This is a genomic window from Synergistota bacterium (assembly GCA_025060595.1).
Classification (GTDB): domain Bacteria; phylum Synergistota; class GBS-1; order GBS-1; family GBS-1; genus 42-11.
This window is the reverse complement of sequence record JANXBX010000004.1, coordinates 57,672-173,014: the sequence shown is the minus strand read 5'-3', so window position 1 is coordinate 173,014 and position 115,343 is coordinate 57,672. Positions and strand designations below refer to the sequence as shown.

The following is a 115,343-nucleotide window of genomic DNA, read 5'->3' as shown; positions in this document are numbered from 1 at the left end:
TCAGTGGCAACGACCTTTGATGGCTTTCCCCTGGCTAGACAAGGTAAGGCTAAAACTGCTCTTTATGCTGCTGCGATTCACTCTTTTATTGGAAGCATAATAGGTTTAATTATTCTTCTTACAGTGGCTAAACCTGTAACGAAGATCGCTTTAGCCTTTACCCCTTTTGATTACTTTCTTTTTGCTCTGTTTGGACTTACTATGGTTGGTTCCCTCACTTCGAGGAGCTTTTTAAAAGGTTTAATAAGTGCAACTATAGGGGTGATCTTGAGTTTAGTAGGTATGGATCCTGTTTTTGGTGTTGGTCGATTTACATTTGGTTCTACAAGCCTCCTTAGTGGTATCAATATAGTTCCAGCGCTTATAGGGTTATTTGGTTTTTCTGAAGTTTTGATCCAGATATCTCAGAAAGGTCTTGGAACTATAGCTGAGAAGATAGTTAAGGAAAGGGTTGATCTTTGGGAGATAATAAAGCATTGGCGTTTGTCTATACAGTCTTCATTGATTGGAACCTTCATTGGGGCCTTGCCTGGTGTGGGCGGACCTATCGCTGCTTTGATGGCCTATGATGCTGCTAAAAGAACCGTTAAGAGGCCATCTAAGCCCTTTGGAGAAGGAGCTATAGAAGGGGTAATTGCAAGCGAGGCAGCAAATAATGCATGTATAGGAGGAGCTTTAATACCTATGTTAACTATGGCTGTTCCTGGAGATGCTGTAACTGCTGTTATGCTAGCTGCCTTTTATGTTCATGGATTGCGTCCTGGCCCAACGCTTTTTATTCAGACGCCAGAATTATTTTATGCCGTAGTTATAGGTGGTTTTGTGGGTGCTTTCGCTGTTTTGATTCTAGCAGTTTCTTTAGCTCCTCTTTTGGCTCGTGTCGTTACCGTACCTAAGTGTTTCCTTTTGCCAAGCGTTTCCGTTCTCTGCGTTATTGGAGCATATGCAGTTAATAATAGCCTTTTTGAAACTTCGTTAATGCTTTTGTTTGGTGTACTTGGTTTTATTATGAGAATGAAGGATTACGCTGTTGCCCCTCTTGTATTAGGATTAGTTCTTGGAAACATGATGGATTTTAACTTAAGGAAAGCTGTTGCCCTTGCTCAAACCAGTGATAATTTTTGGTTAGCGCTGGTTTATAGGCCTATTACTTTAGTTCTAATACTTATGCTGCTCTTTTGGCTGGCTTTTAATTTGCGTGGTATTAAAGTTTTTAGGGGAGAGGGGAGATGAAAGCTGTTGTAAGGGTAAGTAGCTTAAGGGGAATAGCTTCCGTTCCTGGTTCTAAAAGTCATACCATAAGGGGAGTAGTGATAGGAACTTTGACGGAGGGAGAAACAATAATAAGAAAGCCCCTGTACAGTGAGGATACTTTATCTGCAGTTAGGGCTTGTAAGCTTTACGGAGCTGAAATTGAGCTTAAGCAAGATCATTGGGTTATTCGTGGTGTTGGAAGGAACTTAAAGGTACCTGATGATGTCGTTAATGTAGGTAACTCTGGTACCACTATATATTTTATGACAGGGGTGGCGGGACTTCTTGAGGGTTGGAGCGTTCTAACTGGGGACTATCAGATTCGGAGAAGACCGATAGAGGAGCTTTTAACTGCCTTAAGATCGTTAGGCGCGACGGCTTTTAGAACAAGGGAGAACGTGGATGCTCCTCCCGTGGTAGTTAGAGGTATCATGAAGGGAGGAAAAGCTCAGCTTGATGGTAAGTTTTCCCAGTTTCTTTCATCCCTTTTAATAGCTACGCCTCTTGTAAATGGTAAAACTTGTATCGAGGTAAGGGATCCTAAGGAGAAACCTTACATAAAGATGACGCTTGAATGGCTTAAAAGGACAGGTATTAGGTTAAACTATGATCCGGAGTTGAAGTTTTTCGAGGTCGAGGGTCCACAGGATTTTAAGCCTGTGGATTTTCTCATACCTAGCGATTGGAGCTCTTTATCTTTCTTTATAGTTGCTGCGGTTGTGACTAGCTCTGAAATCAGGTTTGAAAACGTTGATCTTTCCTTTACACAGGCTGACTCTGTGTTACTGGATATACTTATGGGCATGGGAGCGGATTTGAAAGTGAACTTTTCAGATAATTCAATACTGGTTGGAGGGGGAAGAGATCTGAGAGCTTTTGAGGTTGATTGTTCAAATAGTCCTGACCTCTTTCCTATATTAACCGTTTTGGGTTGTTTTGCGAAAGGCGAGTCGTCAATAAGAGGTCTTGATACTATTAGGTTTAAGGAGACGGATAGGGTTGCTGTTATGATTGAGGAGCTTTCTAAGATGGGAGCTCGTATAGGTTTAAGAGAAGGAGTTCTATTTATAAATGGAGCTGGAGGCCTCAGGGGATCTGAGGTTAATAGTCATGGAGATCATAGAATTGCAATGGCTTTAACTGTAGCTGGGTTGTTTGCTGATGGTGAGACCACGGTTAATGATGTAGATTGCGTTTCAGTATCATTTCCAAATTTCTTCACCTTAATGACTGACTTGGGAGCTAATGTAAAAGTTGAATGAGGTTAAGGTTTCTTAAGAACCTGGTATATTCCGCATTTAAGATAGAGTGTTTCCGGATGAGATAGAAGAATGGGGTGATCTTTTGACTGATATCTTAATTCAACAAGACGTAAAATTTTATTTGCATCAACTGCTGCTGATTCTATAATTTGCTGGAATAGCGTGGGAGTTATATGATGGGAACAAGAACAAGTTATTAAGAATCCCCCATCCCTTAATATTTTCATGGCTCTCAAGTTTATCTCCTTGTACCCTTTTATAGCTCCCTCTAAGTTTTTCTGTGATTTTACGAAGGAAGGAGGATCTAGGATCACAACATCGAACGTTTTCCTGCTCTTATGGAATTTCCTCAATATATCAAAAGCGTTATCTTCTATAAATTCGATTTTATTTTCGAAACCATTGAGCTTGGCGTTTTCTTTAGCGAGCTCTATAGCTTTTTTCGAGGAATCAATAGCTACCACGTTTTTAGCTCCGTATTTAAGGGCATGTAGTGAAAAGCCCCCTGTATAGCAGAAGGCGTCTAGCACTTCTGCTCCTTCCACTAATCCCTTTAAGGCTTTTCTGTTTTCATTTTGATCAAGAAAATAGCCGGTTTTCTGCCCATTTTCAACATCTACTAATATTCTGAGGCCGTTTTCTTCTATTTCCAGTTGGGTTTCAAAAGGACCCTTCAGGAAGCCCTTAACTTGCGGTAAACCTTCCAATTCCCTTGTTGATATATCATTTCTCTCATATATGCCTCTCGGGTTAAAGATTTCGTTTAGAACATCTGCTATCTGTTCCTTAAATCTTTCTACTCCTAGGGTAAGAATTTGTAAGACCAGTATGTCCTTGAACTTGTCTACTATTAGTCCCGGTAGGAGGTCTGCCTCACTGAAAACAACTCTGAAAGAGTCTGAGTTGATGATCTTTTGTCTATATTCCCATGCGTTAACAATTCTATTTTTTAAAAAATCCCTGTTTATTTCTTCATCTTTTCTTGTTAAAATTCTTATAGTTATTTTGGACCTTGGGTTTATATATCCTTTTCCAAGAAAGCTTCTGTTAGCATTGTGTATGCTAACTATATCCCCAGGCGAAGGTTCTCCTTCTATTTTTAATATTTCGTTATCGTAAATCCATAAAAAACCTTTCCTTAGTTTTTGCTCTGCTTTTTCTGTAATTATAACTCTTTTTTTCATGTAAGCTATTTTATTTATGTTTATAAGGAAAGTCAAGGTTAGAGGGGGTGATGAGCATGTCAAAAAAGAGGGTTTTATTTGTATGTACTCATAATTCTGCCAGGTCTCAAATGGCGGAAGGTTTTCTTAATGCTATTTACGGGGATATTTATGAAGCTTATAGTGCTGGAACTAAACCATCCAGGGTTAATCCTTATGCTATAAAAGTCATGGCTGAAATTGGTATAGATATTTCTCATCATCGTTCTAAAGGTTTAGAGGAGTTTTTAGGGGAGGAGTTTGATTATGTTGTAACCGTATGTGATAGTGCCCGGGATTCTTGTCCATTTTTCCCAGGGGGTAAGGAATATATTCACAAGGGATTCGAAGATCCGTCGCAGGCTGTTGGGAGCGAAGAGGAGATTATTAATAAGTTTAGAGAGGTTCGTGATGATATAAAAAGATGGATAGAAAGCTTTTTCGCTGAGAAAGATAAGGGATAATTTTTATGGAGAGTTATGGATAAATTCAAGTCATCTTGTTAAAATAAACCCAAAGTGGAAGCTTTTGAAAGGAGTGAGGATAGTGGGATAGAAAAAAGGGAGTTAGAGCTAATGGAAGGGATTGAGGCTATTGAAAACAGGGATTGGAAACGAGCCAAGGATATATTATCATCATGGTCGGCACCTGATATTGCGGAGCTTTTTAGGGAGATCGATCCTAAAGATAGACCTCTAGCTTTAAGACTTTTGCCTCCAGATCTTCAAGCAGATGTTTTCTTTGAGCTTGATGGAAGCGTGCAGGAGTATATATTAAAGGCTTTACCTGATGAACACGTTAGGTCTATAGTTAACGAGCTTGATCCTGATGAGAGGACAAGAATTTTTGAACGTTTGTCTCCAAGGCTCTTAAGAAGGCTTTTGAATCTTCTCTCTGCTGAGGAAAGAAGGGAAGCGCTCCAGCTCTTAGGTTATCCGGAGAACAGCGTTGGTAGGTTGATGACACCTGATTATGTGGCTATTAAACGGGGTTGGACGGTAAGCAAAGCTTTGGAACATATTAGAGAGTGGGGAAAGGATTCGGAAACGATAGATATAGTTTATGTGGTAGATGATGGATGGCGTTTGCTCGACGATATACCCATAAGGAAGTTGCTTTTAGCAGATCCCAATCAGGTTGTTGAGTCTATAATGGACTTTGAGGTAGTTTCTATCACTGCTGATCAAGATCAGGAGGAAGCTATAAAGTTAGCAAGGAGATATAACTTAATAGCTTTACCCGTTACTGATTCAGAGGGGCACCTTTTAGGTATAGTTACTGTAGATGACTTATTAGATGTTATTCAGGAGGAGCATACTGAAGATTTTGTTAAATATTCTGCTATAGAAGCTCCTCCTGAGAGTATAGAGCTTTTGACAAATATAAAGGAAGCTCCTATAAAAAAGATATTGAGGAGTAGACTTACTTGGCTTATCATACTTCTGGTTATGGATTTTGTTACAGGTAGTATAATAAGCTCGTTTGAAGAGACTATAGCAAAATATATAGTTTTAGTCACCTTTCTCCCAGTTTTGGTAGATACCGCAGGTAATGCTGGTTCGCAAGCGGCTACGCTTGTTATAAGGGCTCTTGCTCTCGAAACGGTGCGTTTAAAAGACTGGTTGTATCTTTTTGGAAGAGAACTTGTGATTGCAAGTATATTAGGAATATTAATGGGTTTGGGAATTTCTGTAATGGGCATAATTAGGAGTGGAAGTTTAAAGGTATGTTTGGTTGTAGTTACTTCAATGATCATAAACGTTATAGCTGGTAGTCTTGTTGGGGTTTTATTACCCTTTATATTTGTCAAGTTTAAGAAGGATCCAGCTTCTGCAAGCACGCCTCTTATAACTACTCTTGCAGATATAATTGGTACAGGGGTATATCTTGGTGTGGCTAGTATAATACTTGGAGTGTGAGGTAAATAAAAACATAAAAAAATAAATGGGGGAGAGTGGAAATTAAATGGAGAAAAGGCATGAGAGGCACAGGAAGGTATTAGGGCCTGTTGAGGATTTAGAAGAGCACGTTCATCCTGATTGGTGGCGAAGAATATTTAACTCTATGTATTTAAAAACAGATGCTGATGTGGTGGAAGACAAGGCTATCACTAAAGCTGAAGTGGACCTCTTTTTAAGCATTTTAAACCTTTCTAAGGAGGACAAGATATTAGACCTTTGCTGTGGTCAAGGAAGACATTCTATTGAGCTGGCGAGGAGAGGATTCAAAAACGTAGAGGGGCTTGATCGCTCACACTATCTTATTCAGAAGGCCAAGGCGAGGGTTAAGAAGGAGGGCTTAAATGTAAAGTTTAGGGAAGGAGATGCTCGTAAGTTACCATATCAAGCAGATTCTTTTGATGTAGTCATGCTATTAGGTAATAGCTTTGGCTATTTTGAAACGGTTCAGGATGATATAAGAGTTTTAAAAGAGGTTTTTAAGGTCCTTAAGCCTCAAGGGCGCATTCTTATAGACGTAGCTGATGGTGAGTATTTGCGAGAGAATTTCCAAGCGAGGTCTTGGGAATGGATAGATAGAAAGCACTTTGTTTGTAGGGAGAGATCATTGTCTTGGGATAAGCAACGTTTGATCACTCGAGAGGTTATAACCCATGTTGAGAAAGGTGTTATAGCGGATCAATTTTATGCAGAAAGGCTCTATACACGTGAAAGTTTAAAGGAACTTCTTACTGCTGCCGGCTTTAGCGATGTAACTATTCATGGGGAGGTTAAATCTGTCTCTCAGCGGAATCAGGACTTAGGTATGATGGAACGTAGGATTATAGTAACTGCTGTAGCCAAAAAGGATTGGACGCCAGTTAAGAAGAAAAAGAAGGAGAAGATAGCTACTGTAGCCGTTATATTAGGGGATCCTCGTAAGGCTGATCCGTTAAAGCCCTTTGGTGTTTTCGATGATGATGATATATATACTATTAACAGAATGAAAGATGCTTTGAGGGAGCTTACTGAGTATAACTTTGTGTATCTTGATAATCATGATACCTTAATTTATGATCTATTAAGGCTTAAGAATAAGATTGATTTAGTTTTTAACTTGTGTGACGAGGGTTTCAATAACGACCCAAGAAAAGAGCTTCACATTCCGGCTCTTTTAGATATGCTTGAAATACCATATACAGGTGCTGGCCCTCAGTGTCTTGCTCATTGCTATGATAAATCTCTTGTGCGTGGTGTGGCCAAGGAGATGGGTATTCCTGTGCCGGAGGCCTTCCTTGTTAAACCTGAAGATACATCTTTTGAGATTCCTTTTGGGTTTCCAGTTATAGTTAAGCCTAACTTTGGTGATTCAAGTTTTGGTATAACTCAAAAGAGTGTGGTTAATGATATTGAAGGATTGATAAACGCTATATTGGATGTAAGAGAGAAGTTTGGGTATGATAAGCCTATATTAGTAGAGGAGTTTTTGACTGGGAGCGATTTAACTGTAGGTATAATAGGAAATGTTCCAGGAAACTATATTGTTTTGCCTATCACTGAAGAGGACTATTCCGTTCTCCCCCCAGAGCTTCCTCCTATTTGTGGATACGAGGCTAAGTGGTTGCCTGACTCCCCTTATTGGAAGATAAGGTCTATTCCTGCCAATCTTCCCGAGGAAACGGAGAAGTTTATAATAGAGTGTTGTTTAAAGCTTTTTGAAAGGTTGGAAGCGAGGGATTATTGTAGGTTTGATTGGAGACTTGACTCTCGGGGTGTGCCTAAGCTTTTAGAGGTAAATCCCAATCCTGGTTGGTGTTGGGATGGACATTTGGCTAAGATGGCTAAGATAGCAGGATTTTCTTATTCGGAGATGCTTAGGGCTATATTGGAGGCAGCAGAGCGCCGCTTAGGAATTCGTGCTATTAATGGTGAGCGAAAGAATGGGCTTATTGTAGCAAGGTGAGTTCTAATAGTGGATATACGATGGAAATACAAGTTAATAAGAGAGCTATTTTATTAATTGCTGTTTTAACTTCCTTTATTATTCCCTTTATGGTTTCTTCTATTAATATTGCTCTTCCAACTATAGGAAGAGAGTTTAAAATGGATGCAATTTTACTAAACTGGGTTGCTACTGCTTACATAATATCTTGTGCAGTTTTTACCGTTCCTTTTGGTAGAATAGCGGATATATACGGTAGAAGAAAAATTTTTTTAATGGGACTTTTATTTTATGCTGTTTTCTCTTTCCTATGTGGTACGCCCAAAGATCCATATTTTCTTATAGTTTTTCGTATTTTACAAGGTATAGGAGGAGCTATGATATTTGCTACTAACATAGCGATTTTAACCTCTGTTTTCCCTTCAAGAGAAAGAGGTAAAGTTTTAGGTATAAATGTGGCTTCCACATACTCCGGTATGTCTTTAGGCCCTTTCATTGGAGGGTATTTGACCTATTGCATTGGATGGAGAAGTATATTTTTTATTGGTTTCGCTTTAACCTTACTATCTGCTTTTCTCGCTTTTAGAAAAGTTAAAGGAGAATGGGCTGAAGCTAAGAATGAGAGCTTCGATAAGATGGGGTTCCTGCTTTATGCTTTTTTAATTGTATCTTTAATGAGTGGTTTTTCGCGAGTTCCAGATATTTCTGGATTTGCTTTGCTTGCCTTGGGGTGTGGAATCTTTATATTTTTTGTTCTGTGGGAGAGTAGAGTGAAATATCCTTTACTTGATATATCCCTTTTTAAAAGTAATAGGGTTTTTGCCTTTTCAAGCCTAGCTGCTTTAATTCACTATAGTGCAACCTTTGCTGTGACCTTCTTATTAAGTTTGTATTTGCAATACATAAAGGGATTAAATCCTCGTTTTGCTGGTTCTATAATTATATTTCAGCCTCTCATGATGGCTCTTTTTTCTCCCATTGCGGGTAGGCTTTCTGACAGAATTGAGCCGAGGATAATAGCATCTTTTGGAATGGGGATTACAGCTTTGGGAGTATTTTTGCTTAGTTTTTTAAAGGAGGGCACAGCTATAAACTATATAATAGTATCTCTTATAGTCCTGGGGTTTGGCTTTGCATTTTTTTCCTCCCCCAATACTAGTGCTATAATGGGTTCTGTTGAAAGGCGCTTTTATGGAGTAGCATCAGGAATGGTAGCCACTATGCGTCTTCTTGGTCAGATGTTTAGTATGGGAATAGTTATGCTTATATTTTCCATATATATAGGTAGAGTTCAGATTACTCCTGATAAATATCTTTCGTTTATTTTAAGCTTGAAGACTTCTTTTTTAGTATTTACTGTACTTTGTTTAGCTGCAATATCGGCTTCTCTTGCAAGGGGAAACTTAAGGGTTGATCAAAGATGTGATAGATAAGTATGGAAGGGGCAATACCGCTTTAATAGATTTTTAGTTTAATCTTCTTTTTCTCCTAGAGGATCAATATGTATTATAACTTTTGCTTCTTTAATTCCATTTTGTATAATGCGTTGTATCTTTAGTGCTATATCATGGGCTTCCTTTATAGTTATATTTCTATCTACTTCTATATGAAGGGTTATAACCTTGTTACTTGAATAATCGTGGACTGAAACGTCATGGTAGTCTATTACTCCTGGAGTAGAAGAGGTTGCTATCTTCACAAGCTCTAGTAGTTTCTTATCAGGTGTTTCTCCAATAAGAAAGCTTGATGAGCTTTTAACTATGTCTATCCCAATCCAACCTATGAGTATGGAGACTATTAATCCTATTATGCCGTCTATTTTAAGGAAGCTTAGCTTTGCCATTATTAAACCTATAGCTACTAAAAGCGTAGCTATAGCGTCGCTTCTATGATGCCAAGCGTCTGCAATTAAAGCTGTGGAGTTTATCTCTTTCCCAAGGTATGTGGAAAATCTAGCCATCCACTCTTTAAAGATGGCTGCAAGGATTAATATTAAAAGCACGTATGTATTAAATTCGGTTTTTTGTGGATGTAAGATTCTGTTAAGGGAGCTCTTTCCTAAGTCGTATGCTACTATGATTAGTATAAAGGCTATAAAAATTGCAGATATTTGTTCTATTCTTCCATGACCAAAAGGATGTTTCTCATCTGCGGGTTTATCCCCTAGTTTGAAGCCTAAGATTACTATTCCGGATGTTAAAACGTCGGAAAGAGAATGAAAAGCGTCCGCTATCAAAGATATACTGTTTAGATACATACCCGCTATTAACTTAAATAAAAATAAGATTGTATTCCCTATTATGCTAATCCATCCTTCAAGGTATCCTATAGATTTTCGTTCTTGTTTTTCCTTTGATAGAAGTTTATTTAAAAGCCATTGATTTAGCCCCATAATTAAATTTTATCATATGTATTCTTCAGCTATTTTGATAGCACAAAATGGGCCGCACATAGAACATCCCTTGTCATCATAAGGACGTTTAAAGTGTTTTTCTTTTGCTACGTTTCCAGCTAATGCGAGTTTGAACATCTTTTCCCAGTCGAAGTGTTTTCTCGCTAAGGCCATTTCTCTCTCTAATTCTAATGCTTTTGGATTTCTTCTAGCGACATCTGCAATTGTTGCTGCTATCTTTGAGGCTATTACTCCCTCCTTTACGTCTTCAACAGTTGGTAAAGAGATGTGTTCAGCCGGAGTAACATAGCATAGAAAATCTGCTCCAAAATATCCAGCTAATGCTCCACCTATGGCACAGGCTATATGGTCGTAACCCATGGCTCTATCTGTTGGAAGAGGACCAAGAAGAAAGATAGGAGCTTCTTTCCCAACTTTTTTCATTAGTCTAACGTTCATTTCTACTTCATTCAGGGGTATATGACCTGGTCCTTCTATCATTACTTGGACTCCCTTTTTTCTTGCTTCGTCTACAAGCTCTCCAAGGGTGAAAAGTTCTTCAAATTGTTGAGAGTCACTTGCATCTACTATTGCTCCTGGACGCATCCCATCTCCTAAACTCAGGGTGATATCATATTCTTTAGCTATATCTAAAAGCTCATCAAAGTGTTTGTAAAAGGGGTTTTCTTTGTTGTTCTTTATCATCCAACCAGCTATTATGCTTCCCCCTCTACTTACTATTTTCAAGATCCTCTTGGACTTTTTTATATACTCCAATAATCTCTTTGTAATGCCAACATGTATAGTCATAAAGTCTATTCCATCTTCAGCGTGAGTAATTACCATGTCTAAAAAGTCTTTTTCAGAGAAGTCCACTACATTTTTATTAAGTTCATAGCTTTTAACTGCAGAGTCATAAATAGGTACTGAGCCTACTGGTACGGGAGAGATTTCAACTATAGCTTTCCTAATCTCTCTTAGATTCCCCCAAGTTGAAAGAACCATTAAGGCATCTGCTCCGTATTCAATAGCTATTTTTGCTTTTTCTTTTTCTTCCTCAAGAGATGAGAATCCCTTTGATGTTCCTATATTTGCGTTTACCTTAACGCTAAAATTTTCTCCTACTATCATAGGCTTTTCAACCTTATGTAATTTGTTTTTGGGTATAACTGCCTTTCCTTGAGCAACTTTTTGGCAGACTAATTTTACGTCCACTTCCTCGTATTCTGCTACACTTTTCATTTCTTCAGATATTATTCCTCTTTTAGCCATTTCCATTTGTGTCATTTCCTGGACACCCTTTCGCTTATTATTTCTGCTATTCTCTTTCCGGATAAAATCATACCTCCAAATATTGGTCCCATTCTAGGTCCTCCATAGACTTCACACACAGCCATTCCTGAAACTAAGAGTCCTGGAAAAACCTCACCGGTTTTTTCAACGACAAACTTTTCAGCTTCATCTGCGTTCATTGGGAATTCGGTTTTCTTTTCCATAAGCCCTCGCTTTACAAGGAGAGATACAACGTTTGCTGGGTGTCCTGTTCCATCTACAACATAGGAAGCTTTAATAGTTATAGGGTCTACATGAAGCCCTAATTTTTTAACTGGTCCCCAGTTGACTACTACTCCGCAGATTTTACCATCTTTCATAGCTACGTCCTCAACGCTTACGTTGTTAAATAGAAGAGCTCCGGCTTTAGTTGTATGGTATATTAGGGCAGATGCAAAATGACAAGAGTCTACTACTATATGATCTTCGATAATCTTATATTTTACGTCAAGCTCTTTTAGGAAACTCTCAAGTTCTCTTTCTAAAACTACTTCATTAAACATTATTCCTCCTCCCCAAATTCCTCCTCCTGGTGTATTTCTTTCCTCGAATATTGCTACTTTAAAATTTTTCTTAGCAAGTTCATAAGATGCTACTAGACCGCTTGGACCTGCTCCCACTATAGCTACATCCAGCTCTAAGGAACTTACAAGCTTCTTAAAAAAACTCTCTAAAATAGCTTTTGATATGATTATGTCTCTCATTTTTTTCCCCTCCTTAAAAAATTTATCCCTCCGCCATACAGGCGGAGGGATTTTTTCTAAGATTTAACTTCCGTTTCCCTCCGCCGGCATTACCCGGATCAGGTTCAAGGGGTCGAGGACTTTACGTCCTCCTCTCAGCCCCTTAGTAGGAGCTCCCCCACGGAGTAACCTATTATAGTTTTCGTCTTCGATTAACATTATATCACACTTTATCTTCATGTTCAATTTTAAGTTTTTCGCTTGACTAGATTTTATATAGGATATATACTATATGATAGGTGGTGAGAAGGTGTGATAGTTTATAAAACTAAGGTAGAAGCTGTTTATGAAAAGCTTAGAGAGAATATCGTAAGCGGTGTTTACAAGCCAGGAGAACGTTTAGTAATTGGGAAGATCGCTCAGGAATTAGGGGTCAGTGAAACTCCAATTAGGGAAGCCTTAAGGATTCTTGAAAGAGAAGGATTAGTTGAAATTCGTTCACATGTAGGTCCAGTAGTTAGAGGGGTCGAAGATGTTGACATCATGGAGTCCTATATCATAAGAGGAGTGCTTGAGGGATTTGCTGCGAGAGAAGGTGTTGATCGCTTTACTGAAAAGGATTTTAAGAGATTAGAGGAGCTTTTAGGGGAGATGCGTAAAGCCCTGGAGAACAAAGATTATGTAAGATACGGAAACCTTAATAAGGAATTTCATGCTTATATATGTTCGTTAAATCCTTATAAAAAGCTTTATGAATTGATTATGGAGCTTTGGAATAGGTGGGAAAGGACTCGTGCAGTATTTATGCTTTCTCCAGATAGGGGGGAGGAGTCTTTGTTGGAGCATGAAAAGATCGTCGAGTTAATAAAAAATAAGAAAAAGGAAGAATTGGAGACTTTTATAAGGGAGCATCGTAAAAGGGCTGCAGAAAGTTTTATAAAGGCCTTGAAGGAGTCTAAGTTTAAATAAAATTTTTCTGTTTTAAAGGAGGGGAAGAGCATGGGGGGCAAAAGGTTGGCAGGGATTTTAATGGTGCTAGCGTTAATTATTTCTTTTTCTTTAGGTAAAGCTGTAGCTGCAAGTGGGAGCAAAAAGTATATCAGTATCGGAACAGCAAGCGTTGGAGGAGCTTATTTTTCTTTGGGACAGAGTATTGCTAATATAGTTAATAAGTATGTTAAGGATGTAGAGATGGTTGCAGAGGTAACAGGGGGATCGGTTGAAAATCCCAGGTTGGTTTCTCAGGGAGATGTAGAATTTGGTCTTACTAATGCCAATTTAGCTTACTTTGGTGTTATGGGTATGCCTCCTTATAAGGACAAACTTAAGATAAGTGCTGTAGCTTCGCTTCATCCGAGTGTTTTTCACATTATAACGTTGGGAAATTCTCCTATAAACGCTGTTTCTGACTTTAAAGGTAAAAGGATTGCCGTTGGACCAGCTGGGGGTGGAACTATTCCTGTTTTAGAGGTTGTTCTTGAAGAGTATGGTCTTAGTATTAAAGATATATTGCCGAGTTATCTTTCGTATAGTGACGGTTTTATGAATTTAGCTGATGGAAATGTTGATATAGCATTGGCTTTGTCTGGTTATCCTGCCTCTGCTGTTTTAGAGTTAACTGCTAATAAGAGAATAAAATTTATAAACATTGAGGATGATAAAATGGCCAACATTATGAAGAAGCATCCTTACTATTCAAAGATAGTTGTTCCTAAGGATGTTTATAAGCTTGAGAAAGATGCTGTTGCTATAGGGATAAGAAACGTTCTTATAGTAAGATCTGATGTAGATGAGATCCTAGTATATCAAATAACAAAGGCTATTTTTGATAACTTGGAAGAGCTTAGAAATATGAATGCCATTGCCAAACAGATAGATTTAGAGGAGGCTTCTAAGGTGCCAATCCCTCTCCATCCTGGAGCTAAAAGGTACTTCGATGAAAGATCTAGAAAATAGGGGGGGAGACAGATGTTTGTAGATGATGGAATTTTAGAAGGGATGATCGATCTCCATATTCATGTAGGGCCTGATTATGTTCCTCGTTATGGAGATAGCCTTAGGCTTGCAAAAGAGGCGGATTCTAGGGGAATGAAAGCCATAGTTGTTAAAAAGCATTTAGCTTCTACGGTAGGAGATGCCCATGTTGCAAATCAGCTTGGATTGAAGGTTAAAGTGTTTGGAGGCATAGCGTTAAATGGCCCTACGGGAGGGTTAAATGTAAGAACTGTTATAGCTACTCTTAAGTCTGGTGGAAAGGTAATCTGGTTGCCTACCACTGATGCAGAATATGGTATCAGGAAAGCTGAGAGGGGACACTGGATAAAAGCATATGTTAACACTTCTTCTTTCGGTAAAAAGATAGAGCCGATATCCATATTAGATGATAGAGGGAAATTAAAGGAGGAGGTTCACGAGATCCTAAGAGCTTGTAAGGAATATGATGCTATCTTAGCGTCAGGACATGTATCCCCTCAAGAGTGTCTTGCTTTGGCTAAAGAGAGCAAAGCCATAGGCTATAGCAAGCTTGAGATAACACATCCTAATGCTTGGACGGAAGACTTTACCTTGGATGTTTTAAGGGAACTCGTTTCTCTCGGGGCTACCTTAACGCTCTCTTACGGTGTTTGTTCCTCTTATAATGGTAAACAGGATCCCAGTGAAATAGTAAAAATAATAAAGGAAGTTGGAGCACAGAATTGCATTTTAATCACAGACTATGGTCAAGTGTACAGCCCATCTCCTGTGGAAGGGTTGAGAGCGTATTGTTATCTTCTTCTAAGGTATGGTGTTACCCAGAAGGAGTTAGATATGATGACAAAAGATAATCCATCAAAGTTGCTTAGTCTTTAGAGGGGTTTTAAATGAAAAAGATAATTTTTGTAGCAGCTATTTTAACTTCCCTTATTCATCTAGTAAATGTGTCTGGAATTGTTTCGTTTTCTGCAATGACAATTAGGACATTTCATCTGATGATGATGTTGTTTATATGTTTTTGGAGTTTCCTTGAAAGATCTCAGCAATGGAGTAAGCTAAATCGCTTTATTAGATCCCTAGAGGCAGTCTTAGCTTTAATAAGCGGGGTTTATATCTTGGTGAGGTGGGAAAGTATAACATCAAGTGGAGGAGTTACTACTAAACTTGATATCTTGGTGGGGATTCTGGCAATTTTTTTAGTATTAGAAGCTACGCGCAGGGCAACAGGTTTTGCTTTAGCTATAATAAGTGGACTATTTTTAGTTTATCCTTTTATAGCTCCATATCTTCCGTCTATTTTAAAAGGTAAAGGTTACACTTTAAGCAGAGTTACAGCCTTTTTATTTACTTCAACCGAGGGATTGTTTGGGATACCAATAGGGGTATCTTCAACCTATATTATACTATTTTGCATATATGGAGCTTTTCTAAGCGAGTTTGGGGCAAGCGAATTTCTTTATAAGTTTGCGCTGTCCATTACTAAAAACGTTACTGCGGCTGCTGCGAAAACGTCAATTATTTTTAGCGCTTTGGTAGGTATGATTTCTGGATCTGCAGCTGGGAATGTGGCTATAACAGGAAGCTTAACTATTCCTATGATGATAAGGGAAGGCTATGAACCTGTGAAGGCTGGTGCTATATCTGCGGTAGCAGCAACAGGAGGACAAATAATGCCTCCTATAATGGGAGCTGCTGCCTTTATCATGGCTGAAATTATAGGTAAACCTTATGTTCATATCATGAGAGCTGCTGTTTTACCTGCTATTTTGTATTTTCTTTCGATATTTATCATAGTTCATTTGGAGGCCAAGAGAATAAGGTTCAAAGTACATGAGAAAGAGGAAGTTTCCTTTTATAGAGTGATGAAGGAAGGATGGTATTTTATTATACCTATAGTCGTTCTAACTTATATGCTTGTGATAGGCTTTTCTCCATTCAAAGCTGCATATTATTCTATTTTGTCTCTTCTCATTGTTCATATAGTTTCAAAACATAAGGTAGATAAAGATCTTGTTTTCAAGATTTTAAATGCTTTGGAGAAGGGAGCACGAGATACTGTACCGATAGCAATTGCATGTGCAGCTTCTGGTATTATAGTAGGGGTCTTATCTTTAACTGGTTTGGGAGTAAGAGTTTCTTCTCTGATTTTTGTTTTTTCATGGGGTAATAAGTTATTAGCTCTTATTTGGACTATGGTATTTTCCATAATCTTAGGGATGGGGCTTCCTACAACTGCTGCTTACCTTATACTTGCTTCAGTTGTAGCTCCGACCCTTGTGAAGATGGGAGTTTCATTATTGGCTGCTCATATGTTTGTGTTTTTCTTTGGATGTATATCAACCATAACTCCGCCAGTTGCCTTAGCTTCATATGTTGCTGCCAGTATTGCGAAGGCAGACTTAAATAAAGTGGGTTGGACAGCTTTTAAATATGGTTTGGTTAGCTTTGTGTTACCCTTTATGTTTGTTTATGGTTCGACTTTGCTTTTAGAAGGTACGTTGTTTAATATTTTGTTTTCTATTGTTTTTTCCATAATAGGGGTTTTAGCTATCGCTGCAAGTATAGTTGGTTATTTTAAAGGTGATCTTAAGTTATGGCAAAGATTTCTTCTTTTTGGGGCGGGAATGTTATTGATCAAGGAAGGGTTATTTACTGATTTAGTAGGTTTGCTTATAGTATCATTTATATATGTTCTAAAACCTAAAACTAAGGAGGGAATTTCATGAAAGCAGTTCATGGCTATAGGTCTGAAAATTGGTGGGTTAGTCCTTATAATTTTAAGAATGAAATTAGGAAAAGGTGGAATCTTCCTTCTACTATCCAGATTCATGATGCTACACTACGTGATGGGGAACAAACTCCAGGTGTGGTCTTGAGAAAGGATGAGAAGGTCAAAATCGCTGTAAAACTTAGTGAAGTTGGTATACACAGGATTGAAGCAGGAATGCCTGTGGTCTCGACCGAGGACAGAGAGGCAATAAAGGAGATAAGAAAGATGAGACTTCCGTCGAAAATCTTTGGCTTTGTTAGAGCTAGAGAGGAAGATATAGTAGCTGCAGCTGATTGTGAAGTGGATGGTATTATAATCGAAGTTCCTATAAGTAAGCCAAAACTTGAGTATCAGTTTAATTGGCCTGTGGAAAGAGCTATAGAGGAGAGTGTGAAATCTATAAGCAAAGCTAAAGAAATGGGACTATATACAGTTTTCTTCCCCTTTGATACTACGAGAGCAGAAGAGGAAGATCTTGTCAAATTGTTGACCGAGTTAAAAAAGGTTAATATTCTTCCGGATTCGATAGCGGTTGTTGATACTATGGGGTGTGCTCTTCCTGAATCTATGGAGTATATTGTTACTCTGATAAAATCACTCTGGGATGTACCTGTTGAAGTTCACACTCATAACGATTTTGGTTTAGCTGTAGCTAATAGCATTGCCGCTTTAAAGGCGGGAGCGGAAGTTATCCATTGTTGCGTTAATGGAATGGGGGAAAGAACTGGTAACTGTAGCACTGAAGAAGTAGTTACAGTTATAACTCTCCTTATGGGAATAGACATAGGTATAGACCTTTCAAAGCTTCAGGAGCTTTCTGATTTGGTCAGGGAGACTACAGGTTTTGCTATCCCACCTAATAAGCCTATAGTGGGAGCTGAGATATTTAGTAGGGAGTCTGGGATAGGGGCGGACGTTATATTTAAGGCTCCCCTTGCTATGTTTGCCTTAAATCCGGCCTTTTTGAAAAAGAGTCCTAAACTTCTTTTGGGTAAGAAGAGTGGAATGGCTTCTATTAACTTTAAATTAAAAGAATACGGTATAGAGCTTGATGAGGATAAGAAGAGATTACTGTTAGAGGATGTTAAAAGGGCTGGTATAGAAAAGAAAAGGAGTTTAACAGATGAGGAATTCTTAATTTTAGTTGAAAAGTATAGAGGTTAAGGAGTAAATTTAATTCAAGAAGCCGTTTGTTTTTAGAAGTTGCTTTGCTAAAATAGTATAAAAGTTGGTTTGTTTATCTTGTGTTGTAAAAGAGGTGCTCTTTTGGTTTTAAAGAGTAAGGATCTTTGGTTATTATACCTAAAGCTTTTTCTTACTGTTTTTGTTTGGGGTATGTCATTTGTAGCTACCAAATACTTAATTCCTCATATAGCTCCTATTTCGGTTGTTTTCTCTCGCGTTTTAATCGGATTAATGGTGTTAGGTATATTGCTTAGAAAAAGGAACGTGTCCTTAAGAGTCTCAAAGTCCGTTATTCCTTGGTTTTTATTTTTTGGAGTTATAGCGATATACATGCACTTATGGGTTCAAGCTTATGCTCTTTACTCTTCTAAAGCTTCAACTGCTACCTGGATAGTAGCCACAACTCCAATATTCATTGCTATATTGAGTAGGTTCTTGCTTAAGGAAAATCTTTCTTATTTAAAGATCTTAGGAATAGCTATTTCCTTTTTTGGAGTTTTAGTTGTAGTGAGCGAGGGAGATATTAGCTTAGTCTTAAAGCAGGGTATAAGCACGGTAGGAGACATTATAATTCTGGTTACATCTTTTAATTGGGCCTTTTTCTCTGTTATTTCAAGGCTTTTCCTTCATAGGCATAGGGAGATTCCTCAGCTTGTAAGTATCTTTTATACTGTGCTTTTTGGTTTTATTTTAATAGGTATTACCTTTATCCTGAAGGGATATTTTAATGATCTAATTATCGTTTTAAGAGATTTTAAGCTCTTAGTTGCAGTGCTTTTCTTGGGGCTTCTGAGTACGGGTCTTGCTTATGCTTTTTGGTATGATGCTTTAGATGCTTTAGAGGCCTCGAAAGTAGGGGTTTTTATGAACATACAGCCTGTAGTAGGCATGGTAGCAGCTTCAATTGTTTTAGGAGAGGAAATGAGTTTTTCTCTGATATTTGGTGGAATTTTAATATTAATAGGGGTTTACTTCGTTAATAAGACTAATAGAGCTTTGAAATAAAAAAAGTGGCAGCCCCTGCGGGATTTGAACCCGCGTCGTCGGACTGAGAACCCGACATCCTAGGCCGCTAGACGAAGGGGCCACCTCTACCTTTTCCGTTATGTGGCTGGGGAAGGAGGACTCGAACCTCCACAGCGGGATCCAGAGTCCCGTGTCCTGCCAATTAGACGATTCCCCAGCGTTTTAGTCTTTCAACTACTATATCTTTATTAAGAGTCTCCATTACTTCAAAGAGAGGAGGAGTAACTTTTTTCCCACTTATAGCTACCCTTATGGCTTGGGCAAGTTCCTTTAATTTTATACCCTTTTCTTCTGCAAAGCTTTTAAGACAAGTTTCTATACTTGAAGCATCGAAAGATTGAATTTTTTCTAATCTCTCGGCAACCTCTAAAAGTAACTTTTCTTTGCCTTTTATCTCCTGACTGACAAAGATTTTATCATAGGTTGGTTCTTTTTGCAAGAAGTAATCGCTAAAATTAACCACGTCTATAAGGGTTTTACAACGCTCTTTTACCAAATCTATGACTTTTATAAGATATCCCTTATCAATATTTTCCTCTTTGATCCATCCCTTGTTTTCCCAAAATGGTAAAACAAGCTCAAGTAGCTTTTCTCCAGGGGTACTTTTTATATATTGGGCATTCATCCATTCGAGCTTCTTTATATCAAACACCGCACCTCTTTTTATAACTCGCTCAAGGGAGAAAAGGTTAATTAACTCTTCACGGGAAAATATCTCTTGATCGAAACCCGGGCTCCACCCCAGTAAGGCTAAATAGTTGAAGAAGGCATCAGGAAGAAACCCTAGATTTTTATACTCAGCTACAGAGGTAGCACCATGTCTTTTACTTAGTTTGGATTTGTCTGGTCCCAATATCATTGGTAAATGAGCAAATTTTGGAATCTCCCAGCCAAAAGCTTGGTAGATTAAGATTTGTTTAGGCGTGTTAGCTATATGGTCTTCACCGCGTATCACGTGAGTTATGCCCATATCATGGTCGTCCACCACAACAGCAAAATTATAGGTTGGAGTACCATCTGACTTAATCATAACGATGTCTTTAAGGGTCTCATTTTTAATTTTTATCTCTCCCCAAACTATATCATTAAAGCTTGTTTCACCGGGAGGGACCTTAAATATAAGAGCTCCGTTTTCCTCATAACCTTTGCCATCGCTAACAAGCTTTTCAGCGTATTTTCTATATATATCTAATCTTTCGCTTTGTCTGTATGGTCCCTCATCCCATTCTAAGCCAAGCCAAAGCAATCCTTGAAGTATGGTTTCCTCTGCTTCTTTAGTTGATCTTTGAAAATCACTATCCTCTATTCTCAAAATAAAAACGCCCTTCTTATTTCTGGCAAAAAGCCAGTTAAAGAGGGCAGTTCTTGCACCTCCTACATGGAGGGCACCTGTTGGGCTTGGGGCAAATCTGACTCTTACCACTATCCTAATTTCCTCCCTACTTTATTAAGTTTTTTCTCGCACTCTATGCATCTTTCGGCAAAGGGAACGACCTCTAACCTTTCCTCGCTTATCTCCTTTCCACAATCTACGCATAATCCGTAAGTCCCTTTTTCAAATCTCTTCAAGGCCTTTTCAACCCTTTTCAAAGTTTTTTCAGCTTCTTCCTTTTCCCTGAATAAAGAATCCATTTCATTCATATAATTTGCTACATCTACCTCTTCTGAGCCTGCATATCGAGGACCTTCTCCCTCTATTACCTTTAGTCTCGTTTTAAGTGTTTCTCGTATTTCTTCAAGGTGTTTTTTAAAGCGTGACAGATCTCTCATCTTTTCACCCCTTGTTATTATAAAGTTCCTTAAAATTATAAAACTAATCCTACGATAAAATCAAGTATGAGAGTATAATTTTTAAAAAACCTTATGCTATAATTTCTTAGGGAGGGGTTGAAAAAATGAGAAAATCCAATTTTTTATTTTGTTCACTTCTTTTCTTGCTTGTGGTTTTGGAGTCTTTCGCTTTAGCTGAGGTGGGAGAAAGTGAGGATATAGAGAAGCTCGTTACCGAAAGATATTTTGAAGGTGCTTATAACTACTATCAAGAAGGGTTTTATGATATGGCCATAAGATTCTACAACATGGTTTTAGAAAGAGATCCCAAACATGCTAAAGCCCTTTACTGGTTAGCGAGGTTGTATCAAGAGCTTGGTTTGTATCATGATGCATTAAGTACTTGGAAAAAGTTAGCTGAGGTTCAACCAGATAACAAAGTAGCTCAGTACTTTGTTAAGGTATGTGAGGAAATAATAAGGCAAGGAAAAGAGCCATTTGAAATTTATGAGAAGGCTTATATTTTTTATTCTCGAGGGGAAAAGGAGAAGGCGTTAGCTCTTTATGAAAAATCCTGTGCTTTGAATCCCGATTTTCAGAAAGCTTTTCTTTGGGCTGGGAGAGTGGCTTTTGAGTTAGGAAATTATGATAAAGCTGAATGGTATCTTGAGAGGGCTTTAGCTTTAGATAGTAAAGATAAAGTAGCTAAGTATCTTTTAGACCAGTTAAGGAGGGCTAGAAATGAGAAAAGGTAGAATCTTTTGCGTGGTCTTTTTATTTTTTATGCTTTTGTTTCCTCAAGGGGCTTTTTCTCTTCCCCTTCCTCCCTCTAATTTGGAGGCCCAAATAATTTCTCCAACTCACGTGAGATTAACATGGTGGGATAACTCGGTAGATGAAGATGGTTTTATAGTTGAGAGAAAAAAAATTGGTGATAATTGGATTAGAATTGCGATACTTCCTCCAGATTTAAATGTATATAATGATGTGGGGCTAACACCAGGAGAAAGTTATTTTTATAGGGTTAAGGCTTATAAGGGAAACTACTATACGAATTATTGTGAACTTTCCTTTCCTGTGACCACTATAGGATATCCAGAGCCTCCCTCTGATTTAAAAGGTGAAGCTCTTTCCTCATCAGAAGTAGAGCTTAGGTGGAAAGATATTTCAGATAACGAGGATGGCTTCATAGTTGAGAGAAAGCATGGTAGTAACTGGGTTGAGGTTTGTATTCTTCCTCCAAACTCTGAAAGTTATGTAGATACAGGTCTTTCTGAAAATACCAAGTATACTTATAGAGTTTTAGCGTTTAATAGTGCTGGAAGAACATCTTCTCCTGAAATCGAAGTTAGAACAGAATCTGCAAAGGGGGAGTTTTATCTTAGTGCTGGTTGTTCTTTGAGAGAAGGAAGTTTTGATTTGTCTTTTATATTTTTATCTTTTGTTTCCCTTTTAGGCTTCTTTATGAGGAGGGGAGTATGATGAGGCCTGTTTTTTTATCGCTACTTTTCGTCCTAGGTTTTTCGATGGTTGCTTTTGCTTTACCTTCTTGGACAATAATGGTTTTTATGAATGCTGATAACGATCTTGAAGAAGCTGCTATAGCTGATTTTGTTGAGATGGTTCTTGCACCTTTAGATTCTCAGCTTATTAATGTTGTTGTTCAGCTTGATAGGGCTCCAGGTTATATTGGAACTATTGAGGGTATCTGCGATAATTGGGCTGGTACATTGAGATTTGCTTTGTCTCGTTTTATGGCTCCTGTTTTTGTTAATGCGGTCCAAAATCTTGGAGAGGTAAACATGGGGAAGTCAGATGCGTTAGTAGATTTTGTTTCTTGGGCAATTGATAACTATCCTGCTCAGCATTATGCTCTTATAATTTGGGATCATGGTGATGGATGGAGGAAAAGAGGAGGGGGACTCAATAGAGCTTGGAAGGTTGCTGGTTATGATCAAACAGATAATGATTATCTTTACATGGATGAGGTTCAAACTGCTTTAAGAATTTTAAGTAATGGAGGTTATAGAGTAGATCTTATAGGTTTTGATGCTTGTCTTATGGGAATGGTTGAGGTAGCTTATGAGCTTAAGGATTATGCTTCATTTATGGTTGCTTCTGAGGACGTAATTCCTGGGGAAGGATGGCGCTATGACCTAATCTTAGAAGAACTTGTGTCTCTATTAAGTAATGGAGTAGACGTATCACCAAGGGAGTTGGGTAAGATTATAGTAAAAAATTATAGGGAAACCTCTGGAAGCACTCTTTCCCTGATAGATCTTAGCAGAATAGATGATGTTGTTTCTTTATTAAAAGAGCTTTCTTCAAAGCTGCGAAACGAGATATCACTTGCAAAGCTCGCAAGGGCTAGAGCTCAAGTATTTTATGATCCTTCTATAATAGACCTCTATTCCTTTGTGTCTTACTTAGCGGGTTGGAGAAGCTCTTCAACCGAACTTGCTTCTTCGCTGTGTGAAGCTATAAGGAAAGCTGTTGTAGAGAGCTATTCCTCCTATGAAAATGCTCATGGTTTGAGTATATATTTTCCAGAGAGAGGAGAAGGAGCGTATGATAGATTCTATGATGATTCGAGGCATGACTTTTCGAGCATGACTGGGTGGGGTGAGTTTATAAAGACTTATCTTAAAGAGACAAGGGAAGTCATGAGCGTTGGGTATGGGTCTTTTAAAATAGATGGTCTAGTTGGCAATAGTGAAGTAGAAGGTGCTCTTAAATTGCCATCTTTTGATTCTTTTCCCTTTAAGGCTTATTTTAAAAATACTAAAGATGCGCTTTACGTGGCTTTTGAGGTTTATGATGATACTTCTTTAGATGTGGGGGATTCTATAGTTATTTATATAGATTCTGATGGAAATGCCTCCTTTCCTTTAGATAGGAATAGTTGTGAGGGCATGCTTAAGATATCCTATGATGGGAATCATTGGGTAGCTTACTTTTATCCGCTTTGGTATGATTACTCTCAATATAGGGTACGCTTCTTGGATCCCTCCTTTTGTCCAGAAGTTGAAGTTAAGGGAGGTATACGTGAGGATGGTTTTCTTGAAGTTGAGGTTAAGATACCGATTGGATCCGGGAGATTCCCTTTCAAAGCAGGCTCAACTGTAGGTTATTATTTCCAAGTTTATGATGGCGGTAGTTCTTCTTTCATTGGGGAATACCCACTTTTATCTTCTATGGGAAGTGAAGAACAGGTTCCAACCATTTACATTCCGGCTCGTATTGAACCTCTTATGTATTACGCCCTTAAGCTTAATCCTGCTAATGGTAACGGTGATGATGACGAGTTTGTAGTTTCTTCGGGATGTACTTTGGGTTATAAAGGAAGTTTAAGCGTTTTGATTTTACTCTCCTTTGGTTGGATTTCCCTTTTGGGGGTGAGAAAAAGGTGAGATTGTCCTTTTTTCTTTTATTAGCTTTTTTATTCGTGTTTGTTCTTTATGGATGTGGTGATAGTGGTGGGGGTTCGGAACCATTAATACCTAAATGGACGGTTATGGTTTTTATGAACGATTCTAGTTCTACTTCAAGGGAGCTCGGAGGAATAGATTTGTATGAGATGAGAAGGGTGGGTTCCTCGAATCATGTAAAGGTGTTAGTTCAAAGATGCTCTAGTAGCGGCAGAGGTATGGTTCGGTATTTCGTTGGGGAGGGGAACTTAGAGCTTCTTAATACTTTACCAGAAGCATCTCCTACTTCTCCAAGTGATTTGCTTTCTTTTGTTAACTGGTGTATTGAAAACTATTCGGCTGAAAAATACATGCTGGTTCTCTGGGAGAGGGATCATCCAGACATATGGAATGGATTAGTAGAGTGGGTAAAACTTCTCAAGGTTTTCTCATCTTTTAAGTCTAAAGTGGATTTATTAGTTCTTGACTCTTCCGCTAAAGCTGAAATTGAGCTTCTTAACGAAGTTAAAAATAGCGTTTCTTTCGTTATTGCTTTGCAAGGAATAATGCCTGATGATGGTTTTGATTATGAGCAAGTTTTGCAAAGCATAGTTAGAAATCCTGGGCAGGGGGCATCTGAAATTGGGAAAGCTTTTATTGATAATTTTAAAAGCCTTTATAGCAAGAGAAAAGAAGTTGCCATATCGATGGTCTCTCTGGCTAAGCTTTCTAACCTTTTAGAAGGACTTGATAAACTTGGGAATGAACTTATTAACTTTAGAGATGTTTTTGCTCTCTGGGGAGCAATTGCCCAAACGCAAACTTACTTTATTAAAGCAGGGGAGAGCTTTTGTTTTAGAGATCTTTATGATTTCTGTGAGAAAGTTAAAGGTTTAAGTCTTTCTGATTCGGTTAATTCTATCCTTGAAAGTCTTAAGAAGACGCTTAAAGAAGTAGTCTTATCGGAATGGCATCTTAGTGATGGTATATTTCCTCTTTCTCACGGTATATCGCTTTATGTTTTTTCTTTGGAGGGAAGGAAAGATGTTTATGAAACTTTTGCCATAGCTAATGATGCTAAAAATTGGTTTAATTTTTTAAAAACAAGGTTAACTGGTTTATAGCTAGTTGATATCTATAAAGGGGGTGATGCTCTTGGCCATTAACGTTGCTCTTATAGGTTGTGGCAATGTAGGTCAAGGCTTTTTAAGTTTGCTTCTTGAGAAAAAAAGGGAGCTAGAATCGCAGGGGCTTAGGATTAATGTAGTTGCTGTTTGTGACAAGCTTAGAGGTTCTGCTTATGATCCTGATGGTTTGAACTTATCTAAAGTGCTTGATCTCGCATCAAAGTCTGAAATATCTTCTTATCCGGGGGTAATAACTGATTTAGATCCCTTGTCTGCGATAACCAAGACGAACGCTAACGTGGTTCTTGAAGCAACATGGACTGACCTTAAGACTGGGGAACCGGCTTATACTCATATGAGAGAAGCTTTGTCTGCAAAAAGACATGTTATAACTACTAATAAAGGTCCTGTGTTGCTTTATTTAAAGGATCTACAAAGACTTGCGGAAATAAACGGTGTTGAGTTTCGCTTTGAGGGAGTGGTTCTTTCAGGAACTCCTGTGTTTAATTTAGTGAGAGAGTGTTTGCCTGGAAGTGAGATAATTTCTTTTAGGGGGATTTTGAATGGAACTACCAATTATATTCTAACAAAAATGGAGGAAGGTATGAGCTTTGAAGAAGCTTTGAAAGAAGCGCAACGCTTAGGATATGCTGAGGCTGATCCTACTATGGATGTAGAGGGATGGGACGCAGGGGCGAAAGCCCTTATATTGGCTAATGTTGTGATGGGTGCAACTTTAAAGCTTGATGATATTTGTTGTGAAGGTATAACGGATATTAAAGTTGAAGATATAAAATCTGCCCTTTCTAGAAGTAGAAGGTATAAGCTTATAGCTAAGGGCTATAAAGAAGGCAATCTTGTAAGGGTTGCTGTTGCTCCTGAAGAAGTTCCTTTAAGCGATCCTCTAGCTAACATCTTGGGAACGCTTAATGCTATAACTTTTTCAACGGATACTATAGGAGATGTTACTATAGTAGGTAGAGGAGCAGGAGGCAGAGAAGCTGGATATGCGCTTCTTTCAGATTTGATCTCTCTTTCAAGAAAGATGCTAAAGATGTGATGAAACATATTATACTGACAGGTTTGCCTGGTATTGGTAAAACTACGCTTATTAAAAAGCTTATAGAAGGAAAAGAGGGTATCAGGGGATTCTTTACGGAAGAGATTAGGGAAGGAGGGGTAAGGAAAGGGTTTAAACTTTTGACCCTTTCTGGGAAGGAGGCAATATTAGCTCATGAAAGCTTTTCTTCTTCTTATAGAGTTGGAAAATATGGAGTTGACTTGAGAGCTTTTGAAGACATTGGAGTCGGAGAGATAGAGGAGGGGATCAAAGAAGGATCCCCTCTTATAGTTATAGATGAGATAGGTAAAATGGAGCTTTATTCAGAGAAGTTTATAAAAGTATTATTTAGGGCTTTGGATAGTTCTAAGGTTTTAGCCACTATGGGCAGGATAAATCACCCTGTAATTGCGGCTATACGAAAAAGAAGCGATGTGAGAATAATAGAGGTCACCTTAACTAATAGGAATGAACTGCCTCACCAACTTAAAAGCTTCCATAGTTCGTCACCTTCGGAATAAGGTAAGTTTCCATCTTTATCTGTGAAAGTGCCGATCACATTTGCTTTTATACCATGGTTTAAAAGGGTTGCTATAGCATCTTCTATATCGCTTTCTGGTATCACAGCTAATAGAGCACCTGACCCTATAAGCTTTAAGGGATCTATTTTAAAGTAGCTACAAATTTTTTGGGTAATTTGGGGAATGGGTATATCTTCAAGGTTTATATTTATATTAAGACCGCTTCTCAGCTTTAACTCGTACAATCCTCCTAAAATACCGCCTTCTGTAGGGTCATGCATAAATACAGCCCATTTTCTTAGAATTCTTGCTTCTTCTACTACTGAAATTTTTTCTTTAAGCTCAAGAGCTTCTATTAGTTCGGTCTCTTTTAATACTTTGGAAAGCTCTTCTTTAAAAACCCTTGCTAATATGGAGGTGCCCTCTATTCCTGCTCCCTTTGTTAAGATTATTTTATCTCCGGGTCTTATGTTGTCTGCTTTCATTAATTTAGGTGCAAACCCAAACATAGTTCCTGAGAGGATCGGGTATTTAAATTTTTTAGTTACTTCAGTATGCCCTCCTATGAGGGATATCTTTATCTTTTTGCATTCTCTGTCGATTTCTCTCATCAAGTTTTCCAAGGCGTTTTCGTTCCAGCTTTCAGGGACTATAATAGTAGTAATGAAAAAAGAGGGGTCTCCTCCTTTAGATGCCACGTCATTTGCATTTATATGAACTAAGTAAAAGCCCATTTCTTCATCAGCTCCTACTATTGGGTCTGAAGAAACAACGAGATATTTCTCTCCTTCTACGTTTATAACAGCTGCATCTTCTCCTACAGCAGGGCCAAGCTCTACACGGGTATTTGGTGCTCCAAGATAGGGGAAAATTAGCTTTTCCATTAATTTTGGGGAGAGTTTACCTAGCTCCATTTTAATCTTTCCTCCTTTCTTAAACTAAAGATGCATCCGCAATAAGATTGTCTATAAAGGTTGAGATTTCTACTTAGTTCTATGCTTTTTTTAAACCCTTCATTCTTTCTGAAAACCCTTTCTAAAAAAGCTATACCTATCTCTTTGTCTATTTCTTTACCAATTTGGTTAATAAGCTTCACATCCTTGTGAGGGCTTATGGTTAAAGTTGTGGTAAAAGTTTTTACTCTTTCGCTTTTTGCTGTTTCTGCTGCTCTTTTAAGTTGGACGTAAAAACAGCGTTCACATCTTTTCCCTCCCTCTGGTTCGTTTTCAAGCCCCTTTATCTCTTCAAACCAGCTTATTGGATTATATTCATCAACTAGCACTTTGAGGTTCCATTCTTTAGAGAGCTTTTTAATGGCCTCTAGTCTTTTAATGTACTCTTCTTCTGGTTGGATATTGGAGCCATAGAAATATCCAATAACCTCGTATGCTCTTGAGAGCTCTAAGAAGGGGTATGTTGCATCAGGAGCACAGCATATATGAAGTAAAATTTTATCCCTCATTCTCTTTTACTAAGGTAGCAAAAATCAGAAAACCTGTGTGGGCTATCATGTTGTCTTCGGGTCTTATCTTTCCAGGTGACGGCCTTATTTCTCTTAGTAGCAGTTCCAAAACCCTTATCCAAATGAAATGTTCTCTTTTAAGGGTTTCAGTAAGCTTTTCTACCTGATTAAAAGTGGGGCAGATCGCTCCGAAATGTCTTCCTGGAAGGAGAGCTTTTTTAACTTGCTTTATATAATCCCATGGGTTTGGGAGATCTAAAAATACGGCATCTACCCTTTCCTCATCGAAGCCTTCTTCTATATCTTTCACTTTTATTTCTACTCTTTCTGATACTCCCCACTTTCTAAGATTTTCTTCTGCTAAGGAGGCAAATTCTTTTCTTCTTTCATAAGAGTAAACCTTTCCCTTTTCCCCGACGAAATGAGCAAAAACTGTGGTAAGGGAGCCGCTTCCTGTTCCGCACTCTATTATTCTTGCTCCTGGGAAAATGTCTAAATACATAAGTATATAGCCCGCCTCTTTTGGAAAGATAATCTGGGTTTGTCTTTTAAGCCTTCTTATAAATTCCCCTACCGGAGGCTTAACTAAGAACACCTTTTCTCCTTTATGTGTTTCTATATAATCTCCATAGCTTTTTTCAATGGCATCTTCGAGATTTAACTCCCCCAGATGTGTAGAGATCTTTTTTCTTGATACCTTTGTTAAAAACGATGTTCCTGATTCAGCAAAAAGTAGAACTGTGTCACCCTCTTTAAGCTTCACTTTTTATTACCTCCTGAGGTAAGCTTATGAATCTCCCATTTATGTAAAATGTTGTTTGGTTTCTTCCATTTTGCTTTGATATGTAAAGGGCTTCGTCTGCTAACTTAAGCATATCTTCTTCGTTTTCTATGTCTTTTTCTGGATAGGAGCATATTCCAAAACTCATGCTTATATGAATGGGAAAGTTTTTATCAAGAACCTTAAAGGGAATTTCTTTTATCTTTCGTCTCAATCTTTCAGCTACAATTACAGCACCATCAAGAGTGGTATTAGGCAATATTATCAAGAATTCTTCTCCACCGTATCTTCCTGCCACATCTATTTCTCTTGTGTTTTCTTTAATTAGTTTTGCACATATCCTTAATACTTCGTCCCCAATCAGATGTCCATAATTGTCATTTATGCTTTTAAAGTGGTCGATATCTCCTATTATTACTGAAAGTGGATTTTTATACCTTTTGCTTCTTTTAAATTCTGTTCCAAGAATGATCATGGTGTATCTTCTGTTATAGAGCTTGGTGAGTTCATCGGTCATGGCCATTTCCTTTAGTTTTTCATTTGCCTCTTTTAGCTCATCGTAAAGCCTTTTTGTCCTTAAAGCAGATTTTACTCTTGCTAGGATTTCTATCTCATCAAAAGGTTTTTTAATGTAATCTATAGCTCCTTTTTCAAGAGCTTCTTTCAGGAATTCCTTGTTTTCTGCTGAAGTTATAACTATTATAGGTATCCATTCTTTCTTTAAAGCTGCTATTTGATCTATGATTTCTATACCCAATATATCAGGAAGGAAGACATCTAAAATTATAAGGTCATAGGAATTATTATGCAGTTTAGTTATAGCTTCCTCTCCATTACTAGCCTCGTCGATATTGCCTTTTATTTCCATTTGCAAAATGTCTTTAAGAAGGATTCGTATAAGTTTGCTGTCATCTACGATTAGAATTCTCACCTATTACTATTCTACCCTCCTCTCTACTTTGTTTCTTAATTAGAATTATCGCATATTTTTGTCCTGATACAAGTCTTTCTTTAGCTATTAACTTGAAATTTTATGAAAGGGCTTTATGCCTTGACAATATCTTTATGGCTTGTTAAAATTTTTACAAGTAATGGATGGTGAGGTGGCCGAGCAGGTCGAAGGCGCTCGCCTGCTAAGCGAGTAGAGGTAATCCCTCTCGAGGGTTCGAATCCCTCCCTCACCGCCAAAGGAGCGCGCCCGTAGCTCAACTGGATAGAGCTGTGGACTACGGATCCACGGGTTGGGGGTTCAAGTCCTCTCGGGCGCGCCATTTATATTGAAAGATGAGGGTTTTGGACAAAGACGAATTTTTTATGAGAATAGCTCTTGAGGAAGCTAGGAAGGCTGCAGAGGAAGACGAAGTTCCCGTAGGGGCGGTTGGAATTATAAATGATGAAGTGGTTGCGCGTGCTCATAATAAGAGAGAGCAATTGCAGGATCCTTTGGCTCATGCAGAGCTTTTAGTTATAAAGGAAGTAGCATCAAAGTTGGGGACATGGCGTTTGACTGATTTGGTTATATATGTTACTCTTGAACCGTGTCCTATGTGCGCGGGAGCAATGGTTCAAGCAAGAATAAAAAGGTTAGTTTATGGTTTGCCGGACCCTCGTGCTGGTGCAGCAGGGAGCGTTATAAATATACTTCAACATGATAGCTTTAATCATTTTGTAGAGGTAGAAGGAGGAGTCTTGGCAGAAGAAAGTCGGGAACTTTTGCGGTCTTTCTTTGTCAAAAAGAGGAAATAGGCGGAGAGATGGCCGAGAGGTCAAAGGCGCTCGATTCGAAATCGAGTAGGCGGTGTTAGAGCCGTCTCGCGAGTTCAAATCTCGCTCTCTCCGCCATTAAAAGGATCATGCGGAGAGGTGGCTGAGTGGTCGAAGGCGCTCGCCTGGAGAGCGAGTGGGCGGTTGATCCCGCCCCGGGGGTTCAAATCCCTCCCTCTCCGCCATTATATATTGAGAGGTAGCCGTGGTCGTGCTAGATGGGGAGGTAGCGGTGCCCTAAAAACCCGCAATCCGCTATAGCGGGGTTGAATTCCTACCCAGAGGTCATCTTCTTTAGGAGCAGCCTTAAGCCGGAGGCGTTGAAAGCTGGGTCCCGTGCGGCAAAGATCCGTGAACCCCGCCAGGCCCGGAAGGGAGCAACGGTAAGCGGTAATCTTTGGGTGCCACGGGGGTGCTTGGCTGGAGCCAAAGGTTTAAGGAACGTCCTGGAGAGGTTTGATCGAAGGTAGGTGCACGACCACGGTTTTTTTATTCAGGGGGGATCTTCATGGAAGTAGAAGTTAGTTTAAGAGTTCGTTATGGAGAAACTGATAAAATGGGTGTGGTTTACTATGGAAGGTATTTAGACTGGTTTGAAGTTGGCAGAACAGAGTTTTGCAGAAGTTTGGGATTTCCATACTCTGAGCTTGAGAAAAGAGGAATATTCATGCCGGCTGTGGAATCTTGGTGTAGGTATAAAGCACCCGCTTTTTATGATGACCTTATATCCATTAAAGTTAAAATAGAGGAAATAAAAGATTACTCTGTGAGTTTCTTATATAGAGTTGAGCGGGATGGTAAACTAATAGCATTAGGAAGAACAAAGCATTGTTTTGTAGACAAAAATGGTAAAATGGTTAAGGTTCCAGAGGAGTTTCTTTTAATTATAAGAAGGGAGGGCTAGTTTTTATGGAAAAGCTTTTGCTTGGAAATGAAGCCATAGCTCGTGGAATAGTAGAATGTAGCGTAGAGGTAGTAACCTCTTATCCTGGGACTCCATCTTCTGAGATTCTTCCTGCAGTTGCTGATTTCTATAAGGAGGAGGGAATAGATGCTAATGTAGAGTGGTGTGTTAACGAAAAGGTTGCTTTTGAGATAGCTGCGACTGTTTCTTTTGCTGGTAAAAGAGCAGCAGTTGCTATGAAGCAGGTGGGTCTTAATGTTGCTTTTGATCCTTTTATGAGTGTGGCTTATAACGATATAGCTGCTGGTTTTTTAGTTATCTCGGCTGATGATCCTGGTCCTCATAGTTCTCAAACAGAGCAGGATAGTAGATTTGCTGCTATGATGGCCAAGGTGCCTGTTTATGATCCCTCTTCTCCTAGGGAAGCTAAGGAAATGGTGAAGTTTGCATATGATTTTTCAGAGAAGTATAATATTTTAGTTATGCTTAGGCCTGGTTTAAGAGTGTGTCATGCGAGGCAAAATGTGCCTGTTGAGAAAATAGATTTTAAACGTCGGCAAGGTAATTTTCTTAAAAATCCGCAGAGATGGGTTTGCCTTCCAGCTGTGAGAAGAAAGCATCATGAAAGGTTAAATGAAAAAATGAAAGAAATCAGTAAGGAGAAAGATCCTTTCTCTAGAATAGAGAACCCTAAAAGGGCCGGGCTTGGTATAATAGCAAGTGGTGTGAGTTACTCTGTGGTTAAAGATATAATTGATAGGCACCATATAGATGTTCCGCTGTTAAAGATAGGAAGAGCTTTTCCAGTGGATGAAAGGATAATAGAGGAGTTTCTCTCGTTATGCGATAAAGTATTAGTTTTTGAAGAGACTTATCCTGTAGTAGAAGTACAGCTTCCTGAAAGAGAAAGGGTCTTGGGTAAGTGGAATGGCATTGTTCCTGCAGCGGGAGAGCTTACACCTGAGGTTATAGCTTCTGTCTTATCGAAGTTTTTTAAAATTGACTTTCTTAAAGTGCCAGAAGGGTATAACGAGGTCTTATCTTCTTTAGGGATTAGTGTAAGAAGACCAATACTATGTGCAGGGTGTCCGCATCGCGCGGCTTTCTTTGCCATGAGAAAAGCTTTTCCAGACGGTGTTTACCCGAGTGATATAGGTTGCTATACTTTAGGTATTAATCAAAAGGCTGTAGATAGTGTTATGTGTATGGGTGGAGCTGTTACGATGGGATCTGGTTTTAGTATAGCTTTAGGAGATAATGTTCCGGTTGTGTCTACAATAGGAGACTCTACTTTTTACCATATGGGAGTTCCTGGGCTCATAAATGCTGTTTATAATAAACATAGGTTCATACTCTTTATACTCGATAATCATGTTACTGCTATGACAGGAGGGCAACCTACTCCTGAGTCAGGGGTAAACGTAATGAAAGATGGAGAGAGGGTGGATCTTATTAAGCTAGTTGAGGGATGTGGTGTAAAGTTTGTTAAGACAGTTGATCCTTATAATATTGTTGAGACTATAGAACTTCTTAAAGAAGCTTGGAATTATGTTAAGAAAGAAGGTAAAGTGGCAGTGGTGATATCTAAACATCCTTGTAAGCTTCTTGAGCGAAAGCGCTATGATAAAAAGATATATGTGGATGAAGGGAAATGTGTTGGTTGTAGATATTGTATAAGTGAGTTTGGTTGTCCAGGTTTAGGTTTTAATAGTGATAAAAGAAAGGCCTTTATAGATTTAAGGTTTTGTATTAACTGTGGTGTTTGTACTCAAATTTGTCCAGTTAAAGCTATAAAGGAGGAGTAGATCATGCAGATGGTCTTTTGTGGTATAGGAGGACAGGGAATACTTTTGGCTACTCGCGCTATAGGAGAATATGCTCTATCTAAAGGATTTAATGTGATAGGCTCTGAAATTCATGGAATGGCACAGAGAGGCGGAAGCGTTGTATCTCATCTTAAGATAGGACATTACAAAAGTCCTCTTGTGATGAGAGGGGAAGCTGACATACTCCTTTCTTTTGACTGGAACGAGGGTTTAATGAATTTGCCTTTCTTAAAAGAGGGAGGGCTTGCTGTTTTAAATGGTGATATTAATTTCAAAGTTAACCATCCTGTTATAGAAGAGCTAATAAAGGGAAGAAAGATAAAGCTTTATATTGTAGATGGATATAAAGTAGCTCTTTGGGAGCTTGGAAATCCTAGCGTTTTAAACGTAGTTATGTTAGGTGCTCTTTCCTCTTTGAGAGAGGACCTTTTCCCGTCAGAGGGCCTTAGGAAAGTTATAGAGAATATAATTCCATACAAGTTTAGGGATATAAACTTAAAGGCCTTTGACTTGGGTAAAAGAGCCGAGATTAAGGAGGTGATTTGAATGCTTTATTTAGGAGACTGGACTTTTATACTTCTCATGCCAGCGTTGATTCTTGCAATATATGCTCAAGCGAAGGTCCAATCGACTTATAGAAAATATTCGGCTATTCCAGCAGGGATTGGCAAACCGGCTTGGGTTGTTGCTCGTGAAATGCTTGATAGGAGTGGCTTAACACACGTTCCTGTAGATATGGTTCCAGGAGAGTTAACAGATCATTATGATCCACGTTCAAGGATTCTAAGACTCTCATCTGAAGTTTACAATAGTCGTTCAATAGCGGCTATAGGTATAGCAGCTCATGAGGTAGGGCATGCTATTCAACATGCTACAGGTTACTTACCTCTTTCTCTGAGAAATGCGATAGTTCCTGTGGCTAACATTGGTTCTCAACTCGCTATACCATTTTTCCTCCTAGGGTTTATTTTTGGCATCCCGAGCCTTATGGATGTGGGTATAATAGCCTTTTCAGGAGCAGTGCTATTTCAGCTTATAACCCTTCCTGTTGAGTTTAATGCTAGCTCAAGGGCTGTTAAGGTGCTTTATTCAAGCGGCTATGTGTCTGGAAGGGAAGTTAGGGCTATAGAAGAGGTACTGGGAGCAGCTGCTTTAACTTATATTGCTGCAACTGCGATGGCTGCCCTTCAACTTGTAAGACTTTTAATCTTGAGAGGAGAGAGGGAATAGGTTGCCACTAATATTATTCCTTTTGCTATTTCTCTTTTTTGTTCCTTGGCTCTTTCCCTTTCTCCTCCTCTTTTTTTTAGCTCTTCTTTTCTTTCTTCCATTTGGCTTTATTATGTATTCTCTTTATACTATACTTACTGTCCCTGTGGAAATATTAAAGATAGCTACAAACAAGAAGCTTAGAAAGAATCATGCCCTTGAACATGCGACTATAAATGTTATAGAAGAGAGGTTTGGTCCGACTAATTTAGCTGGTTTAGCTAGAGTGGATGGATTTTATATAAAGGGTTTCGTTGACCCTTTTTTACTTGAAGAGGCTGCTCGTGTTGCTTTATTTAGGTTGAAAAACGGGGAAAAGGAATTAGCTGTTCACAAAAGATGCGGTACTACTATGGCAATGGTTAATTTTGTTTCTGCGGTTGCCTTTTTGCTTTTACTATTTGTAACAGGATATTTAACAGTATTAAATATAGTTATAGCTCTTGCGCTATCTTATATTCTTGGTCCGTTATTCGGTCCGTGGGTTCAGCGTAAGCTTACTACTTTCGCTGATGTTACGGATATGGAAATAGTTGGAGTAGAATATGGTGGAAGGGGAATCAAAATGTGGGGGTTGCCTTTCTTTTACATTCCCACAGACTTTTTTGTGAGGACTGTTGAGAGAAAAGATTTGGGAAGAGTACGCTTTTGATATTCTTATAAAAGTAGAAAAAGGTGGTTGGTTAGAGCCACTTTTGAGGAGCTCCATAGATTCTGGGAAGATCCCGTCTGAAGCTTCTAGGTTTGTGACGGATATATGCTATGGGGTTGTACGTTATATCTATCTTCTTAAGTGGATAGCAAGGAGACTTGTTGGTGAGAAAAAATGGGCGAAGCTTCCTAATTTAGCTAAATGGATTATACTTATTGGGCTTTACCAGTTAAGATTTCACTCTTCGGAAAAAGCACCTTTTATTTGCTTTAGACTTGTTGAGCTTGCGAAGAAGTATTTCCATGGGGGGATTGGTAATTTAGTAAATGCTGTTTTAAGAGCTTACCTTAGAGAGAAAGTTGAGCCTCCTCAAGATAATCTTGCTTTGAAGTTTTCCTATCCTGAATGGTTGGTTGAGGCTCTGTTAGGCTACTTTAAGGATGAAGAGTTTGTTAAAGAGCTTTTGAAAAGAGGTAATGATAAACCAAAGTTATATGTTCATGTTAACTTGAAAAAGACTGATGAAGAGGCTTTTTCTATTTCTCTTAAAGAAAAAGGGTTAATTTTAGAAAAAATCCCTTTGCTTAAAGGGTGTTTTTTAATCAGGAGTTCTGTTTTCCCTCGAGATATACCAGGCTGGGATGAGGGGCTTTTTTGGATGGAGAGCTTATCTTCTATGCTTGCTGTTAAATCCCTTGAAATTCAGGAGGGAGATAATGTATTAGATTTGTGTGCGGGTAGAGGTGTAAAATCTGCGGATATAGCTCAGAGGTTGAATGGTAAAGGAAAATTGGTTTCTGTAGACATTTATCCATGGAAGCTTAAGGTATTAAGGAGTTTTTTGAGCAAGCTTAGTTACAAAGCAGATGCGCTGATTGCGATGGATTTGAGAATCTTAGACCCTAAGTTGAAAAGCTGGGCTTCGAAGATTTTGCTCGATGTTCCTTGCTCTAATCTTGCTGACCTTGGGGGTAAACCGGAGATAAAGCTTAGGATTACTCCCGCAGGAATAAGAGAGCTGGTTAACCTTCAAAAAAGTTTAATAGATGTTTCTTCAGCATACCTTAAGCGAGGAGGATATTTGGTTTATTCTACTTGTACTTTTTTCCCTGAGGAGAATGAAGAAATAGTGAGAGAATTCTTGAAGATACATCCGGAGTATGAGATACTTAATCCAGAATGGCTTAAACCTATGGTAATGAAAGCTACTGATTATGGTTATTACATAGAAGATGGTTTTTTTGCTCTTCTTTTAAGGAGGTGAGAAGATTTGAAAAGATGGAAACTTTTGGTGATGATCTTAATAGGTGTAGTTTTGGGTTTTCTCTATGTTTACTTAAGTATAGGAGTTACCAAGGTTCCTGTTCCTCCCTTAGTTGGTAAGGAAATTACATCAGCTACAAAGTTACTTAATAGCGTTGGTCTTAACATAAAAGTGGTCGGAGAGGAGGAAAGTTCTACGTTTCCTCCAAACTATATAGTTTCGCAAAAACCCCTTCCAGGCTTGAGCGTTAGAAAAGGAAGTACTATCGAGGTGGTCATAAGTGGTAAAGGTGATATGGTTTTGGTTCCTGAGCTTATCGGGCGCAAGCTTAGTGAAGTTAATGCTTTTATAAAGGAAGCCGGTCTCGTTATAGGAGATGTTATAAGCATTAGATCCTTTTTGGGAGCTGAAAACATAGTAATTGGTCAATCTATATCTCCTAGTAGAAGAGTTAAAAGGGGAAGTAAAATTGATCTTCTTGTTAGTCTGGGTTATGAAGTAAAAGAGGTTTCTGTTCCTGATCTTGTAGGTCTTTCCTTAAATGAAGCGAAAAAGGTTATTCAGGAAAAGGGATTTAAGTTGGGTAAAATCTCAGAGAAGGTTGAAAGTGGAGAGGAGGGTATCGTATTATCTCAGGAACCGTCTCCTTTCTCTTCTGTTTCACCTGGTGGCGAAATTAATTTAGTTGTGAGAAAGGCGCCATCGAAGGAGGTGGTTGAGAAGCCTGTGGAAACAAAACAGGAAACTGTTCTTCCAACGACCACAAGCATGGTGTCTCCTTCTACAAGTAGCTTGGAAAAGATCGAGCTTGCTGTCCCCAAGGGGGGAAGAATAATAGATTTTAGTTTTACTGTTCCTCCAGGTAAACCTGAAAGGTTAGTTGAGATTATCCAGATAGATTCGGGTGGCCAGCATGTAATTTTTAACAAAAAATGTAAGTCTGGAGAAACCATTAACTTGAGAATTCCTGCTGTTGGTGATAATGTTATAAGAGTTCAACTTGATGGTGAGTTTTATGCGGAGGATAGATATCCATGGAGAAAAGAGTAAAAGTAGCTCCTTCTATTCTTGCTGCTGATATTCTAAACTTGGGGGAAGCCTTGCGTAAGATAGAAAACGAGTTGGATCTTCTTCATGTAGATATTATGGATGGACATTTTGTACCCAATTTATCTTTTGGACCTAAGCTTGTAGAAGATATAAAGAAAAAATTTAATTCTTTTTTATTAGAGGTTCATCTTATGGTGGAAAACCCTTCCTTCTGGGTAGACCGCTTTATAGAAAGTGGTGGGGATATTTTGATATTTCATTGGGAGGCAGAAAGGCACCCCTTAAGGCTTATAAGGAGTATAAAGGAGAAAGGGAAGAAGGCAGGAATAGCTTTTAATCCTGCCACTTTATGGGAGAGCGCTAAGTTTATATTAACTGAGATAGATTACGTTTTGATGATGAGTGTCGATCCTGGTTTCAGTGGACAATCTTTCATATCGTGGGTTTTAGAAAAAATCAAATCTCTGAGAGAGTTTAGGGATAAAGAAGGATTAGGATTTGAAATAGTTGTAGATGGTGGTGTAAACTCTTCAAATGCCCTTGCTTTAAGGGAGGCTGGTGCTACAGTTTTGGTAGGAGGAGCTTCTGTTTTTTGTAGTGATGATCCGATTGCGGCAATAAAAGTTTTAAGAGGTGATTAAGGCTATGGAGGCTAGGGAAAGAAGAAGTCTGGGGGAGATAATAAGGAGAGAGCGAGAGAAAAAGGGTATAAGTATAGAATATCTTTCGGATGTTACTAAAATAAGTAAGGAATTTATAAAAGCTATAGAGGAGGAAAATTTTGACGTTCTTCCTGGGGATGTATATGTTAAGGGTTTTATAAGGAATATTTCTTTAGCATTAGGTCTTGATCCTGATGAGCTAAAGGAGATCTATAAGGCTATTAGAAAAGAGTCTTATGATAGTCAGGTCCTTAAAGAAGCTAAAGAGAAATTACCTGCTTATGATGCTAACGTTGAAAAGAGTGTTAAACCTAAAAGACCGTGGTTGCTTATAACTTTTCTTTTGGTTCTTCTTTTAGGAGGGGGCCTTTACTTTTATGCTTCTTGGACAGGGAGTATTAACATTTTAAGTCGGACCTTTTTAAAAGGGTCTCAAGTTGCTCAGGTACCTTCATCGGAGAGCTTAAAGAACGAGGCTAAAGAGGGATTGGTTGCTCACTCAACCCAATCGATCAAGCATGAAGAAGCGGTTTCCTCTGCGACTACCTCTCTTCCAACGATGATGTCAACCCAAAGTTTGCCTTTAGCTTCGTCAGCTCCAGAGAAGCCTGTTACTCATAAAGCAGAAAAGCTTAGGTTAAAGGTTATAGCTGTGGGAAGATGTTGGATTAGAGTATTAGCAGACGGAAAGAAGATTTTTGAGGGAGTTCTTGTTAAAGGGGATGAAAAGCTTTGGGAAGCTGAGGAAAATATAATGGTAAGATTTGGAAATATAGCTGGTGTTAAGGTTTATTTTAATGATAAAGAGGTTCCTTTACCTTCAAGTAAAGGTGGAGTTGTAGATATGGTGTTCCCATAGTGGAAAGAGGGAGGTTGTTTAGAGGACTTGAGATTTGGAATTATTAGTTTAGGTTGTCCTAAAAACGAAGTCGATAGTGAGCTTATAGCTGGTAAGCTTGTTGAAGCAGGATTAGATTATTCATCAAGTTTGGAGGATGTTGACCTTGTTGTGTTGAATACATGTGCTTTTATAGATTCAGCAGTGAGCGAATCTTACTCTTGGCTTAAAAAGCTTGTTCAACTTAAGAGGGAAGGTGTAATTAAAAGAATAGCTCTTGTTGGATGTCTAGTTCAAAGACTTGGAGAGAGGAGCTTAAAAGAACTTGAAGAGGTGGACTATTTTGCAGGTACCAGCTATCCTCAGGAAGTTGGGGAGTTTTTATTTAAAGCTTTGAAGAATAAGGCTGAAGGGGAATTTTTCCTTAAGCCCTTTCCAGATAGATGGGTTGAGAGTGGATTACGCTTCCCTTTAAAGAAAACCTTTTATGCTTATGTTAAAATAGCCGAGGGGTGTAATAATAGATGTAGTTATTGTGTTATTCCTAATATAAGAGGGCCCTATAGAGCTAGACCTTTAGATGAGATTTTGAAAGAGGTTGAGGATTTTATAAGAAGTGGAAAAAAAGAGGTTGTTCTGGTGTCTCAGGATAGTACTTTGTATCCTTTGTCTCTTTCCCTGCTCTTAAGAAAACTTTCTGAGTTAGGAGGGGATTTTTGGGTAAGGGTTCTTTATCTTCATCCAGCTAAAATAGATGGGGAATTAGTAGAGACTATCTTATCTTTAGAGAAGGTATGTTCTTATTTTGATATACCTATACAACATGTAGATGATAATGTTTTGTTTCTGATGAATAGGCCCTATGGGGAAGGAGATCTAAGGAAGCTCTTTGACAAGATAAGATCTTTGGATATGTTAGCTTGTTTAAGAACAACGATAATGGTTGGTTTTCCAGGGGAAAGAAAATCCTCTTTTCAAAGGTTGATTGACTTCGTATCTGATATTAAGTTTGATAGGTTAGGAAGCTTTCTTTACTCTCCTCAAAGGGAAGCTTCTTCTTATATTTTTAAGCCCGTTCCATTTAGAGTTTCTAAGAGGAGAAGGGATACTTTGATGGAGCTTCAGAAGGAAATATCAAAGGAGCGTAATAGCCTTTTTGTTGGTAAAACCTTAAAGGTTCTCGTTGAGAAGCCTGGTATCGGAAGAAGTTATAGAGATGCTCCTGAGATAGATGGGCTAGTTTATCTGGATAAGAGTGCTGAAGTAGGAAACTTTGTAAATGTTAAAATAATAGAAGTGGGGGATCATGACTTATGGGGGGAAGTTATATAGGAGTTAGAGATTGGAGCTTTTATGTAGCGACTTTAGGAGGTTTGGGATGGGTCTTAAGAGAAAGAATGCCTGGGACCGTGGGATCTTTTTTAGCCTTATTGATAAGATGGTTTTTAAAGGTAGATCTGCTTTCTATATTTTTTCTTTTTTTGCTTGGTCTTTGGGCATCTGAAAGATACTCTAAGGCTTTAAAAGAGGAAGATCCTTCGTCTATAGTTATAGATGAGTTTGTTGGATATTTTATAGCAATGTGGAATTTAAATGATATTATGCTTATTCCCTCTTTCTTTCTATTTAGACTTCTAGATGTAATAAAACCTTTTCCAATAAGGTTTTTTGAAAAGTTTCCTGGTGGTTGGGGTATAATGTTAGATGATGTGGTAGCTGGCTTGCTTACTAATATGTTAATATTTTTAGGTTTATGGCTTGGAGGTTAAAAGATGAAGGTACTTATAATGTCTACAGGTGATGAAGTTTTCTTAGGTGAAGTAGATGAAAAAAATGGTGGTTTTATAGCGAGAGAGTTGGTTGCGAGTGGGTTTGATGTTCTTGCAAGGATGATAGTTGAAGATGATATGGATAAGATACTTAAAGCTTTGGATTTCGGTTTTAATAATGTTGATCTTATTATTATGACTGGAGGACTTGGCCCCACTCATGATGATCTTACTAGAGAAGCGGTTGCTTCTTATTTTGGAGTAGATCTTGAGGAACGCGAAGAGGCGAGAGAATGGCTTCATAAGTTTTTTGAAAAGTTGGGAAGAAAGCCGCCTCTTTTGTCAGATAAACAGACCCTCTTCCCCAAGGGGGCCGAAATAATACCAAATGAGCTTGGAACAGCGTGTGGTTTTATCTTTAAATCTGGTGAGAAGATGGTGGTTGCTCTATCAGGTGTTCCGTGGGAAGCTGAGAGGATGTTTAGTAAATATCTTCTTCCTAAGTTGCCGCGTTTAGGTGGGATTACTTTAAGAAGGATTCATACTACTGGATTAAGAGAAACAGAGCTTTACCTAAAGGTTAAAGATCTTGATTTGCAAGGAACCAAGCTTGGTATATGTGCTTCTCCTCCGGGTGTAACTCTTTATTTGAGAGGAAGTGAGGATAGCGTTTCCTATTCTATAGATTTGTTGAAAAGATCCTTGGGAGCTTATGTGTATGGAGAGGAGGGGAAAACTTTAGAGGAGGTTGTAGCTGAGCTCTTATGGGAAAAAGGATTTACTCTTTCAGTGGCCGAATCTTGCACAGGTGGTTTTTTAGCTCATAGGTTAACCAATATTCCTGGTAGTTCAAAATATTTCAGTTGTGGAATAGTTAGCTATAGTAATAAAGCTAAGGAGGATATTCTTGGAGTCCCTCTTTCTCTTATAGAAGATGTAGGAGCTGTTAGTGCAGAGGTTGCCGAAAAAATGGCAAAAGAGGTTAGAAGATTAGGTAAAAGTGACTTGGGTATTGGCATTACAGGTATAGCTGGGCCTACGGGGGGCAGACCGGAAAAGCCTGTTGGTACTGTTTACATTGGTTTGTCTTGGGGTGGTGGAAGCTTTGTAGAAAAAAATCTTTTTTCTGGACCTAGAGATGTTGTGAAATATAGGGCTACACAGCGGGCTTTAGATCTCTTAAGGAGGTTTCTTTTGGGGGTGAGCCCTTTTGAATCGAAAGGAAATAATTAGGTCCTTTGTTTGTATTGAACTTCCGAAAAATATTAGGAGTAGTATACAGGACTTCATAAATGAATCTAAAGATCTTGATAAGGGTGTTAAATGGGTAGAGGAAAAGAATCTTCACGTCACTATAAAGTTTCTTGGTGAAGAACCTGTCACTAAGGTAGAAAAGATTAAAAAGGTCTTATCGGAAGAAATAGCAGGTCTAAAGCTGTCGCCTTTCGAACTTTGTTTAAAAAGCATAGGGGCATTCCCTAATTTCGATCGTCCTAGGGTTATATGGGTTGGGCTTGAGGGAAACGGGATAAATCAGCTTACAATTTTGAGAGATTTTATTGAAGCTAGAGCGAGAAAACTAGATTTCCCTAAAGATGAAAAGGCTTTTTCCCCTCATATTACTATCGGTAGGGTAAAAACAGGAAGAATTTCTTCTGAGCTTAAAGCTTATCTTGAGAAGAAAGTAGATATAAGTTTTGGTGCTTTTTTCGTTCATGAAATAGTGCTTATGAGAAGCCAGCTTTTCCCCAGTGGGCCTGTTTATACTCCGTTAGCCATTTTTGCTTTGGAAGGAGGTTAGAAAAGGCCTTGGATAGGATTGCTCCTGAAAGGGAAAAGATACTCAAGGAAGCGGTGGCAAGAATAGAAAAGGAATTTGGTAAGGGAGCTATAATGAGGTTGGGAGAAGAAAGTTTAGCTCCTGTTGAGGTTATTCCATCGGGGATTCTTCCTCTCGATATAGCATTGGGAGTAGGGGGTTTTCCTCGAGGAAGAATAGTAGAAATATTTGGTCCTGAAGGATCTGGTAAGACTACGGTTGCTCTTTATCTTATAGCTTCTGCACAGAAGATGGGTGGAGTAGCAGCTTTTATAGATGCGGAACATGCGCTCGATCCTCGTTATGCTAAAGGCTTAGGAATTAGGGTTGAAGACCTCCTACTTTCTCAGCCTGATAGTGGAGAACAGGCCTTAGAGATAGTTGAGACTTTGGTGAGAAGCGGAGCGGTCGATGTTATAGTGGTTGATTCTGTAGCTGCGCTTGTACCACAAGCGGAGATAGAGGGCGCTATGGGAGAGGCTCACGTTGCCTTGCAAGCAAGACTTATGTCTCAGGCTTTGAGGAAGCTAACAGCCGCTGTGGGTAAAACCAAAGCTATAGTGGTATTCATAAACCAGATAAGGGAAAAAGTTTCCACTGGATATCAGGTTGGTCCTGTTGAGACAACCCCAGGGGGTAGGGCTTTAAAGTTTTACTCTTCTCTTAGGCTTGATGTTAGAAAAGGAGAGGCAATAAAGAGGAATCAAGAACAGATAGGTGCAAGGATAAGGGTTAAAGTAGTGAAAAATAAGGTTGCTCCTCCTTTTAAAGAGGCCGAGTTTGACTTAATCTATGGTTTGGGAATTCCAAAGGCTTCAAGTGTTCTTGAAGCAGCTTTACTAGTTGGGGTAGTCAAGCAAAGTGGTTCTTGGTTTTACTTTAGAGATGAACGCCTCGGTCAAGGAAAAGAGGCCGTGAGGAGTTACCTTGAGACTACACCGGAGCTGATAGATGATATAGAGAGAGCTGTCTTAGAAAAGTTGAGAGGAGAAGAGAAAAAAGGGCAAGTTCAGGAGCTATCCCGGAAGGAAGCTCTATTTGATGAGAAAGGCTAGCTTAACCTTACTTTAAAGCTTATCTTTTAAGCGATCCTTGGAAATAGAATAAGGGGGTGATTACCATCGGGTTCTCGTATCTTATAAACATCCTGATGGCTTTAGCAGGAGGTATTGCTTTTGGTTATTGGTTTAGAAAGCATGTTGCTGAGAAGAAAATCAAAGCTGCTGAAGATATAGCTAAAGATATTTTAGCAAGGGCAGAAAAGGAAGGAGAAGCGCTTAAGAGGGAAAAGGTAAGTGAGGCGCGAGAGGAAATACAAAGGCTTAGAAGTGACTGGGAAAGAGAGTATAGAGAGAAAAGGTCTGAACTTCAGAGATTTGAGAAGAGGCTTTTGCAGAAAGAAGAGCTTCTTGAAAGAAGGGGTGAAGTAATAGCTCGCAAGGAGGAAGACCTTAAGCAGAGAGAAAGGGAGATAGAAGAGCTTAGAAAGGAAGCTGAGAGATTGGTGAGTGAGCAGAAAACTACTTTGGAGAAGATCGCTGGGTTAACTTCGGAAGAAGCTAAGAACTTACTTCTTGAGGAGGCCAGAAAGGAAATCGAGGGATATGTAGGTTTAATGATAAAAGAGATGGAGGCCCAAGCTAAGCGAGAGGCAGAGCGAAAAGCAAGAGAGATTATTTCACTCGCCATTCAGAGGTGTGCTGTAGATCATGTGGTTGAAGCCACTGTTTCTGTTGTACCTCTTCCAAATGATGACATGAAAGGGAGGATAATTGGTAGGGAAGGTAGAAACATAAGAACTTTTGAGACTATAACTGGGGCGGATCTTATAGTGGACGATACTCCTGAAGCAGTAATAGTTTCTTGTCATAATCCTATAAGGCGTGAGATAGCAAGGAGAACTCTTGAAAAACTGATAGCTGATGGGAGAATTCACCCAGCACGTATAGAAGAAATGTATGAAAAGGCTTTAAGGGAATTGGAAGATGATATAAGAGAAGCAGGAGAGGATGCTGTGTTTCAGGCCAAGGTTGGGAAAATGCATTCTGAGCTCGTTAGACTTTTAGGGATGCTCAAATATAGAACTAGCTATGGTCAAAATATATTGACTCACTCTCTTGAAGTTGCACATCTTGCTGGTGTTATGGCTGCTGAGCTAGGTGAGGATGTGCTTTTGGCTAAGAGAGCTGGTTTGTTGCATGATATCGGTAAAGCCGTTGATACAGATGTAGAAGGAACTCATTCCCAGATAGGAGCGGAGCTTGCTAGGAAATATGGAGAGTCTCAAGAGGTGATTCATGCTATAGAAGCTCACCATAGTGAAGTAGAGCCCCAAAGCGTTATTGCTGTTTTAGTTCAAGCTGCTGATGCTATTTCTGCATCAAGGCCTGGTGCAAGAAGGGAAAGCTTTGAGGAGTATATAAAGAGACTTGAGAATCTTGAGAGAATAGCTTCTTCTTTTAATGGAATTGAAAAGGCCTATGCTATTCAAGCTGGTAGGGAAGTAAGGGTAATAGTTAAACCTGAAATTGTAGATGATGCCGTTTCTGCAAAGCTTGCTTATGAAATAGCACGTAAAATAGAAGGCGAGCTTAAATATCCTGGACAGATAAAGGTCACTGTAATAAGGGAGATGAGGAGTGTAGATTATGCAAAATAGCATCTTTAAAGTACTCTTTATAGGGGATATTGTAGGAAGCCCTGGTCGAAAGGCTGTAAAAGAGATGCTTCCTTCTCTAAGAGAGGAGCTTAAGCCTGATTTGGTTATAGCTAATGGAGAGAATAGTGCTGGAGGGTTTGGTTTGACACGGAATGTAGTCGAAGAGATCCTATCTGCTGGCGTTGATGTGATTACTACAGGAAACCATGTTTGGGATAAGAAGGAGGGGGTTGAACTCCTTCAAAAGGAGGAATACCCTCTCCTTAGACCTTATAACTATCCTGTCAGGGCACCGGGCAGAGGTTATATTAAGCTCGACAGAGTAGTCGTGGTAAATTTACAGGGAAGAATATTTATGCCTCCTTCGAATTGTCCTTTTGAGAAAATGGAAGAAATATTGCTAAAAGTTGGGGAAGAAAGGAATGTCATAATCGTTGATTTTCATGCTGAGGCCACTTCAGAAAAGCTTGCTTTTGCATATTACTTTGATGGTAAGGTAACAGCTATCATTGGGACGCATACTCATGTTCCAACAGCGGATGAAAGGATATTGCCTGGGGGGACCGCTTATATAACTGATGTTGGTATGACTGGACCTATTGACTCAATAATTGGCATGACGCCGGAAAAGGTTTTAAGGAGATTTTTAACTGGTATTCCAGAAAAGCTAGAAGTTGCTGAAGGAAAAGTTTCTCTTCAAGGAGTGTTTATAGAGGTTGACCTTGGTTCTCTTAGGTCAGTTTCGATTCAGAGGATTGATAGAGTGCTTACTTAATAGGGGTCTATCCTTTAAAGGATAGACCCCTTTAAATTATTGTTTATTTTGGTTTTCTTTAGGAGTTTTCCTCTCGGTTTCTTCACTTTTAGTTTCTGTTGAGCTTTTCTCTATACTATCCTTAACTGGTGTAGACTCTTTGGTTAATTTTTCTTCTTCACTTTCTGCTTTTTTGTCCTGAGATGGTGGCAAGGGAGCAAGAGAAGGATCAGGGTATTTTATATCTGCTTTTTCTCTTAAGGACAAAATAAATTTTCTCTGGGCTTCCAATCCTTCAGTATACTTAAGGATACTTTCAAGCTGCTTTTTTACCTCCTCATAGCTTTTTTGACGAGGTGGTATTATTGAAAAAACATATCCAACCCATGAGGTTTCTTCGCCTTTTATGAGGAAGGGAGAATTTTCTTTGAGCTCTCCCTCGTTTTCTGAGAAGGATTTAGGTAGTTCATATAAGCTCCTGGCTTGGGGTTTTATCTCTGGTTCTATTTCCTCCCACTTTTTGCCGCTTTTTAGTTGTTTGTAAAATTCTTCTGCTTTTTGGAATTCGTTAAAGACTTTGTAAGCTATTTCAAACTTTTTAGGTTCAACTAAGGCATCTTTGTGTTTTTCATATATGCTTCTAATTTGATTTTCATCGATTACAACGTTTTCTTGGATTTTTCTTAATATTTTATTGACAGTTAGCTCCCTTTCTAATCCTTTCCTCAGATCTGCTAGAGATATTCCTTGTCTCTGAAGAAAGTTTAAGAATTCTTCTTTAGTTGAGAATCTTTTTTCAATGTTGCTTATAGCGTCGTCTATTTCTTTAGAGGACGGTTTAAGTCCCTCTTTTATGGCTTCCTGATATACAAGTTCATAATTTATAAGAGCCTGTAATACATTTCTTCTAATATTTTCAAAATCTTCCTTTGTTAATTTCTTTAAGTCTTCTGCTTTATAATTTGATAGCTCATTTCTTATAGCTGCATTAAGAAGAGCTGTTGATATAGGTACTCCATTAACTATGGCTGCTGTGGTAGATGGAGAATGTGTTGGGGATCCTTTTCCTCGTGTATAGATGTCATATCCTATGTATATGGATAGGGCGAAGAAAATAGTAACTATTATAAATATTAGCTTCATCTGGTTTCTTAATGTTTTGAACATGAGATCTTACCTCCTTTGGTTTTTTCGGTTTTTCTTACTCTTAGAATTATATCACAAAAATTTGATATAATTTTACTTAAGGTTTTTAAAAGGGGGTGTCTTCATTGGAATTATCTTATGAGGAACTTAGGGTTAAATGTCCCTTAAATGTTTTTGACTTCAGAACTACCGAAGATATAGAGCCATTGAGTAAAGGCATAATTGGACAGGATAGAGTGGCTAAGGCTGCCCATTTTGGGCTAAGGGTGAAGAGTCCAGGGTATAATCTCTTTTTTGTTGGAATTACAGGTACTGGGAGAACGACTTATGCGAAGAAAATAGCACAGGAGATCGCCCTAACTGAGCCTGTTCCTTCTGATTGGTGTTATGTTTATAACTTTAAAAATCCTTCAAGACCGATAGCTTTATCCTTTCCGGCGGGTAAGGGAAGAGAGTTTAAGAAAGATATTGAGGAGCTTCTTGATGAGCTTAAAGCTAGAATTCCTAAAGCTTTTGAAGGAGAAGAGTTTGAAGCGAGGAAGAGGCTTGTCTTTAAGGAACTTCAGGAGCAAGTTAACGAGCTTATGGAAGCATTAAATAGAGAGGCGGAACTCCTTGGTTTTGCTTTGAAGAGAACTCCAACAGGGTTCATAAATGTTCCATTGGTTGATGGAAGGGAAATGACGCAGGAGGAGTTTAATGCTCTTCCTCTTGAAAAGAAGAAGGAATTAGAAGCAAGATCTCTAGAGCTTCATGAGAGAACGATGCAGATTATGAGAGAGGTTCAAAGATTAGAGAAGGGAGCAAGAGAAAGGATAAAGCGTTTAGAGAAAGAGTTGTGTATTTTTGTTATCGGTGGGTTGTTTAAGGATTTGAAAGAAAAGTATGTGGATCTTCCAAAAGTTGTTGCTTTCCTTGAAGATATGATGGAGGATGTGGTTGAACACCTACATGATTTTCTCATAACTGCTGAAGAGGGGGAACCGCACAAGAAAGCGCCTCCATCATTTGATAAATACAGGGTTAATCTTCTTGTTGATAACTCTCGCCTTGAAGGAGCACCTGTTGTTTTTGAAAGTAACCCTACTTATTACAATCTGGTTGGTAAACTTGAATACGAGCAGAGAATGGGATTCTTAGTCACTGATTTCACTAAAATAAAAGCAGGGGCTATTCATAGGGCTAACGGTGGTTATCTTATACTTAACGTTATAGATGTCTTAAGGAATTTTGGATCATGGGATGCTTTAAAGAGAGTTCTCAAAACAGGGGAAATAAGGGTAGAAAATATAGCAGAACACGTAGGATTAATACCTGTGTCTGGTTTGGTTCCGGAGCCTATACCCGTAAAGGTTAAAGTTTTACTTATTGGATCTCCGTGGATATATCATCTTCTTTCGCTCTTTGATGAAGACTTTAAAAAGCTTTTTAAAATAAAGGTGGACTTTGATGTGGAAATGGAGAGGAATGAAAATAATATAAAAGAAGTTTGTAGGTTTATCTCTTCTTATTGTCGTGAGGAAGGATTACTACATTGTGATAAAACTGCGTTAGCTGCATTGATAGATTATAGTAGTGAGCTTGCTGAAGATCAGAGGAAACTTTCGACAAGATTTAGTGATATTATAACGGTCTTGATTGAGGCTGATGCATGGGCTCGGATGGATGGTAGCAATTACATAGAGGATAAGCATGTTAAAAAGGCTATAGAGGAAAAAATATATCGCGAGAATAGATATGAAGAAAAGTTAAAAGAAATGTTTGCGAGAGATCAGATAATTATAGAAGCGGAAGGAGAGAAGGTCGGACAAATAAATGGGCTTGCTATTCTTAATGTTGGGGACTATTCTTTTGGCAAGCCCAGTAGGATAACAGCTACGGTTCATCTTGGTCAGCGTGGAGTTATAAATATAGAAAGAGAGAGCAGAATGAGCGGGAAAATTCATGATAAAGGTGTTATGATTCTTTCCAACTATATGGCATCCCGATATGCTAAGGATTTTCCTTTAACCCTTTCTGCAAGTATATGCTTTGAACAGCTTTACGAGGGAATCGAAGGAGATAGTGCTTCTGCAGCGGAGCTATATGCTTTACTTTCTGCTATCTCTGGAATTCCATTAAGGCAGGATATAGCTATCACTGGTTCTGTAGATCAGAAGGGTAACATACAACCAATAGGTGGTGTAAACAAGAAAATAGCTGGTTTCTTTGATTTTTGTAGAATAAAGGGATTGACAGGTAGACAAGGTGTAATAATTCCTTATAGAAATAAAGAAAACCTTATGCTAAGGGAAGATATAGTTGAAGCTGTTAAGGAAGGAAAGTTTCACATCTATGCTATAAGGACCATAGATGAGGGTATCGAGATTCTTACAGGTTTGAACCCGCAGAGGTTTCACGAAGAGGTAGAAAAGAAACTCAGGGAGATGGCTGAAACTCTGAGAGAGTGGGGGAGGAAGAAAGTAGAGAAAGAGGAGAAAAGAGAAGAGGAGGAAAAAGATGAAGGGGAGCGAAATAAAGGGATTATCCTCTAGAGTTTGTCAAATTATTTATATTGAAAGTATAGATTCTACACAAGAGGAGGCTAAGAGGCTTTATAGAGAGGGAAAGCTTTGTGATGGAACTATTATATGGGCTGGGGAGCAAACCTGTGGAAGAGGGCGACACGGGAAGAAATGGATTTCTCCCCAAGGAAGGGGTTTGTGGTTTACTTTTGCTTTTAGGCCTAAATTGGAGGGAAACGAACTTAATCTTTTGAGTTTGGTAACAGCTTTGGCTGTAGTTGATGCTCTTAGCGAATTAGGTTTAAATGCCCTGGTTAAATGGCCAAATGATGTTCTTTTATCGGGTAAAAAGGTCTGTGGAATTCTAATAGAAGGATTATTTAATGGTAGAGAACTAGATTATTGTCTTTTAGGGGTAGGTTTGAATCTGAGAGATATTTCCGACGTTCCTGATTCTACTTCTCTTGAAAGTGAGATCGGTTTTCCAGTTAAAGAGGAGGTTATTCTTAGTATTATGATAAATAATATCTTTAGGGAGTTGGAGAGTTTATGGTTCAGGAAGAAAGAAGTTTTGTCTCGCTATAAATCAATTTGTATTAACCTCGGAAGAGAGATCGTTTTTAAAAGGGAAGGTAAGCTTTTTAAAGGGGAAGCTTTAGATATCAACGATGATGGGAGACTGATAGTCAAAGTGGATGATAATCTTGAACTTCTTTGTTCTGAAGTGGTAGAAAGTGTGAGGTGAAGTTTGTGTCTCAAGGAAAGGGAGAACTGATAGTAAAGGCCCAAAATGGTTCTTCTGAAGCATGGAATGAAATAGTAAAGATGTATATGCCTCTTATTAGGTCTATAGTGCAAAGGTATTTTGTTCCAAATATGGATAAAGAAGACCTCCTCCAGGAAGGAATGTTTGGTTTATTTAAAGCAGTTAATTCATTTGATATTCATAAAAATAAAGATTTTGATCTTTTTCTGGAAGTGTGCGTTGAAAGACAACTTATAACTGCCTTAAGACGTGCCACTAGACAAAAAGATATCCCTTCCTCTCATTATGTTCCTTTAGAGGAAAACATAAATATTAATTCTTTATTGAGAGAGGATGAACCGGTTAGCGTATACTATGAGATTGAAAAAAGCTTAAGTGAATTGGAGAGGATGATTCTTAAAAGGTATTTAGAAGGCAAAAGCTATATTGAAATTGCTAAAGAGCTTGGATGTAATTCTAAAGCTGTCGATAACGCTCTCCAACGAGTAAAGAAGAAGCTTAGGAAGATGTTTGATTCTCTTTCTCTCTGATATCTATGATTATTTCTGCAGCCATTCTTGCTGTTTCTGCGCATAGTAAAGAGCATGTTTCAAGACCACCGGCTTTTATCCATTCTATCCTTTCTTGAGAGTTCCAAAAGTTCGGGCTTTTCCCAAAAAGCTCTTCTAGAATTTCTTGACACCTTACATGGTTAAATGTTTCTTTAAACTTTGTGAATAGTTGAGCTCCTATTTTTAGAGCTCTGTCATAGCTTTTAATATCTTGGGGTTTTTGGGGGCCGAAGGCAAGCCCTATAGCTAGTAAAGCTCCTGTCAATGCGCCACATACTTCTCCCATCCTTGCTACACCGCCAGGTAAGGTTGAACAGGCGCTAAAGCAATACTTGAAAGCTTCTTCAGGAGCCAGATTTAAGTGAGCGTTAAGTGCTAGTAAAACTGCGCGTGTGCAGCCGCTATAAGCATGATGGTAAGTATAAGCTGATCGTGCTATAGCGTCGGTGATTTTTTCCTTGGAGGCAGGGGGTACGTTTGGATCCCTATAAATTGATTCGTTTTTCTCCAGCTTTATCCAATCAAGTTTTTTAACCAAGCTAATCACCTCCTTTAGAATTATACAATATTAAGGTGGTGTGTAAAATGTTCTTTAAAAGAGTTTATGCTGTAGTTTTAGCTGGGGGAGAGGGAAAAAGATTCGATAATAGCTTTCCTAAGCAGTTTTTTAAGATTGGTGAAAAAAGCATCTTAGAGTGGGCTGTAGAACCTTTTGAAGTTAGTAAAAGTATTAATGAGATTATTCTTGTTGTAAATGATAAATATATGGATTTTGCAAGAAGTTTATTCAAAGGTCCAAAATATAAAAAGATAAGTAAATTCATTGCTGGTGGGAAAACAAGGCAGGAAAGCTCTCGACTTGGTTTGGAAAACATTTGCGATGAAGATGGGGTTGTTTTAATACATGATGCAGTTCGTCCTTTCGTTTTGGTTGAAGATATAGAAAGACTTATAACAGAGCTTAGATCGTTTAAAGCAGTAACCTTAGCTATACCCGCAAAGGAAACTATAGCTTTTGCCAAAGATCTTGTGGTAGAAAATATTCCTCCTCGTGATAGAATGTTCATTATTCAAACTCCTCAGGGTTTTCATCTTTCTTTAATAAAAGAGGCCCATCGTAAAGCTTTAGAAGATGGATTTATTGAAGCTTCTGACGATTGTAGCTTAATTTTAAGGTATTTTAAGGAGGAGAATATAAGATTGGTTATTGGTAATATATGGAATATAAAAATAACCTATGCTTTTGACTTAAAATTAGCACAAGCTTTACTCTCAGAGGGGCTAATAGGGGGCACCTAACAGTTAGGTGCCCCCTATCAATTTTTATTTAGTTGTGGAAAATTCCTTGTGAAAAACTTTGGTAGCTAGGAGTTTTGTTGCTATTGCATAGATCAATAAAGAGTAGATGATGACCAGAAGAGACGTAGATATAAGTCTCGGAACGATGAGCACAGAGAATGGAACCTTATATATTAAGGTGAGTCCGTAAGTTGTAAGACCTAAGCCTGCCACAATTTCTGTTAATATTATGGATATTATGAGTGAACGAAAAGTAAGTTGTTTTGCACCTAAGGCTTTCAAAAATAGTGGAGGTAGTAGCCCTCTGCATAAGGATGCCAAAGTTATGAAGGGATTGGGAAAGGCAGCACCGAAGGTATTGAACCAGAAGCCTACAATGTCAGCAAGTGCTCCAATTATTGCTCCAACCCATGGGCCAAAGAGTATACCACCGATGTATATGGGAACGGGACCAAAGCCAAGTCTTATGTAAGGTGTTAGCATAAAGCTTGCAAATCGAGTGAGAACAATACTTATAGCTATGAGGATGCTGGCGTGGACCATAGTTGAGGTTGAAAACCTCATACTTAACACCTCCTTTCCTCAAAGATTGGCAGAGACTGCCACATCTTTGAGGTAAAAGAGGCTTATGAAGTAGATGTGGCAGCGGATGCGACATCATAGCGCCGGTGGAAACTACCCACCGTTCATCCAGGGGCAACATCCCATCCCCTGGCACTTAACGTATGATGCCTACTCTGCCAGAATTTAATGATAACATAAAGTCTTAAAAACAGCAATATGATTTTTTCAAAGTGGTGAGGTTTTGGATCGTTTCCTTGACAAAACCCTAGCCCTATATTAAAATTAAGAACGTGTCTAAAAGGGAAAGGGAGGAGATTATTATGTTTGGGAATAAGACATACATACCTAAACCTAAAGAGCTGGAGAGAAAATGGTATATTGTGGATGCCACAGATAAGCCATTAGGTAGGTTAGCTGCGAGGATAGCTTATATATTGAGGGGTAAACACAAGGCTATATATACTCCTTACCTTGATACAGGGGACTATATAATAGTGATTAATGCTGATAAGATTAAACTTACAGGTGAAAAGCTTACTCAAAAGAAGCTTTATAGTCATTCGCCTTATCCGGGGGGGTTGAAAGTTACAACGTATGAGAAGATGCTTCAGAGCGCTCCTGAGAAGATAATAGAGAGAACGGTATGGGGAATGCTTCCTAAGAATAAGTTGGGTAGGAAAATGTTTAAGAAACTTAGGGTTTACAGGGGTTCTGAACATCCTCATCAGGCTCAAAAGCCCCAACCTTTAGAATTGGAGTTTTAAGGGAGGTAGATAGGATTTGGAAAACAGATGGATTTATTATGGGACCGGCAGGAGAAAGACGGCGATTGCTCGGGTTTGGGTTAAGCCAGGTACGGGTAACGTTCTTGTAAATGATCGCAGTCTAGATGAGTATTTTCCAAGAGAAGCGTGGAAGATATACGCTCTTGAGCCTCTTAAGAGCTTGGGAAAAGAAAGGGAGTTTGATATTTATGTAAATGTTAGTGGGGGAGGCTTGTCTGGACAAGCGGGAGCTATAAGGTTAGGCATAGCTCGCGCCCTTCTTCAATATGATCCAAATCTTAAGTCAATATTGAAAGAAAAGGATTTTCTTACAAGAGATTCGAGAATGAAGGAAAGAAAGAAGTATGGAAGGATGAAGGCAAGGAGGCTTTACCAGAGCTCTAAGCGTTAAGCTAAAAATTAAAAGGGGGTTCCCTTTTAAGGGGAACCCCCTTTTAATTTTTTCTGAAGATATTGATCAATAGCTTTTGCTGCTCGTTTTCCTGCTCCCATTGCAGATATTACTGTTGCAGCTCCAGTTACTATATCTCCTCCGGCATAAACTCCGGGTACAGATGTAGCTCCTGTTTCAGGGTCGGCTTCAATGTATCCCCACTTATTTAGTTTGAGCTCTGGAAAGGCTTGGAGTAAAACAGGATTGGGTCCAGTTCCTATAGCAACTACTACTGTGTCCGTCTCAAGTATAAACTCCGATCCAGGGATGGGGCGAGGGCTTCTTCTTCCGCTTTCATCTGGTTCACCAAGCTCCATCTTTATACATTCTACTGCAACCACGTTACCTTTTTCGTCTCCTATGTATCTTATAGGATTCGTTAGAAAGTGAAAGATTATACCTTCCTCTTTCGCTCTTTCTATTTCTTCAATTCTTGCGGGCATTTCTTTTTCGGTTCTTCGATAAATTATCATTGATTGTTCAGCTCCAAGTCTTTTCGCGGTTCTAACCGCGTCCATTGCCACATTTCCTCCACCTATGACAACTACCCTTTTTCCCACTTTGACCGGCGTGTCGTACTCTGGGAAGAGGTAAGCTTTCATAAGGTTTACTCTTGTCAGAAATTCATTGGCGGAGTATATTCCGTTTAAGTTTTCACCAGGAATGTTCATAAACTTCGGTAAGCCAGCACCAGTTCCTATGAACATAGCCTGAAAGCCGTCTTCCCAAAGCTGTTTTATTGTCAGGGTTTTACCAACGATGGCATTGACTTCTATCTTTACACCTAGCATCTTTATATATTCTACTTCCCTGTCTATTATTTTTTTGGGTAAACGAAACTCAGGAATTCCATATCTTAAAACTCCACCGGTATCGTGTAGAGCCTCAAATATTGTAACGTCATAGCCAAGTTTTGCAAGTTCTCCTGCTGCTGTTAATCCTGCAGGCCCAGAACCTATTACAGCTACCTTTATCCCTTTCATAAGGGATAGTTTAGGTTTTTCAACACCTTGTTCTGCTTCCCAATCGGCTACAAAGCGTTCAAGCCTTCCTATGGCTACAGGGTCTCCTATTTTGCTTAATCTACACTCTTTTTCACACTGATCCTCTTGTGGGCAAACTCTTCCACATATAGCAGGAAGAGAGTTATCTTCTTTTATAATTTCTATTGCTTTCTTAAAGTTCCCTTCCTTTATTTCTCTTATAAAGTCTGGTATCTTTATTTCAACAGGACATCCTTTTATACAGGGGGCATCCTTACATTGTAAGCATCTTTTGGCCTCTTCCATGGCTTCTTCAGGTGTATATCCTAAAGGGACTTCGTTAAAGTTTTTTATCCTTTCTTCGACGGGTTGTTCTCTCATAGGTACTTTGGTTTTTCTAACTTTGGACATTTTGGGTTCCTCCTTTCATGGATTTATAGCGTTCCCATGCAATTCTTTCCTCTTCTTTAAACCTTTCGTTTCTTTTTATTAGCTCATCAAAATCTACAAGAGCTCCGTTAAACTCTGGACCGTGAGAACAGGCAAAAAATGTTTTTCCTCCTACAGTGCATCTGCATGCTCCGCACATTCCTGTGCCATCGACCATTATTGGGTTTAACGAAACTATTATTGGTACATTATATTTCACAGCTACGCGGGTTGCGAATTTCATCATTACTAAAGGACCTATAGCCCAGCATTTTTGGATATCTCCGTTAGCCTTGAATACTTCTTCCATTGCCTGCGTTACAAAGCCTTTGAAGCCTTTACTTCCATCATCTGTACACACTATAAGATCGTCGCAAACGTTTCTTACTTTTTCTTCCCAAAATAAGAGTTCAGCGGTTCGAGCTCCTATTATACCTATAACTTTATTTCCGGCTTCTTTTAAAGCACGAGCTATAGGAAATATTGGAGCGATACCTACACCTCCTCCGACTACGAGAACCTTCCCAAACAGCTCTATATCTGATGGATTTCCTAGTGGGCCTACAAGATCTTTTAGATAATCACCTTCTTTAAAGTTAGAAAGTTCATCTGTTGTTTTTCCGGCCACTTGAAAAACTATTGTGATTGTTCCATTCTTAGGGTCAAAATCAGCTATCGTTAAAGGGATTCTTTCGCCTTTTTCATGGGATCTCACTATAACAAATTGACCTGCTTTAGCATTTTTTGCTACGAGAGGGGCTCTTATGATGAACTCAAAAATATTAGGGGCTAATCTCTTACTGCTTAAGATGAGATACATTTCTTCGTTCCTCCCTTCCTTTCTTTAACATATTCTGGGTAAAAGCTCACCTCTTGGTGGGTCAAGTAATCTTAACCCACCGAATCTGGTCTTAACTATGACTCTTCCTTTTCTGTTTTCTCTTATTTCTCCTATGGATATAGCACTAGCTCCTTCTGGAAATTTTTTAAGCTCACTTAAAATTTCTTTCTCCTTTTCTTTTTCAATAACTGCTATAAACCTTCCTTCTGAGGCTAAGTGATAAGGGTCAAACCCGAATATTTCGCAAAAATCAATTACCTCTTTTCTGAAGGGTACTTTATCCTCGTAAATTATTATCTCTCTGTTAATTGTTTTAGCAAGTTCATTTAATGTTGCTGCCAAACCTCCTCTCGTTGGATCTCTCATCCACTTTACTCCTCCTATTTTTAAGATAGCTTCGACGAGCTTAAGTATAGGATTACAATCGCTCTCAAAATCTGGTGGAAGCTCTACTTCGTACCTTTCACCCATAATAGCTAGTGAGTGATCACCTAATGGACCACTAGCTATTATGATATCTCCCGGTGATACTTTTTCTGCTCCTAATCCTGAGTAGAATATTTCCCCTAATCCGCTTGTAATAATAAAGATTTCATCAATTTCTCCTTTAGCTACGACTTTGAAATCACCTGTGATTATAGGGGCGTTTATCTCTTTTGAAACTTTTGCCATTGATAGAACGATCCTCTCAAGTTTTTCTGTTGGGAAGCCATCCTCTACAATTATTGAAACAGCGATAGCTTTTGGTTTCGCTCCGCATACAGCAAGGTCATTTACAGTTCCAGATATTGAGAGTTTACCTATGTCTCCTCCTCTAAAGAAGATAGGTTTTACCGTATATCCATCTATTGTCAAAGCTAAACCGTTCATCCTTCCGCTATCTTCTAGTTTTTCTAAGATCGGGTTTCTAAAGGCTGGCAAAAAAAGATTTTCTATTATTTCTCTTGTTTTTTCGCCTCCGCTACCGTGGGCTAATTTAATCATCTTCTATACGACCTCCATATCTATAGTAGGCTGCACAGCTTCCCTCGCTTGAGATCATGCATGGTCCTATTGGGTGTTCAGGAGTGCAGGCTTTCCCAAAAAGCAGGCATTCATAGGGATATATATAGCCTTTAAGAACATCACCGCACTTACATCCTACTTTTTCTTGAATGCTATCTTCTTTTAATTTGAAGATAATCTTTGCGTTAAATTCAGAAAAGTCGTCTTTTAATTTTAATCCGCTTTTTGGTATGGTTCCCAATCCTCGCCATTCGCTATCCTCTTCTTCGAAGACTTCATAAAGTAATTCTTGTGCTATTTTGTTCCCATCTTCTTTAACTACATGTTTATAAGCATTGAAAACTTCGTATCTTTCATTTTCTGCCATTTCTATAAGCTTTGTCATAGCAAAGATAATTTCTTCTGCTTCAAATCCAGATATTACACATGGTATCTTGTATTTCTCTGCTATTTTCTTATAGCTTTTAGCTCCTATTATGGTGCTTACATGGCCTGGGCAAAGAAAGCCGTTTAGTCTTCCTTCAGAAGCTAATATTTCTAGAGCGGGGGGAACCAACTTATGAAAGGAAGCCAAAAAGAAGTTTCTGAGGTTTCTTTTTTTTGCTTCCTTTATGGCCCATGCGCTTGCAGGGGCTGTTGTTTCAAATCCCACCCCTAAAAATATAACTTTTAGATCCCTTTCTTTATCTGCTAATGCAACAGCCTCGGTTATGCTGTATACGCTTAAGATTTTTCCCCCTTTTGCCCTTGCATCAGCAAGGGTTCCATTGGGGCCAGGGACCTTCATCATGTCTCCGTAAGTTGCAATCAAAAACTTGCTGTTGCTTAGAGCTAGATCTATTCCTATCTTTATCGCAGAAGCAGGAGTTACACACACTGGACAACCAGGTCCGCTTCTAAGTTCTACATTTTTTGGGAAAATGCTTCTTAGACCGAATTTACATATGTTAACTGTATGGGTTCCGCATACTTCCATAAACTTTAAAGGCTTTTTAACTCTGATATTTTTCAATCTCTCTCCAAGCGTCAAGAATTTCCTTTGCCTCCTCTATGTTGAGTTTTTCTATAGCGAATCCCGCATGGACAAGGACAAAATCTCCGACCTCAACGTTTTCAAGCAAATCGAGGCGGATTTTCTTTCTAATTCCTCCTATTTCGGTTAAGGCCTCATTTCCATCTATCTCAATTACCTTATGAGGTATAGCAAGACACACTTTTTAAATCTCTCCTTTCTTTATTTTGGCTGCACATATGGCAAGTTGACCGACAGCTATCCCTTGGTCATTTGTAGGGACTTCTTTATGATGATAAACCTTAAAACCCATTTTAGTCAAGTTTTCTATAGTTTTCCTGAATATGATTTGATTTTGAAACACACCGCCGCTTAAAACAACGTCGTTTATTCCGGTTATATTCTTTACAAGTTCTGTAGCTTCTGATAAGCTATTCACAATATAATTATGAAATTTCATTGCACATATTTCTAATGGTACGCCCTTCATCATATCATGTGTAAGTTCATTCCACATTTTTCCCCAATTTAACAGGATTTTCTTATTAGACATTAAGATTTCGGTACTATAGGAGCTTTTCTCGTTTTCATCGGCAACTCCCTCAAGCTCTATAGCTGCTTGAGCTTCATAGGTTATTTCTCTTCTTATTCCTAAGAATGCGGATACTGCATCAAAAAGTCTTCCGCATCCAGAGGATAGGGGGGAGTTTATTCCTAAACTTAGCATTTTAATGATACTTTGAGCTTTTTCCTCCTTTATAAGATTTTCTCTTCCTATCGTTTTAAGATAGCTTAAAGCTACTCTCCAGGGTTCTTTTATAGCCTTGTCGCCACCAGGAAGTGGAATAGGTTTAAAATGAGCTATTCTTTCAAAGTTAAGTAGATCTCCTACAAGTATTTCTCCGCCCCAGATAGTTTCGTCTTCTCCATATCCTGTGCCATCAAGTATTATACCTATTACTTTATTTTTTAGACCATTTTCCCACATACAGCTTGCTAAGTGGGCATGATGGTGTTGAACTTTCAATATCGGCAGGCCTGTTTTCTCAGCATATTTTGTTGAAAGGTAAAGGGGATGGAGATCACAAACTACATATTTTGGACTTACGTTAAATAGGTTTTTAAATCTTTCTATTAATAATTCATACCTCTCAAGCGTTTCTAAGTCCTTGAGATCTCCTATATATTGACTTAATATTATGGTGTTGTCCCTGCTTAATGCAAAGGAGGACTTTTCTTCTCCCCCACATGCTAGGATTGGGGGAAGTTCTTCATCTCCAACTAAGGGTAAGGGGGTGTACCCTCTTGCTCTTCTTATTATTGAACTATTGATTACTATAGAGTCATCACAGGGGGTAAAAATATCTCTGTTGTGAACCAAGAAAAAGTCTGCTATTTGGTTGAGCTTAGTTAGAGCTTCATCATTTTCATGTATTATTGGTTCATCTGAGAGATTGCCGCTTGTCATTATAAGCGCTTGAAACTCCTTAGTAATAAGATAATGTATAGGAGTGTAAGGAAGCATGAAACCAAGGTACTTGTTATTTGGTGCAATTTCTTCGGGTAATGAGGATAAAGATCTTTTTCTTAGTAGGACTATAGGTTTACTTGGGCTTAGAAGAATCTTTTTTTCTTCTTCAGTTGCGAGCGCAAATTTTAAGATTCTATCCATATCAAAAGCCATTAGGGCAAAAGGCTTATGTGGTCTTTTCTTTCTTTTTCTAAGTTCAATAATGGCTTTTTTGTTCAGTGCATCTACTGCTAGATGAAATCCGCCAAGACCCTTTATCGCTACTATTTTCCCATCTTTAAGCAATTTAATTGTATTTTCTATGGGATCTCCATATACTACTTTTCCATTTTTATCTAAAAGGCTTAGGCTGGGTCCGCATATGGGACACGCGTTTGGTTGAGCATGAAATCTTCTATCCTCGATATTATAATATTCTCTTTCACAATCTTTACACATTTTAAAGGTTCTCATGGTTGTTTTTTCCCTATCGTAAGGAATATCCATTATTATAGTGAATCTAGGGCCACAGTTGGTGCAATTTATAAAGGGGTATTTATACCTCCTATCTGCAGGATTGAAGAGTTCTCTTAGACAATCATCACACGTTCCTACGTCTGGCGGTATCCATAAATTGTTTTTATTTATTGATTCTCTTTTTTCGCTTTTAAGGATTTTAAAGGGAGGTTTAGCATCCTTAAAATCTTCTTCTTTAATTTTCTCTATCTTTACGATTTTGGATAAGGGGGGAGAAGAGTTTATTAACTCGCTAAGAAATGTGTTTAATACTTCCTCTTCTCCTATGATTTCTATCTCAACACATTCACTTGTATTTTTAACCCATCCTCCCAAGGATAGGGAATTTGCAAGTTTTGAAACAAAGGGGCGGAACCCCACCCCTTGAACCACACCATATATCTTAAATTCTATTCTTTTCATCTTCATTAGTTTTCCTTGAGTTTTTTGGCTATTTTAGCAGCTAAGGCTGCGTTTGATAATATTATACTCGCATTGACTTCAATACTCTTCCCTTTGCTTAATTGAGCTAGTTTGCCTAGTAGGTATGGTGTTAAAGCTTTTCCCCTTATATTTAAAACTTTTGCTTCTTCAATTGCTTCCTTAAAAAGTGTTTCAAACTCTGTTTTATCCCAAGCTTCTTTAGGCGGTGGATTAGTTACAAGTATGCTCTTATTTATACCAAGCTTTTTAGATATTTCATATATTTGTACTATTTCTCCTGCTGAATCGGCGCTTATTTCAAGTCTTATTCCACTATGCCTGAAGTAGAAGGCTGGTAGCTCATTGGTCTTGTAACCTATAACTATTACTCCTAAAGTTTCTAGAAGTTCTAATGTAGCTTCAAGGTTAAGAATTGCTTTTGGACCAGAGCAGACTACTATGCCCGATCCTTCAGATAGAACCTTAATGTCATTTGATATGTCTAAGCTCTGATCTATGTTTCTATGTACTCCTCCTATTCCACCTGTTGCAATAACTTCTATACCAACTTTCCTCGCACACCAGAGCGTTGCACCACTTGTTAATGCTCCGTTTTCCCTTCTTGCTATTGTTACGGGTATATCTCTTAATCCTACTTTGTTAACACTGTTTTTGTTTGCTAAAATACGAATCTCATCTTCAGTGATGCCTACCTTTATTACTCCTCTTATAATTGCTATTGTGGCTGGAACAGCATCATGTTCTCTTATTACTTTTTCTGCAAGCAAAGCTATCTCTATGTTTTGTGGATAAGGAAATCCATGAGTTATAAGGTTAGATTCCAGAGCTACTACAGGCTTTCCTAATTCTAACGCTTCCCTTATTTCGTCTCTTAACTCCCAGATAGTAGTCTCACCTCCTTTTCTTGCTTTTATTGTACAATGAGTAGTATAATATAGCAAGTCATGGCTACTCTAGCTTTCCTTATATTTATTGCGGTTTTAGGGGTTGGAATAGTTATCCCTGTTTTGCCAATATATGCTACAGAGTTCGGAGCCACAGGCTTAGAGGTAGGTATCGTTTTTTCTATACTGTCTCTGTCAAGATTAATAGGGGTTATTTTTGTAGGTAGTGTTGCTGATAGGTATGGAAAGAAGAAGTTTATAGTTTTCGGATTATTAATATATTTGCTTTCTTCTGTTTTATATGTTTATGCAAAAACCTTACTTGATTTGATAGGTATAAGGTTGCTTCAAGGTTTAGGTTCTTCCATGATAGTTCCTCTTGCTATGGCCTATATTGGCGAAATGTCACCTGTTGGTAAGGAAGGGTTATATATGGGTATAGCAAACACTGCTTTCTTTCTCGGGCTTAGCGGTGGGCCTTTCATAAGTGGATTGTTGGTTAAGAAGTGGGGTATAAATGCAGCTTTCTGGGGAATGACATCTTTTACCGCTATAGCTTTGGTACTTGCTATGTTTTTTGTTCCTTCTTCGAATAATTCCTTTACAAAATCTAAGGATATGGATTTACTAGCAATTCTTAAGCTTATTTTTAGGGAAAAAACCTATTTTAGCTTATGTTTTATTGGTTTTGCTATGGACATAAGTAGAGCAATTCTTATGACCTTCTTTCCTCTAATAGCTCACCTAAAGGGAATAGAGTACGATGAAATCGGAATTATAGTCGGAATTTTTCTTGGGGTTACTGCTTTAGTTCAGGGCCCATTAGGAAGACTTACAGATAAATTTTCTAAGAAAAAGATAATACTTATTGCCAATATACTTTATAGCATTTTAATGTTCTTGGTTCCTTACTTTAATAGTTATCATGTCTTGCTTTTTGTTATGTTGATCATAGGAATTACAGCAGGAGCCGCCTATCCTGCTTTGGCAGCTATTATGACTGAGCTTGGCAGAAACAAAGGTATGGCAAAAACCATGTCTTTGCTTCAAATAGCTAATAGCGCAGGTATGTTCGTTGGACCCATAATATCCGGAAAAGCTCAAGATCTTTTTGGCTTGTCCGCTCCCTTTGTAGTTAGTTCCATTTTTATAGTTTTGGGAATCTTTCTGGTTTTAACCACTCATGAGCTTAGTTATAATAAAAGCCACTCCTCCAAAGCTTAAAAGTATCAAAAGTAAGTTAATAAAAGTTTTCGTATTTACACTGGACATCTTATTTTCTATTCCATTTAATTTTATATGAAGGGAATTAATCTGCTCTACTAATTTTTCTCCGTTTTCTCTTAAATGAGTTTGAATGTCCAGCTTTTGCGCTTCTAGTTCGCTTTTCATCTTGGATAGTGTATCTTTCGTTTCCTTTGATACCTCTCTAAATAGTTCTTCCATTATACTTAGCCTTTCGTTTACTCTTGTAGATATTTTGGTTTCAAATTCGCTTATGGCTTTCTGAATGTTTGCTGAGAGGTTTTCTATGCTTTTAAGCTCGTTACTTAGTGAGATTTTCATTTCCTCTTTATATGCTTCAATTTTTCTTGTTATCTCACTTATAGGAGTTTTAATGTCTATTTTTTGTAGGGTTTCTGTAATTTCGTTTTGAACCCTGTCTAGAATATGATTAAGCGACTCTTCTATTTTGGAGAAGCTCTTTTCTACTTTTTCCTTTGTATCTTCACTGCTTTTTTTAAGGTTTAATGTAGTTTCCTTTATTCCATTAGTGGCTTCCTTTGCCGAGCTTAATATTTCTTCCTTTAGAATTCTATAATCTGCTTTTAGCTCACTAGCTAAGGCACTTATTTCTCTCCTAAAGCCCTCGAAACTTGCTTCTAACCGAGCTGAAAGTAAAGTAAACTCATCTCTTAATAGTCTGTACTCTATTGATGGTCTTAAAGTTTCCTGGATAAGCTCACGAAATTCATCAGTTGGAAGAATTTCTTTTAGTGTTCTAATCACTAATTCTCTTGTTTCTTTAGTAGGTTTTGTTTCCTCAACTTTGGCAAGTTCATTAAGTGTTTCCCTTTCTTCCATCTTCTTTCCCTCCTTATAGTGATTTACTTCAATCTAATTATATCAAACTTATTTGTTAATATCTTTCCATATCTTTGGATGGGGTGGTAAAATGTTTTATGCGAGTTTATTTGTAATTTATAAGGAGGTCGCTTTCTATGATTAGAAGAAGATGCTCTGGATGCAAGTATTTTGTTCCTGAAGATCTTCCCTGGGGTGAGGAAAGTCTTGGTTTAGGTTATGGGACCTGTAGGTTAAGGGAGATTTCTGTTAAAGGGAGCGATAGTTGTTCATCTTGGGCTCCCAAACATCGTTTAGGTGAGGAGGAATAAAAGGAGGTGATATGTTATTGAAAATAGCTATCAGTGCTTTAGGAGATAGTTTAGAATCCATTGCATCTCTTGATTTTTGTAGAGCACCTTACTTTATAATTTATGAGATCGAGAAAGATAACTATGAAAGTATGCCTAACTTGTACTCAGACATTAAAAGGAGTGTGGGAGTTCAGGTAGCTCAGTTTCTTGTAGATAAAGGGGTTAAAATAGTAATAAGTGATGGTTTTGATCCTTGGGTATACCAATTTTTCAAGTTTTATGGAGTAGAGCTTTTCAAAGCTTTGCCCATAAAGGTTAGAGAGATTGTAGAGAGATTCAGATTAGGGGAGTTAAAAAGATGGGAACCTGAGTTGGGGAGCTTTTTTAAGACTTTCTTTGCGTCTTTTTATCCACCCTTTGGATGGTTTTTTAGCTGGGGAAGTCCTTTCGATTGGAAAACAATGAGGATAGCTCAGCTTGAGGCAATGATAAACGCTCTTGAAGCCCAGATAGCCTTGCTTAAGAGAGAGCTTGAAAACCTTAAAAGAGAGGAAAGATGATGTAGGACAATAGTCACTATCAATAGACTTTAAAGATGGTTATACTTATAAGTGCCCAAAAGTCAGCATAGCGGAGGGATAAGGTTGGAAAAGCTTAACTTGCGTAACTTATTACGTTTGTTTTATAGATATGCGGTCGATTTCATACCTGTTATCGGAAAAGGTAGAGAAATTAAAGGTGCTTTACTTAAAAGTAAAGTTGTTAGTCTAACTGGTAGAGATCTCAAGGATCTGGATCAAATTGTGACAAAAGAACTTATTTCTTTTCTTATGAATGATATAAATGAAGTTAAGGGGTTTTTACCTGAGCTTCTTAATGGTAAGGATGTTAAAGTTCCTGTTGTAACTTTAGAGGGGGAATTGTATGGTTTCTGGAGTGCTTTGGAGTTTATGGAATTTTTAGGTGGGAAAAGAGGTTTGTCTCTATCCTTAATAGCTGACCTGTTAGAAAATTTGCCTTTTGCTTTGGGTATATTTAATGATGCAGAGGAGCTGATTTATTCTAATGCTCTCTTTAGAGAAATAATTAAAGATGATCGGATGAAAAACTGGCATATTGATAAAATTGAGAGAAGCAAGGGGCTTTCTTTTCGAGAAGAGATAGAGCTTTCTTTGGGAGGTAAAAAATTAGAAGGATTACTAATTCCTTTACGTAGTGGTGAACATGTTAATGGATGGGCTTTTTTGTGGGAAGATGTTACTGAGCTTGAGAATCTGTTATCTAAGGCTTCTAAGCTTGCCGCTATTCAGAGATGTTTTGAAAGAGTTTTCGATTTTATAGGTGAAGGAATCTGGTATGTAGATTCTAGAGGTAAGATACTTTTTTGCAATTCAGTTTTTGAAGAGCTTTTCGGTATAAAATCTCCTGTAAATAGGTTTGCTTGGGAAATATTTGGCGATTCTTGGTCCAAATATCCTATATATAAGAGCTTAAATAGTGGTAAGGATGCTATAGGTCAGGACATCATGGAGAGTGTTAAGGGGAAAAAGTTTTGTCTGAAGAGGATTGCTTTTCCGATCAAGGTTTTTGATGAAGTAATTGGTGCAGTGGAGATACTTTCTCTTCAATCTTTATTTAAATTTCCTGACATGGAAGATTGGATAAACTTGGGAAAAATTTCAGAAGAATCCCTTTTGCTAGGAATTGAAGCTTTTAAGGAAGGTAGTTTATTTATTTGGGGGCCAAAAGGCACTGGTAAAACTCATCTTGCTCTTAAAATATTGGAAGGAAGTGAAGATGTTATTTTTATAAATTCCAGTCCTTTCCCTGAAGAATTAAAGGATGGTAGCATTGTTTTTGTGGAGAACTTGGATTCTTTTGATGAAGATAGTAAAGTTTGTTTAGTTAAGCTAATTAAGACGCATAAGAGTATAGTTACTTCTAGGCTTCCGTTGAGTTACTTTTCAGCTTTTTTAAGAGATTGCTTTAAAGGAGTTATATACCTTCCTCCCTTGTCACAGAGATGGGAAGAAGCAGAGAAATTTTTGAAGAGCAAATTCCCTGAGCTTACTTTAGAAAGTAGTATTCTGAATAAATTAAAGGGAATTGATTTAAAAGAAAATTTTAGAGATCTTTTAAAGATAGTCCAGAATAGTTTCGCTGTTGATCGATTATCAGATGGTTTTTGGAGTAGCGGTTTTACATTAAAAGAAGCTTTGGAGGAAAAGGAGCGAGAGATAATAAAAGAGGCTTTTTCTTTCTGTGGAAGTAATATAAGTAAGACAGCAAAGCTTCTTGGTATACCTAGGCAGACCCTTCAGTATAAGCTTAAGAAATTTAAAATAAAGGAGTGAATTTGTGTGGGAGAGGAATATCCTCCTTCTCCTGTGAAGCTATTTATAGGGATTTTATATAAAGATAGAAAATTTTTTGAGGAAATTAAGGAAACCCTTATAAGTGAGTTTGGAGAGATGGATTTTGAAAGCGAAGAAATACAATTTAGGTGGACTAATTACTACGAGGATGAGATTGGTCCCAACTTAAAGAGGGTTTTTGTTTCCTTTACTCCTTTGATATCTCCTGAGCATATAGTAGAAATAAAACAGCTTACTAACAGGATAGAGGGGAAAAACAGAAGGATAAATCTTGATCCAGGTTATTTAGAAGGGGGGAAGCTTGTTTTAGCTACTACTAAAGATCAAGCTCATAGGGTGTACCTTAACAAGGGAATATATGCTGAAGTTACCTTAAGATTTAAAGAGGGGAAATTTATCCCCTTTGATTATACTTATCCTGATTACAGAAGCGAAGAGTATCATAACATATTTTACAAGATAAGAAGAAAGTATTTTGAGGATTTGAAAAAACCTTTTCTACTTACCTCCAGATTTACGACTAAATGGGCTTTAAAGAGCCTGATAGATGGAAATCCTAAAACGAAAGGAATTTTGGTAATTCGCAAAAGAAGAGATATAATAGAAATGATAGAGCTTATTCAGAAAGCAAGAGGAATGGTGGATATCCTTGCACTGGCCGTGGGGGGAGATAGGGAAATGGCATTAGCTCTCTCACATATAGATTACGTTGATTACGTTTTTTCCTTTAGGGGAAAAGTTGATGAAGTAGCCCATTTTTTGAAACCAGATGTTTTATTTTTAGCTGATGAAATTACCTTAGATGAACTTGGTTTTTATGAAGGGAGGGTTTTAAGATTATAAAAAGGTATTTTCTTCCAGAAATGGAGAGAATTTGGTCTGAAGAGAATAAGTTTAATAAGTGGTTAGAGATAGAGCTTCTGGTGGTTGAGGGATGGTCTAAAATAGGTGTTTTCCCCCAAGAAGTTCCTGTTAAGATGAGAGAGCGGGCTTCTTTTAACATAAGTCGTATAGAGGAGCTTGAAAAAATTTATAGGCATGATGTTATAGCTTTTCTAAAGTCGGTAGAGGAAAGCATTGGAGAAGAACTTTCCCCATATCTTCACTATGGATTAACTTCTTCTGATATTATAGATACTGCAACTGCGTTGCTATTGAGGGAAGCTATCAGGGAAATAAAGCGTAAAGCCTCAGAGCTTAGAGAAATTTTATTTAATCGAGCTCTAGAGTTTAAAAATACATTTCAGGTAGGTAGGACACATGGAATTCACGCTGAACCTATAACTTTTGGATTAAAGCTTTTAAGCTTTTACAGTGAGCTTTTAAGGAATATTAGAAGACTTGAGCTTGCTGAAGAAGAGATATCTTATGGAAAAATTTCAGGAGCAGTGGGTACTTATTCGATGGTTGATCCTCGTGTGGAAGAATATGTTTGTACCGTTTTGGGGCTTAAGGTGGAGCCTATTTCAACTCAAGTGATTCCCCGTGATAGGTATGCTTTTTTAGCTTCTGTTTTGGCTCTATTTGGGGCTTTTTGTGAAAGAGTGGCTCTTGAGATAAGACACTTGCAAAGGACCGAGGTTGGTGAAGCCTATGAGCCGTTCTATAAGGGGCAGAGAGGGTCTTCTGCTATGCCTCATAAAAGAAATCCTATTCTTTGTGAAAGGCTATGTGGTCTTTCTCGCTTATTGAGAGGATTCCTTTCTCCTACTTTTGAAAATATAGCCTTGTGGCATGAAAGAGATATATCTCATTCTTCGTTTGAGAGGTTTTCTCTTCCTCAAACTACAAGTGTTTTATTCTATATGCTTGATGTTTTAAAAAGGATTTTGGAAGGGCTTGAGGTTAATGTGGAAAGGATGAGAGAAAATCTTGAGCTTACTAAAGGATTAGTTTTTTCAAGTGAGATTTTAACTAAGCTTCTTTCAAAAGGTCTTCCACGGGATAAGGCTTATGATATTGTTCAGAGAATATCAATGAGCGTTTGGAAGGAAGGAAAAAGCCTTAGAGAACTTCTTTTATCTGATAAAGAAGTATCATCTTTTTTGACCCCTGAGGATGTAGAAGAATGTTTTAACTTCAGTGATATTCTTAAAAAGGTAGATAACATATTCTCTAGATTCAAGGAGATGTGTTGAAAGATGAGAAAGATAACCCTACCTAGGATGGGATATAGTTATATAGGATTTAGAGCGGTTTTTGATGAGCTTGGTTATGATTTTTTTGAACCTTTGCCATTAACTAAAAGGACCCTTGATCTTGGAGTTAAGCATGCTCCAGAATTCGCTTGTTTCCCGTTTAAGATAACCCTTGGTAATCTGATAGAAGCTCTTGAAAGTGGGGAAGTCGATACCATAATAACTGCTGGTGGGATTGGCCCCTGTAGGTATGGCTTTTATGGTGTGATGTATGAGAAAATTCTAAAGGAAGAGCTTGGTTACAAGTTTGATTTTATACTTCTTGATCCTCCTGTAAAGCCTTACGGGAGCCTTAAAAGAGTTTGGAATATAGTTCTTAAGTGGAAAGGGAAACTTTCCTGGATAGAGTTTATAAAAAGGCTTGATAAAGGCTTTAGGCTTGCATGGAAAAAGCTAAAGAGAGTTGAAGATTTGGAAGCGCTACTCTTAAAAAAGAGGGCCTGGGTAAGGGATGTTTCTAGGGTTGAAGCTGTATTTAATGAGGCTATTAAGAGGATAAATCTTTGTGGGAATTTGAAAGAAGTTGATTTGATATTTGAGGAGGCAAAGAATGAAATTGAACTTATTCCCGATGAGAGGGAAAACGTATTGAGAGTTGGTATTGTGGGAGAAATATACACCATTTTAGAGCCTTTTTCTAACTTAAATACGGAAAGGCTTTTGAACGAGCGCGGGGTAGAGATTGAAAGGTCTGTCTGGACCACAGAGTTTATAGAGTATAATATATTTCCGGGTCTTCCTTTTCCTTTAAAGAAGATGGTCGGTTTTAAGGGTAAAGAGGATATAGAGCGATATTCTAGGCCGTTTTTGAATGCTTTTGTGGGGGGACATGGTAGAGAAACAATTGCTCATACTGTGATGTTTAAAGAGAGAGGTTTTGATGGGGTAGTTCATATCCTACCCTTTTCTTGTATGCCTGAGGTAGTAGCTCGTGGGATACTTGAGAGAGTGAGTAAAGAGCTTGATTTTCCAGTTTTAAGCTTGTCTTTTGATGAATTTACTGGTGAGGCTGGACTTATAACGCGTATAGAAGCTTTTGTAGACCTTCTTCGGATGAGAAGGAGGGTGGCAGCTTGAAGTTTGGTATTCCAAGGGGTCTTTATTATGAGCCCTTTTTAACGGAATGGAAAGTTTTTCTTGAGGAGCTTGGGCATAGTGTTGAAATATCTCCTTTAACTAATAAAAATATACTGGATATAGGGGTTAAAGAGGGTGTTAATGAAGCTTGCATATCCCTAAAACTTACGATAGGGCACTCTATATATCTTAGGGAAAAAGTGGATTTAATTTTCTCTCCTCGTTTAATGAACCTTGACAAATGGAGGAGAGTGACCCTTTGTCCTAAATTTAGAGGGCTTCCTGATATTATAAGGGTTTCGGTTCCGAGGGTTTTTTCTGTTAATGCTTATCTCGGAACTTTTTGGCGTAAACTTGATTTTTATCTTAAGGTAGGGAGAGACTTAGGACATAGCTTTTTCAGTATTCTGAAGGCTTACAAAAAGGCAGCTATGGCCTCAAAGACGGTGTCTAAGCTCATGAAGATAGGCTTCTGGCCTGATGAAGCAAGAGAGCTTGTCTTAAAAGATGCTTGTTTGCGAGAGTCCGTAAACGGGAGAAGGAAGGAAAACACAAATGGATCTTATGTTGGTGTTGTTGGTTATCCTTATCTCATCTATGATGATTATGTTAGTCATTCTCTAATAAAAAGATTGAATAAGATAGGATTTAATGTAATTACTCCCGAAATGCTGGATGAAAAGGAAATAGAGGGGTTTCTTAAGACCTTATTTAAACCTCTCTTTTGGTCTCAAAGTAATAAAGTGCTTGGAGCTGCCTTTGCTCTTCTTAAAAAACCTGAGATAGAGGGTATAATTCATATATCTTCCTTTTCCTGTGGAACCGATGCGTGGGTAGGAAGGCTTATAGAGCTGGAAGCTAGAAGGGTAGGGAAGCCGCTTATGAGAATTGTAGTAGACGAACATACAGCTGAGGCAGGATTGTTAACCCGTCTCGAAGCCTTTACTGATTTAGTTAGGTGGAGGAGGGGGAGGGCTGTGATATGAGGGCTTACCTTGGAGTAGATATAGGCTCTGTTAGTACTAATATAGTTGCCATGTCAGAAGATTATGAGATTCTTTCTGCTATTTACATAAGGACGGCTGGAAGGCCTATAAATGCTTTACTTGAGGGCTTGAAGATGCTTGAAAGAGACGTAAGGGGTTTTGAGATTTGTGGTGTAGGTACTACTGGTAGTGCAAGGTTTCTTGCTGGAGTTATAGTAGGAGCTGATATGATAAAAAACGAGATAACTGCTCATGCTATTGCTGCTATACATGAGGTTCCAGATGTAAGAACTGTTTTTGAAATAGGTGGTCAAGACTCCAAAATAATAATTATAAGAGATGGAGTAGTCGTTGACTTTGCCATGAATACTGTTTGTGCTGCAGGTACAGGTTCTTTTCTTGATCATCAGGCTCAGAGGTTAGGTATAGAGATAGAACGTTTTGGGGAGTATGCCCTTAAAAGTAAGAACCCTGTTAGGATAGCTGGTCGATGTACGGTTTTTGCAGAGTCTGATATGATTCATAAGCAGCAAATGGGGTATGCTGTTGAGGATATAATAGCAGGGCTTTGTGAGGCCCTTGTTAGAAACTATCTTGCTAATGTTGCAAAGGGTAAGGATTTAAGACCGCCCTATGTTTTTCAAGGAGGCGTGGCAGCTAACCTTGGGATAAGAAAGGCATTTGAAAAGGAATTAGGTTCTCCAGTTTATATTCCCAAGTATTTCAATGTTATGGGGGCTTTGGGTATGGCTATTTTGGTTAAGAGGCTTGTTGAAGAGGAAGCTATAAAAACCTCTTTTAGGGGCTTTCAGGTAGTAGAAGAGAAGTTTAATACGAGGTCCTTTGAGTGTGACGGTTGTCCTAATAGGTGTGAAGTTGTTGTTATATATAGGGGTTTAGAGCCTTTGGCTTGCTGGGGAGATAGATGTGGTAGATGGCAGAATAAATTTGGAAGAGGAAGGTTAAATGGAGAGCTTCTTGAGGTTGCTCAAAAATATTAAAGAGGTTCTTTTAAAAGATATAGAGGATCCTGATAGGTTAACTTTTAATATAGACGAAGCGAGATTGTTTGGAAAACTAGCAGTCATTCCACCCAGGGGTGTTCTTTTTGTTGTTGGTGATATTCATGGCGAGCAGGATTCTCTGGAAGAAATACTTGATTTTATTTTTAGCGGTTTTGATAGGAGTAGGGATCACATCCTTTTTTTAGGGGATTATGTTGATAGAGGAAATGAGGGACTCGAGGTTATTGAAAGGCTCTTTGAGCTGAAGCTAAGTTTGGGTAAAAGATTGGTTCTGCTTAGGGGGAATCATGAAGATTTAGGTATGAATAGATTTTATGGTTTTTTATCGGAGCTTTATTGGAAGCTTGGTCCAGAGGTGCAGAAGTTTTATACGGAGCTTAAGAGTATATATGATCTTTTGCCGGTATGTGCTTATGTTCCGCAAAAGCTTATATTAGTTCATGGAGGAGCTCCTGTACCTCCTATTAGCTTAAAAGATATCGCAAAAGGGGAAGGAGAATATCAACTTCTGTGGAACGATCCTTTGGATGAGGACTATATTCCAAGAGGCGGAGAAACTAAAGCCTTCTCAGAAGAGGATCTCGATGCCTTTCTAAAGTTGGTTGATGCTAGGTTTATGGTGAGAGGGCATCAATTTCCTGGGGAGAAGGGACACAAGATATTCTCTAATAGGCTTCTTTCTATTTTTTCAGCGCGATATGGCTTTGAAGGTGCAAAATTGTGTTTACTTAAAGTTGACCTGTCAAAAGATATTAATAATATATCTCAGTTAATAGAGGGGCTCCATTTATTGTGAGAGGAGGTTTTAACCTTGTCAAAGGCTGTTGTCACGGTTATGGGAGTGGATAGAGTTGGAATAGTAGCTGGAATATCAAGTTTGCTTGCTCAATATAATGTTAATATTGAAGATATAAGTCAGACTATAATGCAGGGAATATTTGTAATGGCAATGATAGTTGATATATCGAAGATGTCTTGTTCTTTCTCTGATCTTAAAAGAGCTTTAGAAGACAGGGGCAAGGAGTTAGGAGTAGAGGTTTTGCTTCAGCGAGAGGAAATCTTTAGGGCTATGCACAGGATATGAGGTGGTCTTATGAAAAGAAACTTTATTTCGTTAGAGGAGATAATTGAAACGATTCAAATGGTTAAAAAGGAAAAGCTTGATATAAGAACTATTACAATGGGAATTTCTCTTTTAGATTGTTGTGGAAGAGATCCAAGGGAAGTTGTGGAAAAGGTTTATAAAAAGGTAACTGTTGTAGCTAAGGATCTTGTTAGGGTGGTTAGAGAGGTTGAAGAGGAATACGGTATTCCTATAGTTAATTCTAGGATATCATTGACACCCTTGTCCCTGATAACTGCTAATTTTAGCGAAAGCGAGCTTATTGAGCTTGGAAAAACATTGGAAGTTGCAGCAAATGAGGTTAAGGTTGATTTTATCGGAGGCTTTGGAGCTCTTGTTGAAAAAGGTATGACAAAGTGGGAGGAGAGGCTTATAAGCGTGATTCCTGAGGTTTTATCTTCTACTGAGAAGGTTTGTTCGTTTGTTAACGTAGCTTCAACGAGGGCTGGTATAAACATAGATGGTGTTAATCTTTGTGCTAAAGTTGTAAAAAGATCAGCGGAATTGACAGCTACGAAGGATGGAATAGGTGCGGCTAAGTTTGTTGTTTTTGCTAATGCTCCTTCCGATAATCCTTTTATGGCAGGAGCCTTTCATGGGATTCAGGAGGGGGAGAGCTGTATTAACGTAGGTATTAGTGGGCCTGGTGTTATAAAAGCGGTTGTTGAAGATCTTAAGGATGTTGATTTTAGGACTCTTGCAAATGAAATAAAAAAAGCTGCCTTTAAAGTTACAGTGGCAGGGGAGCTTTTGGGCAGGGAAATAGCGAAGAGATTGGGGATCCCCTTTGGTATAGTTGATCTCTCCCTTGCTCCTACTCCTAATCCGGGTGATAGTGTAGCAGAGATAATAGAAGCTATGGGCATAGAGAGATGTGGTCTTCCAGGGACGACGGCAGCTTTAGCTTTACTTAATGATGCAGTTAAAAAAGGCGGTGTTATGGCTTCTTCCTCAGTTGGTGGTTTAAGCGGGGCTTTTATTCCTGTAGGTGAGGATGCAGAAATGGCACACTGTGCCTCTCAAGGCAAGATAAGTTTAGGGAAGCTTGAAGCCATGACGTGTGTGTGTTCTGTTGGCCTTGATATGATAGCGATACCTGGTAATACACCGGAAGAGATAATAGCTTGTATAATAGCTGATGAAATGGCTATAGGAGTTATTAATTCAAAGACAACAGGGGTAAGACTTATTCCTGTGCCTGGAAAGGGAGTAGGAGAGAAAGCCGTGTGGGGAGGTTTATTAGGGGAAGCTCCGATTTTGCCTGTTGAGATAGGGAATGTGGGACTTTTTATAAGACGTGGAGGAAGAATTCCTCCACCTTTGATAAGCTTTAATAATTAGGGGAGATGGTTGTTTTTTGTTTAATAGAAATGAGTTTATGGAATATGTAAATTTTAATCCTCGAGGCTATGTTAAGGAGAAAGCACATATATTAGGAGAAGGAAGTTTGGGGGGGAAAGCAAAGGGATTACTTTTTGCTAAATATATTCTTGAGAACCTTGAAGAGATACCTCCTTGGCCCGTCTATATTCCTCCAAGCAGGTTTATAAGTACCGAAGTTTTTGATGACTTTATTAAAATTAACTCTCTAGAAGAAGTGGTAGAAAAGGGGGATTGGGATGAAGTAAAAAAGGCTTTTGATAAAGCTCTTTTGCCTGATTCTGTAATTGCTGATCTTCAAAAGTGGGTTTATGAGATGGATTACCCATTAGCAGTGCGTTCATCCTCGCTGCTTGAGGATAATATAAAGTACTCTTTTGCGGGAAAGTACCTTACCCTATTTATTTCTAATAGGGGTAGCGTAGAAGAAAGGATAAAGGGTTTGGTTTGCGCCATTAAGAAGGTTTACGCTAGTACTTACAGTCCATCAGCTCAGGAGTATAGAAAGAAAAGATCTTTGACTGATGAAAAGATGGGAGTAATAATTCAGCAACTTATAGGAAGAACCAGGGGAGTGGAGTTTTATCCTGAGATTGCAGGGGTGGGGTTTTCTCGAAACTATCGTAGGTGGACTGAGAGGATAAGGATTGAAGATGGTGTAGTAAGGATTGTTTTTGGTTTAGGAACAAGATGTACTGGTAGAAATTATGCTCGGATTTTTTCCCTTTCTAATCTTGCTCTCAGGCCGGAAGGAAGTAATCCTTATGAAATAATGAGATATTCTCAAGAAAACTTTGATCTTCTTGACCTTGGAACCGGAGAGTTTAAAACTTATAATATAAATGACAGAAAAGATTTGATAAAGTATCATCCTCACTTTGATAAGCTTGCGAGTCTTTTCTCTTTTGAATCAGGTATGGTGATCCCTTTTTCTGCGGTTAATGATGGGAAAATAATTTTTACTTTTGATGGTTTTCCTAAAACTTATCCTAACTTCTTTAGATTAATAGGTTTTCTCTTTAGGTTATTTGAGAAAAAAATGGGAATGCCTGTTGATGTAGAATTTGCTTCGGAGCCAAGAGAAAGCTTTTTCGCTTTAGTTCAGTTGAGACCTCTGTTAAGTTATGAGTCATACAGGCCTGTTGCTATACCAAAAGGTATTCCTGAACACAAAATTATACTTCGTGGTAACAAGATGCTAACCAATGGTATGTTAAGAGGAGTTCGTTATCTTGTCTATGTGGATCCATGGAAGTATATGGAGATTTTTAATCCTTATAGTGTGGCTCGGGAGATAGGTAGAATAAATAGAAGCTTGGAAGGGGAGAGATTTATATTAATAGGCCCTGGAAGGTGGGGCAGTACTAATCCTCGTCAAGGGGTTCCAATAGAGTATAGCGAAATCTCAAATTGCGGAATAATAGTTGAAATTGGTATACTTGAAAAGGGTTTTACGCCGGAGCTTTCATATGGAACTCATTTCTTTGCGGATCTTGATATTGATGGGATATTATATCTTCCTGTATTCATAGGTGCTGATGGTAATTTATTTAACAAAAATTGGTTCGATAGTAAGGAATATGAGATGACAAAACATCCTGCTATAAGGATATATAGGGGTAGCTTTTCGGTTTATTTAGATGGAAATAGGGTAATAGGCGTAGTAATAGACGAATCTTAAATTTACTCAATTTTTACTTATTGTTTATCTGTAACTTTTCTTCTAAACTGCTCTTATGAAGTATTCTAACTAAAGGAAGTGCTACTAGTATTCCCACGGAACATTGGACTAAGTCTGTCAGAGCCTCCACAGGGATAGCTCCTATGCCGTATAGGAACCCGGCTGCTAAGGAATATCCTGTTATCATTACGGTTGCTCCAATGCTTAAGGCCAGTACTTTGTTCTTTTTCCCTACTTTACCAACTACGAAACCTTCTATGCCCTTTATAACTAAGGTAAAGGGTGCCCATAATGGGTAACCTAAGATGAGATCCGCTAGTGCAGATCCCAATCCACCTGCTATTCCTCCGGCAGCTCCTCCAAATAGAATTGCTATAGTGTATATTGCTCCTTCTCCTAAGTTAAAGTAGATTCTATAGCCTGGGATCGGAACATGGATGAAAGTAGCTATACACACGAGTGCGCTATAGAGTGAAAAAGTGGCAATCTTTTTGCTCTTACTGATGCTCATTTTTAAAGTCACCTCCTGCTTTTATTATAAACCAGAATGCTAAAAATCCAAATATGGTAGCTAGCACAAATGGAAGGGGAAGAGGAGGTTTTTCGTTAAATAGGTTTAAAAGTAACGGGGAAAGTGATCCCATCCCTCCTGTTACGAAGCCGAATAGACCCAGTCCTTTTCCTCTTAACTTTTCCGGGAAAGCTTTTGAAGCAAGAATAGGATAGACTATATAGGCTATTTCAACGAAAATTGTTGAGAGAATAAGGATAAATAAGGGAGCTCTAAGGAGTGCCCAGAGAAACAAAAGAAAAGGATGTAAGAGAGAGGCTATTGCCCACGTTTTTGCTGGATCTATATGTCCTACTATTTTGCTAAATGCAAGACATGTTAAGGCACTTGTTATTCCAATTTTTGTGAATATCATGTTAATGTCCTTTTCTAGAAGATTTAGACTTTCTTTTAAGTATAAAGATATGTAAGGTCCATTTATGGTGAGAGTGATGCTTAAGAAGAAGAATATGCCTCCACTGAACAAGAAAAGCTTTCCTCGAAGGAGAGAGGCTTTTTCTCTGGGATCCAGGTTTCTCTTGGATAGCGTTTCTTCTAAAAGTATTATACGAGTGATACCTATAATAAAGGCTGCTATGGAGTATATGATTAAAAGCCCTTTTATATCTGTTTTTTTAAGGAGAAAAGCTCCTATTAGAGGTCCTAAGGCTAATCCTAAGTTGTAGGAAAAGCTTGTTAAACTAAAGGATAGTCCCTTGTGTTTTTGAGATTCGAATGTCATTGCGTATATGGCTGGTAGTTGTATAGAACTTGAGAGACAACCTATAGAGTAGAATATAAAAGCTTCTATCCAGTTTTTAGAGAGGTGAATACCATAGCCTGAAAAGGCATAGACAATGGTCGTTATGGCTATTATTGGTTTCCTTCCAAACTTGTCGCTTAATATCCCTCCTGGGACTTGTCCGATGTAGAAAATCAAATTAAAGATAAAATAAGCAACGTTAATCATTTTGTCTGAAGCTCCTAGTTCTTTGAGATACAGTGGTAATAGAAAGTACCAAGAGAATAAAAGGCAACTGAGGATTCCAATCGTTATGGTAAGTATTAGGATGTTTTTCATAAGAGTATTATACTATATGTGGTAAGCCGGTTTTTTTAGCTCTTTCGAGCCACGAGGGAACTGGTGGAACAAGCTCATCTTCTGAGGGAACAGGAATTTCTATAAAAGCAGGTTTTTCTTCTCCAAGGGTTTTTTCAATTATAAGTTTAAGATCCTTATAATTTTCAACCTTGTAGGAATCTATGCCAAAGTCTTGAGCTACTTTGTAATATTCTATCTCTTTAAATTCCGTAGAGAAGTGTTTTGAACCATATATGAGTTTCATAGTTGCTTTGATCCACCCAAAGCTATCGTTTCTGAATAGAATTATCTTTATATTGATGTTTTCTCTTGATATGGTCTCGAGTTCTCCAAGCGTAAATCCTAGGCTACCATCACCGGTTAAAACAAATATTTGAGATCCAGGATTTGCGAAGTAAGCTCCTATAGCAGCAGGAAGAGCGTAGCCTAAGGCTCCTAATGAGAAATTAAAAAGCATTTTTCTTCCAGCTTTTTTGGCTTTAAAAAAGGCGGAAGAATATATTGCACTTGTGCCAGGGTCTACGGTTATAACGTAATCTTCATTAAGCGTTTCATTAAGTATCTCAATAACTGAGAGAGGATTTAATCCTTTAGAAGTGTTTTCTTGGATAGCTTTTTCTTTTAGTTCCTCTTTGTATTTCTTGAAACTTTCTATAATCGCTTTCGTTCTTGGAAGATTTAGATAATCGTATGGTGATATGAGTTTTTTCTTCAAGACTTTGAGCATTTCTTTTAAAGAAGATTTGGCATCTCCTATAAGTATTACGTCAGTTGAGTAATTATTTGAAACTTCTACTTCACTTATATCAAGATGAATGATTTTTTTGTCAGAATCTGGTTCTGGAAGTTTCCAGTTGTTTGTGGTAACAAAGTCAGTATTACAACCTATGTAAAATATAAGATCTGCACTTTCTATAACTTCGTTTGACAGAGGTGTTCCTCCTCGTATTCCTACGACACCTATTGATAGGGGATGGCTTTCGGAAAAGCTTCCTTTACCAGAAATTGTAGTTCCAACAGGAATCCCTAAAAATTCAGCAAGTTCTTCTATTTCGTCCCAGGCAGCAGAGTATAATGCTCCTTGTCCACAGATTATCACAGGCTTCTGACTTTCTATAAGAAGATTTACAGCCCTTTCTATCTCTTTTAGGTTAGCACAAAATCTATGGCCAGGATATCTTGAAAACTCCCTTTGTGCTTTTAAGTTGGTATGGGGTACATCTTCTTCTAATACATCTATGGGAATTCTCAAGTGGGTGGGACCAGGTTTCCCCGTTGTTGCTAATCTGAAAGCTCTTCTAAAAGCGAAAGGAATATCTGAGGCTTTATAGATTGTAATGCTGTCTTTTGTTATAGGTTGAAATAAGGGGGTTTGATCGAAACCAGTGAGCATGTTTCTTTTTTCTACATTCAGAGGAGTATCTGTTGTAATGACTACCATCGGCGTTGATGATTTATAAGCCTCGATAACCCCTGGTATTAGATGTGTTGCTCCAACGCTTGGGGCTTCACAAATACCTGGTTTATAACTCACTTTTGCGTAGCCATCTGCCATAAAGCAAGCGCTTCTTTCATCTCTTGTTAATATGTGTTTAATTTCAGGGAAGTTAATCCATTCCAGATATAATGGTATAGATGTTTCTCCTGGTAATCCGAAAACATGTTTTACTTCATATTCTTTAAGTATTTCTAAAATAGCTCTAGCACCTTTCAAAGTTATCCTCCTTTATATAGCGGTTTCTTCCCACCCATAGGTATAGTATTTCTTTTCAGAACGTAAAAATATAGATGGCATAGGAACTACAACTATACCACTTTCATCTAAGAAAAATCGTTTAGCATCAGCTTCAGGATCATAACCGATTACTGTGCCAGGTGGTATATACACATTTGAGTCCACTATAACCCTTCTTAGCTTACACTTTTCTCCTATAATAGACATTTTACCTATTATACACTCTTCTATAACTGAACCAGGATTGATAATGCAATTTCTTCCTAAAACTGATCTTATTACCGTTGCCCCTAAGATTCTGCTGCCTTCTGCTTGAAGAGTTTCAAGTACGAATGGTTTATATCCATCAGCGGGATAAATATAAGCAGGTGGATCTCCATAACTTACTGTTCTTATAGGCCATTGAGGATTATAAAGGTTTAGATCAGGATCGGGTCTTAATATATCCATGTGAGCTGTCCAATAGGATTGGATTGTTCCTACGTCTCTCCAATAGGGATGTTCATTCCCCGGAATTTTATTACTTGTAAAGTCGTAAGCATAAACTCTATACTTTTTATAGGCTTTCGGGAAAATGTCCTTTCCAAAATCATGGGTGCTGAGCGGATCGTGGGCATCTTCTAAAAGTACTTCTTCAATAACCTCTCTTTCAAAGATATAGTTTCCCATCGAAGCTAGGCAAAATCCTTTCTTATTAGGTATTTCTGGAGGGTTAGGTATTTTTTCATAAAAGCCTATCACTCTGTTTTTCTCGTTTACTTGGATAACTCCAAAGGCTTTTGCTTCTTCTTTTGGAACGACGGTAGCACAGATTGTAATATCTGCTTTGTTGTCTAGATGAAACTCGATGAACTGTCTTATGTCTATCTTGTAAATATGATCAGCTGCAAGTATGAGAACTCTATCGGCGTCAAACGTTGTTATCAGATGAATATTTTGGTATATAGCATCTGCCGTTCCTTTGTACCAATGTTCTCCGGTCCACATTTGTGGAGGGACGGTAGATATAAATATGTCTCTATCTCTTAGAGCTCCTCCAAGTTGCCATCCTCTCGATATATGTTCGTTTAATGATTGGCTCTTAAATTGAACAAGGAGATAAATGGAGAAGAAACCAGAGTTAACTAAGTTAGATAGAGCGAAATCTACTATTCTATATTTAGCTGCAAAAAAAACTGCCGGTTTAGTCCTATATTTTGTTAAAGGATAGAGTCTTGTTCCCTTACCTCCTGCTAAAACCATTGACAAGACTCTTCCATACTCACCATAAAACAACATTACTCACCTCTTTAAAATTTTTTTATAAACATCTAAATATGAGTTAATTTTACTTTCCCATGAGAAGTCAAGGCACATCGCTTTTTTTATAGCATTGGAAAATTTTTCTTTTTGGTTTGTGTATATACTTATAGCTTTTCTTACACTCTCGAGTAAAGCTCTCGGACTATATTCTTCGAACAAAAACCCCCAACCATCTTCTTCTAAATCTTTAATTGTGTCTTTCAAACCCCCTACCTTTCTTGCAACAGGAATTGTTCCGTATCTTAAAGCTATCATTTGTGATATTCCGCAGGGTTCATATAGTGATGGCATAAGTAGAATATCTGAAGCTGCATATACCTTTCTTGCTAAGGTTTCGTCGAAAGTATTTATGAATTTATAGCAAGAACTAAAATCCCTTTCGATAAAGCTTAGCTTTTCAGAAAAGTAAGGGTCTCCGCTTCCTAATACAATCATTTGGCAGCCTAAATTTAGTATTTCAGATATAACTGGTATTAGGATATCAAAGCCCTTTTGATAGGTGATCCTTGAGATTACGCTTATTAAGGGTTTGTCGATATCATTTTCAAGAGAAAGTTCCTTAAGAAGATTTGCTTTACACTTTCTTTTGCCTTCAAGGTTTTGGTAATCATATTTACAGGGTATAGCGTTATCCTTTGATGGATCCCATCTTTCTTGATCTATGCCATTTGTTATACCATAGAGTTTTTGAGCGTTTTCTCTAATTACTCCATCAAGTCCGAAACCAAACTCGGGGGTCTTTATTTCTTCAGCATAAGATGGACTTACAGTTATTATAGCTCTTGATAGAATAATTCCTCCCTTAAGAAGATTTATTTTCCCCCAGAATTCAAGATAGCTTACATTAAAGCAATGAGGAAGCAAATGCCATTTTTCTATAACTTCAGGTTCGTAAATTCCTTGGTGAGCTATGTTGTGTATAGATAATACTATAGGTGGTATTTTAAAGTCTTTATAATATCTATGAAAGCTACTAAATATAGGTATAAGTGAGGCAGGCCAATCGTGTACATGGATAAGATCATAGCTTTGTTCTAAGAAGTTTTCCTTTAAGATTTCTAAACAGCCAAGTGCAAAAAGCGGAAACACAAAATTGTATAAAGGATCGTTCTTCTCGGGATAAGGCGGGCTCTTTTCTATAATATCTCCTCCAACAAGAAATATCTCAACGTTTTTATCCCATAGAAGCTTAGATAAAGATAGCCTATGGCATCTCAAGTCAAGAGGAATATACATCTCTTTCATATACTGAATTTTAAGGTTAAGCTTTTCAAGATTTTCTATAGCAAGTTTATTTAACGGTACAATTACTGAGGATACTACCTTTTTGGTTTTGTTCAATACCTGAGGAAGCTCAAAAGCTACATCTCCCAAGCCTCCCACTTTATTTAAGGGATGAACTTCTGAGCATATATTTAGTACTCTTATTACTTCTTCTTTCTCCAGAGCTTATAATCCACCCCCTCGAAAATATCATCATCTCTTGCTATTCTCATGATTTCTTCTATCTTTCCTTCCTCAGGATGTATTCCTTTATTTAAAGCTTTAGCTAACTCATACGTCTTTATAAAATTGCTGTAGTGTCTCTGAAACCTTTGCTCTGCATAGTCGCGCGCTTGCCAAGTTGTATATAAGAATTCCCAATCGGATGCTTCAAGTAGAAGTAATTCTTTAGCTGCTTGGTTTAGAGCTAAGAGATGAATGTCATTTTTGGGCTCCATAGGTGAAAGCTCATCTATCATTTTTTTCTCACATTCATATATCTTGTTCCACATCCATTTTGTTTCCTCGTTAAGCCATATTCTATGATCTCCTCCTGCTCCCCATGATCCTTCCCACAAGTGAGTTATTTCTATCTTTTCGTATATTTCTAAAATTTCTCTACCAAATAGCGGTTCTATTAAGCCGTTTAAGTTTATGAGTTTAAAAACCTCTTTTAACCATAATATTCCCTCGTGCCACCAGTGTCCAAAAAGTTCCGCATCAAAGACTTCAACGAAAAGCGGCCTAAGATTGAAATTCAGAAGAGCTTCTTTACTTCTATCTTGGAGCATATTAACAAATAGTGTTGCATGTTCGTTTATAGCTTCTAACGCTTTTAATGGTTCGTAGAATTCCTTTGCTCCCAATCCGAGCTTTTTGTCTGTTACTCTCCAGAATCTGTGTCCTCCTGGAAAAGCTCTCTTATGAAATTCAAGATATCTACCGTTTCCAGGAAATCCCATATCTCTACTCCATACTCTTGAAGTGCCGATTGGATCTCTTATTAAGAATACGATTCCCTTTTCATAACCTGGAGAGATACAGTAGTATGGCTTTAATGGTATAAGTTTTTTATAATCTTGATCAGCTTTGCATATCTTTTCTCTCTTTTCTAAGCTATCCCATGATTTGCTTTCGTAAGGAGATTCCACTATCCCTACCTTTTCCTGGCCAACAAGTAGATGATAATCAGTGTAAGAGAATGTTATTCTATTATCATAAAGTATAATCTCTAGTCCCTTTCTGAAGAGGGTTTCTCCTGTAATCGGATTTGTCCATTTATACGAAGATCTGTAAGCGCACTCTGGAAGCCAAAATCCTTTGATATCAAGTCCACTGAAGTGTTTCCTTGAGGTCATTAATCCAATCTTAACTTGTGATTCTACGCATTCATCGTATCCTAAGAGGGGGAGATATCCGTGAGTAGCAGCACAAGATATAATTTCTATAAGCCCATCCTCAGCAAATTTTTTAAAAGAGCTAACTATTCCATCAAGGTTTTCAAAGAATTGTTTTCTTTTCTCGTAAATTGATATCCAATATTTGGCAAGGTTTGATCTTATAGGCTCCCTAGTCCTGTATTCTTCTTCCTCTCGTTTAGCATATTTAATTTGTTCGTTAATATAGTCTTCAAAGTTTTTAATAAAGCGCTGGTTTGAAATCTGCTCAAGCAATATTGGAGATAGATTCAAGGTTAATTTAATTGGTAGTTTTGAAACCCTATATTCGTGTAAGAGTTCAAGCAATGGAATATATGTTTCCCACACTATTTCCTGTAGCCAGACTTCACCATGTGGCCAGGTGCCATGATTTAATACGAATGGCACATGACCATGCAAAGTTAAGTGAATATACCCCAGTTTCATGCTTTCACCTCTTAGCACTCTATTATATTAATAGTAACTAATAGACACTCTTTCTCTATCTGTGGCTTTAAGATTAGCTCAGTTGCTTGATATGTTGTATCGTATCCTTCCTCTGTCTGAGAAATAGTATAAATTTGTTTTGCTGATATTTGACACAAGCAGTCTGTGATAAATAATAATTTTAACGAAGCGAGCTTATCTTCTATTTCTACTTTGTTGCCTTCTGATGATAGGAATTTACTTATAGGTTCGCTTTTATCTTTTACTTTTATTAGGGAGTAATCATTATCTATGGAAGTTAGTTTCAGATTAAAGAATAACTTTAAACTAAGGAAGTCCTTTTTGTTTAAAAGATACATTATCTTTAAACCATTGTCAAGCATTTCTATTTTCTTCTTAAAATCAATGTTTTTGCTTTTGAGTAAGGAGTTATTTAATTTGAACTCGAAGGAAAGGTTATCATAAGATATTATTTCAAAATCTTCATTAAGTAAGTTTATCCTTGTTTTTCCTTCATCTAGGATAATCTCTTCATAACCAAAGGTGCGTTCATACTCATCGAAGTCAAGTTCATGGATATTAAGTTTGTAGACTCTTTCGTGTATGGTAGAAATAGAGTCTGTTTTTTTCTCAGTTTTTAGACCTTCTTGAATAACATGATAATGCTCCTTTTTTCTTGAAAGCGTGTTTATTAAGTTTTTTTGGCGTGGATGGAAGGTTAATTCTCTTATAGATGCTCCTAAAGATGGTTTAATTACACAGGTTATTTTAGGGGTTGAAATATATATTTCCTTTGAGCCATCCATATCTATATCCTCTATGAAGGTTTCTTTTCTTTCTCCAAGCGCTAAGCGTTCTGCTTTAGAAAGCTCCTTGAAGATATTTTCTCTAAGGTGTGGAAAATATATGCCTCCAAATATTCCATGCCAGTAAGCATCGTTACATTGAGCTCGGTACAGATGTCTTTTTGCCTTTTCTTTGGTTTCACTATCGGGAATATTCTTAACTAGTTTACTTACAAGATACATCTTTTTGTGCATATAGTTTGATTCAGGATATTTTCTCAAGAAATTTTTCCAATGTCCGCCTCTTATAATTCCTTTATATTTTTGAAATATTCCTTCCTTTTCAAGATAGCTTATCAGCTCTTTAAATGTAAGAGCTGTTTCGGCTGGTAAAGACCATTCTCCCATTTCGAAGTAGCTAACCGTGGGAAGGTATGCTAAACCTAAGGCCTTTTTAGTTTCTAGGACCTCTGAAGGTAAAAGGGTTTTTATTCTTCCTTCGCTTATTAGCTTAAAAAAGCTCTTAAGCCATCCTTTTTCATACACCCATTCATAAGTATCAGGCCACAACCCGAATTTTTCGTAATCATCAAATATTATGCCCAGGCCATTTATTGATCTTAGGAGTTCTAAGACCGAATCTATATTTTTGAATGGTATATAATATCTTAACTTTTGACTCGTTGGGAATAGAAATAACTTTTGCCCGTTATACTCTGTACAATAGTAACCATTAAGTTCCTCCTCTTTGAATCCCATACAAAGGAAGTGATAATCATCTACAAAGGTGTAATCTATACCAGCTTCTTTAAATAGCGCTGGGATGCATGGTTCCCAAACACGTTCTGTAAGCCACGCTCCTCTTGGTCTTTTGCCAAAAACTTCTTCTAAAAAGTTTGAAAAGAGCTTTATTTGTTCTATGGCATCTTCTCTTGGAATGGAAGAAACTATAGGTTCATAGAATCCTCCACCTAGAAGTTCTATATTTCCTGTTTTTACAAGTTCTTTTAATATTTCTATGAAATCAGCTCTATTTTCTAAAGCCCATTCTAAAAGATAACCGCTTATGTGAAAGGCTATCTTAATGTTTGAAAACTTTAGTAGAGTTTCTAAAAAAGGTGTATAGCATCTTTCAAAAGCTTTCATTATTATTTCATCAGGGTTTCCCACCGGTTGATGAGCATGAACACCAAAAACTATCTCCATTTTAAAGCCTCCTTAAACTTGTGCGAATCCCTCCATCACAAGTCTCTTTATTCCATAAGCTCTTTCTACGTACTCTCTTAACATTCTGTGTGTGTTGAAATACGATCCGTTAAGAGCTATAGAGTATTTCATCATCTGAACCCACCTATCTCTTTTTCTGTAGTATGTTGTAATAACTTCTTTTTCAAGCTTTTCATAGAAGCTTTCCGCATCTAGTGATTCGTCATAACCTAGTAAATCTACTTCATTAGGAGCAGGACCTATTGCCCAACCTGTAAATCCTTCACGACAACCTTCTATCCACCAACCGTCGAGAACGCTGAAGTTTAAAACTCCATTTACCGCTGCTTTCATTCCGCTTGTTCCACATGCTTCAAGAGGTCTTTTGGGAGTGTTTAACCATACGTCGACTCCTGCTGTAAGTAAGGCAGCTAACTCCATATTGTAGTTTTCAAGAAAAACAATCTTAACTACTCCTGAAAGCTCTGAGGCCATCTTTATTAGCTTTTGTATTATCTTTTTGCCTTCCTCGTCTTTTGGATGAGCTTTACCTGCAAATATAAATTGGACCTTTCCCGCACATATTTCTACCAGTCGTTTCACATCCTTAAATATTAGGTCTAACCTCTTGTAACCTGTAGCGCGTCGAGCTGCGCCTATAGTTAATATGTCTGGGTCGAGCTCAACACCTGTTGTTTCAAGAACATGAGCTAATAGCCTGAGCTTTGCTGCTTGATGGGCCTTCCATAATTCTTCATCAGGTATGGAGAAAGCTCTAACTAATCTACTTGGGTCGTTTTCCCAACCTCTTATGTGTTTTGTGAACAAGTTTTTCATTCCTGGGCAAACCCATGTGTATGAGTGAATCCCATTGGTTATGTAATCTACATTTTCTAAGTTGAATATTTTTTTAGTTACCTCTCTGTGTTTTTCGCTTACGGCGTTAACGTACCTGCTGTATTTGAAGGCAAGATCTGACATACTTACTCCTTCTCCGCCAAGCATGTTTTTTAGATAATCAGGGAAAGGAGCTTGCATAACCTTATCTATTAAATCATATGGGAATATGTCATGACCTGCAGCTACTGGGGTGTGAGTAGTGAAAACGCTTTTTTCTCTTATTTTGTTATAATCCTCATAACCTTGCTCCCTTAAAAGCTCAAGCGTAATAAAACCTGCATGACCCTCATTTAAATGAAAGGTTTTAATGTTGTTATATCTAAGTTCTCTCAACATTCTCAAACCACCCACACCTAAAACTAGCTCTTGACATAACCTGTAGCGAAGGTCGCCTCCATAAAGATACCAAGATAATTTTCGATCTTCTGGGTGATTGGCTTCATAATCAGTATCTAAAAAATATACTGGGACCCTATATCCTGTTGCTCCTATGATAGTATATTCCCAGGCTCTTATTCTAACGGTTCTGTTTTCTATTGTTACACTTACTTCATTTGGTAAAAGATGTAATCTTTCTTCAGGATGCCAAGTTTCTGGAAGCTCACGTTGAAGACCATCCTTATCTATTTGTTGCTTGAAGTAACCTTTTCTGTAAAGTAGCGTTACTCCAACCATAGGAATGTTAAGGTCAGCGGCAGATTTTAAAGTGTCTCCTGCTAATATACCTAGGCCTCCAGCATAAGTGGGTATTTTAGGGTCAAGTCCTATTTCCATTGAGAAATAGGCTATAGATCTGAAGTAGGGATCGTTTGCCCATATGTCCATGAGTGATTTACCTAATGTGGGTCTTCTGGGATCTTGGTCCACATTTTATCCCTCCTTTTTTACTAGCTTTTCTGAAAATCCAAGCTTAATTAGAGTTTCCCTTAATCTTTTACTCATTTTTTCTTTATCAAGGGTCTTTAACGCATTAAAAGTGTCATTTTGCATCCTCCAAATGTTTAAGTAGAGTTTAAGATTCCAGAAAATATTTATTATATTCTCTATTTCTTCTAAGTATCTTTCTTCTTTGGTGTCAATATAGAGTTTGAAAAGCTCTTTAAACCTATTTTCTAAGTTAGGAGCTAAGGCTTCTAATTTTATTGTAGTTCCTAAAGAAGAGGCTTCTTCTATTATAGAGAAAAGCATGTTTGTATAACCGTGGGTCCATAGGGGCTGGTCATGGTTTTGAAAGTTATTTCGAATTAAATTTTCAAAAAAGATATTTATAGATTCCTTTATTAATGGGGGAATTTCTACTTCCATATCCCTTAAAGTTGCTATGATCTCTCTGTTTTCTTTATATATCCTTTCTGCTATATCTATTAACCTCTCCTTTAGCTTAGCTATATCGGAGTTTAAAATTTCCTCTCTATAGTCAGTAGGAAGTATTCTTAAATCGTAAGTTGCATAAGGCTTGAGGCTCTTTACTAACTCAAGGATCTCTTCTTTATGGTGTGAGGATATGCTAAGTTGTATTAGTTTTTCATTGATACTTTTAATTCTATCTGGATCTAAATCTAAGAGAAATATTAGTTGATGTAAATCTTTAAATTTAAGTCCTATAAAGAAAGATTTACTTTTTTCGCTGGTTCTTAAATCCTTTACCTGTACTTCGCCTGAGGTTATTGAGGTTTCTCCTATGTTTGGAAAGAAGAACACTTGAGCGTTTACATTAAGAGTTCCCATATTGAAATTTTTCCCTCTTATTCTTGAAAGAAAACCGGCGCTTGCGAGGAGCTTTTCCTTGTCATATATCCATGGCATAACGAGTTTTTCGTATACGACCTCTCCATTGTGAAATTTGGGTCTATTTCCTATAGCCCTTTTTAAAATTTCTTTGAAACTGGACTCTATATCTATTCCGCTGATCTCCTTGTATAGAAAAATACATCTTGAAGCGTAAGTTAATATTTGAACTGTTTCTGTGCCTGAAATATCACTAAAAAACCATCCACAGGATGTTTGAGCGAACATCTTCATTCTTTGAAGTTCAAGAAGCTTAAGACCTAGGAGTGCGTTTTTTTCAGGATTTTTAAAATACTCTTTTAAGAAACTTTCCTGACTTATTTTACCTTCAACAAGGTTTATGTATTCTTCTAAAGTTTTTAGTGGATCTTTAAAGAGTTTTTCTGATAAGTCCTCAAAAAGCTCATCGCTTTTATCTACAAGGAAGTTTATAGCTTCCCTTAGCGGAGCTCTCCACTTTTGATGCCAGTTAGGTTCGCCACCAGTAGAGCAACCGCAATCTTCTTGCCATCTTCCTAACCCATGAGCACAAGACCACGATGTGTTTTCCCTTATAGTTGCTTCCCAGGCCGGGAGATTCTCAAAGAGTCTGAGTATATACTCTAAAGGAGCAATTTCAGCTACGTTACTCTCTTTGATTTTCTTGATGGCTCTTGAGAGTGCCATTTCGCCAAATTTGTGGTGGTGTCCGAAAGTTTCTCCATCGCAAGCTAGTAGTAAAATACTTGGAAGAGTTTCTGTTTTTAGGCTTTCTTGAATCAGTTTTTCTCCCATAAGATCCCCATTTCTGAGCATACTCCCAAAAGATAGCTCTCCTGATAGAGGTCTGTGAAAGAAAAATACCCATATATATTGATCTTTTTCGAGAAAAACCTTATAAGGCCTATTTATGTTTAAAGACCATTCGTTTACATTTATCCATTGCCCGTCAAGAGGTTTCACTTTTTCACATTGATGGGCTCCAAGAATGACAAATTTTATACCTTCATTATGCAAGATCCTTAAGGTTTTAAGGTCTACAGCTGTTTCTGGTAACCACATTCCACTTGGTTTTCTGTAAAAGGTGTTTTCAAAAGATTTTATTCCCCAAACCGTTTGAATTCTTATATCTATTTCTTTTGCAAGGGGCATTATTATGTGACTATAAGGCTGGGCTATTGCATTTCCAAAACCAAAGTGTTTAATATTGTACAGGTCTGATTCTCTTAAGAGGGTTATAAATTCAGGATAATTTTTCTTAAGCCAAGATATAAGTGTAGGTCCAAAATTAAAACTCAGATGATTGTAATTATTCAGTATTTCAAGTATTCTACCGGTTTCATCCAGAACTCTTGATGCAGAGTTTGGTAAATAGCTTTCATAATATATCTTTTCATTCCAGTCGTGAAAAGGGGATGTTTCTTTCTGCCTAAAAATTTCCTCAAAGTAAGGGTTTTCCCTTGGTGGCTGATAGAAATGGCCGTGAATACATATAAACCTTTTCATAATTTTTCACCTTTCTTTTTATTTAAAATAAGTAAAGCATAACTTATTTCTCTTTCTTTTCCATCTGAAGGGGTATTATAAAGCTTCCCTTGTAAGTACAAGGTGGTTGATCCCCCTCCATCTAGGTTAAGGGCATTTTTAAGACCTAAATTCTTTAGCATGATCTTAAGCTCTTCTATAGTTAATCCTTCACTTCTAATGGGATTTCTTCCATCTATAACCATGAGTATTATATGTCCACTCCTTGTTTCTCCTATTATAGTTCTCGGGTGCTTTTTGTTTATAAGGTTGTGATTAAAACCTTCATCATCGTTTACAATTTCTCCATTTTCAATTAGAGTGGGGCCGCCTTGGATGAGAAAACTAACTTCTCTCCATATAGGGCTTTTCTTTTCTGGAATTAGGTAAGCCTTTACAGAAACCTTTTCACCTATTTGAAGTTGATAAAGGATGTTACCTCTTTCTCCATAGCCTACTATAATGAAGCCATCTTTAGGAATAACTTCTATTTGGCTCCTTTTCACTTCGTATACTCTTTCTCCTCTAATTGTGGCTATAGTGCTTTCTTTCCCAAGATCTAATATTTCTCCGTAGAAAGGGGTATAAACTATAAGTTCTTCATCTTTATTAGGCTTTCTGTTTAGACCATCTATAGTTATTGTAAGGCCATTCTGGCTTCTTATGCTTCCTTCCCAACTAACCTTTCCGAATATGAATTTACCTTTATTACTCCACCCAAAACAACCTCTGTTAGGTAGAGGTTCGCTTATTAAGACCCCATCAATCATAAGTGCTCCTACTGGTTCTCCATCGGATTTGAAGAAACCACCATTTATCCCAGCTATAGCATTCATTCTTCTGCATATGTCGCTAAGTCTTTCCTTATTTTGTACTTGGCTTCCTGCTAACTCGATTCCTAATTTTAAACTATCAGATTGGGGATTAAACTTCAGATAAGATATGTAGAGGTTAGGATTCAAGCTTCTTTCCCAATAGAGCTCAAGGTCTTTGTCTATTTTTTTCTTAAAGGAAACCTTCCCCCCTGTATTTTTTAAGTGTAAGGCTCTTTCAATCAAAGATTTAGCTTCTTTCTCATCAAGGTTTCCTTTAAGCCATTTAATGGATGGGACTTTCGTTGGACCTATCAATGGAGGTTTCATTAATATTGATAAATTGACAGCTCCTCTTAGGGAAGGATGAAGCTCATCAAGTTCGTTAAGATCAACTTCTTGAAGAAGGTTAGCTTCGAAGCTTAGTCCTAGAGCTTCTATAGTTAGGAGTAAGGCTTCAGCTCTTGTTATGGGATTGTTTTTGAAGTCTTTTAGGGCTGATTTTGTTAAGGCTAAGTTGGTGTGAAGATTGGAAATAACAGATAATTCTCTAACGAATTTATTCCACGGAATAGGTTTAGAGTGTATAGGGGTGGTAATAAGGTTTAATAATACGAAAAGTGTTATAATTAAAGTTAGCTTTACAGGTCTTTTCATGTCTATTATTATAACATCTTTGATATGGGGTGATTAAATTGAAAGCTTTTCTTATTGTGGGGAATTCAACTTTAGAGGAAGACATTAAAATTCTCTTGGAAAGGCTAAAGGTGGATGGCTATACTCAATGGAGCTTGGTAAAAGGAAAAGGAGATACAGGTTTTCATCTTGGAACTCCCATATGGCCTGCATTAAATGAAGCCTTTTTGGTGGTAGCTGAAGGTGAAAAGGAAAAACTTCTCTTAGAGGCCCTTAAAGATATGAGGAAAAGAGAACAGGTTAGGGAAGAAGGGTTAGAGGTATTTTTCTGGGAAGTAGGAAGAGTGGAATGAAGTACAAGCTAATAGTTTTTGATTTGGATGGGACTCTTTTGAGCCCTCAGAAGATTTTAACTTCGAGGGTTATTAAAGCTATAGAGAGAGCTTGTGCTTGTGGACTTAATATTACTATATCTACGGGAAGAACTTTTCCTTCAGCTAAACCTTATATAGAGGCACTTAATATTGGAGGACTCGTTTCCTTTCAAAATAGCGCTTTGATGGTTTCTTTTGACCCTATGGAGGTTTATAGGCTTGTGAACTTTCCCAGGAGTAAACTGGTCGAAGCTGTTTGTCTTGCAAAAGACTTAGGTTTGTTTTCTATGCTTTTTATCCCTTCTTTTACTTCTCCTTATATAGTGATGGAAAAAATTTTTCCTCATGATTCTAAGTTTTCTTCTTATTTTGAAAAATCTGTTTTCAATGCAATTTTGCTTAATGATATTGTGGAAGCTTTTAAGATGTCCCTTTCTTTCAATGAGCTTGTGGTTGTTGGAAAAGTTGAGAAGGTTGAAATGTTCATTAGTGAATCTTGCGGAAAGGGGTTAAGCTTTGTAATGAACTCTAAAGTTGATGATGAGGTTTTTCTTGAAATTTATGGTCCTGAGTGCTCAAAGGAAGTTTCTCTTTATTTCTTTTCTAAATTTTATGAAATACCCTTGGATAGAATCGTTTTTGTTGGGGATAACCTTAATGATATAGATGCTATAAGAAAAGCTGGTTTGGGAGTAGCTATGGAAAATGCTCCTGAGGAGGTTAAAAAGGAGGCAGATCTCATAATTCCTTCCAATGCGGATGATGGTGTGGCTTCTTTTTTAGAAGAAATATTGAGTGAGAGAAAAAAGTTTTTTGCATAAGTTCAGAGTTTGTCTAACTATTCATAATGTGGCAAGCCTTTAGCCTTACTCTACAAATATCTCGGTTAAAAGTTCATTAGAGATAAAAACGACTATTACTAGATCGTAAGAGATTCTATTTCCCCTGTAGGGATTAAAGGGTGTGCTCCTTTGAGAGGTTTTCTATTCTATTAACAGAAGCAAATGTAGAAAAACAGCAAGATAGTGATTTTTAAGCAGAATTAAGCTACCTTATAAGGGCTTGGATATAGGAGTAACTGAAGTTAAGTAAATCTTAAGGAGGGAGTGTTTGTATATAGCTTTTAAAGGAAAATTTAGTTTATTGCTTCGGAACAATTTCTATAGGTGTATCTATGTCAAGCTTTTTGTTAGGATCGTTTATATCTCTTAGTGTTGTTATAATCCTATATTTCCCAGGTTTTATACCTGTAAAGGAATATCTTAAGAATAGGAAAAATTCTGTGTTGAAGTCTTTGGATTCCATGCTCCAGGTTCCAAAGTTTTTCTTTTCATAAAGGTGATTTCCTTCGTTGTCTAGTATAGCAAAATCGGCTATAAGTCCAAAGGAGTAAGTTTCTCCCTTTTTATTCACTGTATATCCCATAGGTTCAACATAAATATATATTGGATCTCCTTCAGCAAACTTATTATCCTTTTTCTCTATATACATTCCTACACCTTCAGGTTCGTTTTCCACAAGTATTGCTTTAGAGTAGAATAGGGGGGACTTATTCCATATACTGAGGTAGAGTTCTCTCGCTTTTAGCAGAGCATTTTTATAGTCTCCTTTCGAAAAAAGTTGCTTCACCTCGTCTGCTAGTGAGTTAATATTTTGAGCTCCGCTTTGAGCCCAAACTGTGTTTAAAATTATTAGAAGGAATGATAGGAAAGTCGCAAGTATCAACGATCTTTTCAAACATCATCAACCTCCTTTAAGTTAAGCTTTTTTAAAATTATATCACGAGGCTCGTTCCTGTGTGTTATAATTTGTTAGAAAAAATAAATCTCAAAGGAGGTAGGCAAGATGAAACGTTACGTGCTGTTAGTATTAATTGTTCTTTCGCTTAGTTTTGCGGGAATTGGTATGGTTTTTGGAGATGCGATGAAAAAAGACGTCCTAAAAGTGGGAACCGAAAGCACTTATCCTCCTTTTGAATTTAGAGACAAGAATAATAATCTTGTTGGTTTTGATATTGATCTTATGGAAGCGATCGCTAAAAAGATAGGGAAAAAGTTAGAATGGGTTGATATGCCTTTCGATTCGCTAATTCCGGCACTCTTAGCTGGGAAAATAGATATTATTGCTGCTGGAATGTCTGCAACGGCGGAAAGAGCCAAAAAGGTTGCTTTTTCTGTACCTTACTATATAAGCCTTAGTTCTTTTGTAGTTAGAGCTAATGATAATTCTATAAAAACCCTTAATGACCTAAAGGGTAAGACTATAGCTGTTCAACTTGGTACTGTTCAGGACACTTTCTGTTCTGCTATTCCTAATGTTACTATGAAAAGATTCCAAAAGTTTGATGATTGTGTCAGAGAAGTGGTTCTTGGTAGGGCTGACGCTACCTTAATGGATAAACCTGTTGCTATAGAGTTCTGCGAGAGTAAAGATTTTAAGGGGAAAATTAAGATAGCCTTTGATCAGGTTATAACTGAAGCGGGAAAGGCGTTAGCTTTAAGGAAGGAGGACGTAAAGTTACTTGAGGCGATAAATAAGGTTATAGAAGAGATGAGAAAAAGTGGAGAACTTCAAGCACTAACAGATAAATGGTTTAAGCAGAAACAATAAAATTAAAGGGGGCTTTAAAGCCCCCTTTTTTATTTTGGAAGGGCTGAAACTATTTGCTCTAAGGCTTTTCTTAAAGTTTCTATTGGTTTGGTCAAGGCGATGCGTAAATGTCCTTTACCGTCTGGTCCAAAAAATGGATATCCAGGTACAGTTATGACCTTAGCTTTTTCTACTAGAAATTTGGCTCTTTCCACATCTTTTCTTCCGTCTTCAAAATATGGAAATAAGAAGAAACCTCCCTCAGGTTTGGCAAACTTAATGCCAGCTTTGTGTAATATTTCTGTACATATTTCTCTTCTTCTTTTAAACTCTTCTCTCAATGAAGGGAAGTTTGGATTTCCGCATCTAAAGGCTTTCAGTACACCATATTGAGTTATCGAGTTAGCACAAAAGCTAAAGGTAGATATAGTTTTTTTAACTCCAACAGCTATGTCTTTAGGAGCTGCTACATATCCTATTCTTAAGCCTGTTATAGAATAGCATTTTGAAAAAGAGCCTATTATTATAGTTCTTTCCTTTCCCTTTTTGAATTCTATAGGTAAAGGTACTTTTCCACTGTCAGTTAAAGCCTCATAAGCTATGTCAATAAGTATTATTTGGTCGTTCTGAATAGCAAAAAAGAGGATTTTTTCTAGATCTTCGTGCTTTAAGATCATGCCTGTGGGATTATTGGGAGAGCAAAGAAAGATTATCTTTGCATCTTGAGGAAGGCTTTCTAGGTTTATCTCTAATGGGTATCCTTTTTCAAAAGTTTTCAGAGGAAAAGATTTGACTCTAAGTAAATTTAAAGCTCTCAGGTGTCCAGAATACCACGGCGATTGAAGAATGGCTTTGTCCCCTTCATTTAGCAATGCTAGTAAGCTTGAAAATATTGCTCCTGCTCCTCCTTGTGTGATTATTATCTCATCGGTATCATAGGAAACTCCGTATCGTTCTTTAAGATCATCTGCAACAGCTTTTCTTAGTTCTAGAATTCCCTCATCTGCTGTGTACTTTGTTAAGTTTTTCTCGAGAGCTTCTATTATTCCTTCTTTAACTAGAGGATCAGGGGGTAGATCTGGCTCTCCTACGGTAAGGTCTATACACTCGGGAGAAGCACCTGCTGCTACCTCTAAAATGGACAGAACTTCAAGATTTGAAACCCTTTCTGATAACTTTTTCATCTTACTTGCCACTTCCTTTCTATATATCTTACTAGCATACTAACAACTGTAGTTATAATAAGATAGATTAAAGCGACAACGATGAAAACCTCAAAAGATGCGAAAGTAACACTTCTAACTTGTTGCCCTACCATGGTTAGTTCAATTATAGCCAGTGTCGAAAGTAATGAAGACTCTTTTACTAATGTTACGAATTCATTTCCCAAAGCTGGAAGCATGTTTCTTATTGCTTGTGGGAGGATGATATGCCACATGGTTTGTAAGTAATTTAGACCTAAGACTTTTGCAGCTTCGATTTGACCTTTTGGAACTGCTTCTATTCCTCCTCGAACGATTTCAGCTACATATCCTCCACTATTAATTCCTAAACCTATTACTCCAGCTGTAAATGCTTCTAACTCTATTCCGATAGAAGGCAGGCCAAAATATATTACAAAAAGCTGAACTAAAAGAGGAGTCCCTCTTATTACGTATACATAAAGCCAGGCTATAAGATTTATTGGTTTAGAAGGTATAACTCTGCCGATGCCTACTATGGTGCCTATTACAAGCCCTATAAGTATTGCTAAAACGCTTGCCTCTATGGTAACTTTTGTTCCTTTTAAAAATGTTGAAAGATATGGAAGGACTATACTAAAATCCAATATCAAGGTTTTCCCTCTTTTCTATTAATGAGCTTCCAAAATGTGGAAGGAGCCTTTTTAAAAAGGTCCTCGTTCTTGGATTAACTGGTTTGGTAAAAATTTCTTCTGGTTTTCCCTCTTCTATTATGGTTCCGTCATCCATAAAAATAACTCTGTGAGATATATCTTTGGCAAAGAGCATCTCATGAGTTACTATTATCATAGTCATACCTTCTTTTGCAAGTTGAGCAATGACCTCAAGTACTTCTCCTACAAGTTCTGGGTCAAGTGCTGATGTTGGTTCGTCAAAGAGCATTATGTCTGGTTGCATAGCTAAGGCTCTTGCTATAGCTACTCTTTGCTGTTGCCCCCCTGAGAGCTGAGATGGTCGGTAAAACATCTTGTCTTCGAGTCCCACTCTTACCAACAAGTCCCTTGAAAGCTTTTCTGCTTCGCTTCTCTTTAGTTTTTTAACTTTTATTGGAGCCAGCATTACATTTTCAAGCGCAGTCATGTGAGGGAATAAGTTAAAACTTTGGAAGATCATTCCTATTTTTGTTGCAAGATTTCTATGACTGAATTTTCCTGTGGAAAGGGGTTCACCGTTTATAAATATTTCTCCGGAATCTATTTTTTCCAGGCCACATAAACAGCGCAAAAGGGTACTTTTACCTGATCCGCTTGGTCCTATTATAGATAGGACCTCTCCTTTCTTAACAAACAAGCTTATTTCCTTTAGGACTTGGATATTTCCAAATCTTTTAGAAATGTTTATTGCTCTTAACGCTTCCATTTTTCCTTCAATATAAGTAAGCTAAGGAGAACTATACCATAAAAGGAAGACATCTTCAATGGGAGTAATAATGAAATAGCAGCAAGAATAAACAAGCTTCTTTCCCAAAGCTTAATTTCTCTCCATGTATACCCAATTGTCCCTATAGCTAGTGCTGCAATTCCTATGATACACTCAGCTAACGATATTAAAAGAGGGATAAAAGATATGTTTTGAGCTAAAAGTACTGGATTAAAAGTGTATACAAAGGGAATGATAAAACCAGCTAGTGTTAACTTAAGTCCTGTTATTGCTGTTCTGGTAGGATCAGAATTTGCTAATCCAGCTGCCGTGTAAGAAGCGAGAGCAACAGGTGGAGTCACGTTTGAGAGCGCTCCAAAATAGAAGACAAAGAAATGAGCTGCTAAGGGTAAAAATCCTAAGTTAATAAGAGCTGGTGCTGCGACTGTTGCTACTACTATGTAGAGGGCTGTTGAAGGTAGTCCCATACTAAGAATTATACATGCTATCATCACCATAAAAAGAGCAGTTAGAGGAATGCCACCAGAAAGCTTTATGAGACTATAAGCTACAATAGAGCCTATTCCAGTTACCGCTGCTACTCCTACAATTATTCCACAAGCTGCACAAGCTATACCCACTTGAAGAGCTGAATAGGCTCCCTCTTCGAGGGCTTTGACAAGCTTTCTAAAAGTTAATCTTGTTTCTTTTCTTATAAAGCTCACTAATACTGTTGTTATGATTCCTCCAAAGCCAGCCATTAAGGGTGTTCTTCCCGTTAATAGGAGGTACATTATAACTATTAAAGGAGCTATCATAAAACCTCTTTTTATTAGGACCTCTTTTAATGATGGAAGGTTTTCTGGAGGAACGCCTTGAAGGTTTAATCTTCTGGCTTCAAGATATACGTTTGCAGCTATGGCAAGATAATAAAGCAGAGCAGGTATTATGGCTGCAATCATAATGTTGACATAGGATATTTGAAGGAAGGATGCCATAATGAAGGCAGCAGCTCCCATTATTGGGGGCATAATTTGCCCTCCTGTTGAGGCAGCTGCCTCGACAGCTCCAGCAAAGTGAGGTTTGTATCCCACCTTTTTCATTAAGGGGATAGTGAAAGTTCCAGTAGTTGCAACATTAGCAACAGCGCTTCCACTAAGCGTTCCCATTAATGCGCTTGCTATAACGGCTACAAATGCCGGTCCTCCGCGTTTCGAGCCTGCTAATGCTAATGCTAAATCATTGAAAAAGCTTGCGGTTCCACAAACCTCAAGAAAAGCACTAAAAAGGATAAAAAGGTAAATAAAAGTTGATGATACCGATAAAGTTGTTCCGAGAATCCCTTCATATGTAAGATACATTCTGTAAAGCGTTCTTGTCCAACTTACCCCTGGGTGTTTGAAGATCCCCGGGAAAATATAGCCGTATATAGCATAAAGTAGAAAGAAGACCACTAATCCGCAAAAAACCAGTCCTACGGTTCTTCTCGAAGCCTCAAGAAGAAGTATAATGCAAATTATAGCAAATATATAATCTCTAGTTATAGCTATACCTGCTCTGGTGAAGAGATCGTCGTAAAATATAAGAATGTATAGTCCTACAGATAAACCCAGCAAAGATAATAGAAGATCTAAAATTGTTGGCTTTTCCTTATCGGATTTTGATGTAGCTGGGTAGAACAAAAAGGCCAACATTAGCAAAAATCCTAGATGTAAAGCGTTTCTCTTTATGTCGAGCATTATACCGAAGCTGTTGACCCACAGTTCAAAAATCGAAAATGAAATAGCGATTATACTCGCTAATAGTTTGTATTTTCCTTTAAGAGTCCTTTTCAATTTTTATCCCTCCCATCGAGGGGCTAAAACTATAAAAGGATGGGTTCGAAGAGAACCCATCCTTTTGTTTTTTCAAAAAGAATCAATTTCTTACTTTTTTTCTTCTGGTGGAATTAGATATTCGGGTATTTTCATTCCCTTTTCTTTGTAGTATCTATAAGCTCCTGGATGAAGTGGAACAGTTAATCCTTCTAAAGCTTTCTCAGGTTTTAAGAATTCACAAGCTTTGTGAACCTTTACCATGTAATCCAGGTTTTCCCATATTGTTTTTGTTAGCTTGTAAACCACATCTGCAGGAACGTCCTGTCTAACAGCAAGCCAGTTAGGCTGTGCTATGGTTTTTATAGGTTCATTCTGATTAGGATAGGTTCCTGGTTCGATTATGTAACGGAAGTAAAAGGGGAGAACTTCTTGAACTTTCTTAAGTTGTTCATCGGTGAAATCTAAGACCTTTATTTTAGGTCCTCCGGGAGCTGCAAATAGTTCTGTTACTGCAGATACTGGTGGCCCTGCTATTATGGAAGCTCCATCGAGTCTACCATCCATTATCGCTCTTGCTGCTTCTGCATATCCGACGAATTCTGGTTGGATATCCTTAAAGGTTATTCCTATGGCTTCCATTATGTATTTTGTAGACACAAGTGTTCCACTTCCTGTAGCTCCTGGACAGAAGCGGGTTCCCTTTATATCTACAGCAGTTCCAGTTTTTACCTTTTCCTTAACGAGTACAAAATGATCTACATTGGGCCAAAGGGAAAACATTGATCTCATCTCTTTGTAGGGGTTACCTTGAAACATGTCTTTCCCTTCCCATGCTAAAACTTGTGCTAAACCTTGCATTATTCCAATTTCTGCTTCTTTTTTCCTCATTATATCTACGTTTTCTACCCATCCAGCTGAGGACATTGCCCTTGCTTCGATTCCCTCTCCTTTAAGTTTCTCTGTCCATAATGTGGCCATGCCCACACCAACAGGATAAAAGGTTCCTCCAGTAGTTGCAGTAGTGATTCTTATAAAGACTGTAGCTCCAGCTGTGCTACATATGCTAATAAGAAAACTCGCGAGAATTAAGATTATAATTCCCTTACGCATTCTAATACACCTCCTTAAAGTTAATTTATTAATGTCTATTATACCAGAAGGACTCTTGGGAGAGAAATATATTTTTAAGATAGATTTGCCTTGAGCAAAAAAGGGGGTTTTGATATAATTTGTAAGCAGGTATTAATAGTAGATTTTATGAGGTGTTGTGGTTGAAAAGGGAATCTTACAGAGCTATAAGAAGGCTTAGGAAGATAGAGAGGGAAAAGAATTTAAGAAAGCTTGTTGAAGATAATCCTTTCCTTACTGATGAGGAGCTTGCTGATATTTTGAAGGTTAGTGTTTCTACTATTCGTTTTGATAGAGCTCGATTAGGTATTCCTGAGGTTAGAGAGCGTATGAAAGAGATGGCTGAGAAGGCAAGAAGTGCTCTTCGTTCTATGTCTCCTGAAGAGATGACCGGAGATCTCATAGAGTTAAAGTTGAATGAGAGGGCGATTTCTGTACTTGAAGCGACGAAAGAAATGGCCTTCAAAAATAGTGATATAATTAGGGAAATTTATACTTTTGCTCAGGCGAGTTCACTTGCTATGGCTTTAATTGGGTCGGGAGAGGTTTTAATAGGTAGGGCAAGAGTTAGTTTTAAATACCCTGTTAAAGTTGGTGATAGAATAGTTGCTCGAGGAAGGGTTGCAAAGAGAAAGGGGAACAAGTATTTAATATCCATTCATTCCTATGTTGACGATCTTGAGGTTTTTGTTGGATACTTTATAGTTGTTTCTCGAGAGAAAGGAGGAGAGAAGGTATGAGAATCGCTCTAGATGCGATGGGAGGAGATTATGCCCCTGAGGAAACCGTTAAGGGAGCTGTTATGGCTGCAAGGGAACTTAATGAGGAAATAATTCTTGTTGGAGATGAGCCTTTGATAGAGGAAACCCTTAATCGTCTTGGTTTTGAGAAAGGTAAGGTTAAAGGTATTTCAATATATCATGCCCCTGAAAGCGTTGGAATGGGGGAGACTCCTGTAGAGGCTATAAGGAAAAAAAGGAGATCTTCCATTTGGGAGGCTATGAAATTATTGAAAGATGAAGAAATAGATGCTTTTGTGTCAGCGGGGAATACTGGTGCTGTGGTTGCTGGTGCTCTTCTAGGTTTAGGGAGAATAGAGGGGATTGATAGGCCTGCTTTAGGAGTCGCTATTCCAACTCTAAAGGGTAGAACCTTTTTAATAGATGTTGGAGCAACTGTGGGGTGTAAGCCCAGAAACCTATATCAGTTTGCAATCATGGGAAGCGTTTATATGTCTACAATACTTGGTGTGGAGAATCCTAGGGTTGGGCTTTTAACAGTTGGGGAAGAGAGAGGAAAGGGAGACGAAGTTATAAAGGAGACTTATGAAATTTTAGAGTCTTCTTCAGATATAAACTTTATAGGTAATGTCGAAGGTAAGGATATTCCCTTTGGTATAGCTGATGTGGTGGTGTGTGATGGTTTTGTTGGGAATGTAATGCTTAAGTTTATAGAGGGTGTTGCTGAGGCTGTTTATAAGCTTCTTCAAGAAGAAATAGGGAAGAGGCTCCTTCCTCGGATAGGTATTCTCTTTATGTTGCCTATGCTTAGGGATCTATGGCAGGAATTTGACTATGAGGCTTACGGGGGCACTCCTCTTTTAGGGGTTAATGGTGTGATAATTGTAGCTCATGGTAGGTCTAAAGGGAGAGCTATATTTAATGCTATTAAAGTAGCAAGAGAGTTTGTACTTCAGAAAGGGCTTGAAAAGATAAAAAAACGGCTTGAAGGTGGTGGTTAGCTTGGCTCGGGTTGGGGTAGTGGGGGTAGGGTCTTATCTTCCAGATAATGTTCTTACTAATAAAGATCTAGAGAAAATGGTAAATACATCTGATGAATGGATAATAACTCGGACAGGTATAAGGGAGAGAAGAATAGCTCCTCCAGGAGTAAGTACATGTCATCTTGCTTATGAGGCTGCTAGGAGAGCCTTGGATGATGCTAAAATCTCTCCTGAGGAAATAGACTTGATTATCGTTGCTACTAATTCTCCTGATACTCTTTTCCCTCCAACTGCGTGTAGGGTTCAAGCTATGCTTGGAGCCTCTATAGCTGGTGCTTTTGATCTTCAAGCTGGGTGTACAAGTCCTGTTTACGCTATGGCTATTGTAGAACCAGGTATAAAGAATGGTTGTTGGAAAAATGTTTTAATCGTAGGGGTTGAAGTTTTGTCAAGGATAATTAACTGGGAAGATCGAAATACGTGTGTTCTCTTTGGGGATGGGGCAGGAGCTATAGTTATGAAGTTGATCAATAGTGGAGGCATAATAGATTTTGAGCTTAAATCTGACGGTACGAAGGCAGATTATATAGAGCTCCCTGCTGGTTTAGCGGCTATGCCTGCTACCGAAGAAACCGTTAGGAAGAAGCTTCATACGGTTCATATGAAGGGTAATGAGGTTTTTAAATACGTTGTGAAAGTTATTCCAACTTTTATGAAGTCTTTACTTGATAGAAATGGATTGGCTCCTGAAGATATAAACTGGTACATTTTCCATCAAGCTAATATAAGGATAATAGATGCTATATTGGAGAGGTTTGGAATAGGTAAGGAAAGAGCGATAGTTAACCTGGACAAATATGGAAACACCTCTGCAGCTACAATATTTATAGCATTGGATGAAGCTGTTAAGGATGGAAGAATAAAAAGGGGAGATAAATTGATGCTTGTTAGCTTCGGTTCGGGTATGACTTATGGAGGGGTGATAATGGAATGGTAGTAAAATTTAAGACACGCGTTACAGAAATGTTAGGTATAGAGTATCCGATCCTTCAAGGGGGAATGGCATGGGTTGCTAATGCAGATCTTGCAGCTGCTGTTTCGAATGCTGGAGGGTTAGGAATAATAGGGGCTGGAAATGCTCCAGCTGATTGGCTTGAAAAGGAAATAAAAAGGGCGAGGGAACTTACTAATAAGCCTTTTGGGGTCAATGTTATGCTTCTTTCTCCTTTTGTTGATGATGTCCTTGAACTTCTTAAAAGAGAGCAAGTTCCTGTGGTGACCACTGGGGCAGGGAGTCCTCAGAAAGTCATAGATGCTTTAAAGCCGTTAGGAACTAAGGTTATACCTGTTATAGCTTCTGTTGCTCATGCTAAAAGGGTGGAAAAACAGGGGGCTGATGCCGTTGTTGCTGAGGGAACCGAGTCAGGAGGTCATATAGGAGAGCTTACTACTATGGCTTTAGTCCCTCAAGTAGTTGATGCTGTTAGTATTCCCGTAATAGCTGCTGGTGGAATAGCAGATGGCAGAGGTTTAGTAGCTGCTTTAGCTTTAGGGGCAGAAGGAATACAAATGGGAACTAGGTTTGTTTGTGCTACTGAAAGTCCAGCTCATATAAAATACAAAGAAAAGATAGTTAATGCGGGTGATAGAGACACAGTAGTTACCGCTCGTATAACTGGGCATCCTGTTAGATGCTTAAGAAATAAGTTGACGAGAGAATTTGAAAAGCTGGAAGAGATAAGAGCTCCTATAGAAGAGTTTGAAAAGCTTGGAACAGGAAAACTTAGAGCTGCAGTTATAGATGGGGATGTAGAGTGGGGATCAGTTATGGCTGGGCAAATTGCTGGTTTAATAAAAGATATAAAGCCTGCTAGGGAGATAATAGAAGAAATAATGAAAGAGGCTTATCAAGTTTTAGAGGTTTTGTCTTCTAGATATTTGAGAGGTGAGGGGTAATGAAGTATGCTGTAGTTTTTCCCGGGCAAGCATCACAATATGTTGGTATGGGTAAAGAACTTGCTGAAAGGTATCCAATAGTTAAAAGTACTTTAGATGAAGCAGATGAAATACTTGCTTTGCCTATAAAGAAACTTTGCTTTGAGGGGCCAGAAGAGGAGCTTACAAAGACATATAATACACAGCCAGCTATAATGGCTGTTTCAGTTGCGTTTTGGAGGCTTCTTAAAGAATTGAAACCTGAAATAAAACCTTCCTTTTTTGCTGGACATAGTTTGGGAGAGTATACTGCTCTGGTAGCTTCTAATGTTTTGGACTTTTCTGATGCTTTAAAGCTTGTTAGAAAGAGAGGAGAGTGGATGCAAGAAGCAGTTCCTCTGGGAGTTGGTTCAATGGGCGCGATAATGGGATTATCCGTTGAAGAAGTGGAAAAAATCTGTTTAGAAGTCTCTTTAGGAGAGGTTTTATCATGTGCTAACATAAATTCCCCATCTCAAATAGTGATTTCAGGACATAAATCTGCTGTTGAAAGAGCATTAAACCTCGCTAAAGAAAGAGGCGCTAAAAAAGTTGTTGAGCTTAACGTGAGTGCTCCCTTTCACTGTGAATTGATGAGAGAAGTAGGAGAGAAGCTTTGGAAAGAGTTCCAGAAAATTCATTTTAGGGATGCAGAAATTCCTATAGTAGCTAATGTAGATGCTAAGCCAACGGTGCAAGCCGAAGAGATAAAAATTAAACTCATGCGTCAAACTTTTTCATCTGTTAAATGGGTTGATTCCGTTTTATGGATGATAAATGAGGGAGTAGGAGCTTTTATAGAAGTTGGTCCTGGTAAAGTATTATCTGGACTTATAAGGTCTATAGATAGAAATGTGAAGCTTTTTAGAATTGAGGATGAAAAGACTTTAAAGGAAGCGCTTGATTTTTTTGGGGAGGTTATTTAAAATGAGCTTGCTTGGGAAGGTGGCTTTGGTTACGGGAGCCTCACGTGGTATAGGAAGAGCTATAGCTATTGAACTTGCTTCTCGCGGTGTAAAGGTAGCGATAAATTATGCCAAAAGCGAAAAACTTGCGCAGGAGGTCCTTGAGAGAATCCGTGAGGGTGGAGGGGAAGCTATAGCTATTAAGGCGAACGTTGCTTCTGAAGAAGAGGTTAAAATGATGTTTGAAGAAGTTTCTTCTAAGCTTGGTGAGGTAGATATATTAGTCAATAATGCAGGTATAGTTAAAGATACGCTTTTGCTCAGAATGAAGATTCAGGATTGGCAGGAAGTTATAGAAGTAGATTTAACAGGAGTTTTTTTGTGTTCGAGAGAAGCTATAAGGGGTATGTTAAAAAAACGTTGGGGTAGGATAATAAATATAACTTCCGTTATAGGAGAAATTGGAAACGTTGGGCAGGTAAATTATGCTGCTGCGAAAGCCGGAGTTATAGGTTTCACAAAAGCACTTGCTAAAGAAGTTGGGAGCAGGGGTATAACGGTGAATGCTGTTGCTCCAGGTTTTATAGAGACTGATATGACTTCGTCTCTGCCTACAGAGATGAAAGAACGTTTTCTTGAGCAGATAGCTTTGAAAAGAATAGGTAAACCTGAGGAGGTGGCTAAAGTGGTAGCTTTTCTTGCATCTGATGATGCAAGTTATATAACTGGGCAAGTTATAAATATCGATGGAGGAATGGTAATGTGAGAAGGGGGGTGAACATGGTGGAAGATATCCTTGAAAGGCTTAAGAACATAGTCGTGGAAAAGCTTGGTGTAGAAGAGTCAGAAATAAGACCTGATGCCTCTTTTATCGATGATCTTGGAGCGGATTCTCTTGATATCGTAGAGCTCATCATGGCTATAGAGGAAGAGTTCGACATTGAGATTCCTGATGAAGATGCTGAAAAACTAACCACGGTGGGGGCTGCAGTTGAGTACATAAAGAACAAGCTAGGTATAGAAGATTAAAGGGGTGAAATTCTTGCGAAGAGTTGCTATTACAGGTGCTGGTGTAGTATCCCCAATAGGAATAGGTGTGGAAGAGTTCTGGCAAGCTCTTAAAGAGGGCAGGAACGGAGTAGATAAGATAAGTTCTTTTGATCCAACAGGACTCGATTCTCAAATAGCTGCAGAAGTCAAAAACTTTGACCCTTCTCCCTATCTTGATAAGAAGGAGATTAAGCGCTTAGATAGAGTTATTCAATTTGCTTTTGTTGCCTCTGCGCTTGCAATGAAAGATGCTGGCTTAACTCCCGAGGAGCTTGTTCCTGAAAGATTTGGTGTTTGTATAGGTAGTGGACAGGGGGGAATTATAACATCTTTTGAGCAGATTAAGATCCTGCTAGAAAAGGGACCATCTAAAATAAGTCCTTTCTTTATTCCTATGATGATAATTAATATGAGTGGAGCTTATGTTGCTATAAAGTACAACGCAAAGGGCCCAAATTATTCTCCTGTTAGCGCTTGTGCCGCAGCTGCTCATTCTATTGGAGAAGCATTTGAGATAATTTGCAGAGGAGATGCTGATGTTATGCTTGCAGGAGGTTCAGAGGCAGCAGTAACTCCTATTGGAGTTGCTGGTTTTGCTGCAATGAAGGCTCTTTCTACAAGGAATGACGAACCTGCTAAAGCATCTCGTCCGTTTGATAAGCTGAGGGATGGATTTGTAATGGGAGAAGGAGCAGGAGTGGTTGTACTGGAGGAAATGGAAAGGGCCAAAGCTAGAGGTGCGAGAATATACGCGGAAATTGTTGGATATGCTGCAAACTGTGATGCTTATCATATAACTGCCCCTCCTCCTGATGGAGAAGGAGCTGTTAAAGCTATGATGAGAGCTTTAGAAAAAGCTGGCATATCTCCTGATGAAGTAGATTATATCAATGCTCATGGGACATCTACGCCTCTTAATGATAAAACTGAGACGCTTGCTATTAAAAAGGTCTTTGGGGAGAGGGCCTATAAAATACCAATAAGTTCTACTAAGTCTATGATAGGACATCTTTTAGGGGCGGCGGCAGCGGCAGAAGTGATAGCTACTCTGTTGGCAATACATGAAGGGGTTATTCATCCAACTATCAATTATGAAGTTCCTGACCCTGAGTGCGATCTTGATTATGTTCCTAACGAGGCTCGAGAGGCGAAAGTAAAAGTAGCTATTAAAAATTCCTTTGGTTTTGGAGGACATAACGCTGTTTTAGTTTTTAGGAAGGTATGATAGATGAACTTCAGAAAAACCTTTCTTATCGTTTTTCAAACATAGAGTTACTTAAAGAGGCCCTGACTCATCCTTCTTATGCTCATGAACATGGACTTGAAAAAGATAATGAGAGACTCGAATTTTTAGGTGATGCTGTTATTTCCCTGGTAGTCACGGAGTATTTACTAAATCAATATCCTGAAAGGAAAGAAGGAGAGCTTGCTTTAATAAGAGCTAGACTTGTGAGTAGGGGGACCCTTGCCTATCTTGCCGATAAGATAGGAATGGGTCCCTTTCTCCTCTTAGGTAATGGTGATAATAGACAAGGAGTTAGAGAAAAAAAGTCTACGTTAGCTAACGTTTTTGAGGCTATAGTTGGTGCTATTTATTTAGATGGTGGATTAGAAGAGGCAAGAAAATTTTTATTGCCATTGTTTGAATTAGCATTATTGGAACTTAGAAATTCATCCTTTAAAATGAAAGACCCTAAAACGGAGTTGCAAGAGATTCTTCAAGGCAAGTTTAGGGATCTTCCTAAGTATGAACTTGTGTCGGTGGAAGGTCCAAGTCATGCGCCTACATTTAGGGTTAAAGTTTTATTCAGAGGGCAAATTTTGGGTTTTGGAGTGGGAAAAAGCAGAAAGGAAGCAGAAAAGGATGCGGCAGAAAAAGCACTCGAAGCAATTAAAAGTGCTATAATAGAGTAAATAGTATGGAAGGGAAAGGAGTGAACTTGGATTTGCTTAGCCTTGAAGAACAGCTTAAGATCATAAAAAGAGGAACCGTTGAAATAATTAATGAAGAAGAACTTAGGAAAAAATTGGAGAAGGGAGAACCTTTAGTTGTTAAAGCCGGTTTTGATCCAACTGCTCCGGATTTGCATCTTGGGCATACCGTTCTTTTAAGAAAAATGCGTCATTTTCAAGAGCTGGGTCATAAAGTAGTTTTTCTTATAGGGGATTTTACAGCAAGGATAGGAGATCCATCGGGTAGGTCTGAGATGAGGAAGCCTTTAACTTTAGAAGAGATAGAGAGGAATGCTGCTACTTATAAAAGGCAATTCTTTAAGGTTCTTGATCCAGATAAGACTATAGTTGCTTATAATAGCCATTGGCTGGAGGGTCTTTCTTTTGCTGATCTGATAAAACTCGCTGGCAAGTTTACAGTGGCTCAGTTTTTGGAAAGAGAAGATTTTGCGAAACGCTTTTCGGACGGAAAACCTATAGGGTTACATGAGCTTCTATATCCTATAGCTCAAGCTTATGATTCTGTAGCCCTAAAGTCAGATGTGGAGTTAGGAGGAACTGATCAAAAGTTTAACCTTCTTGTAGGGAGAGAGCTTCAAAGGTACTTCGGACAGGAGCCTCAAATTGCTGTACTGATGCCTATTCTTGAGGGGCTTGATGGAGTTCAGAAAATGAGTAAAAGCCTTGGAAATTATGTAGGTATAGATGAGCCACCGGTAGAGATGTTTGGTAAAATTATGTCTATACCTGATTCGCTTATGATAAAGTACTTTGAGCTCTTAACTGATTTTTCAATAGAAGAAATTGAAGAATTTAAGAAAGGCATTGAAAGCGGAAAGATACACCCAAAAGAGCTCAAGATGAAGCTAGCTTTTAATCTTGTTAAAACTTATCATTCTGAAGAAGATGCTATGAGGGCAAAAGAGGAGTTTGAAAAGGTATTTTCTAAAAAAGAGTTGCCGAGCGAAATCCCGCTCAAAACTTTTTCTGAAAAGGAGAAGGTTCTTATAGATCTTTTAGTTGAGGGAGGTTTGATTTCGAGCAAGGGTGAAGCTAAAAGGTTATTGTCTCAAGGCGGTGTTAGAGTAGATGGAGTAAAGGTAGAGGATCCATACTATCTTGTTAATTTGGGTCAGGAGAGGATTATTCAGGTAGGGAAAAGAAAATTCTTAAGAGTAAGAGGAGGGGAAGTAAGTGTCAAAAGTTGAAAGTATTACAAAAGTGGCTCTTTTTTCCTCTCTTACTGCGATAGGGGCGCAAATTTGTATTCCTATTGGAACTGTTCCAATAACTCTTCAGGTTCTTTTTGTTTTACTTTCAGGCATGCTTCTTACTCCTAGATTAGCTTTGTTTAGTCAGCTTGTATATCTTCTTATGGGAGCTTTGGGTTTACCCGTATTTGCTGGGTTTAAAGGGGGGGTTGCTCATCTTTATGGACCAACAGCTGGATATCTTTGGTCTTTCCCGATAGCTTCGATGCTAGTAAGTGTATTAGGAAGCGGCAAGAAAGGATATTTAAAGAGATTTTTCTCGAGCTTTTTGGGGCTGGGAATGATTTATTTATTAGGATGGTGGCGTTTGGCTTTATTTATGAATGGCGATTTTTATAGGGCCTTTCAGGTGGGGGTTTTGCCGTTTATTGGGGTAGATATAGCCAAAGCTGTTCTTGCGGTTGTAATTGCTGAGAGATTAAGAGTTCTTGTAACAGCAAGGCAGAAAGCTTAGTTTTACTTGCAATTTTTTAAAATATATGTTAAAATCTATCTAGAATTGATCCCTGCGGTGTTCGTGTGTAGGGATTGAGGGTTTTGAGCCAACACCAGAACCAAAGGGAGCCTACTTTCTATTGCGGAAGCGTTTCGGCGCGGAAGTAATAGAAGGGGCACCCACGTGAGGGGACTGGGTTCAAAACCTCGGGCATACGGCACCGCGGGGTTTTTAATTTAATAGAGGTGAAGCATGTGGAAAAACCTCTACCATATAGGTTTGTTCCTAGAAACCTTGATGAAATAATAGGGCAAAGAGTTGTTAAAAAAGCCCTTAAAGGTTTTCTTTCTCAAGGATTTCTTCCTTCCTTAATTTTCTACGGTCCTCCTGGTGTAGGAAAGACGATAACTGCAAGACTTTTATCTTCGGAGTTTGAAGCTCAACTAATAGAGCTTAATGCAGCTACTTCAGGAGTTAAGGAGCTGAGAGATGCTATAGATAAGGCTATCTCATTTAAAAAGATGGGTTTGAGGTCTATATTATTTATAGACGAAATATATCATTTTAATAAGCTTCAGCAGGATATACTAATGCCTTATCTTGAAAGGGGTGACTTTATCTTTATAGCTACAACTGTTCACAATCCATTCTTTGAGATTAATGCTCCTATAATATCGAGAGTTATAGTTTTTAATTTTGAGTTATTATCTCCTGATGAGTTAAGAGAATTAGCTCTAAGGGCAATGGGAGATAAAAGAGGATTGGGTGGAAGAGGGGTATCTCTAAGCGATGAAGCGCTTGATCTTCTTGTTAGGCTTTCCGCTGGTGATGCAAGGGCATTACTGCATAGGTTAGAGCTTTCTTTTTACATAGCTAAGTCTGAAGGTAGTAAAACTATAGAAAAAGCTCATGTAGATATTGCTTCAGGAGCTAATATAATTCATGATAAAGATGCGGATATGCATTATTCAGTTATTTCTGCTTTTATAAAGAGTATGAGAGGTAGTGATCCCGATGCGACGCTTTATTGGTTAGGAAGATTAATTTCTGGTGGTGAGGACCCTCGGTTTATAGCTAGAAGAATAGCGATATGTGCTGCTGAAGATGTAGGTAATGCGGATCCTATGGCGCTTTTGGTAGCTACAGCTGCTATGGAAGCTGTTGAAAGGATAGGAATGCCCGAGGCTAAAATTCCATTGGCACAGGCTGCTTTGTATATAGCTTTAGCTCCTAAAAGTAACTCTGCTTATAAGGGTATTGAGAGTGCACTTGAGGATATAAAAAAGGGAGAAATACAGCCCGTTCCAGAGCATCTTCGTCCTGGTTCTCAAAATTATAAATATCCTCATGATTATCCTGAAGGTTGGGTAAACCAAGAATATATGGTTAAGAAAAAGTGTTATTATTTTCCATCTTATTGGGAGAAAAATAAAGGAGGAGTAAAAGGATGAAAGTAATAGATTTAAGAAGTGATACGGTTACTACTCCTACGGATGAAATGAGAGAAGCGATGATGAAAGCCAGGGTTGGTGATGACGTTTATAGAGAGGACCCCACAGTTAATGAACTTGAGGAGCTTGCAGCTTCTATTTTTAAAAAGGAAGCAGCTTTATTCGTTGTTTCTGGCACAATGGCTAATCAGGTTTCCGTTATGACTTATACTCAGCGGGGAGATGAGATAGTAGTTGGCAAGAACTCTCACATATATAATTACGAAGTTGGTGCTATAGCTGCTTTGTCGGGGGTCCAGGTTTTCCCTCTTAATGATGAGAATGGTATGTTTAACCTGAGTGAGCTTGAAGAAGCTATAAGACCTGAAAACATTCACTTTCCTCGAACTGCTTTGATAACGTTAGAGAATACGCATAATAGAGCTGGTGGAACTGCACTCTCTAAGGAATATATAGATGAGGTTGCTAATATAGCGAACAAATATGATATTCCGCTTTATCTTGATGGAGCTAGAATTTTTAATGCTTGCATTGCTTTAGGTATAGAACCTGCGAAAATGGTAGAGCGTGTAGATGCGCTAATGTTTTGTCTTTCTAAGGGACTTAGTGCTCCTATAGGATCAGTGATAGTTGGTAGAAAAGATTTTATAGAGAAAGCTCGTAAAATGAGGAAACGTTTGGGTGGAGGGATGAGACAGGCCGGCGTTATAGCTGCTTGTGGTATAGTAGCTTTGACTAAGATGATCGAGAGATTGAAAGAGGATCATGAAAATGCAGAAATACTTGCTAAAAAACTTTCAGAGGTAAAAGGAATAATTGTAGAGCCTGTGGCCGTTAGAACGAATATGGTATATTTTATGCTTTTCCCTGGTATAATAGATGCATATACGCTTGCTAAAAAGCTTTTGGAGAGAGGAATAAAGATAAGTGTGGTTTCTAAAAGAAGGGTTAGACTTGTTACGCATAAAGATGTTACAAGGGAGGACGTTATTGAAGCTGCAGAAGCTATAAAAGAGGTGGTTGAATCATCATGGCAAGGTGGATAGATTTAGATTTGATAACGAGTATCTTGGACTATTTAAAAACTAAAAACGTTTTTTTTGCGGAAGCTTATGTTGTATATGAGGATGTTTTTTCTGCTGCTTTAAGTGATGATGGTCTTGAGCATCTTGAGAAATCTAAAGGGGGAGGAGTTGGAATAAGGGTTATTGATAAAGATGGAAAAATGGGCTTTGCTCACGCGAATAGTTTTGACCCTAATATTTTAAGAAGTATAGCTGATGAAGCGTTAAAACGTGTTTCTCTTTCTTCTCCGGATCCTTTTAGAAAGTTCCTATTTCCATCGGGGGATTATCCAGAGGTATGTATTTTTGATGGGTCTATATTCTCCTTTCGTGAGTCAGAAAAAGTTTCTGTTGTTGAGGAACTTTATGAAAGAGCTAAGGGATCTCACCCCAAAATCGAAAAAATTAGAAAAGCGGAGTACGATGATGGTGTATACGAAATAGCTTTAGCTAATACGGAAGGAATGTTACTTTGTAAGGAGGGAACCTTCTTTTCTGTAGGTCTTGCTGTTTTAGCTTCTGGGGAAGGAGAAAAAGAGATGGGATATTATGGGCAAGAGAAGAGATTCTTTAAGGATTTGGACTTGTCTGAGGTTGTTGAAAAGACTGTTGAGAAGGCGGTAAACCTGCTTGGGGGGAAACGTATAAAAAGTCAGAGGCTTCCCTTAGTGTTGTCTCCTGAGGTTTCCTGTGATTTTATATCTTTGTTTGCTACCCTTCTCTCAGCTGAAAACGTTCAAAAAGGTAAATCCTTACTTGCGAATAAGTTAGGGGATAAAGTTGCTTCTAGTCATTTTTCTCTAATAGATGATGGAACAATAAATAGAGGGATGGGTAGCAGTCCATTTGATGGAGAAGGATTCCCAACCAAGAGAAAGGAAGTTATAGAAAAAGGCATCTTAAAGACCTATCTCCATAACCTTTATACTGCATCTAAAGATGGTGTTGAAACTACGGGTAACGCTGTAAGGGGGTATGCCTCTGTCCCTTCTGTTGGTATTACTAATTTATTTGTAATGCCTGGGGATAAAAGTCCGGAGGAGATATTAAGAAGCGTAAAAAGGGGATTGTATGTCGTAGATGTAATGGGTTTGCATACCGTAAACTTGATATCTGGAGATTTTTCTCTAGGGGTTTCTGGACTATGGATAGAGAATGGTGAGATGGTTTTCCCGGTTAAGGGAATTAGTATAGCTGGAAACATTTTAGAGCTTTTTAGTAAGATTGAGGATGTGGGAAAAGATCTTATATTTTTCGGTAATGTGGGGGGAGTCACCTTACTTGTTTCGGATGTAATGATTGGAGGGGAGTGAGTTTCTTGGTGCTTCGAAAAAGCTTTTTAATTTTTTTAATCTTATTGTTTTCTCTCGCTTCCCACTATAGGGTTTTAGGGCAAGAGCTTTCTTTGTTTGTCGATGGAGAGAAAAAGGGGAACGTCTCTATTATAGTTTCTGATGGTATAAACTATGTTTCTGCAGAAGATTTAGCTAAAGCTATAGGAGGAAACTTTAAATATAATCCTACAAATGGATCTTTCAGTTTTGTTATTGAGAAGAAAGTTTTTCAACTTCAGGTAAATAACCCAACAGCTCTTGTTGATGGTAAGATCAAACTTCTTGATAATTTTCCTAAAGCCGTCGGTAATAAAATATACGTCCCACTTAGTTTTATCTTGAGCAATACATCTATAAAATTTGACCCTAGTAAAAATTTGCTGTTTCTTGGAAGAGAGCCTTCTTTTTCAGGTTCTCAATCTGAAAAGCCAACTTTACCCTTGCCTGGTAAGGTAGAGGAAGTATCTCCTTCTCCGTCTACATCTGCAACGCCAGTTAGCATACTTCCAACCAAACCTGATGTGTCTCTCTCTTTATCTAATGTTAGATATTATTCTGCTAATAATTATACTAGGATTGTTTTTGATCTTTCTAAAATTCCGGAATATACTATTTCGGTTGAAGGCGGATACATAGTAGTTAACCTGAAGGCCGTTAGAGCTTCAAAAGAGGAAGTCTACAAGATAAGGGATGGTCTTGTTAAAGATGTTGAGATTTTAATTGGAGAAGGTGTGACAAGGGTAAAGGTTGGTGTTGAGGGGACCCCAATCTATAGAGATTTTATTTTAGAGCAACCGCCTCGCCTTGTGTTGGATGTATTAAGAAAAGGGCAACCTGCGCCTTCTCCCTCGGTTGTTTCGCCAGTTCCCAGTGCTACAGAAGTAAGGCCTTCCCAGGGAATTTCTGTTCGATCTGAAGAAGCAGAGGTTAAGGGCAAGGGTAAGTTTCTTATAGTTGTAGATCCAGGACATGGGGGCGCAGATCCTGGAACAATTGGACCAATGGGTACTAAGGAAAAGGATGTTGTTCTTAGTATATCTCTTTATCTGAGAGAAGAATTGGTAAAGCGGGGATATAGGGTAGCCTTAACGAGAGACAAAGATATTTATATACCATTAGAAGAAAGGACGAAAATAGCTAATAAGCTGAGGGCTGATGTTTTTATTAGCATTCATTGCAATGCTAGTTTTTCTTCTTCAGTTAATGGTAGTGAAGTTTATTACATGTCTTTGCCGAGCGACTCTTCTGCAATGGCTGTGGCTTTGAGAGAGAATATGGAGGTAGGCTTAGGTAGTGAGGAGGTTAAGCGTAAAACGGAAATGCTTGTTAGAATCCTAGAGGACATGATGAAGAATGTAAAAATAAACGAGAGTTCCAAATTGGCAGAGGAAGTTTATAAGGCTTTGAGTAAAGGTAACTTAGAAACTCCTGTAAAGAGGGTGGCTCAAGCACCGTTTTTTGTTTTAAGAGGAGCAGCGATGCCCGCAGTGTTGGTAGAGATTGGTTTTATGAGTAATCCAAAGGATGAAAAACTGTTAAGAACCTCGTCTTGGCAAAAAAGGATAGCTTTGCTATTAGCTGATGGATTAGACGTTTATCTTTCTTCTATAAGGTAATGGAGGGTTAGTGTCATGAGAAGATCGGAGAGAAGAAAATATAGAAGGAGAATACTATGGGGAAGGGTTATAGCTGCTATAGCGATAGTTTTTATAGCCATTTGGGGGGGATATCACCTTGTAGGTTACATGGTTAAGCATAGGTTTTTCCTAAAAGAAGAAAAAGCCGTAAAGGAGATGCCAATTGAGAAGGCTTCGATAGAGGAAAAAAGGGCCGAAGTATCCAAAAAGCTGATCTATCTGTACTTGCCAGATTCTCAGTATGCGAAATTAGTAGAGGGAACTAGAGAGATAGTTGAAAGTAGTATTGAGGAAATGGTTAAGGATCTTTTTAAAATACTGTCTGAGTCTAGAGAGAGGGTAATTCCTCAAGGAGTGGAATTAAAGCATGTGTTTGTT

At 38.1% G+C, this 115,343-nt stretch carries 110 protein-coding genes, 6 tRNA genes, 2 other RNA genes and 2 riboswitches (2 of these 120 cut by a window edge); of the genes, 79 read left to right on the top strand and 39 right to left on the bottom strand.

Annotated features, from left to right (window positions below; all coding sequences use genetic code 11):
• Together NZ900_04390 and aroA are read left to right on the top strand one after the other, a co-directional pair.
• A protein-coding gene (locus tag NZ900_04390) for a tripartite tricarboxylate transporter permease (protein MCS7233329.1) crosses the window boundary here: on the top strand, window positions 1-1,233 show its 3' portion. It extends 246 nt beyond the left edge of the window; the window shows 1,233 of its 1,479 coding nt (coding positions 247-1,479); its start codon lies off the left edge, out of view; the stop codon is at window positions 1,231-1,233.
• Window positions 1,230-2,516 carry a 3-phosphoshikimate 1-carboxyvinyltransferase gene (gene aroA, locus NZ900_04385; protein ID MCS7233328.1) on the top strand — a complete coding sequence of 429 codons (1,287 nt, stop codon included), beginning with the start codon at window positions 1,230-1,232 and terminating at the stop codon, window positions 2,514-2,516. The genes NZ900_04390 and aroA overlap by 4 nt, the downstream gene beginning before the upstream one ends.
• Before the next feature lie 2 nt (window positions 2,517-2,518).
• Here aroA and NZ900_04380 read toward each other — a convergent pair whose 3' ends face one another.
• Window positions 2,519-3,700 carry a class I SAM-dependent rRNA methyltransferase gene (locus NZ900_04380; GenBank protein ID MCS7233327.1) on the bottom strand — a complete coding sequence of 394 codons (1,182 nt, stop codon included), beginning with the start codon at window positions 3,698-3,700 and terminating at the stop codon, window positions 2,519-2,521.
• 56 nt (window positions 3,701-3,756) lie between these two features.
• On the opposite strand from NZ900_04380, the gene NZ900_04375 reads away from it, so the two are divergent.
• The 4 genes from NZ900_04375 to NZ900_04360 all read left to right on the top strand — a co-directional run bounded on the left by NZ900_04375 (window position 3,757) and on the right by NZ900_04360 (window position 9,030).
• A complete protein-coding gene (locus tag NZ900_04375) occupies window positions 3,757-4,182 on the top strand; it encodes an arsenate reductase ArsC (protein MCS7233326.1) in 426 nt (141 codons plus the stop codon).
• A 111-nt stretch (window positions 4,183-4,293) separates the two neighbouring features.
• Window positions 4,294-5,637 carry a magnesium transporter gene (gene mgtE / locus NZ900_04370; protein MCS7233325.1) on the top strand — a complete coding sequence of 448 codons (1,344 nt, stop codon included), beginning with the start codon at window positions 4,294-4,296 and terminating at the stop codon, window positions 5,635-5,637.
• Window positions 5,638-5,683: 46 nt separating this feature from the next.
• Window positions 5,684-7,618 carry a methyltransferase domain-containing protein gene (locus tag NZ900_04365; protein MCS7233324.1) on the top strand — a complete coding sequence of 645 codons (1,935 nt, stop codon included), beginning with the start codon at window positions 5,684-5,686 and terminating at the stop codon, window positions 7,616-7,618.
• A 20-nt stretch (window positions 7,619-7,638) separates the two neighbouring features.
• Entirely contained in the window at window positions 7,639-9,030 is a 1,392-nt protein-coding gene (locus NZ900_04360) for an MFS transporter (GenBank protein MCS7233323.1), read from the top strand.
• Between the two features lie 38 nt (window positions 9,031-9,068).
• Here the strand turns inward: NZ900_04360 and NZ900_04355 are convergent, their stop codons facing one another.
• The 3 genes from NZ900_04355 to NZ900_04345 are packed head-to-tail and all read right to left on the bottom strand — an operon-like array spanning window position 9,069 to window position 12,025.
• Entirely contained in the window at window positions 9,069-9,989 is a 921-nt protein-coding gene (locus NZ900_04355) for a cation diffusion facilitator family transporter (GenBank protein MCS7233322.1), read from the bottom strand.
• A 12-nt stretch (window positions 9,990-10,001) separates the two neighbouring features.
• Window positions 10,002-11,276 carry a phosphomethylpyrimidine synthase ThiC gene (gene thiC / locus NZ900_04350; protein MCS7233321.1) on the bottom strand — a complete coding sequence of 425 codons (1,275 nt, stop codon included), beginning with the start codon at window positions 11,274-11,276 and terminating at the stop codon, window positions 10,002-10,004.
• Window positions 11,273-12,025 (bottom strand): sulfide-dependent adenosine diphosphate thiazole synthase, encoded by a 753-nt coding sequence (locus NZ900_04345; protein MCS7233320.1) that lies wholly within the window; start codon window positions 12,023-12,025, stop codon window positions 11,273-11,275. The genes thiC and NZ900_04345 overlap by 4 nt, the downstream gene beginning before the upstream one ends.
• A 57-nt stretch (window positions 12,026-12,082) precedes the next feature.
• Window positions 12,083-12,194: riboswitch (TPP riboswitch) on the bottom strand.
• Between the two features lie 122 nt (window positions 12,195-12,316).
• Here NZ900_04345 and NZ900_04340 point away from each other — a divergent pair.
• The 6 genes from NZ900_04340 to NZ900_04315 all read left to right on the top strand — a co-directional run bounded on the left by NZ900_04340 (window position 12,317) and on the right by NZ900_04315 (window position 18,938).
• A complete protein-coding gene (locus NZ900_04340; GenBank protein ID MCS7233319.1) occupies window positions 12,317-12,973 on the top strand; it encodes a GntR family transcriptional regulator in 657 nt (218 codons plus the stop codon).
• Window positions 12,974-13,003: 30 nt separating this feature from the next.
• Window positions 13,004-13,960 (top strand): TAXI family TRAP transporter solute-binding subunit, encoded by a 957-nt coding sequence (locus tag NZ900_04335; protein ID MCS7233318.1) that lies wholly within the window; start codon window positions 13,004-13,006, stop codon window positions 13,958-13,960.
• Between the two features lie 12 nt (window positions 13,961-13,972).
• Window positions 13,973-14,854, top strand: coding sequence for a DUF6282 family protein (locus NZ900_04330; protein ID MCS7233317.1), 882 nt, complete (start codon window positions 13,973-13,975; stop codon window positions 14,852-14,854).
• A gap of 11 nt (window positions 14,855-14,865) precedes the next feature.
• On the top strand, window positions 14,866-16,704 hold the full coding sequence (locus NZ900_04325; protein ID MCS7233316.1) for a TRAP transporter permease: 1,839 nt from the start codon (window positions 14,866-14,868) through the stop codon (window positions 16,702-16,704).
• Window positions 16,701-17,912, top strand: a complete 1,212-nt coding sequence (locus NZ900_04320) for a 2-isopropylmalate synthase (GenBank protein MCS7233315.1) — start codon at window positions 16,701-16,703, stop codon at window positions 17,910-17,912. Before NZ900_04325 ends, NZ900_04320 begins: the two co-directional genes overlap by 4 nt.
• 102 nt (window positions 17,913-18,014) lie before the next feature.
• Entirely contained in the window at window positions 18,015-18,938 is a 924-nt protein-coding gene (locus tag NZ900_04315; GenBank protein ID MCS7233314.1) for a DMT family transporter, read from the top strand.
• Between the two features lie 6 nt (window positions 18,939-18,944).
• Here the strand turns inward: NZ900_04315 and NZ900_04310 are convergent.
• The 4 genes from NZ900_04310 to NZ900_04295 form a co-directional block, all read right to left on the bottom strand.
• Window positions 18,945-19,020 (bottom strand) — tRNA-Glu (locus NZ900_04310).
• 21 nt (window positions 19,021-19,041) lie between these two features.
• Window positions 19,042-19,116 (bottom strand) — tRNA-Gln (locus NZ900_04305).
• On the bottom strand, window positions 19,102-20,391 hold the full coding sequence (gene gltX / locus NZ900_04300; protein MCS7233313.1) for a glutamate--tRNA ligase: 1,290 nt from the start codon (window positions 20,389-20,391) through the stop codon (window positions 19,102-19,104). The genes NZ900_04305 and gltX overlap by 15 nt, the downstream gene beginning before the upstream one ends.
• Window positions 20,382-20,729 (bottom strand): TraR/DksA C4-type zinc finger protein, encoded by a 348-nt coding sequence (locus NZ900_04295; GenBank protein ID MCS7233312.1) that lies wholly within the window; start codon window positions 20,727-20,729, stop codon window positions 20,382-20,384. The genes gltX and NZ900_04295 overlap by 10 nt, the downstream gene beginning before the upstream one ends.
• 125 nt (window positions 20,730-20,854) lie before the next feature.
• Between NZ900_04295 and NZ900_04290 the strand changes: the two genes are divergently transcribed.
• Genes NZ900_04290 through NZ900_04265 form a run of 6 tightly spaced genes read left to right on the top strand, consistent with a single transcriptional unit; the run spans window position 20,855 to window position 26,844 of the window.
• On the top strand, window positions 20,855-21,484 hold the full coding sequence (locus NZ900_04290) for a tetratricopeptide repeat protein (protein MCS7233311.1): 630 nt from the start codon (window positions 20,855-20,857) through the stop codon (window positions 21,482-21,484).
• A complete protein-coding gene (locus NZ900_04285; GenBank protein ID MCS7233310.1) occupies window positions 21,471-22,211 on the top strand; it encodes a fibronectin type III domain-containing protein in 741 nt (246 codons plus the stop codon). The genes NZ900_04290 and NZ900_04285 overlap by 14 nt, the downstream gene beginning before the upstream one ends.
• On the top strand, window positions 22,211-24,139 hold the full coding sequence (locus NZ900_04280) for a clostripain-related cysteine peptidase (protein ID MCS7233309.1): 1,929 nt from the start codon (window positions 22,211-22,213) through the stop codon (window positions 24,137-24,139). The genes NZ900_04285 and NZ900_04280 overlap by 1 nt, the downstream gene beginning before the upstream one ends.
• Complete coding sequence (locus NZ900_04275) at window positions 24,136-25,260, top strand: clostripain-related cysteine peptidase (GenBank protein ID MCS7233308.1); 1,125 nt, start codon at window positions 24,136-24,138, stop codon at window positions 25,258-25,260. The genes NZ900_04280 and NZ900_04275 overlap by 4 nt, the downstream gene beginning before the upstream one ends.
• A gap of 25 nt (window positions 25,261-25,285) precedes the next feature.
• Window positions 25,286-26,323, top strand: coding sequence for a homoserine dehydrogenase (locus NZ900_04270; GenBank protein MCS7233307.1), 1,038 nt, complete (start codon window positions 25,286-25,288; stop codon window positions 26,321-26,323).
• Entirely contained in the window at window positions 26,323-26,844 is a 522-nt protein-coding gene (locus NZ900_04265) for an NTPase (protein MCS7233306.1), read from the top strand. The genes NZ900_04270 and NZ900_04265 overlap by 1 nt, the downstream gene beginning before the upstream one ends.
• Here NZ900_04265 and NZ900_04260 read toward each other — a convergent pair.
• The 4 genes from NZ900_04260 to NZ900_04245 are packed head-to-tail and all read right to left on the bottom strand — an operon-like array spanning window position 26,802 to window position 30,018.
• On the bottom strand, window positions 26,802-27,758 hold the full coding sequence (locus NZ900_04260; protein ID MCS7233305.1) for an AIR synthase family protein: 957 nt from the start codon (window positions 27,756-27,758) through the stop codon (window positions 26,802-26,804). The two genes, NZ900_04265 and NZ900_04260, sit on opposite strands and share 43 nt — an antisense overlap.
• Entirely contained in the window at window positions 27,749-28,306 is a 558-nt protein-coding gene (locus NZ900_04255; protein ID MCS7233304.1) for an epoxyqueuosine reductase QueH, read from the bottom strand. The genes NZ900_04260 and NZ900_04255 overlap by 10 nt, the downstream gene beginning before the upstream one ends.
• Window positions 28,296-29,069 (bottom strand): tRNA (adenine-N1)-methyltransferase, encoded by a 774-nt coding sequence (locus NZ900_04250; GenBank protein MCS7233303.1) that lies wholly within the window; start codon window positions 29,067-29,069, stop codon window positions 28,296-28,298. Before NZ900_04250 ends, NZ900_04255 begins: the two co-directional genes overlap by 11 nt.
• Entirely contained in the window at window positions 29,059-30,018 is a 960-nt protein-coding gene (locus tag NZ900_04245) for a diguanylate cyclase (protein MCS7233302.1), read from the bottom strand. The genes NZ900_04250 and NZ900_04245 overlap by 11 nt, the downstream gene beginning before the upstream one ends.
• A gap of 166 nt (window positions 30,019-30,184) precedes the next feature.
• Between NZ900_04245 and NZ900_04240 the strand changes: the two genes are divergently transcribed.
• The 22 genes from NZ900_04240 (at window position 30,185) to NZ900_04135 (ending at window position 46,338) form a co-directional block, all read left to right on the top strand.
• Window positions 30,185-30,274: transfer RNA gene (locus tag NZ900_04240), tRNA-Ser, on the top strand.
• Window positions 30,275-30,281: 7 nt separating this feature from the next.
• Window positions 30,282-30,358 (top strand) — tRNA-Arg (locus NZ900_04235).
• 13 nt (window positions 30,359-30,371) lie between these two features.
• Window positions 30,372-30,833 (top strand): tRNA adenosine(34) deaminase TadA, encoded by a 462-nt coding sequence (gene tadA, locus NZ900_04230; protein MCS7233301.1) that lies wholly within the window; start codon window positions 30,372-30,374, stop codon window positions 30,831-30,833.
• 2 nt (window positions 30,834-30,835) lie between these two features.
• Window positions 30,836-30,929 (top strand) — tRNA-Ser (locus NZ900_04225).
• Between the two features lie 15 nt (window positions 30,930-30,944).
• Window positions 30,945-31,036, top strand: a tRNA-Ser gene (locus tag NZ900_04220).
• A 24-nt stretch (window positions 31,037-31,060) separates the two neighbouring features.
• Window positions 31,061-31,329: signal recognition particle sRNA large type (ffs, locus tag NZ900_04215), an RNA gene on the top strand.
• Window positions 31,330-31,359: 30 nt separating this feature from the next.
• Window positions 31,360-31,755 (top strand): acyl-CoA thioesterase, encoded by a 396-nt coding sequence (locus NZ900_04210; GenBank protein ID MCS7233300.1) that lies wholly within the window; start codon window positions 31,360-31,362, stop codon window positions 31,753-31,755.
• A gap of 5 nt (window positions 31,756-31,760) precedes the next feature.
• A complete protein-coding gene (gene iorA / locus NZ900_04205; protein MCS7233299.1) occupies window positions 31,761-33,560 on the top strand; it encodes an indolepyruvate ferredoxin oxidoreductase subunit alpha in 1,800 nt (599 codons plus the stop codon).
• 3 nt (window positions 33,561-33,563) lie between these two features.
• Window positions 33,564-34,127 (top strand): indolepyruvate oxidoreductase subunit beta, encoded by a 564-nt coding sequence (locus NZ900_04200; protein MCS7233298.1) that lies wholly within the window; start codon window positions 33,564-33,566, stop codon window positions 34,125-34,127.
• A complete protein-coding gene (locus tag NZ900_04195) occupies window positions 34,128-34,811 on the top strand; it encodes a zinc metallopeptidase (GenBank protein ID MCS7233297.1) in 684 nt (227 codons plus the stop codon).
• Between the two features lies 1 nt (window position 34,812).
• Window positions 34,813-35,502 carry a DUF6391 domain-containing protein gene (locus NZ900_04190; GenBank protein ID MCS7233296.1) on the top strand — a complete coding sequence of 230 codons (690 nt, stop codon included), beginning with the start codon at window positions 34,813-34,815 and terminating at the stop codon, window positions 35,500-35,502.
• Complete coding sequence (locus NZ900_04185; protein ID MCS7233295.1) at window positions 35,468-36,766, top strand: hypothetical protein; 1,299 nt, start codon at window positions 35,468-35,470, stop codon at window positions 36,764-36,766. The genes NZ900_04190 and NZ900_04185 overlap by 35 nt, the downstream gene beginning before the upstream one ends.
• A 6-nt stretch (window positions 36,767-36,772) precedes the next feature.
• Complete coding sequence (locus NZ900_04180; GenBank protein MCS7233294.1) at window positions 36,773-37,816, top strand: PASTA domain-containing protein; 1,044 nt, start codon at window positions 36,773-36,775, stop codon at window positions 37,814-37,816.
• On the top strand, window positions 37,801-38,457 hold the full coding sequence (gene rpe, locus NZ900_04175; protein ID MCS7233293.1) for a ribulose-phosphate 3-epimerase: 657 nt from the start codon (window positions 37,801-37,803) through the stop codon (window positions 38,455-38,457). The genes NZ900_04180 and rpe overlap by 16 nt, the downstream gene beginning before the upstream one ends.
• Window positions 38,458-38,461: 4 nt before the next feature.
• Window positions 38,462-39,337: a DUF4115 domain-containing protein gene (locus tag NZ900_04170; protein ID MCS7233292.1), complete on the top strand. Its 876-nt coding sequence runs from the start codon at window positions 38,462-38,464 to the stop codon at window positions 39,335-39,337.
• Window positions 39,338-39,364: 27 nt separating this feature from the next.
• Complete coding sequence (rimO, locus tag NZ900_04165) at window positions 39,365-40,648, top strand: 30S ribosomal protein S12 methylthiotransferase RimO (GenBank protein MCS7233291.1); 1,284 nt, start codon at window positions 39,365-39,367, stop codon at window positions 40,646-40,648.
• A complete protein-coding gene (locus NZ900_04160; protein MCS7233290.1) occupies window positions 40,630-41,085 on the top strand; it encodes a phosphatidylglycerophosphatase A in 456 nt (151 codons plus the stop codon). The genes rimO and NZ900_04160 overlap by 19 nt, the downstream gene beginning before the upstream one ends.
• A gap of 3 nt (window positions 41,086-41,088) precedes the next feature.
• Entirely contained in the window at window positions 41,089-42,318 is a 1,230-nt protein-coding gene (locus NZ900_04155; GenBank protein ID MCS7233289.1) for a CinA family nicotinamide mononucleotide deamidase-related protein, read from the top strand.
• Window positions 42,296-42,886 (top strand): RNA 2',3'-cyclic phosphodiesterase, encoded by a 591-nt coding sequence (thpR, locus tag NZ900_04150; GenBank protein ID MCS7233288.1) that lies wholly within the window; start codon window positions 42,296-42,298, stop codon window positions 42,884-42,886. Before NZ900_04155 ends, thpR begins: the two co-directional genes overlap by 23 nt.
• Before the next feature lie 17 nt (window positions 42,887-42,903).
• Window positions 42,904-43,959, top strand: a complete 1,056-nt coding sequence (gene recA, locus NZ900_04145) for a recombinase RecA (protein MCS7233287.1) — start codon at window positions 42,904-42,906, stop codon at window positions 43,957-43,959.
• 56 nt (window positions 43,960-44,015) lie between these two features.
• The gene (rny, locus tag NZ900_04140; protein ID MCS7233286.1) at window positions 44,016-45,563 is read left to right on the top strand and encodes a ribonuclease Y; all 1,548 of its coding nucleotides are present in this window, start codon (window positions 44,016-44,018) and stop codon (window positions 45,561-45,563) included.
• Complete coding sequence (locus NZ900_04135; protein ID MCS7233285.1) at window positions 45,553-46,338, top strand: TIGR00282 family metallophosphoesterase; 786 nt, start codon at window positions 45,553-45,555, stop codon at window positions 46,336-46,338. Before rny ends, NZ900_04135 begins: the two co-directional genes overlap by 11 nt.
• A 36-nt stretch (window positions 46,339-46,374) precedes the next feature.
• On the opposite strand, the gene NZ900_04130 is transcribed toward NZ900_04135, so the two are convergent.
• Entirely contained in the window at window positions 46,375-47,484 is a 1,110-nt protein-coding gene (locus tag NZ900_04130; GenBank protein ID MCS7233284.1) for a SurA N-terminal domain-containing protein, read from the bottom strand.
• Between the two features lie 95 nt (window positions 47,485-47,579).
• Here NZ900_04130 and NZ900_04125 point away from each other — a divergent pair, with 95 nt between their 5' ends.
• From NZ900_04125 to NZ900_04115, 3 genes are read left to right on the top strand one after another with little or no spacing between them, the layout of a single operon-like run.
• The gene (locus NZ900_04125; protein MCS7233283.1) at window positions 47,580-49,997 is read left to right on the top strand and encodes an AAA family ATPase; all 2,418 of its coding nucleotides are present in this window, start codon (window positions 47,580-47,582) and stop codon (window positions 49,995-49,997) included.
• Window positions 49,963-50,712 (top strand): biotin--[acetyl-CoA-carboxylase] ligase, encoded by a 750-nt coding sequence (locus NZ900_04120; protein ID MCS7233282.1) that lies wholly within the window; start codon window positions 49,963-49,965, stop codon window positions 50,710-50,712. Before NZ900_04125 ends, NZ900_04120 begins: the two co-directional genes overlap by 35 nt.
• A 5-nt stretch (window positions 50,713-50,717) precedes the next feature.
• On the top strand, window positions 50,718-51,263 hold the full coding sequence (locus NZ900_04115; protein MCS7233281.1) for a sigma-70 family RNA polymerase sigma factor: 546 nt from the start codon (window positions 50,718-50,720) through the stop codon (window positions 51,261-51,263).
• On the opposite strand, the gene NZ900_04110 is transcribed toward NZ900_04115, so the two are convergent.
• Window positions 51,232-51,822 carry a C-GCAxxG-C-C family protein gene (locus NZ900_04110; protein ID MCS7233280.1) on the bottom strand — a complete coding sequence of 197 codons (591 nt, stop codon included), beginning with the start codon at window positions 51,820-51,822 and terminating at the stop codon, window positions 51,232-51,234. The genes NZ900_04115 and NZ900_04110 overlap by 32 nt on opposite strands.
• Before the next feature lie 47 nt (window positions 51,823-51,869).
• On the opposite strand from NZ900_04110, the gene ispD reads away from it, so the two are divergent.
• Window positions 51,870-52,583 carry a 2-C-methyl-D-erythritol 4-phosphate cytidylyltransferase gene (gene ispD, locus NZ900_04105; protein ID MCS7233279.1) on the top strand — a complete coding sequence of 238 codons (714 nt, stop codon included), beginning with the start codon at window positions 51,870-51,872 and terminating at the stop codon, window positions 52,581-52,583.
• A 24-nt stretch (window positions 52,584-52,607) separates the two neighbouring features.
• Here ispD and NZ900_04100 read toward each other — a convergent pair whose 3' ends face one another.
• Complete coding sequence (locus NZ900_04100; protein ID MCS7233278.1) at window positions 52,608-53,147, bottom strand: folate family ECF transporter S component; 540 nt, start codon at window positions 53,145-53,147, stop codon at window positions 52,608-52,610.
• Window positions 53,148-53,224: 77 nt separating this feature from the next.
• Window positions 53,225-53,325, bottom strand: a riboswitch (THF riboswitch).
• A 142-nt stretch (window positions 53,326-53,467) separates the two neighbouring features.
• Here NZ900_04100 and rplM point away from each other — a divergent pair.
• Both rplM and rpsI read left to right on the top strand, forming a co-directional pair.
• Window positions 53,468-53,911, top strand: coding sequence for a 50S ribosomal protein L13 (gene rplM / locus NZ900_04095; protein ID MCS7233277.1), 444 nt, complete (start codon window positions 53,468-53,470; stop codon window positions 53,909-53,911).
• Between the two features lie 16 nt (window positions 53,912-53,927).
• Window positions 53,928-54,323 (top strand): 30S ribosomal protein S9, encoded by a 396-nt coding sequence (rpsI, locus tag NZ900_04090; GenBank protein ID MCS7233276.1) that lies wholly within the window; start codon window positions 53,928-53,930, stop codon window positions 54,321-54,323.
• 26 nt (window positions 54,324-54,349) lie between these two features.
• Here the strand turns inward: rpsI and gltA are convergent, their stop codons facing one another.
• Genes gltA through NZ900_04055 form a run of 7 tightly spaced genes read right to left on the bottom strand, consistent with a single transcriptional unit; the run spans window position 54,350 to window position 62,046 of the window.
• Window positions 54,350-55,759: an NADPH-dependent glutamate synthase gene (gltA, locus tag NZ900_04085; protein MCS7233275.1), complete on the bottom strand. Its 1,410-nt coding sequence runs from the start codon at window positions 55,757-55,759 to the stop codon at window positions 54,350-54,352.
• Window positions 55,746-56,597: a sulfide/dihydroorotate dehydrogenase-like FAD/NAD-binding protein gene (locus NZ900_04080; protein ID MCS7233274.1), complete on the bottom strand. Its 852-nt coding sequence runs from the start codon at window positions 56,595-56,597 to the stop codon at window positions 55,746-55,748. The genes gltA and NZ900_04080 overlap by 14 nt, the downstream gene beginning before the upstream one ends.
• A gap of 24 nt (window positions 56,598-56,621) precedes the next feature.
• Entirely contained in the window at window positions 56,622-57,602 is a 981-nt protein-coding gene (gene hypE / locus NZ900_04075) for a hydrogenase expression/formation protein HypE (protein ID MCS7233273.1), read from the bottom strand.
• Window positions 57,595-58,653, bottom strand: a complete 1,059-nt coding sequence (gene hypD, locus NZ900_04070; GenBank protein ID MCS7233272.1) for a hydrogenase formation protein HypD — start codon at window positions 58,651-58,653, stop codon at window positions 57,595-57,597. The genes hypE and hypD overlap by 8 nt, the downstream gene beginning before the upstream one ends.
• The gene (locus NZ900_04065) at window positions 58,616-58,837 is read right to left on the bottom strand and encodes a HypC/HybG/HupF family hydrogenase formation chaperone (GenBank protein MCS7233271.1); all 222 of its coding nucleotides are present in this window, start codon (window positions 58,835-58,837) and stop codon (window positions 58,616-58,618) included. The genes hypD and NZ900_04065 overlap by 38 nt, the downstream gene beginning before the upstream one ends.
• A 3-nt stretch (window positions 58,838-58,840) precedes the next feature.
• Window positions 58,841-61,084 carry a carbamoyltransferase HypF gene (gene hypF, locus NZ900_04060; protein ID MCS7233270.1) on the bottom strand — a complete coding sequence of 748 codons (2,244 nt, stop codon included), beginning with the start codon at window positions 61,082-61,084 and terminating at the stop codon, window positions 58,841-58,843.
• A 5-nt stretch (window positions 61,085-61,089) separates the two neighbouring features.
• Window positions 61,090-62,046, bottom strand: a complete 957-nt coding sequence (locus tag NZ900_04055) for a pseudouridine-5'-phosphate glycosidase (GenBank protein MCS7233269.1) — start codon at window positions 62,044-62,046, stop codon at window positions 61,090-61,092.
• Between the two features lie 3 nt (window positions 62,047-62,049).
• Here NZ900_04055 and NZ900_04050 point away from each other — a divergent pair, with 3 nt between their 5' ends.
• Window positions 62,050-63,213 carry an MFS transporter gene (locus NZ900_04050; protein MCS7233268.1) on the top strand — a complete coding sequence of 388 codons (1,164 nt, stop codon included), beginning with the start codon at window positions 62,050-62,052 and terminating at the stop codon, window positions 63,211-63,213.
• On the opposite strand, the gene NZ900_04045 is transcribed toward NZ900_04050, so the two are convergent.
• Window positions 63,163-64,074 (bottom strand): hypothetical protein, encoded by a 912-nt coding sequence (locus tag NZ900_04045; protein ID MCS7233267.1) that lies wholly within the window; start codon window positions 64,072-64,074, stop codon window positions 63,163-63,165. The genes NZ900_04050 and NZ900_04045 overlap by 51 nt on opposite strands.
• Before the next feature lie 137 nt (window positions 64,075-64,211).
• Between NZ900_04045 and NZ900_04040 the strand changes: the two genes are divergently transcribed.
• The 12 genes from NZ900_04040 to NZ900_03985 all read left to right on the top strand — a co-directional run bounded on the left by NZ900_04040 (window position 64,212) and on the right by NZ900_03985 (window position 76,212).
• Window positions 64,212-64,385, top strand: a complete 174-nt coding sequence (locus NZ900_04040) for a hypothetical protein (GenBank protein ID MCS7233266.1) — start codon at window positions 64,212-64,214, stop codon at window positions 64,383-64,385.
• 17 nt (window positions 64,386-64,402) lie between these two features.
• Window positions 64,403-64,927 (top strand): hypothetical protein, encoded by a 525-nt coding sequence (locus NZ900_04035; GenBank protein ID MCS7233265.1) that lies wholly within the window; start codon window positions 64,403-64,405, stop codon window positions 64,925-64,927.
• An 84-nt stretch (window positions 64,928-65,011) separates the two neighbouring features.
• The gene (locus NZ900_04030; protein MCS7233264.1) at window positions 65,012-66,721 is read left to right on the top strand and encodes a PAS domain-containing protein; all 1,710 of its coding nucleotides are present in this window, start codon (window positions 65,012-65,014) and stop codon (window positions 66,719-66,721) included.
• A 6-nt stretch (window positions 66,722-66,727) separates the two neighbouring features.
• A complete protein-coding gene (locus tag NZ900_04025; protein MCS7233263.1) occupies window positions 66,728-67,585 on the top strand; it encodes a DUF4416 family protein in 858 nt (285 codons plus the stop codon).
• On the top strand, window positions 67,579-68,880 hold the full coding sequence (purB, locus tag NZ900_04020) for an adenylosuccinate lyase (GenBank protein MCS7233262.1): 1,302 nt from the start codon (window positions 67,579-67,581) through the stop codon (window positions 68,878-68,880). The genes NZ900_04025 and purB overlap by 7 nt, the downstream gene beginning before the upstream one ends.
• Window positions 68,881-68,883: 3 nt before the next feature.
• Entirely contained in the window at window positions 68,884-70,017 is a 1,134-nt protein-coding gene (locus NZ900_04015) for a CoA protein activase (protein ID MCS7233261.1), read from the top strand.
• On the top strand, window positions 70,014-71,003 hold the full coding sequence (locus tag NZ900_04010) for an acyl-CoA dehydratase activase-related protein (GenBank protein ID MCS7233260.1): 990 nt from the start codon (window positions 70,014-70,016) through the stop codon (window positions 71,001-71,003). The genes NZ900_04015 and NZ900_04010 overlap by 4 nt, the downstream gene beginning before the upstream one ends.
• Window positions 71,000-72,004, top strand: coding sequence for an acyl-CoA dehydratase activase (locus NZ900_04005; GenBank protein MCS7233259.1), 1,005 nt, complete (start codon window positions 71,000-71,002; stop codon window positions 72,002-72,004). Before NZ900_04010 ends, NZ900_04005 begins: the two co-directional genes overlap by 4 nt.
• Window positions 71,970-72,824, top strand: a complete 855-nt coding sequence (locus NZ900_04000; protein ID MCS7233258.1) for a serine/threonine protein phosphatase — start codon at window positions 71,970-71,972, stop codon at window positions 72,822-72,824. The genes NZ900_04005 and NZ900_04000 overlap by 35 nt, the downstream gene beginning before the upstream one ends.
• Before the next feature lie 15 nt (window positions 72,825-72,839).
• Entirely contained in the window at window positions 72,840-73,112 is a 273-nt protein-coding gene (locus NZ900_03995) for an ACT domain-containing protein (protein ID MCS7233257.1), read from the top strand.
• 9 nt (window positions 73,113-73,121) lie between these two features.
• Window positions 73,122-74,492 carry a PFL family protein gene (locus NZ900_03990; protein MCS7233256.1) on the top strand — a complete coding sequence of 457 codons (1,371 nt, stop codon included), beginning with the start codon at window positions 73,122-73,124 and terminating at the stop codon, window positions 74,490-74,492.
• A 16-nt stretch (window positions 74,493-74,508) separates the two neighbouring features.
• A complete protein-coding gene (locus tag NZ900_03985) occupies window positions 74,509-76,212 on the top strand; it encodes a PEP/pyruvate-binding domain-containing protein (GenBank protein ID MCS7233255.1) in 1,704 nt (567 codons plus the stop codon).
• Window positions 76,213-76,225: 13 nt separating this feature from the next.
• Here the strand turns inward: NZ900_03985 and NZ900_03980 are convergent, their stop codons facing one another.
• The 10 genes from NZ900_03980 to NZ900_03935 are packed head-to-tail and all read right to left on the bottom strand — an operon-like array spanning window position 76,226 to window position 91,680.
• Complete coding sequence (locus NZ900_03980) at window positions 76,226-76,723, bottom strand: ECF transporter S component (protein MCS7233254.1); 498 nt, start codon at window positions 76,721-76,723, stop codon at window positions 76,226-76,228.
• The gene (locus NZ900_03975) at window positions 76,710-77,843 is read right to left on the bottom strand and encodes an MFS transporter (GenBank protein ID MCS7233253.1); all 1,134 of its coding nucleotides are present in this window, start codon (window positions 77,841-77,843) and stop codon (window positions 76,710-76,712) included. Before NZ900_03975 ends, NZ900_03980 begins: the two co-directional genes overlap by 14 nt.
• A gap of 7 nt (window positions 77,844-77,850) precedes the next feature.
• Window positions 77,851-79,578 (bottom strand): thiamine pyrophosphate-binding protein, encoded by a 1,728-nt coding sequence (locus NZ900_03970; protein ID MCS7233252.1) that lies wholly within the window; start codon window positions 79,576-79,578, stop codon window positions 77,851-77,853.
• A gap of 12 nt (window positions 79,579-79,590) precedes the next feature.
• Window positions 79,591-80,874 carry a glucose-1-phosphate adenylyltransferase gene (gene glgC / locus NZ900_03965; protein ID MCS7233251.1) on the bottom strand — a complete coding sequence of 428 codons (1,284 nt, stop codon included), beginning with the start codon at window positions 80,872-80,874 and terminating at the stop codon, window positions 79,591-79,593.
• A 6-nt stretch (window positions 80,875-80,880) separates the two neighbouring features.
• Window positions 80,881-82,329, bottom strand: a complete 1,449-nt coding sequence (locus NZ900_03960; GenBank protein MCS7233250.1) for a glycogen synthase — start codon at window positions 82,327-82,329, stop codon at window positions 80,881-80,883.
• Complete coding sequence (locus NZ900_03955; protein ID MCS7233249.1) at window positions 82,329-84,029, bottom strand: DUF1957 domain-containing protein; 1,701 nt, start codon at window positions 84,027-84,029, stop codon at window positions 82,329-82,331. Before NZ900_03955 ends, NZ900_03960 begins: the two co-directional genes overlap by 1 nt.
• A gap of 11 nt (window positions 84,030-84,040) precedes the next feature.
• Complete coding sequence (locus tag NZ900_03950; protein ID MCS7233248.1) at window positions 84,041-86,020, bottom strand: DUF1925 domain-containing protein; 1,980 nt, start codon at window positions 86,018-86,020, stop codon at window positions 84,041-84,043.
• A gap of 12 nt (window positions 86,021-86,032) precedes the next feature.
• A complete protein-coding gene (glgP, locus tag NZ900_03945) occupies window positions 86,033-87,745 on the bottom strand; it encodes an alpha-glucan family phosphorylase (protein MCS7233247.1) in 1,713 nt (570 codons plus the stop codon).
• A gap of 45 nt (window positions 87,746-87,790) precedes the next feature.
• Window positions 87,791-90,193 carry a DUF3536 domain-containing protein gene (locus NZ900_03940; protein ID MCS7233246.1) on the bottom strand — a complete coding sequence of 801 codons (2,403 nt, stop codon included), beginning with the start codon at window positions 90,191-90,193 and terminating at the stop codon, window positions 87,791-87,793.
• Window positions 90,190-91,680: a phosphodiester glycosidase family protein gene (locus tag NZ900_03935; protein ID MCS7233245.1), complete on the bottom strand. Its 1,491-nt coding sequence runs from the start codon at window positions 91,678-91,680 to the stop codon at window positions 90,190-90,192. Before NZ900_03935 ends, NZ900_03940 begins: the two co-directional genes overlap by 4 nt.
• A 38-nt stretch (window positions 91,681-91,718) precedes the next feature.
• Here NZ900_03935 and NZ900_03930 point away from each other — a divergent pair, with 38 nt between their 5' ends.
• Together NZ900_03930 and NZ900_03925 are read left to right on the top strand one after the other, a co-directional pair.
• On the top strand, window positions 91,719-92,012 hold the full coding sequence (locus NZ900_03930; GenBank protein ID MCS7233244.1) for a hypothetical protein: 294 nt from the start codon (window positions 91,719-91,721) through the stop codon (window positions 92,010-92,012).
• Window positions 92,009-92,854 carry a Cof-type HAD-IIB family hydrolase gene (locus NZ900_03925; protein ID MCS7233243.1) on the top strand — a complete coding sequence of 282 codons (846 nt, stop codon included), beginning with the start codon at window positions 92,009-92,011 and terminating at the stop codon, window positions 92,852-92,854. Before NZ900_03930 ends, NZ900_03925 begins: the two co-directional genes overlap by 4 nt.
• 319 nt (window positions 92,855-93,173) lie before the next feature.
• Here the strand turns inward: NZ900_03925 and NZ900_03920 are convergent, their stop codons facing one another.
• Window positions 93,174-93,770, bottom strand: coding sequence for a hypothetical protein (locus tag NZ900_03920; protein MCS7233242.1), 597 nt, complete (start codon window positions 93,768-93,770; stop codon window positions 93,174-93,176).
• Window positions 93,771-93,878: 108 nt separating this feature from the next.
• Here NZ900_03920 and NZ900_03915 point away from each other — a divergent pair, with 108 nt between their 5' ends.
• Entirely contained in the window at window positions 93,879-94,643 is a 765-nt protein-coding gene (locus tag NZ900_03915) for a transporter substrate-binding domain-containing protein (GenBank protein MCS7233241.1), read from the top strand.
• Window positions 94,644-94,672: 29 nt separating this feature from the next.
• On the opposite strand, the gene NZ900_03910 is transcribed toward NZ900_03915, so the two are convergent.
• From NZ900_03910 to NZ900_03890, 5 genes are all read right to left on the bottom strand, one after another.
• Complete coding sequence (locus NZ900_03910; protein ID MCS7233240.1) at window positions 94,673-95,806, bottom strand: pyridoxal phosphate-dependent aminotransferase; 1,134 nt, start codon at window positions 95,804-95,806, stop codon at window positions 94,673-94,675.
• Entirely contained in the window at window positions 95,803-96,456 is a 654-nt protein-coding gene (locus NZ900_03905) for an amino acid ABC transporter permease (GenBank protein MCS7233239.1), read from the bottom strand. The genes NZ900_03910 and NZ900_03905 overlap by 4 nt, the downstream gene beginning before the upstream one ends.
• Window positions 96,440-97,222 (bottom strand): amino acid ABC transporter ATP-binding protein, encoded by a 783-nt coding sequence (locus tag NZ900_03900; protein MCS7233238.1) that lies wholly within the window; start codon window positions 97,220-97,222, stop codon window positions 96,440-96,442. Before NZ900_03900 ends, NZ900_03905 begins: the two co-directional genes overlap by 17 nt.
• A complete protein-coding gene (locus NZ900_03895; protein ID MCS7233237.1) occupies window positions 97,210-99,057 on the bottom strand; it encodes a TRAP transporter permease in 1,848 nt (615 codons plus the stop codon). The genes NZ900_03900 and NZ900_03895 overlap by 13 nt, the downstream gene beginning before the upstream one ends.
• A gap of 90 nt (window positions 99,058-99,147) precedes the next feature.
• Window positions 99,148-100,149 (bottom strand): TAXI family TRAP transporter solute-binding subunit, encoded by a 1,002-nt coding sequence (locus tag NZ900_03890; GenBank protein MCS7233236.1) that lies wholly within the window; start codon window positions 100,147-100,149, stop codon window positions 99,148-99,150.
• A gap of 161 nt (window positions 100,150-100,310) precedes the next feature.
• On the opposite strand from NZ900_03890, the gene fapR reads away from it, so the two are divergent.
• The 17 genes from fapR to NZ900_03805 form a co-directional block, all read left to right on the top strand.
• Window positions 100,311-100,907 carry a transcription factor FapR gene (gene fapR / locus NZ900_03885; protein ID MCS7233235.1) on the top strand — a complete coding sequence of 199 codons (597 nt, stop codon included), beginning with the start codon at window positions 100,311-100,313 and terminating at the stop codon, window positions 100,905-100,907.
• The gene (gene plsX, locus NZ900_03880; protein ID MCS7233234.1) at window positions 100,904-101,908 is read left to right on the top strand and encodes a phosphate acyltransferase PlsX; all 1,005 of its coding nucleotides are present in this window, start codon (window positions 100,904-100,906) and stop codon (window positions 101,906-101,908) included. Before fapR ends, plsX begins: the two co-directional genes overlap by 4 nt.
• Before the next feature lies 1 nt (window position 101,909).
• Window positions 101,910-102,887 (top strand): ketoacyl-ACP synthase III, encoded by a 978-nt coding sequence (locus NZ900_03875; protein MCS7233233.1) that lies wholly within the window; start codon window positions 101,910-101,912, stop codon window positions 102,885-102,887.
• Entirely contained in the window at window positions 102,881-103,846 is a 966-nt protein-coding gene (gene fabK, locus NZ900_03870) for an enoyl-[acyl-carrier-protein] reductase FabK (GenBank protein MCS7233232.1), read from the top strand. Before NZ900_03875 ends, fabK begins: the two co-directional genes overlap by 7 nt.
• A complete protein-coding gene (gene fabD / locus NZ900_03865) occupies window positions 103,846-104,790 on the top strand; it encodes an ACP S-malonyltransferase (GenBank protein ID MCS7233231.1) in 945 nt (314 codons plus the stop codon). The genes fabK and fabD overlap by 1 nt, the downstream gene beginning before the upstream one ends.
• 1 nt (window position 104,791) lies before the next feature.
• Entirely contained in the window at window positions 104,792-105,535 is a 744-nt protein-coding gene (gene fabG / locus NZ900_03860) for a 3-oxoacyl-[acyl-carrier-protein] reductase (GenBank protein ID MCS7233230.1), read from the top strand.
• A 17-nt stretch (window positions 105,536-105,552) separates the two neighbouring features.
• Window positions 105,553-105,798 carry an acyl carrier protein gene (gene acpP, locus NZ900_03855; GenBank protein ID MCS7233229.1) on the top strand — a complete coding sequence of 82 codons (246 nt, stop codon included), beginning with the start codon at window positions 105,553-105,555 and terminating at the stop codon, window positions 105,796-105,798.
• A gap of 13 nt (window positions 105,799-105,811) precedes the next feature.
• Window positions 105,812-107,044, top strand: coding sequence for a beta-ketoacyl-ACP synthase II (gene fabF / locus NZ900_03850; protein ID MCS7233228.1), 1,233 nt, complete (start codon window positions 105,812-105,814; stop codon window positions 107,042-107,044).
• Entirely contained in the window at window positions 107,041-107,733 is a 693-nt protein-coding gene (rnc, locus tag NZ900_03845) for a ribonuclease III (GenBank protein MCS7233227.1), read from the top strand. Before fabF ends, rnc begins: the two co-directional genes overlap by 4 nt.
• Window positions 107,734-107,765: 32 nt before the next feature.
• The gene (tyrS, locus tag NZ900_03840; protein MCS7233226.1) at window positions 107,766-108,980 is read left to right on the top strand and encodes a tyrosine--tRNA ligase; all 1,215 of its coding nucleotides are present in this window, start codon (window positions 107,766-107,768) and stop codon (window positions 108,978-108,980) included.
• The gene (locus NZ900_03835; GenBank protein MCS7233225.1) at window positions 108,967-109,497 is read left to right on the top strand and encodes a biotin transporter BioY; all 531 of its coding nucleotides are present in this window, start codon (window positions 108,967-108,969) and stop codon (window positions 109,495-109,497) included. Before tyrS ends, NZ900_03835 begins: the two co-directional genes overlap by 14 nt.
• Window positions 109,498-109,543: 46 nt before the next feature.
• A non-coding RNA gene (ssrS, locus tag NZ900_03830) (6S RNA) lies at window positions 109,544-109,712 on the top strand.
• Between the two features lie 21 nt (window positions 109,713-109,733).
• Window positions 109,734-110,930 carry a replication-associated recombination protein A gene (locus tag NZ900_03825; GenBank protein MCS7233224.1) on the top strand — a complete coding sequence of 399 codons (1,197 nt, stop codon included), beginning with the start codon at window positions 109,734-109,736 and terminating at the stop codon, window positions 110,928-110,930.
• Window positions 110,927-111,976, top strand: a complete 1,050-nt coding sequence (gene ltaE, locus NZ900_03820) for a low-specificity L-threonine aldolase (protein MCS7233223.1) — start codon at window positions 110,927-110,929, stop codon at window positions 111,974-111,976. Before NZ900_03825 ends, ltaE begins: the two co-directional genes overlap by 4 nt.
• A complete protein-coding gene (locus NZ900_03815) occupies window positions 111,961-113,307 on the top strand; it encodes a TldD/PmbA family protein (GenBank protein ID MCS7233222.1) in 1,347 nt (448 codons plus the stop codon). Before ltaE ends, NZ900_03815 begins: the two co-directional genes overlap by 16 nt.
• Before the next feature lie 8 nt (window positions 113,308-113,315).
• Window positions 113,316-114,944 (top strand): N-acetylmuramoyl-L-alanine amidase family protein, encoded by a 1,629-nt coding sequence (locus NZ900_03810; GenBank protein MCS7233221.1) that lies wholly within the window; start codon window positions 113,316-113,318, stop codon window positions 114,942-114,944.
• 15 nt (window positions 114,945-114,959) lie between these two features.
• Window positions 114,960-115,343, top strand: partial view of a GerMN domain-containing protein gene (locus NZ900_03805; protein MCS7233220.1) — the 5' portion only. 222 nt of this gene lie beyond the right edge of the window; only the first 384 of its 606 coding nucleotides appear in the window; its start codon is at window positions 114,960-114,962; its stop codon lies off the right edge, out of view.

What these genes read in the sequence shown, in the direction of transcription:
- aroA (MCS7233328.1), top strand. Translation starts at nt 1,230, where the DNA reads ATGAAAGCTGTTGTAAGGGTAAGTAGCTTAAGGGGAATAGCTTCCGTT.
- NZ900_04380 (MCS7233327.1), bottom strand. Translation starts at nt 3,700, where the DNA reads ATGAAAAAAAGAGTTATAATTACAGAAAAAGCAGAGCAAAAACTAAGG.
- NZ900_04375 (MCS7233326.1), top strand. Translation starts at nt 3,757, where the DNA reads ATGTCAAAAAAGAGGGTTTTATTTGTATGTACTCATAATTCTGCCAGG.
- mgtE (MCS7233325.1), top strand. Translation starts at nt 4,294, where the DNA reads ATGGAAGGGATTGAGGCTATTGAAAACAGGGATTGGAAACGAGCCAAG.
- NZ900_04365 (MCS7233324.1), top strand. Translation starts at nt 5,684, where the DNA reads ATGGAGAAAAGGCATGAGAGGCACAGGAAGGTATTAGGGCCTGTTGAG.
- NZ900_04360 (MCS7233323.1), top strand. Translation starts at nt 7,639, where the DNA reads ATGGAAATACAAGTTAATAAGAGAGCTATTTTATTAATTGCTGTTTTA.
- NZ900_04355 (MCS7233322.1), bottom strand. Translation starts at nt 9,989, where the DNA reads ATGGGGCTAAATCAATGGCTTTTAAATAAACTTCTATCAAAGGAAAAA.
- thiC (MCS7233321.1), bottom strand. Translation starts at nt 11,276, where the DNA reads ATGACACAAATGGAAATGGCTAAAAGAGGAATAATATCTGAAGAAATG.
- NZ900_04345 (MCS7233320.1), bottom strand. Translation starts at nt 12,025, where the DNA reads ATGAGAGACATAATCATATCAAAAGCTATTTTAGAGAGTTTTTTTAAG.
- NZ900_04335 (MCS7233318.1), top strand. Translation starts at nt 13,004, where the DNA reads ATGGGGGGCAAAAGGTTGGCAGGGATTTTAATGGTGCTAGCGTTAATT.
- NZ900_04330 (MCS7233317.1), top strand. Translation starts at nt 13,973, where the DNA reads ATGTTTGTAGATGATGGAATTTTAGAAGGGATGATCGATCTCCATATT.
- NZ900_04325 (MCS7233316.1), top strand. Translation starts at nt 14,866, where the DNA reads ATGAAAAAGATAATTTTTGTAGCAGCTATTTTAACTTCCCTTATTCAT.
- NZ900_04320 (MCS7233315.1), top strand. Translation starts at nt 16,701, where the DNA reads ATGAAAGCAGTTCATGGCTATAGGTCTGAAAATTGGTGGGTTAGTCCT.
- NZ900_04295 (MCS7233312.1), bottom strand. Translation starts at nt 20,729, where the DNA reads ATGAGAGATCTGTCACGCTTTAAAAAACACCTTGAAGAAATACGAGAA.
- NZ900_04290 (MCS7233311.1), top strand. Translation starts at nt 20,855, where the DNA reads ATGAGAAAATCCAATTTTTTATTTTGTTCACTTCTTTTCTTGCTTGTG.
- NZ900_04285 (MCS7233310.1), top strand. Translation starts at nt 21,471, where the DNA reads ATGAGAAAAGGTAGAATCTTTTGCGTGGTCTTTTTATTTTTTATGCTT.
- NZ900_04280 (MCS7233309.1), top strand. Translation starts at nt 22,211, where the DNA reads ATGAGGCCTGTTTTTTTATCGCTACTTTTCGTCCTAGGTTTTTCGATG.
- NZ900_04270 (MCS7233307.1), top strand. Translation starts at nt 25,286, where the DNA reads ATGCTCTTGGCCATTAACGTTGCTCTTATAGGTTGTGGCAATGTAGGT.
- NZ900_04265 (MCS7233306.1), top strand. Translation starts at nt 26,323, where the DNA reads ATGAAACATATTATACTGACAGGTTTGCCTGGTATTGGTAAAACTACG.
- NZ900_04260 (MCS7233305.1), bottom strand. Translation starts at nt 27,758, where the DNA reads ATGGAGCTAGGTAAACTCTCCCCAAAATTAATGGAAAAGCTAATTTTC.
- NZ900_04255 (MCS7233304.1), bottom strand. Translation starts at nt 28,306, where the DNA reads ATGAGGGATAAAATTTTACTTCATATATGCTGTGCTCCTGATGCAACA.
- tadA (MCS7233301.1), top strand. Translation starts at nt 30,372, where the DNA reads ATGAGGGTTTTGGACAAAGACGAATTTTTTATGAGAATAGCTCTTGAG.
- NZ900_04210 (MCS7233300.1), top strand. Translation starts at nt 31,360, where the DNA reads ATGGAAGTAGAAGTTAGTTTAAGAGTTCGTTATGGAGAAACTGATAAA.
- iorA (MCS7233299.1), top strand. Translation starts at nt 31,761, where the DNA reads ATGGAAAAGCTTTTGCTTGGAAATGAAGCCATAGCTCGTGGAATAGTA.
- NZ900_04200 (MCS7233298.1), top strand. Translation starts at nt 33,564, where the DNA reads ATGCAGATGGTCTTTTGTGGTATAGGAGGACAGGGAATACTTTTGGCT.
- NZ900_04195 (MCS7233297.1), top strand. Translation starts at nt 34,128, where the DNA reads ATGCTTTATTTAGGAGACTGGACTTTTATACTTCTCATGCCAGCGTTG.
- rpe (MCS7233293.1), top strand. Translation starts at nt 37,801, where the DNA reads ATGGAGAAAAGAGTAAAAGTAGCTCCTTCTATTCTTGCTGCTGATATT.
- NZ900_04170 (MCS7233292.1), top strand. Translation starts at nt 38,462, where the DNA reads ATGGAGGCTAGGGAAAGAAGAAGTCTGGGGGAGATAATAAGGAGAGAG.
- NZ900_04160 (MCS7233290.1), top strand. Translation starts at nt 40,630, where the DNA reads ATGGGGGGAAGTTATATAGGAGTTAGAGATTGGAGCTTTTATGTAGCG.
- NZ900_04155 (MCS7233289.1), top strand. Translation starts at nt 41,089, where the DNA reads ATGAAGGTACTTATAATGTCTACAGGTGATGAAGTTTTCTTAGGTGAA.
- NZ900_04135 (MCS7233285.1), top strand. Translation starts at nt 45,553, where the DNA reads ATGCAAAATAGCATCTTTAAAGTACTCTTTATAGGGGATATTGTAGGA.
- NZ900_04130 (MCS7233284.1), bottom strand. Translation starts at nt 47,484, where the DNA reads ATGTTCAAAACATTAAGAAACCAGATGAAGCTAATATTTATAATAGTT.
- NZ900_04120 (MCS7233282.1), top strand. Translation starts at nt 49,963, where the DNA reads ATGAAGGGGAGCGAAATAAAGGGATTATCCTCTAGAGTTTGTCAAATT.
- ispD (MCS7233279.1), top strand. Translation starts at nt 51,870, where the DNA reads ATGTTCTTTAAAAGAGTTTATGCTGTAGTTTTAGCTGGGGGAGAGGGA.
- NZ900_04100 (MCS7233278.1), bottom strand. Translation starts at nt 53,147, where the DNA reads ATGAGGTTTTCAACCTCAACTATGGTCCACGCCAGCATCCTCATAGCT.
- rplM (MCS7233277.1), top strand. Translation starts at nt 53,468, where the DNA reads ATGTTTGGGAATAAGACATACATACCTAAACCTAAAGAGCTGGAGAGA.
- gltA (MCS7233275.1), bottom strand. Translation starts at nt 55,759, where the DNA reads ATGTCCAAAGTTAGAAAAACCAAAGTACCTATGAGAGAACAACCCGTC.
- NZ900_04080 (MCS7233274.1), bottom strand. Translation starts at nt 56,597, where the DNA reads ATGTATCTCATCTTAAGCAGTAAGAGATTAGCCCCTAATATTTTTGAG.
- hypE (MCS7233273.1), bottom strand. Translation starts at nt 57,602, where the DNA reads ATGATTAAATTAGCCCACGGTAGCGGAGGCGAAAAAACAAGAGAAATA.
- hypF (MCS7233270.1), bottom strand. Translation starts at nt 61,084, where the DNA reads ATGAAAAGAATAGAATTTAAGATATATGGTGTGGTTCAAGGGGTGGGG.
- NZ900_04050 (MCS7233268.1), top strand. Translation starts at nt 62,050, where the DNA reads ATGGCTACTCTAGCTTTCCTTATATTTATTGCGGTTTTAGGGGTTGGA.
- NZ900_04045 (MCS7233267.1), bottom strand. Translation starts at nt 64,074, where the DNA reads ATGGAAGAAAGGGAAACACTTAATGAACTTGCCAAAGTTGAGGAAACA.
- NZ900_04040 (MCS7233266.1), top strand. Translation starts at nt 64,212, where the DNA reads ATGATTAGAAGAAGATGCTCTGGATGCAAGTATTTTGTTCCTGAAGAT.
- NZ900_04015 (MCS7233261.1), top strand. Translation starts at nt 68,884, where the DNA reads ATGAGAAAGATAACCCTACCTAGGATGGGATATAGTTATATAGGATTT.
- NZ900_04005 (MCS7233259.1), top strand. Translation starts at nt 71,000, where the DNA reads ATGAGGGCTTACCTTGGAGTAGATATAGGCTCTGTTAGTACTAATATA.
- NZ900_04000 (MCS7233258.1), top strand. Translation starts at nt 71,970, where the DNA reads ATGGAGAGCTTCTTGAGGTTGCTCAAAAATATTAAAGAGGTTCTTTTA.
- NZ900_03990 (MCS7233256.1), top strand. Translation starts at nt 73,122, where the DNA reads ATGAAAAGAAACTTTATTTCGTTAGAGGAGATAATTGAAACGATTCAA.
- NZ900_03980 (MCS7233254.1), bottom strand. Translation starts at nt 76,723, where the DNA reads ATGAGCATCAGTAAGAGCAAAAAGATTGCCACTTTTTCACTCTATAGC.
- NZ900_03975 (MCS7233253.1), bottom strand. Translation starts at nt 77,843, where the DNA reads ATGAAAAACATCCTAATACTTACCATAACGATTGGAATCCTCAGTTGC.
- NZ900_03955 (MCS7233249.1), bottom strand. Translation starts at nt 84,029, where the DNA reads ATGAAACTGGGGTATATTCACTTAACTTTGCATGGTCATGTGCCATTC.
- NZ900_03950 (MCS7233248.1), bottom strand. Translation starts at nt 86,020, where the DNA reads ATGGAGATAGTTTTTGGTGTTCATGCTCATCAACCGGTGGGAAACCCT.
- glgP (MCS7233247.1), bottom strand. Translation starts at nt 87,745, where the DNA reads ATGGACATATGGGCAAACGATCCCTACTTCAGATCTATAGCCTATTTC.
- NZ900_03940 (MCS7233246.1), bottom strand. Translation starts at nt 90,193, where the DNA reads ATGAAAAGGTTTATATGTATTCACGGCCATTTCTATCAGCCACCAAGG.
- NZ900_03935 (MCS7233245.1), bottom strand. Translation starts at nt 91,680, where the DNA reads ATGAAAAGACCTGTAAAGCTAACTTTAATTATAACACTTTTCGTATTA.
- NZ900_03925 (MCS7233243.1), top strand. Translation starts at nt 92,009, where the DNA reads ATGAAGTACAAGCTAATAGTTTTTGATTTGGATGGGACTCTTTTGAGC.
- NZ900_03915 (MCS7233241.1), top strand. Translation starts at nt 93,879, where the DNA reads ATGAAACGTTACGTGCTGTTAGTATTAATTGTTCTTTCGCTTAGTTTT.
- NZ900_03910 (MCS7233240.1), bottom strand. Translation starts at nt 95,806, where the DNA reads ATGAAAAAGTTATCAGAAAGGGTTTCAAATCTTGAAGTTCTGTCCATT.
- NZ900_03900 (MCS7233238.1), bottom strand. Translation starts at nt 97,222, where the DNA reads ATGGAAGCGTTAAGAGCAATAAACATTTCTAAAAGATTTGGAAATATC.
- NZ900_03890 (MCS7233236.1), bottom strand. Translation starts at nt 100,149, where the DNA reads ATGCGTAAGGGAATTATAATCTTAATTCTCGCGAGTTTTCTTATTAGC.
- plsX (MCS7233234.1), top strand. Translation starts at nt 100,904, where the DNA reads ATGAGAATCGCTCTAGATGCGATGGGAGGAGATTATGCCCCTGAGGAA.
- fabK (MCS7233232.1), top strand. Translation starts at nt 102,881, where the DNA reads ATGGTAGTAAAATTTAAGACACGCGTTACAGAAATGTTAGGTATAGAG.
- fabD (MCS7233231.1), top strand. Translation starts at nt 103,846, where the DNA reads ATGAAGTATGCTGTAGTTTTTCCCGGGCAAGCATCACAATATGTTGGT.
- fabG (MCS7233230.1), top strand. Translation starts at nt 104,792, where the DNA reads ATGAGCTTGCTTGGGAAGGTGGCTTTGGTTACGGGAGCCTCACGTGGT.
- rnc (MCS7233227.1), top strand. Translation starts at nt 107,041, where the DNA reads ATGATAGATGAACTTCAGAAAAACCTTTCTTATCGTTTTTCAAACATA.
- ltaE (MCS7233223.1), top strand. Translation starts at nt 110,927, where the DNA reads ATGAAAGTAATAGATTTAAGAAGTGATACGGTTACTACTCCTACGGAT.
- NZ900_03815 (MCS7233222.1), top strand. Translation starts at nt 111,961, where the DNA reads ATGGCAAGGTGGATAGATTTAGATTTGATAACGAGTATCTTGGACTAT.